The 112,889-nt window shown below is 60.1% G+C and carries 108 protein-coding genes and 5 pseudogenes (2 of these 113 cut by a window edge); 52 read left to right on the top strand and 61 right to left on the bottom strand.

Annotated features, from left to right (window positions below; genetic code table 11):
• From CAG47_RS19650 to CAG47_RS29390, 7 genes and pseudogenes are all read left to right on the top strand, one after another.
• Positions 1–327, top strand: the end of a protein-coding gene (locus CAG47_RS19650) for an amino acid ABC transporter ATP-binding protein (RefSeq protein WP_085726494.1). 432 nt of this gene lie to the left of the window's left edge; 327 of the gene's 759 nt are visible here — the last part of the coding sequence; the start codon falls outside the window, past its left edge; it ends in the stop codon at positions 325–327.
• A gap of 88 nt (positions 328–415) precedes the next feature.
• The gene (locus CAG47_RS19645) at positions 416–1,279 is read left to right on the top strand and encodes an MBL fold metallo-hydrolase (protein WP_085726493.1); all 864 of its coding nucleotides are present in this window, start codon (positions 416–418) and stop codon (positions 1,277–1,279) included.
• A gap of 59 nt (positions 1,280–1,338) precedes the next feature.
• Positions 1,339–1,662: pseudogene (locus CAG47_RS29050) on the top strand (TIGR01244 family sulfur transferase); the annotation flags it as partial.
• Between the two features lie 39 nt (positions 1,663–1,701).
• Positions 1,702–2,919, top strand: a complete 1,218-nt coding sequence (locus CAG47_RS19640) for an FAD/NAD(P)-binding oxidoreductase (RefSeq protein WP_256577482.1) — start codon at positions 1,702–1,704, stop codon at positions 2,917–2,919.
• 9 nt (positions 2,920–2,928) lie between these two features.
• Positions 2,929–3,735, top strand: coding sequence for a sulfite exporter TauE/SafE family protein (locus CAG47_RS19635; RefSeq protein ID WP_085726491.1), 807 nt, complete (start codon positions 2,929–2,931; stop codon positions 3,733–3,735).
• Between the two features lie 121 nt (positions 3,736–3,856).
• Positions 3,857–4,888 (top strand): annotated as a pseudogene (locus CAG47_RS29395) (cache domain-containing protein); the annotation flags it as partial.
• Between the two features lie 57 nt (positions 4,889–4,945).
• Positions 4,946–5,746, top strand: coding sequence for a methyl-accepting chemotaxis protein (locus tag CAG47_RS29390; RefSeq protein ID WP_371917224.1), 801 nt, complete (start codon positions 4,946–4,948; stop codon positions 5,744–5,746).
• 116 nt (positions 5,747–5,862) lie between these two features.
• On the opposite strand, the gene CAG47_RS19625 is transcribed toward CAG47_RS29390, so the two are convergent.
• Positions 5,863–6,807: an Abi family protein gene (locus CAG47_RS19625; RefSeq protein ID WP_256577479.1), complete on the bottom strand. Its 945-nt coding sequence runs from the start codon at positions 6,805–6,807 to the stop codon at positions 5,863–5,865.
• A 610-nt stretch (positions 6,808–7,417) separates the two neighbouring features.
• Between CAG47_RS19625 and CAG47_RS19620 the strand changes: the two genes are divergently transcribed.
• From CAG47_RS19620 to CAG47_RS19580, 8 genes and pseudogenes are all read left to right on the top strand, one after another.
• Positions 7,418–8,539, top strand: a complete 1,122-nt coding sequence (locus tag CAG47_RS19620) for an S-type pyocin domain-containing protein (protein WP_085726489.1) — start codon at positions 7,418–7,420, stop codon at positions 8,537–8,539.
• Positions 8,540–8,547: 8 nt separating this feature from the next.
• Positions 8,548–8,787, top strand: a complete 240-nt coding sequence (locus CAG47_RS29045; RefSeq protein ID WP_085726488.1) for a pyocin S6 family toxin immunity protein — start codon at positions 8,548–8,550, stop codon at positions 8,785–8,787.
• Positions 8,788–8,798: 11 nt separating this feature from the next.
• A pseudogene (locus CAG47_RS29040) lies at positions 8,799–9,038 on the top strand (pyocin S6 family toxin immunity protein).
• Between the two features lie 224 nt (positions 9,039–9,262).
• Positions 9,263–9,541, top strand: a complete 279-nt coding sequence (locus CAG47_RS29385; protein ID WP_371917222.1) for a pyocin S6 family toxin immunity protein — start codon at positions 9,263–9,265, stop codon at positions 9,539–9,541.
• 706 nt (positions 9,542–10,247) lie between these two features.
• Complete coding sequence (locus CAG47_RS19595; protein ID WP_085726486.1) at positions 10,248–10,724, top strand: formate dehydrogenase subunit gamma; 477 nt, start codon at positions 10,248–10,250, stop codon at positions 10,722–10,724.
• Positions 10,724–12,283 (top strand): NADH-quinone oxidoreductase subunit NuoF, encoded by a 1,560-nt coding sequence (locus tag CAG47_RS19590; RefSeq protein WP_085726485.1) that lies wholly within the window; start codon positions 10,724–10,726, stop codon positions 12,281–12,283. The genes CAG47_RS19595 and CAG47_RS19590 overlap by 1 nt, the downstream gene beginning before the upstream one ends.
• The gene (gene fdhF, locus CAG47_RS19585) at positions 12,280–15,162 is read left to right on the top strand and encodes a formate dehydrogenase subunit alpha (protein WP_085726484.1); all 2,883 of its coding nucleotides are present in this window, start codon (positions 12,280–12,282) and stop codon (positions 15,160–15,162) included. The genes CAG47_RS19590 and fdhF overlap by 4 nt, the downstream gene beginning before the upstream one ends.
• Positions 15,159–15,380: a formate dehydrogenase subunit delta gene (locus CAG47_RS19580; protein ID WP_085726483.1), complete on the top strand. Its 222-nt coding sequence runs from the start codon at positions 15,159–15,161 to the stop codon at positions 15,378–15,380. Before fdhF ends, CAG47_RS19580 begins: the two co-directional genes overlap by 4 nt.
• Positions 15,381–15,482: 102 nt before the next feature.
• Here CAG47_RS19580 and CAG47_RS19575 read toward each other — a convergent pair whose 3' ends face one another.
• The 8 genes from CAG47_RS19575 to CAG47_RS19535 all read right to left on the bottom strand — a co-directional run bounded on the left by CAG47_RS19575 (position 15,483) and on the right by CAG47_RS19535 (position 27,566).
• Positions 15,483–15,824: a potassium channel family protein gene (locus CAG47_RS19575; RefSeq protein ID WP_085726482.1), complete on the bottom strand. Its 342-nt coding sequence runs from the start codon at positions 15,822–15,824 to the stop codon at positions 15,483–15,485.
• A gap of 358 nt (positions 15,825–16,182) precedes the next feature.
• Positions 16,183–17,826, bottom strand: a complete 1,644-nt coding sequence (locus CAG47_RS19565; RefSeq protein WP_085726480.1) for a fatty acid--CoA ligase — start codon at positions 17,824–17,826, stop codon at positions 16,183–16,185.
• Between the two features lie 24 nt (positions 17,827–17,850).
• Complete coding sequence (locus CAG47_RS19560) at positions 17,851–19,629, bottom strand: acyl-CoA dehydrogenase C-terminal domain-containing protein (protein WP_085726479.1); 1,779 nt, start codon at positions 19,627–19,629, stop codon at positions 17,851–17,853.
• A 6-nt stretch (positions 19,630–19,635) separates the two neighbouring features.
• Complete coding sequence (locus CAG47_RS19555; RefSeq protein WP_085726478.1) at positions 19,636–22,155, bottom strand: RND family transporter; 2,520 nt, start codon at positions 22,153–22,155, stop codon at positions 19,636–19,638.
• 16 nt (positions 22,156–22,171) lie between these two features.
• The gene (locus CAG47_RS19550) at positions 22,172–23,263 is read right to left on the bottom strand and encodes a YCF48-related protein (RefSeq protein WP_085726477.1); all 1,092 of its coding nucleotides are present in this window, start codon (positions 23,261–23,263) and stop codon (positions 22,172–22,174) included.
• A 209-nt stretch (positions 23,264–23,472) separates the two neighbouring features.
• The gene (locus CAG47_RS19545; RefSeq protein ID WP_085726476.1) at positions 23,473–24,831 is read right to left on the bottom strand and encodes a DUF1329 domain-containing protein; all 1,359 of its coding nucleotides are present in this window, start codon (positions 24,829–24,831) and stop codon (positions 23,473–23,475) included.
• Between the two features lie 41 nt (positions 24,832–24,872).
• Complete coding sequence (locus CAG47_RS19540) at positions 24,873–26,876, bottom strand: DUF1302 domain-containing protein (RefSeq protein WP_085726475.1); 2,004 nt, start codon at positions 26,874–26,876, stop codon at positions 24,873–24,875.
• 123 nt (positions 26,877–26,999) lie between these two features.
• The gene (locus CAG47_RS19535; RefSeq protein ID WP_085726510.1) at positions 27,000–27,566 is read right to left on the bottom strand and encodes an alpha/beta hydrolase; all 567 of its coding nucleotides are present in this window, start codon (positions 27,564–27,566) and stop codon (positions 27,000–27,002) included.
• Positions 27,567–27,922: 356 nt separating this feature from the next.
• Here CAG47_RS19535 and CAG47_RS19530 point away from each other — a divergent pair, with 356 nt between their 5' ends.
• The gene (locus CAG47_RS19530; RefSeq protein ID WP_085726474.1) at positions 27,923–28,957 is read left to right on the top strand and encodes an AraC family transcriptional regulator; all 1,035 of its coding nucleotides are present in this window, start codon (positions 27,923–27,925) and stop codon (positions 28,955–28,957) included.
• A 545-nt stretch (positions 28,958–29,502) separates the two neighbouring features.
• On the opposite strand, the gene CAG47_RS19525 is transcribed toward CAG47_RS19530, so the two are convergent.
• The 7 genes from CAG47_RS19525 to CAG47_RS19495 all read right to left on the bottom strand — a co-directional run bounded on the left by CAG47_RS19525 (position 29,503) and on the right by CAG47_RS19495 (position 35,895).
• Positions 29,503–30,513: a YeiH family protein gene (locus CAG47_RS19525; protein WP_085726473.1), complete on the bottom strand. Its 1,011-nt coding sequence runs from the start codon at positions 30,511–30,513 to the stop codon at positions 29,503–29,505.
• Entirely contained in the window at positions 30,510–30,836 is a 327-nt protein-coding gene (locus CAG47_RS19520; RefSeq protein WP_085726472.1) for a Rieske 2Fe-2S domain-containing protein, read from the bottom strand. Before CAG47_RS19520 ends, CAG47_RS19525 begins: the two co-directional genes overlap by 4 nt.
• Positions 30,833–31,495, bottom strand: a complete 663-nt coding sequence (locus tag CAG47_RS19515; RefSeq protein WP_085726471.1) for a DsbA family oxidoreductase — start codon at positions 31,493–31,495, stop codon at positions 30,833–30,835. Before CAG47_RS19515 ends, CAG47_RS19520 begins: the two co-directional genes overlap by 4 nt.
• Positions 31,492–32,820 (bottom strand): MFS transporter, encoded by a 1,329-nt coding sequence (locus CAG47_RS19510; RefSeq protein ID WP_085726470.1) that lies wholly within the window; start codon positions 32,818–32,820, stop codon positions 31,492–31,494. Before CAG47_RS19510 ends, CAG47_RS19515 begins: the two co-directional genes overlap by 4 nt.
• Before the next feature lie 91 nt (positions 32,821–32,911).
• A complete protein-coding gene (locus CAG47_RS19505; protein WP_085726469.1) occupies positions 32,912–33,964 on the bottom strand; it encodes a 3-keto-5-aminohexanoate cleavage protein in 1,053 nt (350 codons plus the stop codon).
• An 88-nt stretch (positions 33,965–34,052) separates the two neighbouring features.
• A complete protein-coding gene (locus tag CAG47_RS19500) occupies positions 34,053–34,901 on the bottom strand; it encodes a TauD/TfdA family dioxygenase (protein ID WP_085726468.1) in 849 nt (282 codons plus the stop codon).
• 13 nt (positions 34,902–34,914) lie between these two features.
• Positions 34,915–35,895: a quinone oxidoreductase gene (locus CAG47_RS19495; RefSeq protein ID WP_085726467.1), complete on the bottom strand. Its 981-nt coding sequence runs from the start codon at positions 35,893–35,895 to the stop codon at positions 34,915–34,917.
• A 245-nt stretch (positions 35,896–36,140) separates the two neighbouring features.
• On the opposite strand from CAG47_RS19495, the gene CAG47_RS19490 reads away from it, so the two are divergent.
• Together CAG47_RS19490 and CAG47_RS19485 are read left to right on the top strand one after the other, a co-directional pair.
• A complete protein-coding gene (locus CAG47_RS19490; protein ID WP_085726466.1) occupies positions 36,141–38,057 on the top strand; it encodes an alkaline phosphatase D family protein in 1,917 nt (638 codons plus the stop codon).
• A 217-nt stretch (positions 38,058–38,274) separates the two neighbouring features.
• On the top strand, positions 38,275–38,775 hold the full coding sequence (locus CAG47_RS19485) for an AAA family ATPase (RefSeq protein ID WP_085726465.1): 501 nt from the start codon (positions 38,275–38,277) through the stop codon (positions 38,773–38,775).
• A 141-nt stretch (positions 38,776–38,916) separates the two neighbouring features.
• Here the strand turns inward: CAG47_RS19485 and CAG47_RS19480 are convergent, their stop codons facing one another.
• Positions 38,917–40,092, bottom strand: a complete 1,176-nt coding sequence (locus CAG47_RS19480; RefSeq protein ID WP_085726464.1) for an aspartate aminotransferase family protein — start codon at positions 40,090–40,092, stop codon at positions 38,917–38,919.
• Between the two features lie 102 nt (positions 40,093–40,194).
• Between CAG47_RS19480 and CAG47_RS19475 the strand changes: the two genes are divergently transcribed.
• On the top strand, positions 40,195–41,112 hold the full coding sequence (locus CAG47_RS19475) for a LysR family transcriptional regulator (protein ID WP_085726463.1): 918 nt from the start codon (positions 40,195–40,197) through the stop codon (positions 41,110–41,112).
• A 35-nt stretch (positions 41,113–41,147) separates the two neighbouring features.
• On the opposite strand, the gene msrA is transcribed toward CAG47_RS19475, so the two are convergent.
• Positions 41,148–41,855 (bottom strand): peptide-methionine (S)-S-oxide reductase MsrA, encoded by a 708-nt coding sequence (gene msrA, locus CAG47_RS19470; RefSeq protein WP_085726462.1) that lies wholly within the window; start codon positions 41,853–41,855, stop codon positions 41,148–41,150.
• 55 nt (positions 41,856–41,910) lie between these two features.
• Positions 41,911–42,429 (bottom strand): peptide-methionine (R)-S-oxide reductase MsrB, encoded by a 519-nt coding sequence (gene msrB / locus CAG47_RS19465; protein ID WP_085726461.1) that lies wholly within the window; start codon positions 42,427–42,429, stop codon positions 41,911–41,913.
• 341 nt (positions 42,430–42,770) lie between these two features.
• Between msrB and CAG47_RS19460 the strand changes: the two genes are divergently transcribed.
• The 4 genes from CAG47_RS19460 (at position 42,771) to CAG47_RS19440 (ending at position 47,712) form a co-directional block, all read left to right on the top strand.
• Entirely contained in the window at positions 42,771–43,490 is a 720-nt protein-coding gene (locus CAG47_RS19460) for a response regulator transcription factor (RefSeq protein WP_085726460.1), read from the top strand.
• Positions 43,487–44,992 (top strand): HAMP domain-containing sensor histidine kinase, encoded by a 1,506-nt coding sequence (locus CAG47_RS19455; RefSeq protein ID WP_085726459.1) that lies wholly within the window; start codon positions 43,487–43,489, stop codon positions 44,990–44,992. Before CAG47_RS19460 ends, CAG47_RS19455 begins: the two co-directional genes overlap by 4 nt.
• 376 nt (positions 44,993–45,368) lie before the next feature.
• A complete protein-coding gene (locus tag CAG47_RS19445; protein ID WP_085726457.1) occupies positions 45,369–46,073 on the top strand; it encodes a hypothetical protein in 705 nt (234 codons plus the stop codon).
• Positions 46,074–46,284: 211 nt separating this feature from the next.
• Positions 46,285–47,712, top strand: a complete 1,428-nt coding sequence (locus tag CAG47_RS19440; protein ID WP_085726456.1) for a PLP-dependent aminotransferase family protein — start codon at positions 46,285–46,287, stop codon at positions 47,710–47,712.
• A gap of 650 nt (positions 47,713–48,362) precedes the next feature.
• Here the strand turns inward: CAG47_RS19440 and CAG47_RS19435 are convergent.
• The 10 genes from CAG47_RS19435 to CAG47_RS19390 form a co-directional block, all read right to left on the bottom strand.
• Entirely contained in the window at positions 48,363–49,163 is an 801-nt protein-coding gene (locus tag CAG47_RS19435; protein WP_085726455.1) for an N-acyl homoserine lactonase family protein, read from the bottom strand.
• Positions 49,164–49,177: 14 nt separating this feature from the next.
• On the bottom strand, positions 49,178–50,137 hold the full coding sequence (locus CAG47_RS19430) for a diiron oxygenase (RefSeq protein WP_085726454.1): 960 nt from the start codon (positions 50,135–50,137) through the stop codon (positions 49,178–49,180).
• Between the two features lie 67 nt (positions 50,138–50,204).
• Positions 50,205–50,963, bottom strand: coding sequence for a TauD/TfdA family dioxygenase (locus tag CAG47_RS19425; protein WP_085726453.1), 759 nt, complete (start codon positions 50,961–50,963; stop codon positions 50,205–50,207).
• Between the two features lie 21 nt (positions 50,964–50,984).
• On the bottom strand, positions 50,985–51,857 hold the full coding sequence (locus CAG47_RS19420; protein WP_085726509.1) for a branched-chain amino acid aminotransferase: 873 nt from the start codon (positions 51,855–51,857) through the stop codon (positions 50,985–50,987).
• A gap of 31 nt (positions 51,858–51,888) precedes the next feature.
• Positions 51,889–53,229 carry a KamA family radical SAM protein gene (locus tag CAG47_RS19415; protein WP_085726452.1) on the bottom strand — a complete coding sequence of 447 codons (1,341 nt, stop codon included), beginning with the start codon at positions 53,227–53,229 and terminating at the stop codon, positions 51,889–51,891.
• Between the two features lie 32 nt (positions 53,230–53,261).
• A complete protein-coding gene (yfcF, locus tag CAG47_RS19410; protein ID WP_085726451.1) occupies positions 53,262–53,906 on the bottom strand; it encodes a glutathione transferase in 645 nt (214 codons plus the stop codon).
• A gap of 241 nt (positions 53,907–54,147) precedes the next feature.
• A complete protein-coding gene (locus CAG47_RS19405) occupies positions 54,148–54,633 on the bottom strand; it encodes a cupin domain-containing protein (RefSeq protein ID WP_085726450.1) in 486 nt (161 codons plus the stop codon).
• Positions 54,634–54,716: 83 nt separating this feature from the next.
• Positions 54,717–55,211 carry a RidA family protein gene (locus CAG47_RS19400; RefSeq protein ID WP_085726449.1) on the bottom strand — a complete coding sequence of 165 codons (495 nt, stop codon included), beginning with the start codon at positions 55,209–55,211 and terminating at the stop codon, positions 54,717–54,719.
• 48 nt (positions 55,212–55,259) lie between these two features.
• Positions 55,260–56,540: an acetyl-CoA carboxylase biotin carboxylase subunit family protein gene (locus CAG47_RS19395; protein ID WP_085726448.1), complete on the bottom strand. Its 1,281-nt coding sequence runs from the start codon at positions 56,538–56,540 to the stop codon at positions 55,260–55,262.
• A gap of 43 nt (positions 56,541–56,583) precedes the next feature.
• Positions 56,584–57,684: a hypothetical protein gene (locus CAG47_RS19390; protein ID WP_085726447.1), complete on the bottom strand. Its 1,101-nt coding sequence runs from the start codon at positions 57,682–57,684 to the stop codon at positions 56,584–56,586.
• A 148-nt stretch (positions 57,685–57,832) separates the two neighbouring features.
• On the opposite strand from CAG47_RS19390, the gene CAG47_RS19385 reads away from it, so the two are divergent.
• Both CAG47_RS19385 and CAG47_RS19380 read left to right on the top strand, forming a co-directional pair.
• Entirely contained in the window at positions 57,833–59,251 is a 1,419-nt protein-coding gene (locus tag CAG47_RS19385) for a PLP-dependent aminotransferase family protein (protein WP_085726446.1), read from the top strand.
• A gap of 503 nt (positions 59,252–59,754) precedes the next feature.
• Positions 59,755–60,033, top strand: coding sequence for a DUF3077 domain-containing protein (locus CAG47_RS19380; protein WP_085726445.1), 279 nt, complete (start codon positions 59,755–59,757; stop codon positions 60,031–60,033).
• Positions 60,034–60,092: 59 nt separating this feature from the next.
• Here CAG47_RS19380 and CAG47_RS19375 read toward each other — a convergent pair whose 3' ends face one another.
• The 8 genes from CAG47_RS19375 to cyoA all read right to left on the bottom strand — a co-directional run bounded on the left by CAG47_RS19375 (position 60,093) and on the right by cyoA (position 66,807).
• Entirely contained in the window at positions 60,093–60,407 is a 315-nt protein-coding gene (locus CAG47_RS19375; protein WP_007970375.1) for a DNA-binding transcriptional regulator, read from the bottom strand.
• 238 nt (positions 60,408–60,645) lie between these two features.
• Entirely contained in the window at positions 60,646–61,098 is a 453-nt protein-coding gene (locus CAG47_RS19370; RefSeq protein WP_085726444.1) for a hypothetical protein, read from the bottom strand.
• Complete coding sequence (locus CAG47_RS19365; RefSeq protein WP_177409039.1) at positions 61,082–61,720, bottom strand: DUF6036 family nucleotidyltransferase; 639 nt, start codon at positions 61,718–61,720, stop codon at positions 61,082–61,084. The genes CAG47_RS19370 and CAG47_RS19365 overlap by 17 nt, the downstream gene beginning before the upstream one ends.
• 243 nt (positions 61,721–61,963) lie before the next feature.
• Positions 61,964–62,851: a heme o synthase gene (gene cyoE / locus CAG47_RS19360; RefSeq protein WP_085726443.1), complete on the bottom strand. Its 888-nt coding sequence runs from the start codon at positions 62,849–62,851 to the stop codon at positions 61,964–61,966.
• 11 nt (positions 62,852–62,862) lie between these two features.
• The gene (cyoD, locus tag CAG47_RS19355) at positions 62,863–63,201 is read right to left on the bottom strand and encodes a cytochrome o ubiquinol oxidase subunit IV (RefSeq protein ID WP_085726442.1); all 339 of its coding nucleotides are present in this window, start codon (positions 63,199–63,201) and stop codon (positions 62,863–62,865) included.
• Positions 63,202–63,828, bottom strand: a complete 627-nt coding sequence (locus tag CAG47_RS19350) for a cytochrome o ubiquinol oxidase subunit III (RefSeq protein ID WP_085726441.1) — start codon at positions 63,826–63,828, stop codon at positions 63,202–63,204.
• 3 nt (positions 63,829–63,831) lie between these two features.
• The gene (cyoB, locus tag CAG47_RS19345; protein ID WP_085726440.1) at positions 63,832–65,862 is read right to left on the bottom strand and encodes a cytochrome o ubiquinol oxidase subunit I; all 2,031 of its coding nucleotides are present in this window, start codon (positions 65,860–65,862) and stop codon (positions 63,832–63,834) included.
• A 3-nt stretch (positions 65,863–65,865) separates the two neighbouring features.
• The gene (cyoA, locus tag CAG47_RS19340; protein WP_085726439.1) at positions 65,866–66,807 is read right to left on the bottom strand and encodes a ubiquinol oxidase subunit II; all 942 of its coding nucleotides are present in this window, start codon (positions 66,805–66,807) and stop codon (positions 65,866–65,868) included.
• 27 nt (positions 66,808–66,834) lie between these two features.
• On the opposite strand from cyoA, the gene CAG47_RS19335 reads away from it, so the two are divergent.
• Positions 66,835–67,095, top strand: coding sequence for a hypothetical protein (locus tag CAG47_RS19335; protein ID WP_085726438.1), 261 nt, complete (start codon positions 66,835–66,837; stop codon positions 67,093–67,095).
• A 551-nt stretch (positions 67,096–67,646) separates the two neighbouring features.
• Here CAG47_RS19335 and CAG47_RS19330 read toward each other — a convergent pair.
• Positions 67,647–68,156: a disulfide bond formation protein B gene (locus CAG47_RS19330; RefSeq protein ID WP_085726437.1), complete on the bottom strand. Its 510-nt coding sequence runs from the start codon at positions 68,154–68,156 to the stop codon at positions 67,647–67,649.
• A gap of 305 nt (positions 68,157–68,461) precedes the next feature.
• Positions 68,462–69,643, bottom strand: a complete 1,182-nt coding sequence (gene hmpA, locus CAG47_RS19325) for an NO-inducible flavohemoprotein (protein WP_085726436.1) — start codon at positions 69,641–69,643, stop codon at positions 68,462–68,464.
• A gap of 156 nt (positions 69,644–69,799) precedes the next feature.
• Between hmpA and norR the strand changes: the two genes are divergently transcribed.
• From norR to CAG47_RS19305, 4 genes are all read left to right on the top strand, one after another.
• Positions 69,800–71,350, top strand: coding sequence for a nitric oxide reductase transcriptional regulator NorR (gene norR, locus CAG47_RS19320; RefSeq protein ID WP_085726435.1), 1,551 nt, complete (start codon positions 69,800–69,802; stop codon positions 71,348–71,350).
• A 271-nt stretch (positions 71,351–71,621) separates the two neighbouring features.
• The gene (locus tag CAG47_RS19315; protein WP_085726434.1) at positions 71,622–72,524 is read left to right on the top strand and encodes a chemotaxis protein CheV; all 903 of its coding nucleotides are present in this window, start codon (positions 71,622–71,624) and stop codon (positions 72,522–72,524) included.
• Between the two features lie 27 nt (positions 72,525–72,551).
• Positions 72,552–73,010 carry a GNAT family N-acetyltransferase gene (locus CAG47_RS19310; protein WP_177409041.1) on the top strand — a complete coding sequence of 153 codons (459 nt, stop codon included), beginning with the start codon at positions 72,552–72,554 and terminating at the stop codon, positions 73,008–73,010.
• 130 nt (positions 73,011–73,140) lie between these two features.
• Positions 73,141–73,890, top strand: coding sequence for a YkgJ family cysteine cluster protein (locus CAG47_RS19305; RefSeq protein ID WP_085726433.1), 750 nt, complete (start codon positions 73,141–73,143; stop codon positions 73,888–73,890).
• Between the two features lie 62 nt (positions 73,891–73,952).
• Here the strand turns inward: CAG47_RS19305 and CAG47_RS19300 are convergent, their stop codons facing one another.
• Positions 73,953–74,210, bottom strand: coding sequence for a hypothetical protein (locus CAG47_RS19300; protein WP_085726432.1), 258 nt, complete (start codon positions 74,208–74,210; stop codon positions 73,953–73,955).
• A gap of 199 nt (positions 74,211–74,409) precedes the next feature.
• Between CAG47_RS19300 and CAG47_RS19295 the strand changes: the two genes are divergently transcribed.
• Together CAG47_RS19295 and CAG47_RS19290 are read left to right on the top strand one after the other, a co-directional pair.
• The gene (locus tag CAG47_RS19295) at positions 74,410–75,384 is read left to right on the top strand and encodes a D-glycerate dehydrogenase (RefSeq protein WP_085726431.1); all 975 of its coding nucleotides are present in this window, start codon (positions 74,410–74,412) and stop codon (positions 75,382–75,384) included.
• A 192-nt stretch (positions 75,385–75,576) separates the two neighbouring features.
• On the top strand, positions 75,577–76,086 hold the full coding sequence (locus tag CAG47_RS19290) for a DUF2165 family protein (protein WP_085726430.1): 510 nt from the start codon (positions 75,577–75,579) through the stop codon (positions 76,084–76,086).
• Between the two features lie 6 nt (positions 76,087–76,092).
• On the opposite strand, the gene CAG47_RS19285 is transcribed toward CAG47_RS19290, so the two are convergent.
• Positions 76,093–76,995: a DMT family transporter gene (locus CAG47_RS19285; protein WP_085726429.1), complete on the bottom strand. Its 903-nt coding sequence runs from the start codon at positions 76,993–76,995 to the stop codon at positions 76,093–76,095.
• A gap of 151 nt (positions 76,996–77,146) precedes the next feature.
• Here CAG47_RS19285 and CAG47_RS19280 point away from each other — a divergent pair, with 151 nt between their 5' ends.
• Positions 77,147–78,022, top strand: a complete 876-nt coding sequence (locus CAG47_RS19280) for an AraC family transcriptional regulator (protein WP_085726428.1) — start codon at positions 77,147–77,149, stop codon at positions 78,020–78,022.
• Between the two features lie 550 nt (positions 78,023–78,572).
• On the opposite strand, the gene CAG47_RS19270 is transcribed toward CAG47_RS19280, so the two are convergent.
• Positions 78,573–78,980, bottom strand: a complete 408-nt coding sequence (locus CAG47_RS19270) for an HPF/RaiA family ribosome-associated protein (RefSeq protein WP_085726426.1) — start codon at positions 78,978–78,980, stop codon at positions 78,573–78,575.
• A gap of 213 nt (positions 78,981–79,193) precedes the next feature.
• Positions 79,194–80,141, bottom strand: a complete 948-nt coding sequence (locus CAG47_RS19265) for a LysR substrate-binding domain-containing protein (RefSeq protein ID WP_085726425.1) — start codon at positions 80,139–80,141, stop codon at positions 79,194–79,196.
• Positions 80,142–80,276: 135 nt separating this feature from the next.
• Between CAG47_RS19265 and CAG47_RS19260 the strand changes: the two genes are divergently transcribed.
• On the top strand, positions 80,277–81,653 hold the full coding sequence (locus CAG47_RS19260; protein ID WP_085726424.1) for an L-serine ammonia-lyase: 1,377 nt from the start codon (positions 80,277–80,279) through the stop codon (positions 81,651–81,653).
• Between the two features lie 301 nt (positions 81,654–81,954).
• Positions 81,955–82,272 (top strand): DUF3509 domain-containing protein, encoded by a 318-nt coding sequence (locus CAG47_RS19255; protein WP_085726423.1) that lies wholly within the window; start codon positions 81,955–81,957, stop codon positions 82,270–82,272.
• Here CAG47_RS19255 and CAG47_RS19250 read toward each other — a convergent pair.
• Positions 82,269–82,769 carry a phosphate-starvation-inducible protein PsiE gene (locus CAG47_RS19250; RefSeq protein WP_085726422.1) on the bottom strand — a complete coding sequence of 167 codons (501 nt, stop codon included), beginning with the start codon at positions 82,767–82,769 and terminating at the stop codon, positions 82,269–82,271. The genes CAG47_RS19255 and CAG47_RS19250 overlap by 4 nt on opposite strands.
• Before the next feature lie 275 nt (positions 82,770–83,044).
• On the opposite strand from CAG47_RS19250, the pseudogene CAG47_RS19245 reads away from it, so the two are divergent.
• Positions 83,045–83,284: pseudogene (locus CAG47_RS19245) on the top strand (YebG family protein); the annotation flags it as partial.
• A gap of 186 nt (positions 83,285–83,470) precedes the next feature.
• Here the strand turns inward: CAG47_RS19245 and CAG47_RS19240 are convergent.
• Positions 83,471–84,490, bottom strand: a complete 1,020-nt coding sequence (locus CAG47_RS19240) for a Glu/Leu/Phe/Val dehydrogenase dimerization domain-containing protein (protein ID WP_085726420.1) — start codon at positions 84,488–84,490, stop codon at positions 83,471–83,473.
• A gap of 182 nt (positions 84,491–84,672) precedes the next feature.
• Here CAG47_RS19240 and CAG47_RS19235 point away from each other — a divergent pair, with 182 nt between their 5' ends.
• On the top strand, positions 84,673–85,476 hold the full coding sequence (locus tag CAG47_RS19235; RefSeq protein ID WP_085726419.1) for a SirB1 family protein: 804 nt from the start codon (positions 84,673–84,675) through the stop codon (positions 85,474–85,476).
• Between the two features lie 101 nt (positions 85,477–85,577).
• Here CAG47_RS19235 and maiA read toward each other — a convergent pair whose 3' ends face one another.
• The 3 genes from maiA to hmgA are packed head-to-tail and all read right to left on the bottom strand — an operon-like array spanning position 85,578 to position 88,838.
• The gene (maiA, locus tag CAG47_RS19230) at positions 85,578–86,213 is read right to left on the bottom strand and encodes a maleylacetoacetate isomerase (RefSeq protein ID WP_085726418.1); all 636 of its coding nucleotides are present in this window, start codon (positions 86,211–86,213) and stop codon (positions 85,578–85,580) included.
• Positions 86,214–86,225: 12 nt separating this feature from the next.
• On the bottom strand, positions 86,226–87,530 hold the full coding sequence (gene fahA, locus CAG47_RS19225) for a fumarylacetoacetase (RefSeq protein WP_085726417.1): 1,305 nt from the start codon (positions 87,528–87,530) through the stop codon (positions 86,226–86,228).
• Between the two features lie 3 nt (positions 87,531–87,533).
• Positions 87,534–88,838, bottom strand: coding sequence for a homogentisate 1,2-dioxygenase (hmgA, locus tag CAG47_RS19220; protein WP_085726416.1), 1,305 nt, complete (start codon positions 88,836–88,838; stop codon positions 87,534–87,536).
• Between the two features lie 165 nt (positions 88,839–89,003).
• Here hmgA and CAG47_RS19215 point away from each other — a divergent pair, with 165 nt between their 5' ends.
• Both CAG47_RS19215 and CAG47_RS19210 read left to right on the top strand, forming a co-directional pair.
• The gene (locus tag CAG47_RS19215) at positions 89,004–89,801 is read left to right on the top strand and encodes an IclR family transcriptional regulator (protein WP_085726415.1); all 798 of its coding nucleotides are present in this window, start codon (positions 89,004–89,006) and stop codon (positions 89,799–89,801) included.
• A gap of 507 nt (positions 89,802–90,308) precedes the next feature.
• Positions 90,309–91,079, top strand: coding sequence for an N-acetylmuramoyl-L-alanine amidase (locus CAG47_RS19210; RefSeq protein WP_085726414.1), 771 nt, complete (start codon positions 90,309–90,311; stop codon positions 91,077–91,079).
• Between the two features lie 74 nt (positions 91,080–91,153).
• Here CAG47_RS19210 and CAG47_RS19205 read toward each other — a convergent pair whose 3' ends face one another.
• The 4 genes from CAG47_RS19205 to CAG47_RS19190 all read right to left on the bottom strand — a co-directional run bounded on the left by CAG47_RS19205 (position 91,154) and on the right by CAG47_RS19190 (position 94,606).
• Positions 91,154–92,065: an SDR family oxidoreductase gene (locus CAG47_RS19205; RefSeq protein WP_085726413.1), complete on the bottom strand. Its 912-nt coding sequence runs from the start codon at positions 92,063–92,065 to the stop codon at positions 91,154–91,156.
• A 170-nt stretch (positions 92,066–92,235) separates the two neighbouring features.
• On the bottom strand, positions 92,236–93,138 hold the full coding sequence (locus CAG47_RS19200) for an alpha/beta fold hydrolase (protein WP_085726412.1): 903 nt from the start codon (positions 93,136–93,138) through the stop codon (positions 92,236–92,238).
• Positions 93,138–93,920: a class II aldolase/adducin family protein gene (locus tag CAG47_RS19195; RefSeq protein ID WP_085726411.1), complete on the bottom strand. Its 783-nt coding sequence runs from the start codon at positions 93,918–93,920 to the stop codon at positions 93,138–93,140. The genes CAG47_RS19200 and CAG47_RS19195 overlap by 1 nt, the downstream gene beginning before the upstream one ends.
• Positions 93,921–94,150: 230 nt before the next feature.
• Positions 94,151–94,606: a flavodoxin gene (locus CAG47_RS19190; RefSeq protein WP_085726410.1), complete on the bottom strand. Its 456-nt coding sequence runs from the start codon at positions 94,604–94,606 to the stop codon at positions 94,151–94,153.
• A gap of 101 nt (positions 94,607–94,707) precedes the next feature.
• On the opposite strand from CAG47_RS19190, the gene CAG47_RS19185 reads away from it, so the two are divergent.
• The gene (locus tag CAG47_RS19185) at positions 94,708–95,184 is read left to right on the top strand and encodes a PAS domain-containing protein (RefSeq protein WP_085726409.1); all 477 of its coding nucleotides are present in this window, start codon (positions 94,708–94,710) and stop codon (positions 95,182–95,184) included.
• Positions 95,185–95,238: 54 nt separating this feature from the next.
• Entirely contained in the window at positions 95,239–95,844 is a 606-nt protein-coding gene (locus CAG47_RS19180; protein ID WP_085726408.1) for a hypothetical protein, read from the top strand.
• Between the two features lie 3 nt (positions 95,845–95,847).
• Here the strand turns inward: CAG47_RS19180 and CAG47_RS19175 are convergent, their stop codons facing one another.
• Positions 95,848–96,807 (bottom strand): MerR family transcriptional regulator, encoded by a 960-nt coding sequence (locus tag CAG47_RS19175; protein WP_085726407.1) that lies wholly within the window; start codon positions 96,805–96,807, stop codon positions 95,848–95,850.
• A 245-nt stretch (positions 96,808–97,052) separates the two neighbouring features.
• Here CAG47_RS19175 and folM point away from each other — a divergent pair, with 245 nt between their 5' ends.
• From folM to CAG47_RS19145, 6 genes are all read left to right on the top strand, one after another.
• Positions 97,053–97,763: a dihydromonapterin reductase gene (gene folM / locus CAG47_RS19170; protein WP_085726406.1), complete on the top strand. Its 711-nt coding sequence runs from the start codon at positions 97,053–97,055 to the stop codon at positions 97,761–97,763.
• A 20-nt stretch (positions 97,764–97,783) separates the two neighbouring features.
• Positions 97,784–98,344 carry a GTP cyclohydrolase I FolE gene (gene folE, locus CAG47_RS19165; protein ID WP_085726405.1) on the top strand — a complete coding sequence of 187 codons (561 nt, stop codon included), beginning with the start codon at positions 97,784–97,786 and terminating at the stop codon, positions 98,342–98,344.
• Positions 98,345–98,346: 2 nt separating this feature from the next.
• Positions 98,347–98,718 (top strand): dihydroneopterin triphosphate 2'-epimerase, encoded by a 372-nt coding sequence (gene folX, locus CAG47_RS19160; protein WP_007970304.1) that lies wholly within the window; start codon positions 98,347–98,349, stop codon positions 98,716–98,718.
• Between the two features lie 97 nt (positions 98,719–98,815).
• Positions 98,816–99,112, top strand: a complete 297-nt coding sequence (locus CAG47_RS19155) for a DUF1244 domain-containing protein (protein WP_085726404.1) — start codon at positions 98,816–98,818, stop codon at positions 99,110–99,112.
• A complete protein-coding gene (locus CAG47_RS19150) occupies positions 99,105–99,488 on the top strand; it encodes a HopJ type III effector protein (RefSeq protein WP_085726403.1) in 384 nt (127 codons plus the stop codon). The genes CAG47_RS19155 and CAG47_RS19150 overlap by 8 nt, the downstream gene beginning before the upstream one ends.
• Before the next feature lie 181 nt (positions 99,489–99,669).
• Positions 99,670–100,920 carry an aspartate aminotransferase family protein gene (locus CAG47_RS19145; RefSeq protein ID WP_085726402.1) on the top strand — a complete coding sequence of 417 codons (1,251 nt, stop codon included), beginning with the start codon at positions 99,670–99,672 and terminating at the stop codon, positions 100,918–100,920.
• Positions 100,921–100,931: 11 nt separating this feature from the next.
• On the opposite strand, the pseudogene CAG47_RS29030 reads toward CAG47_RS19145, so the two are convergent.
• Positions 100,932–101,021, bottom strand: a pseudogene (locus CAG47_RS29030) (outer membrane lipoprotein carrier protein LolA); the annotation flags it as partial.
• Between the two features lie 101 nt (positions 101,022–101,122).
• The gene (trxB, locus tag CAG47_RS19140) at positions 101,123–102,079 is read right to left on the bottom strand and encodes a thioredoxin-disulfide reductase (RefSeq protein WP_046040086.1); all 957 of its coding nucleotides are present in this window, start codon (positions 102,077–102,079) and stop codon (positions 101,123–101,125) included.
• Between the two features lie 315 nt (positions 102,080–102,394).
• Here trxB and cysZ point away from each other — a divergent pair, with 315 nt between their 5' ends.
• Positions 102,395–103,147: a sulfate transporter CysZ gene (gene cysZ / locus CAG47_RS19130; RefSeq protein ID WP_085726401.1), complete on the top strand. Its 753-nt coding sequence runs from the start codon at positions 102,395–102,397 to the stop codon at positions 103,145–103,147.
• A 57-nt stretch (positions 103,148–103,204) separates the two neighbouring features.
• On the top strand, positions 103,205–104,404 hold the full coding sequence (locus tag CAG47_RS19125) for a glycosyltransferase family 1 protein (protein WP_085726400.1): 1,200 nt from the start codon (positions 103,205–103,207) through the stop codon (positions 104,402–104,404).
• Positions 104,405–104,436: 32 nt separating this feature from the next.
• On the opposite strand, the gene CAG47_RS19120 is transcribed toward CAG47_RS19125, so the two are convergent.
• From CAG47_RS19120 to CAG47_RS19110, 3 genes are all read right to left on the bottom strand, one after another.
• The gene (locus CAG47_RS19120) at positions 104,437–105,540 is read right to left on the bottom strand and encodes an NADH:flavin oxidoreductase (protein WP_085726399.1); all 1,104 of its coding nucleotides are present in this window, start codon (positions 105,538–105,540) and stop codon (positions 104,437–104,439) included.
• Positions 105,541–105,769: 229 nt separating this feature from the next.
• The gene (locus CAG47_RS19115) at positions 105,770–106,252 is read right to left on the bottom strand and encodes a glutathione peroxidase (protein ID WP_085726398.1); all 483 of its coding nucleotides are present in this window, start codon (positions 106,250–106,252) and stop codon (positions 105,770–105,772) included.
• A gap of 122 nt (positions 106,253–106,374) precedes the next feature.
• Positions 106,375–106,860 (bottom strand): peptidylprolyl isomerase, encoded by a 486-nt coding sequence (locus tag CAG47_RS19110; protein WP_085726397.1) that lies wholly within the window; start codon positions 106,858–106,860, stop codon positions 106,375–106,377.
• Here CAG47_RS19110 and CAG47_RS19105 point away from each other — a divergent pair.
• From CAG47_RS19105 to CAG47_RS19095, 3 genes are read left to right on the top strand one after another with little or no spacing between them, the layout of a single operon-like run.
• Positions 106,829–107,155, top strand: coding sequence for a DUF3565 domain-containing protein (locus tag CAG47_RS19105; protein ID WP_085726396.1), 327 nt, complete (start codon positions 106,829–106,831; stop codon positions 107,153–107,155). The two genes, CAG47_RS19110 and CAG47_RS19105, sit on opposite strands and share 32 nt — an antisense overlap.
• A gap of 60 nt (positions 107,156–107,215) precedes the next feature.
• The gene (gene pta, locus CAG47_RS19100; RefSeq protein ID WP_085726395.1) at positions 107,216–109,315 is read left to right on the top strand and encodes a phosphate acetyltransferase; all 2,100 of its coding nucleotides are present in this window, start codon (positions 107,216–107,218) and stop codon (positions 109,313–109,315) included.
• Positions 109,316–110,221 carry an acyltransferase gene (locus CAG47_RS19095; RefSeq protein ID WP_085726394.1) on the top strand — a complete coding sequence of 302 codons (906 nt, stop codon included), beginning with the start codon at positions 109,316–109,318 and terminating at the stop codon, positions 110,219–110,221.
• 176 nt (positions 110,222–110,397) lie between these two features.
• On the opposite strand, the gene cysN is transcribed toward CAG47_RS19095, so the two are convergent.
• The 3 genes from cysN to cysD form a co-directional block, all read right to left on the bottom strand.
• On the bottom strand, positions 110,398–112,296 hold the full coding sequence (gene cysN, locus CAG47_RS19090) for a sulfate adenylyltransferase subunit CysN (protein WP_085726393.1): 1,899 nt from the start codon (positions 112,294–112,296) through the stop codon (positions 110,398–110,400).
• 53 nt (positions 112,297–112,349) lie between these two features.
• Positions 112,350–112,691 carry a four helix bundle protein gene (locus tag CAG47_RS19085; RefSeq protein ID WP_085726392.1) on the bottom strand — a complete coding sequence of 114 codons (342 nt, stop codon included), beginning with the start codon at positions 112,689–112,691 and terminating at the stop codon, positions 112,350–112,352.
• Between the two features lie 104 nt (positions 112,692–112,795).
• Positions 112,796–112,889: the final stretch of a sulfate adenylyltransferase subunit CysD gene (gene cysD, locus CAG47_RS19080; protein ID WP_085726391.1), read on the bottom strand. 824 nt of this gene lie beyond the right edge of the window; only the last 94 of its 918 coding nucleotides appear in the window; the start codon falls outside the window, past its right edge — the gene reads right to left on this strand; its stop codon occupies positions 112,796–112,798.

Genomic DNA, 112,889 nt, shown 5'->3' with positions numbered 1-112,889 from the left:
GTGGCCATCGCCAGGGCGCTGGCCATGAACCCGCCGGTGATGTTGTTCGATGAGCCCACCTCTGCCCTGGACCCGGAAATGGTTGGCGAGGTACTGCAGGTGATGAAAAGCCTGGCCAGGGAAGGCATGACCATGGTGTGCGTCACCCACGAAATGGGCTTCGCGCGCGAAGTGGCTGACCGCGTGATCTTCATGGACCAGGGCAAGGTACTCGAACGAGCCGCGCCCGAGGCATTCTTCAAACGCCCCGAGCACCCTCGCGCACAGCGATTCCTGTCGGATATCCGCTCGCCGATGAGCGTGGAAGGGATTTCTCTGGCGTCTTGAAAGGCCAGTAGCAGTGCGACGTGAGCGCCGCGCTGCTACAGGTTGCCGGTAGTACCGACCCAAACGATCCGAGCGTGGAAAATTGACTATGCAGTTTGACGTTGAACCTTTTTTCGACCAGGAGAGTTGCACCTACAGCTATCTGGTCAGCGACCCCACGACCTGCCGATGTGCAATCATCGATCCTGTACTCGATTACGACACCGCCGCCGCGCGCATCTCGTACGCCAGTGCCGATCGTTTGATCGAACATGTGCGCGGCAACGGGCTTGTGCTCGAATGGATTCTGGAAACCCACGTGCATGCCGATCACCTCTCGGCTGCCCGCTATTTGCAGGAACGACTGGGCGGACGGATCGGTATCGGCGATCGCATCCCTCTGGTGCAGCAGACCTTCGCCCGTTTGTTCGACGCAGAAGAAGGATTCAGGGTAGACGGCAGTCAGTTCGACCGTCTGTTCGCCGACGGCGATCAATTCCACATCGGCAGCCTATCCGTCCAGGTGCTGCACACTCCAGGTCATACGCCGGCCTGCGTGACGTACTTGATCGAAGATGCCGCCTTCGTCGGCGACACCCTGTTCATGCCCGACAGCGGCACCGCACGCTGCGACTTCCCCGGTGGCGACGCTCATCAACTGTACCGTTCGATCGGCAGACTGTTAGCGCTGCCGGGCAGCACTCGTATGTTCATGTGCCACGACTACAAAGCCACCGGCCGCGACCACTACTGCTATCAGACCACGGTGGATGAGGAGCGCGCGCACAACATCCATGTCGGCCAGAACATCGGCGAGGCCGAGTTCGTTGCCCTGCGTACGACTCGCGACAAAACCCTGAGCCAGCCCAGGCTGCTGCTGCCGTCAGTGCAGATCAACATGCGGGCCGGCGAGAGCCCCCCGAGGCAAGCCAATGGCATCAACTACCTGAGGATTCCACTCAATGTGTTCTGAACGGCTCTATCGAGTTCAGGCAAACGCGACATGGATCACTATCTAAGAGTCTATTTGGCATGCAAGTCAGCACTCACAGCAAAGACTTTTCAACAACCGGTCAAATAACCCTGGAAGATATGAACGAAGCCGCCCGCTTGGGGTTTCGCTCAATCATCTGTAACCGACCGGATCACGAAGGTGGATCGGAACAACCTTCAAGCGCGACCCTTCACGCCGAAGCCAAACGACTGGGCCTCGAGTTTGCCTATCTCCCGGTCCTGCCCAATGCCATCGCCGAAAGTGATGTACAAGGTTTTGGCCAACTGCTGGACCGCTTGCCAGCACCGGTATTGGCCTTTTGCCGCACCGGAAATCGTTCAAGCCGGCTCTATGAAAAGACTTCTGCGAATGCTTCGGCGTCCCGAGTCGCCAACGACACAATCGGTGCCGACATTCTGGTCATTGGCGGCGGATCGGCGGGCATCGGAGTCATCGCCAGCTTGCTCAAGCGGGACCCCGACCTGCGAATCACGCTGATCGAACCCAATGACCAGCACTATTACCAACCGGCCTGGACACTGGTCGGTGGGGGGGCGTACGACGTGCGCAAGACTGTCAGGCCCATGTCACAAGTCATTCCGCGGGGCGCCACCTGGATCAAGGCAGCGGTGGTCGAGGTCGTGCCGGACAACAAGTGCGTGATGCTGAGCAACGGCCAAAGCGTCACCTACCAGCACCTCATTGTGTGCCCGGGGTTGAGGCTGGCCTGGGAGAAGATCGAAGGGCTGGAAGAAACCCTGGGCAAGCATGGGGTGACGTCCAACTACCGCTATGACCTGTGCTCCTATACCTGGCAGCTCGTGCAGGGACTTCGACAGGGCAAGGCTCTGTTTTCCCAGCCGGCGATGCCGATCAAATGTGCTGGCGCCCCACAAAAGGCCCTCTACCTTTCCTGTGACCACTGGCAAAAATCAGGTGTTCTGCAGGACATGGCGGTCGAGTTCAACCTTGCCGGTGCCACGCTGTTCGGGGTAGCGGCCTTCGTTCCCCCGTTGATGAAACATATCGAAAGGTACCAGGCGCAGCTGGCATTCGGTTCGAATCTGGTCAAGGTCGATGGCCCTGGTAAAACAGCCTGGTTCGAAAGCCGGGACGAGCACGGCAATCTCACTCGACACGCCAAGCCATTCGATATGCTCCATGTGGTCCCGCCACAGGTAGCTCCGGACTTCATCAGTCGTAGTCCCTTGGCGGACGCCGCGGGCTGGTGCGAGGTGGATCCCGGGACGTTGCAACATACTCGCTATGCCGACATATTCGCCCTGGGCGATATCTGCTCCACCAGTAATGCCAAAACCGCCGCTGCGGCCCGCAAGCAAATCGTCGTAGTGGCAAAGAACCTCTTGGCGTTGCGCAATCTTCAGCCCATGCCGCTTCGCTACGATGGCTACGGGTCATGCCCGCTCACAGTAGAAAAAGGCAAGGTGGTGCTGGCCGAGTTCGGCTATGGCGGAAAACTTCTACCCACCTTCCCCCTCAATCCAACGGTCGCGCGGCGGTCCGCCTGGTTCCTGAAAGCCAGGTTCCTGCCCTGGTTTTACTGGAACGGCATGCTCAAAGGCCGTGAATGGCTGACCAGCTCGTCCAAGCCTGAGTGAGGCCGGAACATGTTTCTGAGTGGAGTGTTCGGGATAGTCATCGGAATCATTCTGGGCCTTACCGGTGCCGGGGGCGGCATTCTGGCCGTTCCGGCGCTGGTGATCGGTTTGGGTTGGTCCGTGACGGCATCCACCCCTGTGGCGCTGTTCGCCGTCAGCGCCGCAGCAACTGTCGGGGCCGTCGATGGCCTCAGGAAAGGCCTGGTACGCTATCGCGCCGCCATGCTGATGGCGCTATTGGGAGCGGTGTTCTCGCCCCTGGGCGTGTACTTTGCGCACTCGCTGCCCAATGCCGTACTGATCTCGCTGTTCAGTCTAGTGATGGTCATTGTGGCGCTACGCATGATCGGCCAAGTACGTGGCGGCCAGGCGGTAATCACACAAGCCAAACCCCAGTGGCAAGAAAAAAACTGCATGCTCAACCCTGAAAGCGGTCGACTGCGCTGGACAATGAAATGCTCGGCTACCCTGGCCCTCGTTGGCTCGGTTTCAGGGCTGCTCACAGGGATGCTCGGGGTGGGTGGAGGCTTTTTGATCGTTCCTGCCTTTCAACATTTTTCGGACATCAGGATGCATGGCATCGTGGCCACCTCGCTCATGGCCATTGCCCTGATCTCAGCCATTGCAGTGACGGGCGCCATACACGCAGGCGCACACATAACGGCAACCGGCGGGGTGTTCATCGCCGCCAGTGTCAGCGGGATGCTAGTGGGCAGATTCCTCGCCCCGAGCATCCCCGCCAAAGCGATTCAACTCGGTTTTGCCATCCTGTGCATGGTGATCGCCAGCTATCTGATGCTCAAAACCTGGATGTAGTGAACAGGCTGGGGTTGGCCATGTTCAGCCCAGCAAGGCATTTGAATGTGCTGAATCACCAATCGGATAACCCCCCTTTCCAGCAGCTTACCGCCTCACTCTCCTCTAAGCGGATGACGCCATGCTCAAAGCTTTGAAGTTCAGTCACAAAATATTCTTAACGGCAACATTGGTAGTAATAGTCACTTTCTCCTTGTTCATTATTTACATCGTCAATCTACAACTAACCAACACTAAAGATAATATTCAACGTCATCTTGATGATGTTGGTTATGTCATGGCAAATAATATTGAAAGCTGGCTGACAGGACGCACCAAAGTCATCGAGAACATGACGCAAAGCCTCGAATTGGACCCCAGTACCGGAAATATTGAAAATACGTTGATGCAGGCAGCTCAGCAGGAAAGTTTCTATCAGACATCGTTGGCATGGGCGGATGGCTCGTTGCAGACAAGCCCTGGAACCGAGATGCCGAAGGGTTACGATTCTCGCACTGAGTCCTGGTACAAAGACACTGTGGCATCCGCCAATATTCATCTTGGCGAGCCTTACATCGACCAGGCCATCAGTATTCTATCGCTCTCCATAAATTCACCGGTCAAGTACGGTGGAAAGATCGTCGGTGTAACCGGGGGCAACCTCAGCCTCAAAGCCCTGAGCGATCTATTGGGCGCGGTGAACCTTGGTGGTCAGGGCTATGTCTTCTTGGTCAATGCAAACGGGAAAGTACTACTCAGCCCAATACAAGATCAAATGATGAAGTCACTTTCCGAGATCTTTCCCGGCAACACTCCAGAAATCAATAAAACATTCAGTGAGATCAATCTCGCTGGAGCAAATCGAATACTGACCTTCAGGCCGATTGAAGGGTTGCCTTCAGTCAATTGGTACATCGGTATCTCCATCGATAAGGACCAGGCCTACGCAGCACTCGATAAGCTTCGCGTCTCTGCGGTAACTGCGATGATTGTCGCTGTCCTGGCCTTTGTCGTCCTGCTCGGGTTATTGACTCACTGGCTCATGCAGCCGCTGCGGGAAATGGGCCAGGCCATGCAAGACATCGCGCAGGGAGAGAGTGACCTGAAGAGACGCCTGACCCTCCACAGCCAGGACGAGTTTGGTGAACTGGCAGCTTCCTTCAATCGTTTCGTCGAGCGGATTCACGGCTCGATTCGCGAAGTATCCTCGGTCTCCAATGAAGTCAATGAGATGACCCAGCTGGTACTCACTGCTTCCAGTTCCTCGATGAGCAATTCCCAGGAGCAGGCAAATCGCACGAACAGTGTGGTTGCAGCGATCAATCAACTGGGTGCAGCGTCACAAGAGATTGCCAGCAATGCCGCCGACGCCTCGCGCCAGGCCTCCGAAGCCCGCCGTCAGGTCGAAGGCAGCCGGCAAGCGGTAGAGATGACCATTCAAGCGATGAATGGACTGTCCGAGAAAATCCATTTTTCGTGCGCCACCATCGAGACGCTAAACAGCAAGGCGGTAAACATTGGCCATATTCTCGACGTGATCAAAGCTATCTCCGAGCAGACCAATTTATTGGCTCTGAATGCGGCAATCGAGGCCGCTCGCGCGGGAGAAGTGGGTCGAGGTTTTGCCGTGGTCGCAGATGAGGTCCGCAACCTGGCACACCGTACCCAGGAATCAACGCAGGAAATCCACTCGATGATCGAGCAACTGCAAGCAGGTGCTCGAGAGGCAGTCATCACGATGACCGAAAGTCAGCGTCACAGCGAAAAGACCATGAAAATCGCTGGCCAGGCAGGTGAACACCTTGGCAAGGTAACCATGCGCATCAGTGAAATCGATGGCATGAACCAATCGGTGGCTATTGCGACCGAGGAACAAACGGCCGTTCTTGAAACGCTTGACAGCGATATAACGCAGATAGATGCATTAAACCAATCCGCCGTGCAGAACCTGCGGATAACGATGAACGCAAATGACGAATTGAATCAGCAGACTGCCCGACTCAAAAAGCTGGTCGACAGTTTTTCTGTTTGAAAGGTTGAGCAGCGAGGGGTGATGCCTTGCGTTTTTCGCGAGCAGGCTCGCTCCTGCAGGGGTGTGGCTATCTGGCGATATCAGCTCCGAGTTTTTCAGGTTTGCGTTGGTGTCAGCTAGATCCCGAACAGTGCTCGAGGAAAGCCAGTTTCATCTGGAAACCCCATCGCTTTGTAAGTGCAGCCGGGCATAGCAGGCTTGCGATCGATCAGATCTGCAACCTCGTTGATCCAGGTCGAAGCGGGGGCGATCTTCTGTAGCAGAAACCATATGACCGCAATTAACCCATACAGCCGCTTGAGCGCGTGCTGATCCAGCCCCAACGCCTGAAAATACGGTTCCAAGGGGACCGATAGCGGGTTAGCCGAAGCCTGATTCCAGATGCGGGTATGGTGAGCACAACGGTTGCGCAAATGGCTGACTTGCTGCATCCACCGGCTGAGCATCTTGGCGTTGTTCAAACCGAGGCGTGCGAGTATTAGATTTTGATATTTGTTAGTGAGCAGTTCAAAGAACTCCGAAAGATCCCCGAAATCCCAAGCTTCCACTGCGACCCAAACAGGAATGGACTTATCGGCTCGCAGGTGCCACTGAATGCAGTCCTCTCTGCTCCGCGTGATATGCGACTGCTGCTTTTGACTCCACTCTAGCCACTTATTGCGCTTACTACCGTTGCGGTCCGTGTACGGTTGAGTCCATTTTTGCAGAATGAATTTTGCATTGGTGTAGGCCATCGGATCGTGATACCCAACCTCGTGAGCCGTTATGGTCTTGAGGTGGACCTCCAGACGCTCGACTGCATCCAGCATGAGCATTCGCAATCGCTTATCGAACTGGTAAAGGTCTACGATCGCATCGAAAGAGGTGGCTGCCTGGAAGGTGTCCAGACGAACAGGCTTGCCCGCGATCGGGCAGACTTCTTGCTGAAGACCGTTCTTCTTGAATTCCCGCGCCGGGTACCAGAATCCGCTGAGACGGTAATACCCTAGCTGCGCGAGTTTGCGTTCTGCACGTGACGCGTCTTCGATTTGCACCCCCCTGCGGGTCAGGAGTGCAACCATGTCAGGATACGTAAGGAAAGGCTTCGGAGGGGCTAGCTTAGGCAACTTCCATGTTCCATAAACAAGAAGGCCCGAACGTAATGCCGGACTGAGCCAGCACCAGAGGATCGGGCGCGATTGGGATCCATGCTGCCGGAGCCTAATGACAATGTCAACGTCGCCAGCAGGAACGGTGGTTGCCTCAGGTTTTTCGCGAGCAGGCTCGCGATGGAGGCCCAGACAACGCTGGCATTCAGACTTCCCGCGTTATCGTTGACGTCCATCGTCGGAACGCCGCCCGGAGCATTAGGCCAGTTCAATCTCGCTCCTACAGGGGGACTGGCATATTGCAGAAACAGGAAGGCCTGAAAGTGATGTTGGGCTGTGCCAACGCCTGCGTGAAGACGATGGCAACGTTGGCACTACGCCCGGTTTCGACGGCTGATCACAGTCAGCATTGATGTTGGCGATACGCTTGCGTAGCCATCACGTGTTTAACCTGCGCGTCAGAAAGCACGCAGTGGATTTTGCGTACAACGACAGCCTGTAACTTTAGGTTACTGAGTCGAATTGACCGGGAGGGGAGCAGACCGACAAGCTCCCTTCTCTAAAAATTCACACAGGGAATGTCGTGAACAAGGAAACAAAGAAGAAAGATCCTTTCGAATTTCTCGGGCCTCGGAAACGTCCAAATGGTGGCGCGTCTTGGGCTGCCTGGAATCCGCCTCGAGCGCCAGAGCGGGTCTACATCCCAAAAGACGAATGGCCAGCGCCCAAAGAGCGTACAGATTTGGTTTTTGCCAAATGCTGTACACCTGACAATTGGAGGAGCACGCACGTCGGTAGCGAAACCCTGCCCGCCTCGGAGTTTGGCAAGGTCATGCTGGCAGGGTCGATGCTCGTCCCCTCGGCGGCAGAGGCTGCGGGGCTTGCACTAGGCTTCGATGCGGTACTGGCGCGCGTAGCCGGTGTCGGCATTTTGCAACAGGGCTACACCTGGGTACTTCGCGGAAACCCGGCAGGTCTGTTTGTGCTGGGCATGCTCCCGACTAAAGTAGCGGACGGCACGCTCTATACCGACGATCAGCTACGCAGGATGACGCGCGCTCCAACCCGCGTGCGCTTTCAGTTCCGTCGCGATGCGCAGGGTGTGTTACAGGTTTACGGCATCCATACCGGACCGTTGGGGGATGACACGGTACGCACGGTGCAAGCCCGGTGGAATAGCACCAAGACTGCGCTGGAAGCCGAGCTGAACGGCGTAACCATTCTGTGGACGCCTCGGGAACGTTCAGGCATTCCGCCAATGGTTCACCCTGACGCCGGCGATAGCCGAAGCACAATTCTTGTACACCCGATTCCGGAAGGGGCGGACTCTCAGATCGAGGGCTATCCGGCGGGGGACGACATCGAAACGGACGACTGCATTCTGGTCTTTCCGGCAGACACTGGGCTGAATTCGCTTTATTTGGTGTTTTCGCGGCCTCTGAACGGTGATCACAGCTATCACTCCCCCCCAAAAGATCTGGTTGCCTTTCCTGACGCTGTAAGAACTCATTCCAAAACGAGAGTACAGGGTGGAGGCACCGCTCGCAGACGTTGGAAAGATGGGAAGGGGCGGATCTATGAGTGGGATAGCCAGCACGCAACTGTCGAGATGTATGACAAACAGGGGTGGCATTTGGGTGAATATGACCCCAATACCGGTGAACAAACCAAACCGGCCAAACCAGGTCGGAAAGTAGAGAAATAGGGGTATTTATGCATATTTGTATCAGTGGGTTCCTGCTCGACACTTCCGAGGACGACTCCCTCAAATTTGAGCTTGATCTGGACAGTTCGTTAAACGAAGAAATCGCGACTCTCCTAGGTCACAAAAGTCTGAATGCCATGGCTGAGGGGGAGTGGCTGATGTCAAGCGAGCAAATCGCGCAAGTATCAAAAGCCATTGGGCAATCTCTACCAACACATTTGCAGCTATACATCGGTTTAGAGCAATAGCGAAGGTCGTTATGTTTTTATGGATCAGCGGCTTTCTGCAAGGTGATGATAAGGATGACTCGCTGAAATACATTTACACCATCAAGCCCGAACATGAGGCGGCTGTTCTTGAGCTTCTTGAATGGCCGAGCCTTGCGGGAAGCCCCGATGGGGAGTAGTTACTTGGTGGCGAACAGGTGCAGCAAATCGCGATATTGATCAATGAGCCCCTACCGACCGCGCTCGATCTTTTCATTGGGGTACGAACGTAGCCAACCTCAGAGAAACGCGTGCACGAGATTGGAACGCCTGCAAGGACATTTAAAAAATGGAGCATGTAGTTGAGATCTTCGATCGTCGAACCGAAGAATTGCTGGAAAGCATTGAAATATCTACCGCCAGGGAAGCTGAACTCGATTTTGATGGGATGGAAAAGCCCTGAGGACGCAATATATGTTTACGACCTGTCCGCCGAGCAATTGCGCGAAATCGAGAGATGGACGGGGTGTCGGTTTGCAGAGACAAGCCACATCATTCAGCTAGCTTGCATTGCATGAGCGACGCAAAAAAAAGGGACCGCTGGACAGGCGTGTCAGCGGCTCAAACACCTCTTGGGGGGACCAAGCTTATGTATCTCTGTATTAGTGGTTTTCTTCCCGACAGTTCCGAAGACGACTCCCTCAAGTTCGAGCTTGAACTCGACAGTTCTGTTAACGATGAAATCGTAAATCTCCTGGGCCATAAGAGTCTGAATGCAATGGCAGAAGGAGAATAGTTATTGGCAAGAAAGCAAGTCGCTCAAATCTCAGAAATCATCGGACAATCTCTTCCAACCCATTTGAAGCTATTCATCAGTGTTTTGGTTAGAGAAGGCTTAGGTCGATTATCTCTTGTGAACGAGCAACCTCTTTATGAGACAAGGAAGGTAGAACCATTAAACATATAATCAGAGGCGTTCCTGAAGATGAAGATTTCGCCTCTTACGAAAAGCAAATCCTGGTTTCCGTCGCCGATCTCAAGCCCATCATGGGCTGGGTCAGGGATGATGAATGCGTCTACGACTACCAACTCACAACTGATCAGATCCGCGCTATCGAGCAGCTCTGCTCCCTGGATTTACCCACCGATCTGATTCTTTTTCTGACATGTGATGCCTGATATACATCCCTCATCGACAAACCCTCTCGGGCATTGCGTCGTTGAGCAAATCCCCCGCACCACGCTCATCTAGACTTAATGGATAGTCGTAGGCAGAACCGAGCACGTCGCTTTGGTGCGGTTCGATCAGTAGCAGCGTGGCAAGCTGCCGTAATGCCCTTTTCGAGGTGCGGCGAAGACCGTGCCGGGCGCGACAAGATGCCCGCTCAGGGTGCCCTGGCCAACGGCCTGCCACGATACCGTGACGTGGCGTGAATGCCGCAGCCGACACTTTCGGACAACCGACAACCATCTGGTGTGTCCGTGACCGTGAGGATTGCTGAATGCCTGATGAGAGTTTGCACCTGCCTGTGGTCAACAGTCTGCTGGAGCGCCATAAGGGCACCCCGGGTGCGCTGTTGCCCATTCTTCATGATATTCAGGAGCGCATCGGTTACGTCCCCGATGTCGCCGTCCCCGAGATTGCCCACACCCTCAACCTGAGCCAGGCCGAGGTTCGCGGGGTGATCAGTTTTTACCATGACTTCCGTACTTCGCCGCCGGCCCGCCATATTTTGCGTTTGTGCCGCGCCGAGTCGTGCAAGAGCCGCGGGGCTGAGCAGTTGGCGGCGCAGTTGCGCGAGCGTCTGCAACTGGATGACCACGGCAGCAGTGCCGATGGCAGCATCAGTTTGCGGCCGGTGTATTGCCTGGGTGCCTGTGCCTGTTCCCCCGCTCTGGAGCTGGATGGCCGGGTGCATGCGCGACTCAGCGCCGAGCGGCTGGATGCGTTGCTTGATGCTTGCCGGGAGGACGCGTGATGCCGACTCTTTATTTACCGACTGATTCCCTGGCCCGTGCCGTGGGTGCCGATGAGGTGTCCACGGCGCTGATCACTCAGGCCAAAGAACGCAATCTGCCACTGGATCTGCAGCGCACCAGTTCCCGTGGGCTGTATTGGCTGGAGCCGCTGCTGGAAGTGGACAGCCCGCAAGGTCGTATCGGCTTCGGCCCGTTGACGGCGGCCGATGTGCCGTCGGTGCTGGATGCCTTGCAAGGCGAGCCGTCCGCTCATCCACTGGCCCTGGGGCTGGTGGAAGAATTGCCCTATCTGAAGACTCAGCAACGCCTGCTGTTTGCCCGCGCCGGCATTACCCAGCCGCTGGACCTCGATGAATACAAGGATCATGGCGGTTTCGAGGGACTGAAAAGAGCCATCGCCATCGGTGGTGAACAAACCGCGACCGAGGTGTTCGATTCCGGCCTGCGTGGCCGTGGCGGTGCGGCCTTCCCTGCCGGGATCAAGTGGCGCACGGTGCGCGGCACCCAGGCGGCGCAGAAATACATCGTGTGCAACGCCGACGAAGGCGACTCCGGCACTTTCGCCGACCGCATGCTGATGGAAGGCGACCCCTTCCTGCTGATCGAAGGCATGGCCATTGCCGGTCTCTGCACCGGCGCCACCTTCGGCTACATCTATGTGCGCTCCGAATATCCGGATGCAGTGGCGACACTACGTGCAGCGTTGAACATCGCCCGAGAGGCCGGTTACCTGGGCGCGGATGTCGCTGGCAGCGGCCAGGCTTTCGATATGGAAGTGCGCGTCGGTGCCGGTGCGTACATCTGCGGTGAAGAAACCGCGCTGCTGGACTCCCTCGAAGGCAAGCGCGGGATCGTCCGCGCCAAGCCGCCGATTCCTGCCTTGCAGGGTTTGTTCGGCCAACCGACGTTGGTGCACAACGTGCTGACATTGGCCTCGGTGCCGCTGATTCTGGCCAAGGGCGCGCAGTTCTACCGCGATTACGGCATGGGCCGTTCCCTGGGCACCATGCCCTTCCAACTGGCGGGCAATGTGCGTCACGGTGGTTTGGTGGAGCGAGCCTTTGGCCTGACCCTGCGCGAGCTGGTTGAAGACTACGGCGGCGGTACTGCCAGTGGCCGGCCGCTGAAAGCCGCACAAGTGGGCGGCCCGCTGGGCGCCTGGGTGCCACCGGGACAATTCGACACGCCGCTGGATTACGAGGCCTTCGCCGCCATTGGCGCGATGCTCGGTCACGGTGGTGTGGTGGTGGCGGACGACACCCTCGACATGGCCCATATGGCGCGTTTCGCCCTGCAGTTCTGCGCCGAGGAATCCTGTGGCAAATGCACCCCGTGCCGCATCGGCTCCACCCGTGGAGTGGAAGTGGTGGACCGCCTGCTGGCTGCTCCCGATACCGCCGCACGGGACGAGCAGGTGATCCTCCTCAAGGACCTCTGCGACACCCTGACCTATGGCTCGCTCTGCGCCCTGGGCGGCATGACGGCCTACCCGGTGACCAGTGCACTCAAGCATTTCCCCGCTGACTTCGGTCTGCAAGCCTCGGAGGCCGAGCAATGATCACTTACTTCGATCCGAAAACCGACATGGATCTGGGCACGCCCGCTCGCGAAAGCCAGGTGCAGATCACCCTGAACATCGATGGCCGCAGCATCACCGTGCCCGAAGGCACCTCTGTGATGCGCGCCGCGGCGCTGATGGGCACCACCATTCCGAAACTCTGTGCCACCGACAGCCTGGAAGCCTTCGGCTCCTGCCGCATGTGCCTGGTGGAGATCGATGGCATGCGCGGCTATCCCGCGTCCTGCACCACACCGGTCACCGAAGGCATGACCGTGCACACCCAGACGCCCAAGCTCGCCACCCTGCGCCGCAACGTCATGGAGTTGTACATCTCCGATCACCCGCTGGACTGCCTGACCTGCTCGGCCAACGGCAACTGCGAGCTGCAAACCGTGGCCGGTCAGGTCGGCCTGCGGGAGGTGCGTTACGGCTACGAAGGTGAGAACCATCTGGAGGACGTGAAGGACACCTCCAACCCGTATTTCGATTACGACCCGAGCAAGTGCATCGTCTGCAACCGCTGCGTACGTGCCTGCGAAGAAACCCAGGGTACTTTCGCCCTGACCATTACCGGGCGCGGTTTCGAGTCCCGTGTGGCGGCCGCCGGTGGCGAGAACTTCCTCGAGTCCGAATGCGTGTCCTGTGGCGCCTGTGTGCAGGCCTGCCCGACTGCGACCCTGATGGAAAAAAGTGTGGTCGAGTTGGGCCAACCCGAACGCAGCGTCATCACCACCTGCGCCTACTGCGGTGTGGGCTGTTCGTTCCGCGCCGAGATGAAAGGCGACCAGTTGGTACGCATGGTTCCAGACAAAAACGGCCAGGCCAACCACGGCCACTCCTGCGTCAAAGGACGCTTTGCCTGGGGCTACGCCACCCACCCGGATCGCATCACCAAGCCGATGATCCGCAAGCACATCAGCGACCCGTGGCAGGAGGTCAGCTGGGATGAAGCGGTGACCTATGCCGCCAGCGAATTCCGTCGTTTGCAGCAGACCTACGGCCGCGACTCCATCGGTGGCATCACCTCCAGCCGCTGCACCAACGAAGAAACCTATCTGGTGCAAAAACTGGTGCGTGCCGCGTTTGGCAACAACAACGTCGACACCTGTGCGCGGGTCTGCCACTCACCCACCGGTTATGGCCTGAAGCAAACCCTGGGCGAGTCCGCCGGCACCCAGAGTTTCGACTCGGTGATGCAGGCCGATGTGGTGCTGGTGATGGGCGCCAACCCCAGCGACGCCCACCCGGTGTTCGCCTCCCAGCTCAAACGCCGCCTGCGCGAAGGTGCGCGGTTGATCGTCATCGATCCGCGACGCATCGATCTGGTGGATACGGTGCACGCCCGCGCCGAACTGCACCTGGCCCTGCGCCCCGGCACCAACGTCGCCATGCTTAACGCGCTGGCCCATACGATCATCACCGAAGGCTTGCAAGACCAGGCCTTTATCGACGCCCGTTGCGAGGGCGGCGATTTCGCCCGCTGGAGCGAGTTTGTCAGCCGCGCGGAAAACTCGCCGGAAGTCATCGGCCCGATCTGCGGTGTGCCCGCTGAAGACATCCGCGCCGCAGCCCGGCTGTACGCCACCGGCGGCAATGCGGCGATCTACTACGGTTTGGGCGTCACCGAACACAGCCAGGGCAGCACCTCGGTGATGGGCATCGCCAACCTCGCCATGGCCACCGGCAACATCGGTCGCGAAGGCGTAGGCGTGAACCCGCTGCGTGGGCAGAACAACGTGCAGGGCTCCTGCGACATGGGCTCTTTCCCCCACGAACTGCCCGGCTACCGGCACATCTCCAACGTGGCGGTACGCACCGAGTTCGAACAGGCGTGGAACGTCACCCTGCAACCCGATCCGGGCCTGCGCATTCCGAACATGTTCGAGTCGGCATTGGCTGGCACCTTCAAGGGCCTGTACTGCCAGGGCGAAGACATCGCCCAGAGCGACCCGAATACCCAGCACGTCACTGCGGCCCTGTCGGCCATGGAATGCGTGGTGGTGCAGGACATTTTCCTCAACGAGACCGCCAAGTTCGCCCACGTGTTCCTGCCGGGCAGTTCGTTCCTGGAAAAGGACGGCACCTTCACCAACGCCGAACGCCGCATCTCCCGGGTGCGCAAGGTGATGGAGCCGCTGGGCGGCAAGGCCGACTGGGAAGGCACCGTGGCCCTGGCCAACGCCCTGGGCTACCGGATGGACTACAAGCATCCATCGGAAATCATGGATGAAATCGCCCGCCTGACGCCGACCTTCACCAATGTCAGCTACGCGGAACTCGAGCGCCACGGCAGCCTGCAATGGCCGTGCAACGCCGAGGCACCGGACGGCACGCCGACCATGCACATCGAGGAGTTCGTGCGCGGCAAGGGGCGCTTCATGCTCACCGGTTACGTGCCCACCGAGGAGAAGGTCAACGCACGCTATCCGCTGCTGCTGACCACCGGGCGCATCCTCAGCCAGTACAACGTCGGCGCCCAGACCCGGCGCACCGACAACGTCGCCTGGCATGACGAAGACCGCCTGGAAATCCATCCGACCGACGCCGAGAGCCGTGGCATCAACGAGGGTGACTGGGTCGGCATCGGCAGCCGCGCCGGCCAGACCGTACTGCGTGCGCGGGTTAGCGAACGGGTTGCGCCAGGCGTGGTGTACACCACGTTCCACTTCCCGGAATCGGGCGCCAACGTCATCACCACCGACAACTCCGACTGGGCCACCAACTGTCCGGAATACAAGGTCACCGCCGTGGAGGTCAGCCGCGTCTATCACCCTTCGGAGTGGCAAAAACGCTTCCAGGCATTCAGTGATGAACAGCAGCGTCTGCTTGACGAACGCCGTCAGTCTCGCGGCGCCAAAGCGGAGGTGCGCCGATGAGCACGAACAACCTGATCAAGATGGCCAACCAGATCGCCCAGTACTTCGCCAGCCAGCCGGATCAGCAACAGGCGGTGCTCAGCGTGCGCAATCATATGCAGATGTACTGGGCGCCGAGCATGCGCAAGGAATTGCTGGCCTGGCAGACGGAACATCAGGGCGCGGACCTGCACCCACTGGTGCAGGCGGCGGTGAGCGGGGCGGGTTGGGAAGCTTGAACAAACTGTAGGAGCGAGCAGGCTAGCGATGAACGTTAACGATGACGCGGTTATCCAGACAACCAGTGTTATCGTTGGCCTCCATCGCGAGCCTGCTCGCTCCTACACACTTTTGCGTGATGCCGTCACCGTCACTTCAATAGCCCGCACACTGATCGCCGCGAATGTCGCGGTCAACAGTACGCCGTTGAAGCCCAGCAGGATCGCCAGCACTCGCGAGACGCCCAGTTTGGGCACTAGCTCTCCATAGCCGATGGTCAAGCCGGTCACGAAGGCGAAGTAGATACCGTCATAAGGGCTCCAGCCTTCCAGTTGGGCGATGATGAGTCCGAACGCAATGATCACCAGCAACAGTATCGAGAAGATCGGCCACACCACTTTGAAGTAGAACCAAACAGTTTTGTAGAACTCTTGGCGGATGTCTGATGCACGGGTGGAGGTCATGTCGTGGGCTTCCTGGGGTTTTCCTGGCCGGCATTTGAATGCGCGGTGGTTCAATACCCCGTTCAGCTTGGCACAGGTGCTGAAAACTGCGACCGACGGGGCGTTATCTTTGGCGATGACTATGACAAAGATGACGCCCCGCAATCTATCCAGAAACCGCCTGGCACCGATGGTTTCCTGTTTCCTGTTTCCTGTTTCCTGTTTCCTGTTTCCTGTTTCCTGTTTCCTGTAGGAGCGAGCATGCTCGCGATTAACTCAAGAGCGCTGCGTTTAACCAGATAGCACGCGTTATCGTTAACGACCATCGCGAGCGTGCTCGCTCCTACAACAACGGCAACATCAGTGGCAGGAATATCCCTCAGTTCGCTGCGCTTTCCCGAATCAGCTTCTTGTTGATCTTGCCGACGCTGGTCTTGGGGATTTCGGCGACGAACTTGAACTGCTTGGGGATCGCCCATTTGTTGATGCGCCCGCCGTCGACGAAGGCTTGCAGGTGGGTTTCGAGGATCTTGCGGTCGAGGAAGTGCCCCGGCTCACCCACCACCATCGCCATCGGCCGCTCGCCCCATTGTTCGTCGGCAATGCCCACGACAGCGACGGACATCACGCCCGGGTGTTCGCTGATCAGGCTTTCCAGTTCCAGGGAGCTGATCCACTCGCCGCCGGTCTTGATCACGTCCTTGATCCGGTCCTTGATTTCCACGCCGCCGAGCTTGTCGATCGAGGCCATGTCGCCAGTATGCAGCCAGCCGTTGTGCCACAGCTCCGCGCCTTTGTCCGGGGCGTTGAGATAGCCCTGGGTCAGCCACGGCGCGCGCACCACGATTTCGCCAAGGGACTCACCGTCATGGGCCACGTCGTTGCCCTCGGCGTCGATGATCTTCAAGTCGACCATCGGCACCGGCGTGCCGGTCTTGATGCGGATCGGCAGTTGCGCGTCGGCGGACAGCTTGAGGTCTTCGTCACGCAGGTAGGTCAGGCACAGCAACGGGCAGGTTTCCGACATGCCGTAGCCAGCGTGCACCACCATGCCTTTGGCGCTGGCTTCGCTGGCGACACCGAGGGTCAGGGCGCTACCGCCGAGGAGCATTTTCCAGCCATCGAAACGAGTGGCCTTGCCTTCCTCGCAGTGGAGGATCATCTGCAAAATGGTCGGCACGCAGTGGGAGAAGGTCACCTTCTCTTCGCGGTACAGCCTGACCAGGCTGTTGGGCTCGTAGCGACCGGGGTAGACCTGCTTGATGCCCATCAGGGTCGCGACATACGGCACACCCCAGGCATGCACGTGGAACATCGGCGTGATGGGCATGTACACATCGTCGGAACGCAGCAGCGGCTGGCCCTGATAGACGCCCAGGGTGCCGACGGCATTCAAGGTGTGCAGCACCAGTTGTCGATGGCTGAAGTACACGCCTTTCGGGTCGCCGGTGGTGCCGGTGGTGTAGAACAGCGTGGCCACCGAGTTCTCGTCGAAATCGGGGAAGTCGTACTGGTCCGAGGCCAGGGACAACAGGTGCTCGTATTCACCGAGCACCGGCAGCGATGTACTGGCGGCGCTGTCATCGGTGAGTTGCAGGTAGCCTTTTACGGTTTCCAGGCGACCGTGGATCTGCTCCACCAGCGGCAGGAAATCATCATGCACCAGCACCAGGTCATCCTCGGCGTGGTTCATGGTGAACAGCACCTGCTCCGGCGACAGGCGAATGTTCACCGTGTGCAGCACCGCACCGATCATCGGTACGGCGAAGAAGCATTCCAGGTAGCGGTGGCTGTCCCAGTCGAGCAAGGCCACGGTGTCACCGGCCTTGACTCCGGCGGCGGTCAGCGCATTGGCCAGGCGGCGAATACGCTTGTTGAGGGTCTCGTAGCTGTAGCGCAGCTTGTCGGCGTAGACGATTTCCCGACCCGGTTCGTAGCGCACGCCGGACAGCAGCAATTGCTTGATCAGCAAGGGATAGGCATAGGCGCCGTCGGCGGGCGGGATTATTTTTGTCGCCATCATGAATAAGGTTCCTTGTCCTTTCGATCAGAACTGATCGGCTTGCAGCTCGTAGAGACAGTCACTACCGGCCTTGGCCGATGCACTCAACGAGCGGATGCGCGGCAGCAACCGAGCAAAGTAGAAGCGCGCCGTCGCCAGTTTGCTGGTGTAGAAGTCGTCCTCGGCATCGCCGCTCATCACGGCGTTGGCCATGCGCGCCCACATGTAGGCGTACGCGGTGTAGCCAAACACGTGCAGGTACTCGACCGAGGCCGCGCCGATTTCATTCGGGTTGCTTTGTGCCCGGTCCAGCAGCCATGCGGTCAGCTCGTCGAGGGTGTCCACAGCGGCATTCAGCGGCTTGGTGAACTCGTCGAGGCTGGCACTGGCGTTAGCGGTAAAGTCGCGGATTTCCGAGGCGAACAAGCGGTAGAGCGCCCCGCCGCTGCCGACGATCTTGCGCCCGGCCAGGTCCAGGGACTGAATGCCGTTGGTGCCTTCGTAGATCTGAGTGATGCGCACGTCGCGCACCAGTTGCTCCTGGCCCCATTCGCGGATGTAGCCATGGCCGCCGAAAATCATCTGACCATGCAGGGCGGTTTCCAGGCCCATGTCGGTGAGGAAGGCCTTGGCCACCGGGGTCAGTAGCGATACCAGTTCCTGTGCGCGGATGCGGGCGAGGTCGTCTTCACTGTACTTGGCGATGTCCAGTTGCAGGGCCACGTAGCTGGAGAATGCACGGCCGCCTTCGTTCAAGGCTTTCATGGTCAACAGCATGCGACGCACGTCCGGGTGGACGATGATCGGGTCGGCGGCCTTGTCCTTGTTCTGCGCGCCGGTCGGTGCACGGCTTTGCAGGCGGTCACGGGCGTATGCGACGGCGTTCTGGTACGAACGCTCGCCCTGCGCCAGCCCCTGGATGCCCACGCCCAGACGCTCGTAATTCATCATGGTGAACATCGCCGCCAGGCCTTTGTTCGGCGCATCGACGATCCAGCCGGTGGCGCCATCGAAGTTCATCACGCAGGTGGCGGAGGCCTTGATGCCCATCTTGTGTTCGATGGAACCGCAGGACAGCGCGTTGTGTTCACCCAGCGAACCGTCGGCATTGACCAGCACTTTCGGCACCAGGAACAGCGAGATGCCCTTTGGCCCCGCCGGTGCGTCCGGCAGTCGCGCCAGGACCAGATGGATGATGTTCTCGGTCAGGTCGTGGTCGCCGCCGGTGATGAAGATCTTGCTGCCACTGACCTTGTAGCTGCCGTCGGCCTGTGGCTCGGCGCGGGTGCGAATCATGCCCAGGTCGGTGCCGGCGTGGGCCTCGGTCAGGCACATCGAACCGGTCCAGGTGCCGGCGTACATGTTGGGCAGATAGCGTTGCTTGAGCTCTTCGCTGGCGTGCGCCTTGATCGACAGGCACGCGCCGGCGGTCAGCATCGGGTACAGGCCGAACGACAGGCTGGCCGAGTTGACCATCTCCTCGACCTGCGCGGAAATGGCCTTGGGCATGCCCATGCCGCCGTACTGCGGATCACCGCCGACACCCACCCAACCGCCTTCGGCGAAGGCTTGATAGGCCTGGGCAAAACCGTCTGGCGCGGTGACCGAGCCATCGCTCCAGGTGCAGCCCTGCTCGTCGGTGGCGCGGTTCAGGGGTGCGATGACTTCGCCGCTGATCTTGCCGGCCTCTTCGAGGATGGCGGCGGCGGTTTCTTCATCGATCACGTCGGCCAGGCCGGGCAATTGCGCCCACAGCCGGGACACCTGGAAAACCTCGTTGAGTACGAAGCGCATGTCGCGCAGGGGAGCTTTGTAGTCAGACATCTTGGCTTACTCGGAAGTGGTCACGGCATGCGGCATGCCGGGACGTTCAGTGGATTCAGTGTTTTCGGTGACCGCAACAGGACCGGGCTGGGGTGCCCGCTCGCGCAGCAGGAAGAAGGACAGGGCCGGAATCAGGATCAGCGCGCCGAGCATGTTCCACAGGAACATGAAGGTCAGCAGGATGCCCATGTCGGCCTGGAACTTGATCGGCGACCAGACCCAGCACACCACGCCGGCCGCGAGGGTGATGCCCACCAGCCCGACCACCCGACCGGTGAAGGACACGGCGTTGCGGTAGGCCTGGGACAGCGGCAGGCCCTGGCGCTGGAAGTGCAGTTGCACGCTGAGCAGGTACAAGGCGTAGTCGACGCCGATACCCACGCCGAGGGCGATCACCGGCAGGGTCGCGACCTTCACGCCGATGCCCATGGCCACCATCAAGGCTTCGCAGAGGATCGAGGTCAGCACCAGCGGCAACAACGCCACCAGCGTGGCGCGCCAACTGCGGAAGGTGATCAGGCAGAACAGCGTCACCGCCGCATACACGTACAGCAGCATGGTGTGGTTGGCTTCACGTACCACGATGTTGGTCGCCGCCTCGATCCCGGCGCTGCCGGCAGCGAGCAGGAACTGGCGGTCCTCGGTGCTGTTTTCCTTGGCGAACTGGTCGGCGATCGCCACCACGGCATCGAGGGTCTCGGCCTTGTGATCCTTGAGGAAGGCGATCACCGGCATCACCGAGCAGTCGGTGTTGAACAGCTCCGGCGAGTTGACCGAGGCTTGCTGGGCGGCGTAGTTGAGCACGTCCTGGTTGCGCTGGATGCTGTTGAGCTTGGGGTTGCCTTCGTAGGTGCCGGCGGTGATCTGCCGCACCGCGTTGACCAGCGAGGCCGTGGCCTGTACGCCCGGATACTGTTGCAGCTCCCAGGCCAGGCGGTCGGCGAGGACCAGGGTCTTGTAGTTCAGGCAGCCTTCCGGCGCGGTCTTGATCATCACCGCGAACAGGTCGCTGGACAGCGCGTAATGCTGGGTGATGTAGGCGTTGTCGCGGTTGTAGCGCGAGTCGGCGCGCAACTCCGGCGCCCCGCTTTCCAGGTCGCCGATCTTCAGGTTGAGGCTGACCACATAGCCGCCAACGCCCATCAACACCGCGACCAGCACGGCGCCCGTGGCCCACTTGGCGGTGGTGAAGCGATCGAGCAGGTCCCAGAGTTTGCCGAAGCCTCTGTGCTTGTCGGCACGGGTGTCGATTTTCAGGGCGCGCTCGGCGGCCTTGGCGCCAACACCGACGTAGGACAGCGCCACCGGCATCAGCAACAGTGAGGTGAAAATCAGCACCGCGACGCCGATGCTGGCGGTGATCGCCAGGTCCTGGATCACCGGGATATCGATCAGCATCAGCACCGCAAAACCCACGGCGTCGGCGAGCAACGCGGTGACGCCGGCAATGAACAGACGGCGGAAGGTGTAGCGCGCAGCGATCAGTTTGTGAGTGCCACGGGCGATGTCCTGCATGATGCCGTTCATCTTCTGCGCGGCGTGGGACACGCCGATGGCAAAGATCAAAAACGGCACCAGCACCGAGTACGGGTCGATGGCGTAACCGAGCCAGGCGACGATGCCCAGTTGCCAGACCACCGCGATCAGCGAGCAGCCGACCACCAGCAGGGTGCTGCGCACGCAACGGGTGTAGGCGTAGATAATGACAAGCGACGTAACGACGGCCAGGCCGAAGAACATCATCACCTGGATCAGGCCGTCGATCAGGTCGCCCATGAGCTTGGCGAAGCCGATCACCCGGACCTTGTAATGGCCGCTGCCTTCGACCCCGGATTTGCGCGCAGCGCTGTCGCCGGCGTATTCGATCTTGTCGCGCAACTGCTCTTCGAGCATCTGCGAGAAGGCGTGGTAGTTGATGGGTTGACCGCCGGCGGCGGCTTTGTCCAGCAGCGGCACGATCAGCATGGTCGACTTGAAGTCGCTGGCCACCAGGCTGCCGACGATGCCGGCGCGGGAGATGTTCTGGCGCAGCTGTTCGATCTGTTCAGGCTGGCCGGCATAGGTGTCGGGCATCACCGGGCCACCCTGGAAACCGTCTTCGGTGACTTCGGTCCAGCGCACGCCCGGGCTCCACAGCGACTTCATCCACGCACGGTCGACGCCTTCGGTGAGGAACAGTTGGTCGTTGACCTGCTTGAGTACGTCGAGGTAGTCGGGATCGAAAATATCGCCCTTGGTGTTTTCGACCACCACCCGCACCGAGTTGCCCAGGCCCCGCAGGGAGGCGCGGTTTTCCAGGAAGTTCTGGATGTACGGTTGGCTCTGGGGAATCATTTTTTCGAAGCTTGGGCGCAACTCCAGGCGAGTCACGGCCATGAAGCCCAGCACTACGGTGGCCAGCACCATCAGCAGCATGAACAGCGGGCGGAAGTTGAACACCAGCCGTTCGAGGAGGTTGCCGGAGCGCTGATCGAAATCACGCACATCGCGAATCACCGGCATGGCGTCTTGTTTGATATTGCCCATGTCTGGGTTCTCGCTTTTAGGGTTCGAGGGCTGGATCGGCGGACAGCGTCCGGGTGCCACGGCTGCCCGCCAGCACCAGTGCGCCATCGGTGGACTGGGCAGCGCCGGCGACCGGCGTCGGTACCGGTTGCCGCAGCAGATGCATCTGCGCGCCCGTCCCCTGGCTGACCAGCATCTGCCCGCCCTGGGTGAACAGACGGTAATTGCCACGGGCGTCGATCAGGCCCGCGGTGATGCTGATGTGCACGCCGCTGTCCAGTGCGGTCCAGCTCTGGCCGCCGTCGGTGCTGCGCAGCACGTTGCCGCGCAGGCCGTAGATCAGCACTTCGCCGGGCTTGCCGAGCACGCCGAAGAAACTGCCCTGATACGGCGTCGGCACGGCATTGAAGCGTTGCGCGCTGTCGTCCCACTTGAGCAACAGGCCCTGCTCGCCGGCGATGTACAGAGCGTCGCCGGTGGAGGCGATGGCGTTGAGGTGGAAACCCTGCGGGTTATCGGTGCGATCCTGGAACGGGGTCCAGCTCTGGCCGCCATCGTCAGTGCGCAGGATCAGGTTGAACACGCCGACCACATAGCCGGTCTTTTCGTTGGCGAACCAGACGTCCAGCAACGGTTTGTCCGCGCCTTGATCCAGTAGCCTCTGGCCCTCGGCAGACAGCAGCGGCCATTGCTCGTTGTTCGGCTCGGCACTGGCCAGTGCCGAATAATGCTTGATCAGCAGGTCGCCGATCTGACGACCGTCGAGTTGCTTCTTCCAGGTCGCGCCAGCATCGTCGCTGTGCAGCACCACGCCGTCATTGCCCACCGCCCAGCCTTGGCTGGCGGTCGGGAAACTCACGGCGGTGAGGTCGGCACTGACCGGCACAGAGGCCTGTTGCCAGTGCTGACCGGAATCATCGGAGAACAGAATGTGGCCACGCTGACCGACAGTGATCACACGCGAACCGGCACGGGTCATGCCGGTCAACGGGCTGTTGATCGCCAGGGCACTGACCCTGGCCGGCTGGTCCAGTACATCGACGTACTCGGCCGCGTGGGTGATGCCCTGAGACAGGCAAAGCACAACGCCAAAGGCCAGCTGCAACATATTATTTTTATACGAACACATACTGCGTCCTCTTCGGAAAACCACGCCGGGACACACATCCGTGTGCCTGACGTTCAAACCTTGCGCCGTGCAGGTCATGTGGGAGCGAGCCTGCTCGCGATGAACGTTAACGATTACGCGTGCTTTCTGGATGCCCGCGTCGCCCTCTGGTCCATCGCGAGCAGGCTCGCTCCCACAGTGGATCGTGCGAGCGCTTGCTTGCGGTTGGCTTAGCGAATGCCGGCGCCTGCCAGCGATTCCGAAGACCACTGCGCCTTGGAGAGCGGGTCGACGTACTTGATGCCGCCGTAAGGACCGACCACACCGTTGATGTTGTACGAACCACCGACCAGGTCGTAGATCATGAACGGCGTGGAGTCCGGAACCTGCTTGTCGTAGCTCTGGCTCAGGAAGGCGAAGGAACCGCGATAGAGCTGGCCACGGGCGTCATATTGATCCGAGGCCAGAGCGGTCCAGCTGTCTTCGTCGAGGTAGAAGCGGCGCTTGGCATAGATGTGACGGGCGCCGGCCTTGAGGTTGCCTTCGACGACCCATACACGGTGTTTTTCCCAGCGTACGAAGTCCGGCGCGATGTGGTTGGCGGTGGTCAGCGACTTCGGATCCTGCACATAGGTCAACTTGTAGGTGTTGTAGGGCACGATCATTTCCTGCTTGCCCACCAGCTTCCAGTCGTAGCGATCCAGCGCACCGTTGAACACGAACACGTCATCGTAGGTGCCCGCACCGGCGGTACCCGGGTTAGGCGTGTCGTAGGCCAGGGTCGGCGCCAGTTTCACGCGACGCTGACCTGGCAGGTACTGCCAGGCACGACGCGGCTGCTCCAATGGGTTGGCGGCGTCCTTGAGCATGATCGCCTCACCGGCCCGGCGTGCAGGACCGGTGTACGCCAGCTTCATCTGGTAGTACACGTCAGCGCTGCTGATCGGCTGCGAGAGGTTTTCATAGATCGGATAGGAGATGTTCGCTTGCCCGGTGATCGCCAGGCTCGGCACGCCGGCCGAGTCGACGTTCCAGGAGTCGTACTTGGAGCTGATGCTGACACCCTGGTAGCGCAGCAGGAAGTTCCACATCGCTTCGTTGCCCGACTGCGGAATCGGGAACGGAACGCCCGGCAGCACGTTGTCGATGGCCAGGCCACCTTCCAGGGACTTGGCGCCGCTGGCGTTCTTCACGCCGTTATCCAGAACCGCTTGAGGCAGCGAAACGGTGCGGTGCGTCGGGTACACGTCGACGCGGAACGTCGGGAAACGCTTGGCCAGTTCCACCGTGGTGGCCGTGAGCAGGCCCTTGTATTGATCGACGTTCTTGCCGTCGATCACCAGCAGCGGTTTTTCACTGGCGAACGGATCGGGGCGCATGCTGTCGCCGGCTTTGAAGCTGGCCGGCGCGGTGGTCAGGCCACCGTTGTAGGCGGGGATGGAACCATCAGCGTTCCCGGCCTTTTCGGCGCCCACCAGGGTCAGGCTGGTGCCCAGCTTGGCAGCTTCCTGGGTTGAAACAGCGGCCTGTGCCTGGGCGGCAAGGACCATGGCCAGCGAAGCGGCCAACACGGTTTGTACACATTTCATCTTGTTATTCTCCTGCTTGCTTTGAGCAAATCAGTGGTGAATCAGAATGTTGTTTTCATCGTCAGGTACACGGCGCCACGGTCCTCGGTCGTGGCACCACCTCCGGAGAAGGACGAGTAGCCGCCGGCGAAACAGGCGTAGTTTTCGTTGCCGCTGAAGGCGTTTGGCGTGGAGCCGTCACCGCCGGTCGGGCCGGTGCTCACGCCGCTGACGTTGCACTTGTCGGCCTGGCCGAAGGAATCCACGTACTTCAGGTCGACAAAGTATTTGTTGTACACAACGGCACCGACGCCCACGGCATAGTTGCCGGTGTCCTTGGCACCGCCACCGGAGACCGGCGACACACCGGCGAGACCGACGTTGACCGACATCGGCGCGTTGAGGTCGATACCCGGGAACACCTGGTACCAGGTTGGTGTGAAGTTGACCGCCAGCCCCCAGTTGTCACGAGTCGGCGCATCGATGCCGCGATAGCTGTCCTTGCCCTTGTAGAGCGCTTCGTTCTTGCTATCGAGCTTGAGCAGGTTGCTGTAGTACAACTCGGCAAGCACGGTTGCCTGATCGAATACCGGCGTTTTCGGCAGGGTCATCAGACCGTTGAGCGTCCAGTGCAGGGTGTCGCCGGTGGCGCTCATGCTGTCGCCGCGGTGCGGGGTGTCGTAGATCACGCCAGTGGCATCCGAACGCGCAGGCAACAGGCCCAGGCCTTTGCCCAGACCCAGCGGGCTGGTGGTGCTGACGATCGCCGGGATACTGGCCAGCGGCATGTTGTGACGCACGTTCAGGTCCGAACCGACACTGATCCCGCCCACGTCCTTGGACAAGCTCAGGCCAAGGATCTTGATGTTGTCGGCATAGGCCAGTTGATAGGTGGCGGTGTCCAGCGAATTGAGGGTGTTGACCACCGCAGGCACTTGCCCTGCCGGACGGGTGCCGTTGGCGTTGGCCGAGCTGATGCCTCGGGCGTCCAGCCAGGCTTGCGGGAGGATTTCCGAGGTCTCGCGGTAGTAGACGCCGAGGGTGCCATCCAGCCACGCAGGCGACCACTTGGCCATGACGCCCCAGTCGCCGCTGCTGCCCGGTGTCAGGTCATGGCCACGACGTACGTTGGTCAGCGCATTACACGGCGCCAGGCCGCACCCCAGAGGACTGCCAGGTACAACAGCGTTAGTGTTGCCCAGCAAGAACGACTGCGCGCCGAAACCGACCAGGTCGGAGCCGCCGTAGTAGGTGCCCGCTTCAGGCAGGCGAGCGGCGTCCCAATCGAGAAAGTACTGGGCGCCCACGGTCAGCTCGGGGTTGACGGTAAAGGTCATCGACAGCTGATTACGCGGGACAAAGAGCTCTTTGGCTTCCGTACCTGGCGAGGCCGCCAGTTTCGCCAGATCGAGGCCGGACTGGCCGTAGCTGACCGAATGCACCGGGTTGAGAATGGTCTCGCCCCAGAACACGTTGTGCTGACCGGCCTTGACGCTGAGTATCGACTCCTCGCCCACTTCGGTGCTGTAGAACACGAAGGCATCGAGGATTTCGCCCGAAGGACCGCTGTAGTAGCGCTGGGCATAATTGCTCAGGTGCGGGCTGCCATTGCCGACGTTGTCATGGGTGACCCCTGCCAGGCGCGGGTCGTTGGCGATCAGGCCCGACGTCGAACCATTGCCGTTGACGAACGGGTTGGAGTTGGAACCGGTGTTGTCATAGGCCTTGTCGTACCAGGTGGCGGCGCTGACGCGAAAGCCCATGGCGTTCTTGTAGACCACGTCCATTTCGGTCAACAGGTCGATACGGTTGGTGATGTTGGTGCCGGCCTTGCGGAAGTTGTAATCGCCGTCGTTGTTGTTCGGCGTTCCCAACATGCGCTTGTCGGCACTTTCGGTGCGCACACCGTAGTTGTACTTCACGGTGTTATCCAGGCGCGCGGTCCAGTCCGGGTTGCCCAGATCGATCTCGACCCCTTGGGCCGCCGGTGCGATCACGGCCAGAATGGCCGAGGCCAGCAAGGTGTAGCGCGCTACGGTGAAACCGTGACTCTTATTGTTGTGCATTGCGTTGTCTCCGCCCTTTTTGTATTTGTTTTAGCGCAGCCGCCCTCACGCTGCCCTCTTTGGGGTGGCGTTTAAGGAATGAGGGCAATGGCCGGTGGCGTACTGCCAATCCAGCTCCTTGTACTAGCGGTCCAGCTCCAGGATGAGTGCTTCGGCTTGCTGCCATTGGCCAAATCCTGCGGCCGGATTGAGATGACCGACATCGCCCAGATTGAGCAATTCGGCTCCCCAGCCTTCTGCCATGCGGGTGACCGCAGGCAGCGTGGCAAGGTGATCGTTGGTGCTGCCGGCCACGATGCTGCGAAATGGCAGCGGGCCTTGTGGCAGAGGATTCCAGCCCTGGCTACGCAGGGTTTCGGAAGAAGGATAGTTGGCCGGCCAGACCGCATCGAGGTCCGGTGGCGCGGCCAGCAAAGCGCCCTTGATCGGACGACTGAAACGCGCAGCCCAGTGCGCGACCATCAGCACGCCAGCGCTGTGGGCCACCAGAATCACTGGCCCGTCGATCTGCTCGAGTTCGTGTTGAATCGCCCGCACACGAGCCATGCAATCGAGCTTGTCGGTCTCCAGTGGCGGGACGCTGCGCACTTTGCACAGCCTGGCTTGCAGCAAGGTTTGCCAATGTTCGGCCACGTGCTCGCGCAGACCCGGAACGATCAGAACGGTGGCGGCAGTTTGCAGTTTGTCCACGGTCAACACCTTCGCTTTCTCGATAACTCGACTGGCTGTTTTCGCCAGGGGCTTTTTGTAGGTTCGACATTAAAGAGCGCCCACCCGAATCGCTTTACATTGGACGTCAGGCACTTTTCTTTTGATGACAAATTGTCCGACATCCGGACAGCCAGACCACTGGTCGAAAAACCGCGCAGGTTGGCGCAAGGTCACTGTAATCAACGGATGAGCGCTGATGGCTCCAAGCAGCGTAGTGGATGGATGAGCGCACAGCATGAAAACCATCGACGACATGACAACTGTTCAACTGTTGATACGCTGGATATAGTCGCCACGCTCACGCCAATCGCCATCGGCACAGGGAAGACCTTCGCATGACCAAGCTTGTTCGCGCCGCTGTCTTGACCAACTACCTGGAGGTTACCCAATACCTGGGTTTCAACCCGCGCGACGTACTGGCCACTGTCGGCCTGAGCAGAGCCCAACTGCTGGCCCCTGAGCACCGCATCCATATCGATGCCGCCGTCCGGTTGCTGGAAGACTCGGCCGCCGCCAGCGGCTGCCAGACCTTCGGCCTGAGCATGGCCGAGTCGCGCCAGCTTTCGGACTTCGGCGTGGTCAGCCTGCTGCTCAGCCACCAGCGCACCCTGCGCGATGCCTTGCAGGTGGTGGTGCATTACCGGCACCTGATGAATGATTCATTGGCCATCTTCATTGAAGAGGCCGGCAAGATGGTGATCATCCGCGAAGAGGTGGTCACCGAAACCCCCATGCCCAGCCGCCAGGCCACGGAGCTGGCCATCGGCGTGATGTTCCGCCTCTGCGCGGCCCTGCTCGGCTCGCACTGGCACCCCTACAGCGTCAACTTCATGCACCAGGCGCCGGACAACCTGCACCTGCACCGCCGTCTGTTCGGCTGCAAACTGGAATTCGGCAGCGAGTTCAATGGCATCGTCTGCTCCGACGCCAGCCTCGACATGACCAACCCCAACGCCGACCCGGCCATGGCCCGCTACGCCCAGAGCTACCTCGACTCACTGCAAAGCCACGAAGGCACCTCGATGCTGTTCGAAGTGCGCAAGGCCATCTACCTGCTGCTGCCCATGGGCCGCGCCACCATCGAACAGATCGCCCAGAGCCAGGGCATGAACGTACGCACCCTGCAACGCCGCCTCAAGGACGACGGTTGCGCCTTCAACGACGTGATCAACGACGTGCGCCGGGATCTGGTGCTGCGCTATCTGGACAACCCGAACTACTCGCTCAGTCGCATTGCCGACATGCTGGGCTACTCGATGGCGAGTTCGTTTACGCGGTGGTTCATCAGTCAGTTCGGGATGCCGCCGGCTTCATGGCGGGCGCAAAAACAATCCACCGCAAAACCCGTCGCAGGCCCGAAAGACCTCTGAATCGACCGCCCAAAAAAAACGGCGACTGCTGGTACAGTCGCCGTGAAAGCGTGAGGCTCGCTCCCACAGGGTTCATCAGTCAGTTCGGGATGCCGCCGGCTTCATGGCGAGCGCAAAAACAATCCACCGCAAAACCCGTCGCAGGCCCGAAAGACCTCTGAATCGACCGCCCCAAAAAAACGGCGACTGCTGGTACAGTCGCCGTGAAAGCGTGAGGTTGGAACACAATCCTTGTGGGAGCGAGCCTGCTCGCGAATGCGGTGTGTCAGTCGATAGCTATGGTGGCTGACACGACGTCTTCGCGAGCAGGCTCGCTCCCACAGGGTTCATCAGTCAGTTCGGGATGCCACCGGCTTCATGGCGGGCGCAAAAACAATCCACCGCAAAACCTGTCGCAGGCCCGAAAGACCTCTGAATCGAGCGGACAAAAAAACGGCGACTGCTGGTACAGTCGCCGTGAAAAACCGATGTTTGTGACACCGGTCGGGAGCCACACGGCGTGAGGAGTCAACACCGTGCAGCCCTGCCATAAATCGGTAATGCGTTCAGAAGCCCCAGCGCAGCAACAGCAGCACCAGCACGACGAGGAACACCGTCTCCCCCACCATCAGCAGGATCGGCTTGATCCCGACTGACGCCAGTTCCTTGAGCCGGGTCTTCATGCCCAGGGCACTGATGGAGATCACCAGGCACCAGCGCGACAGTTCGTTGACCGTGCCTTGTACCGCAGGCGCGATCCAGCCGGTGCTGTTGATGCAGGCCAGGATCAGGAAGCCCACTGCGAACCATGGCAACAGCGGCGGGCGCTTGCCGGTCGGGTCGGCGCCTTGCATGCGGGTGATCATCGCAGCGGTGACGATCACCGGCAGCAGCATGGCAACACGCATCAGCTTGACCACCGTGGCCGTGTCGCCGGTCTCGGTCGACATGCTGTAGCCGGCGCCCACCACCTGGGCCACGTCGTGGATCGTGGCGCCGAGGAACACGCCAGCGACCTGCGGCGACAACTGCAGCCAGTTGGCGATCATCGGGTAGACGATCATTGCCATCGTCGACAACGCCGAGACACCGATCACCGTGAACAGGGTCGCCCGCTCTTTCTGTGGATGGTTCGGCAGCGCCGCTGCCAACGCCAGGGCCGCCGAGGCGCCACAGATGGCCGTCGCGCCACCGGTGAGCATGCCGAACAGGCGCTGGAAACCGAGGGCCTTGGCGGCGACCACAGACACGCTGATGGTCACCACCACCAGGATCACCACCAGCGCTATCGGCTTCCAGCCCAGCGCCGCCATTTGTTCCAGGGTAATGCGCATGCCCAACAGCGCCACGCCGATGCGCAGCACAGTGCGGGCGGTGAACTCGATACCGGCCTTGCACGGGCCGTCGTCGGCAAGAAAATTCAGGGCCATGCCCAACAGCAGGGCGAACAGCATGACCGGCGCACCGTAGTGCTCGGACAGGAACGAGGCGGCGGCCGCCACGATCAGACTGACGATAAAGCCCGGTGCCAGTTCGCGCGTGCGGCTGTGGATACGGGTGAGAGCAATGGCGCTCATGGCGCGGACTCCTCGGTTGCGATGACGATGAACGCCTGGCCGTCGATGATCTCGACCGGGTAGCTCGTGACTTTTACAGCTTTGGAATTGAGCAGGTAACCGCTGTGCAAATCGAAGCGCAGGCCATGGGCGCAGCATTGAATCACCCGACCCTCAAGACGCCCGCCACACAGCGAGGCGCCCTGATGCGGGCAGCTGTCGTCGATGGCAAACATCTGCCCGTCGACGTTGAACAACGCCAGGCTTTTGTCTTCGAATTCGAACAGCGCCCGGCCACCGACCTGGGGGTGCTTGCCGACTGGCACGGGTATGCGCCGGGTCATGCTGGCTGCCGCTCGCGATCACTTTCCTTGAGTGCTTCGTTCATGGCCCCGAGCAGCGACTGGGCAGGTTGTGCCCCGATCACTGTCATGCGGCCGTCGAACTGAAAGCTCGGCACGCCGCTGGTCGCGCCAGGGGGACCTGCAAATGGCGTGGCGTCGCCCTTCAGGCAATCGAGCACGGCGTTCGCGTCAATGCCACAGGAGCGAGCAATGGCCAGCAAGGTCTCACGGCTACCGAGGTTTTCGCGTTTGTTGAAATACGCAGCGAACAGTCGTTCGAGCAACATTTCACGCTGGCTGGCATTGCCCAGCACACTGGCCCGCTCGAACAAACGATGGGCGTCCGCGGTGTTGGGCATCGTCTCGATACGGCTGAGGTCGATGTTCAACCCGGCCGACCTGGCAGCCTGCTGGACCTGGGCCTGGCGCATGGTCATGGCGTCGGCATTGCCCAGGCGCTTGCGGTAGAAATCGGCAAAGGGTTCACCTTCTACCGGTATCTGCGGCAGCAACTGCACGCCATGCCACACCGTGGTGATCTGCACATCCGGATGGCGGCTGCGAAACTGCACCTGCGCATGCTCCAACTGGCGTTTGCCGATCAGGCACCAGGGGCAGATGAAATCGAAAAACACATCAATACGTAAACGACGACTCACAACTTCACCTCTAACCCGGCTTCACCGATAGGGTCAGGCACGCTCTGACCCTGAAGACGGGCAATATCTTTGTGGTAATGACACTTGGCATAAAAGAACACCGCCGCTGCCGCGAGGCTGACCAGTGGCACCAGTTGAAACGCGGCATGCAGACCGATGAGGTCGGACACCCGGCCGGTGATGAACGGCCCCGGCGCCAGCCCCAGCATGTTGTTGGCCAGGGTCAGCGTGGCGAACGCCGTACCGTGGACCGAGTAGTGGGTCAGGTTGGCGACCATCGCACCGGCGGGGCCAGTGGTACCCGTGGCAATCAGCATGCCCAGGCAGATCAGCAGCAGTTGCACGGGACCTGCCTGCAAGGCAAAGGCTGCCGACAGCAGCAGGCAACTGCCCAGGCAAAAGCCGATGGCCAGGCTGACCTTGCGCTCCGGCGAATTGCGACACAGACGATCACTCAACATGCCGCAAAGAATCATCCCCGTACCGCTGCACAGCACGATGATTGCCGCCATGCCGCCGGCCTTGTCGGTGGGCATTTCGTAGTAGCGATTGAGATAGCTGGGAATCCACACCATCACCGTGCCGCCGACGAACAGTTGCAAGCCGCTGCCGATGTAGGTTGCTATTACCGAGCGGCTCGACCACAGCGTGCGCAACGGGCGCGTGGCCGCAGCCGTCGCCTTGCTCGCCACTTGAGCGGCACGTTTCGGAGCGATGCGCGCTTCCTTGACGATCAGCGGATAGAGCAGCGCCAGCACCAGGCCAAACAATGACATGCCGGCAAACGACCAGCGCCAGCCCAGCTTGGCCGCAATCGCCCCGCCCAGCGCCATGCCCAGTACCGAGCCGAACATACCGCCGGCCATGAAGGCACTGGCCAGGGTGGCACGCATGTGTTTCGGGAACACCGAGATCACCACGGCGATGCCGACGCTGCCATAGGCCGCCTCGCCGACGCCGACCATGAACCGCGCGATGAACATCTGCTGATAGTCCTGCGCCAGTGCGCAACCCAGGGTTGCCAGGCTCCACAGCATCGCCATCAGCGCCAGGCTCTTGACCCGGCCGAAGCGGTCAGCCATCAGCGACAAAGGAAACGTCAGCAAGCCGACCATCAGGGCAACGATGCCGCTGAGCAGGCCGAGCTGGCCGTCAGTCAGCGTCCACTCGCTCTTGAGCAGCGGGAACACCGCGTTCAACACCTGACGCGACATGTAATCGGAAATCAACAGGCCGAACGTCAAGGCAAAGACAATCCAGGCATACGGACGCGCAACAGCAACGGCACCGTCATCATCGGCGGCAGCGATTGGGTGAAAGGCCATGCAGCCTCCTCAAAGCTTTGTTTTATTGTTTTTATCAAGCGTGCAGCTGTTCAGCGAACGAGCGGTCACGGCCGCTCGTTCGCCGTGTGGGTCAGCCGCGCTGCGGCACGCCTTTTTGCCCAGCCTTGCGGTTGGGCGCCATGCCGTTGGCCAACAGGGTTTCTTCGATGCTGTTGTACTTCACACCGATGCGATAGATCTCACGGGCTTCTTTGCCGGTGGCGATTTCGCGACCCAGTTCGTGGGCGATGCGCACGGTTTGCTTGATCTGATCGACCGAGCCGAAACGATCGCCCTTGTGATCAATGATAGTGTCTTCGTTACCCACACGCGGGTGCAGACCCATGGCCATGGACATGGTGTTGAACGGCATCACGTTCTTGAGCAGCGACTCGGAGGTCAGGGTGCAACCGTCCGGCGCGCGGTGGATGAAGTTGAAGAAGTTGAATGGGTTCGGACCGTCGAAACCGCCACCGATGCCGATCCAGGTCAGGTTCAGCGGGCCCATGTACACGCCGCGACGCACCAGGCGCTCAAGGGTTTCCAGGGCGTGCATGCCGGTCAGCTGGAAGTGCGGCTGGATGTTGTTGTCCATCAGGCGCTTGAGGTGCTCTGCGACCCAGGCCGGACCTGCCGGTACGGTCATCTCGCTGTAGGCGGCATGGACCAGCGGGTTGTCCAGGGAAGTACCCTTGAGGTACTCCGGATACAGCAGTTCCATGATGTTCATCTGGGTGGTGTTGATCGCCACCGTCACCTGGTCCGGTTTTGGCGTCAGCTCGGCCAGCATGTGGCGGGTGTCGTCGGACAGCCACTTGGCCGCCTCACCTTCGCTTTCAGGGGCGAAGGAAATCGAACCGCCCACCTGGATGATCATGTCCGGCACGGCTTCGCGTACACCGGCGATCAGTTCGTTGAACTTGGACAGGCGCTTGGAACCCTTGCCGTCGAGTTCACGTACGTGCAGGTGCAGAACAGTGGCGCCGGCTTCATAGCAATCGACTGCCTTTTGTACCTGCTCGTCCATGGTCAGCGGGATGTCTTCCGGAAAGTCTTCAGGCATCCACTCCGGGCCGTACGGGGCCACGGTGATGACTACCTTTTCCATGTTTTCCGGGTGCAGGGAATCGTCGAAGAATTGCATGGTTAACTCCAGTTCTTATGATTGTCCCGTCCACCCGGTGTAGTGCCGGACAGACGTGGTTATGAGTTCGGATGCAGGTGGCGTTCGATCAGAACGTCTTGTCGCCGATGATCCCGGCGCGCTCCATCTTGCGATGGCACGGCGGGTAGTCCATGACGGCGTAATGCTGGGTACTGCGGTTGTCCCAAATGGCGATGCTGTTGGGCTTCCAGCGCCAACGTACCTGGTACTCGGGGATGTACACCTGGCTGACCAGGTAGCGCAGCAACTCGCTCGCACCGGGATTGGCGTCCTGGCCGAAACGCACCCGCTCCGGGGTGTGGTAGTTGCTGAAGTGGGTGGTGAAGGCGTTGACGAACAGCACCTTCTCGCCGGTTTCCGGGTGAGTGCGCACCACTGGGTGTTCGGCATCCGGGTACATCGCCTTGAGCGCCAGGCGTTTTTCGATCGGCATGGCCGCGCCAAAGCTCGCTTCGATACTGTGGCGCGCGCGCAGGTCGGCGATCTTCACCTTCACGTCTTCCGGCAGGTTCTCGTAGGCCGCGACCATGTTGGCCCACATGGTGTCGCCGCCCACCGGCGGGCATTCCACGCAACGCAGCACGCAGCCCATCGGTGGTGCCTCGCGCCAGGTGGCGTCGGTGTGCCAGGCGTTTTCGTAGCGATCCACTGGCTGCTCCGGGTTCTTGTAGATCCGCACCAGGCCTGGATGATCCGGATCACTGCCGGCCACCGGGTGATCTTCCAGCTCGCCGAAGCGACGGGCGAAGGCCACGTGCTCGGCGCGGGTGATGTCCTGGTCACGCAGGAACACCACGCGGTGCTTGAGCAACTGGGCACGAATTTCGGCAAACAGGCCATCGTCATGCACGGCGTCGGCCAGGTTGACGCCGATCAGCTCGGCGCCAATGTTGCAGGTCAATTGTTCGACTTTCATGGCTGGTCGCTCCTTAAATGACGAAAATCGACGAGCCCGTGGTCTTGCGTGACTCAAGGTCGCGATGAGCCTGCACCGCGTCCTGCAAGGCGTAGTGCTGGTTGATCTCGATCTTGATCCGGCCGCTGCCGACGTGGTCGAACAGCTCGCCGGCCAGGTCGGCTTTTTCCGCCGGGTCGCTGATGTAGTTGGCCAGGGCCGGACGGGTCAGGAACAGCGAGCCTTTCATCGCCAGCATCACCGGATCGAAAGCCGGGATCGGGCCGGACGCGGTGCCCACGCAGACCATCAGGCCACGGGGCTTCAACGAATCCAGCGAACCCATGAAAGTGTTCTTTCCAACGCTGTCGAACACCACGTTGACGCCGACACCGTCGGTCAGTTCGCGAACGCGAGCGGCGACGTCTTCATGGCTGTAATTGATCGTATGGGCGCAACCGTGAGCCCGGGCGATTTCCGCCTTTTGCTCGGTCGAAACCGTGCCGATCACGTTCAAACCCAGCAACTTGGCCCACTGCGAAACGATCAGGCCGACACCGCCAGCGGCGGCGTGCAACAGGATGCTGTCGCCAGCCTTGAAGTCGTAGATACGGCGCATCAGGTACGAGGACGTCAAACCGCGCATGGTCATCGCGGCAGCGGTCTCGAAGCTGATGGTTTCCGGCAGTTTGATCAGCGGCGCGGCCGGGATCAGGCGCTCGGTGCTGTAGGCGCCGAGGGTGTTGAGAAAACCGGTGTAGGTGACACGATCACCAACTTCGACGTTGGTAACTCCCTCACCAACGGCCTGGACGACACCAGAGGCTTCGACGCCCATGCCGTTAGGCAGCGGGATCGGATAGGTACCGTTGCGGAAATAGGTGTCGGCATAGTTCAGGCCGACTGCCACATGACGAAGCCGAACCTGGCCGGGACCGGGCTCGCCGACTTCGACGTCCTCATAACGTAGAACTTCGGGACCACCGGTTTCGTAAAAGCGTACGGCTTTGGCCATTTTTCTTATTCTCCAATCTGCAATGTGGGCGTGTTGCATCGAATTGCGCTGATTGGACTGTAGGACGAGGCCTGTCGGGACGCTTCTCATCAGACGACAATGGCTTTTCATTTGGTGACAAGCGCAGTCTGGTGCTCCGTACGGTTAATTTGAGTGCACGAATCCGCCACACTGGCCACTAACCTGTCCCGTCGCCACCTGCGCTATCATCGCTCGCCTCGATGCCCCAGGAGCCTTGACCCCGGATGTCCGAAACACTGCCATTGCCCGACGATCGCCCAGCCCTGCCGCCAGTCCTGGCGGGCCCGCTGCTGCGGCGCCTGGAGCCCACGCGGCTGGTGCTGTGGCTGGTGGGTTCCCGGGCGCTGGCGCTGACCCTGCGCTTGCAGGGCGTCGGCGATATCCGTCTCGATGCCGGGCAATGCACGGTGATTGCCGTGGGGGCTCATGCCTATGTGCACTTGATCGATGTGCAACTGGACGGCCCTCTGCCCTGCGATGAATCGATCGAATACGACGTGCTGATTGAAGGGGCAGGCATCGCGGATTGGGCACCGCACCTGCTATACGGCGCGGCCCGTTGCCCGAATTTCGTGCTGCGCGCTCGGGTCGATCAGTTGCTCCACGGCTCCTGCCGCAAGCCTCATTACCCGGCGACGGACGGCTTGCTCTGTGTCGACCGGTTGCTGGCGCAGGAACACACCGCCAAGGACCGCCCGGCACTGCTGATGATGACCGGCGACCAGGTCTACGCCGACGATGTCGCGGGGCCGATGTTGCGGGCGATTCACGCCTTGATCGAGCGGTTGGGCCTGTTCGGGGAGCATCTCGAAGGGGCCGTGGTCAGCGACAGCGCCAGGCTCTACGAGCACCCGGCCAGTTACTACCACCGTGCCGATCTGCTGCCGGCGCTGCAAAGCAATGACACCCTGCGCGAGCGGTTTTTCGGTGGCGCGCGCAAGCCGATTTTCACCAGCAGCAGTGCCGACAACCATCTGGTGACCTTCGCCGAAGTCATGGCCATGTATTTGCTGGTCTGGTCGCCGACGCCCTGGACTTTGATCGCGCCCCAGCCCCCCACACTGACGCTGCAAAGGCTGCAGCGATACGCCCTTGAACAGACGCGCATCGATGCCTTCAAGGCAGGCCTGGGCAACGTCGCACGAGCCCTGGCGCATCTGCCGACGCTGATGATGTTCGACGACCATGACATCACCGATGACTGGAACCTTAGCGCGCAATGGGAGGAAACGGCCTACGGCCACCCGTTCTCGCGGCGCATCATCGGCAACGCGCTGCTGGCGTACATGCTGTGCCAGGGCTGGGGCAACAATCCGGATGCGTTCACTGCCGTGCTGGAAAAGGCCAGGGCATTGAGCGCCAGCACACACGAGCGTCACCTCGACAGTACGGTTCAGGATGATCTGATCGACGATCTGCTGAAGTTTCAGCACTGGCACTACGTGCTGCCCACCACCCCCGCTATCGTGGTGATCGACACTCGCACCCGGCGCTGGCGCAGCGAAATGAACCTCAAGCAGCCTTCCGGCCTGCTCGACTGGGAAGCCCTCAGCGAACTGCAGCAGGAACTGCTGGACCACCCCAGCGCGATCATCGTTTCGCCAGCGCCGATCTTCGGCGTCAAGCTGATTGAAACCGTGCAACGGGTGTTCAGCTGGTGCGGTTATCCACTACTGGTGGACGCGGAGAACTGGATGGCCCATCGCGGTGCGGCCCAGGTGATCCTGAACATCTTCCGTCACTCGCGCACACCGGGTAACTACGTGGTGCTGTCGGGCGATGTGCACTACTCCTTCGTCTATGAAGTGCTGATCCGCCATCGCAAGGCCGGGCCACGCATCTGGCAGATCACCAGCAGCGGCATCAAGAACGAATTCCCGGCCACCCTGCTCGAATGGTTCGACCGCCTCAACCGCTGGCTGTACTCACCACGCTCGCCGCTGAACTGGCTGACCAAACGGCGCCGCATGCGCATCGTGCCGCACATTCCCGAACACGCCGAAGCCGGTGAGCGGTTGTGGAATTCGGCGGGGATCGGCCAGGTGTTCTTCAATGACCTGGGGCAGCCGCAGACCATCTATCAGCACAACTCGAACGGTTCACCGAAGACCCGGATGGTTGCGCCGCAAGACGATGATTGAGGTAGAGAAGACACCACAAAAAACTTGTGGGAGCTGCGGTGCGGCGATCCGACTTGCTCGCGAAGAGGCCGGCACATTCAGCATTGATTTCGCCTAGCAGGCCGCCTTCGCGAGCAAGTCGGATCGCCGCACCGCAGCTCCCACAATTGGATCAGGTGCAGCGGTAATATCAGGTCAGCTTGCAGACAGTTGCACCCACATTTAAACGGTGTCGCCCATGGACCTCACCAGAACCCTGATCATCGGCAACTCCGGCTCCGGCAAGAGCTGGATGGCGCAACGACTCGCCGAGCAACTGCGTGTGCCCTGGACCGATCTCGACCGGATTCACTGGCTGTCCGACAAACACAGCATCGCCCGCCCCCGCGCTGAAGCACTGGCCCTGGCGCGGATCGCGGCCGAGCAGGAGCGCTGGGTGATCGAAGGTGTGTATGGCTGGATCATCAGTGAAATCCTCCACCGCGCCACGGCGTTGATCTGGTTGTGTATTGATGACGTTGATTGCGTCGCCAACATTCGCCAGCGGGAAAAACAGGATAATGAACGGTTGGTGGCATTGCTTGAGTGGGCGGGCAGCTATCGTAAGCGTAATGACTCAAGTGGGTTTACTGCGCATCAGCGGTTGTTCGAAGAGTTTGCCGGATCCAGGATTCAACTGATGGATCAGAAAGAAATCACCGACTTCGCCTCGCAAGTCGGAGTGATACTGATCAGTTAAGACGCAAACCTGTGGGAGCGAGCTTGCTCCGGGCGGCGTTCCGACGATGACGTCGGAACATTCACCATTGCTGTTGCCTGACCCGCCCCTATCGCGAGCAAGCTCGCTCCCACAGGTTTTGCGCTGCCCAAGGAGCGTATTTCAAGCCTCTTTCACAACGCTGCTCACCCCTCTGACAATCATCTCCACCTCCCGCTCATCAAGGGTCAACGGCGGCAGCAGGCGAATGGTTTTGCCCCGCGTGACGTTGATCAGCAAGCCATGATCCCGCGCGGCGATCAGGCTCAGGTCGCGGATCGATTGCTTGAGTTCGATGCCGATCATCAGCCCCTGACCACGGATCGCCATGACATTCGGATTACCCGCCAGTTCTGCGCGCAATCTTTCGAGCAAGCGCTCTCCCTGAAGCCGGGCGTTTTCCAGTAGCCCTTGTTCTTCGATGATGTCCAGCACGGTGCAACCGACCCGGCAGGCCAATGGATTGCCACCGAAGGTGCTGCCGTGGCTGCCAGGCGTGAACAGTTCCGCCGCCCTGCCACGGGCCAGGCAAGCGCCGATGGGCACACCGTTGCCCAGGCCTTTGGCCAGGGTCATGACGTCCGGGACGATGCCTTCGTGCTGGAACGCGAACCACTGGCCGGTACGGCCGATGCCGGTCTGGATTTCATCGAGCATCAATAGCCACGAGCGCCGGTTGCACAGTTCGCGCACGGCCTTGAGATAGCCCGGCGGTGCCAGTTGCACGCCGCTTTCGCCCTGGATCGGCTCCATCAGGATCGCCACGATCCGCGAACCGTGGGCGTGCTGCACCTGGTCCAGCGCGTCGAGGTCGCCGAACGGCACTTTGACGAAGTCCCCCGGCAGCTTGTTGAACCCCAGGCGCACCGCCGGGCCATCGCTGGCCGACAACGTGCCGAGGGTGCGGCCATGGAACGCGTTTTCCATGACCACCACCAGCGGCTGCTCGATGCCTTTGTGCCAGCCATGCAACCGGGCGATTTTCAGTGCGGTTTCGTTGGCTTCGGCCCCGGAGTTGTTGAAAAACGCCCGGTCCATGCCCGCCAGCCGGGTCAGTTTCTGCGCCAGCCGTTGCTGCCAGTCGATGCTGTAGAGGTTCGACGTATGCAGCAGCAACCCGGCCTGCTCAGTGATCGCGGCAACGATTTTCGGGTGGGAGTGGCCGACGTTGGTCACCGCCACACCCGCGACCGCATCCAGGTATTCGCGCCCGGCCTGATCCCACAGGCGAGTGCCCAGGCCCTTGTTGAAACTCAAGGCCAGGGGTTGGTAAGTGCTCATCAGGCAGGCGGCGGTCATGACATCAAGCTCCAGCAAGGGTCGGTGTTTTTGCAGTATGGTTAGCCACCGGAGCTGGATAAACACCGTAAAACTTCAATCATTTAAAAGCCGAGCTTGATAATGGATCTATTCCAGGCAATGACCGTCTACGTGAAAGTGGTGGAGACCGGCAGCATGACCGCCGCCGCCTTGCAGTGTGAAATGTCCACGACCATGGTCGGCAACCACCTCAAGGCCCTGGAACAACGGCTGGGTGTACGCCTGCTCAATCGCACGACGCGACGCCAGCGACTGACCGAGTTCGGTGCGGCGTACTACCAGCGCTGCCTGGAAGTCCTGGGGTTGGTGGCCGATTCCGAGCGGCTGGCCGAGCAGGCTCTGGACGAACCCAGCGGTATCTTGCGCATCACCGCCCCCTTGACCTTCGGCACCGAGCGCCTGGCACCGGCACTGAGTGAGTTCAGCCTGCAGAACCCGCGGGTGAAACTCGACGTGGTGCTGACCAACCGGCGTCCTGACCTGCTGGAAAACGGTCTGGATGTGGCGTTTCGCCTCGGCGCACTGGAGCCCTCCAATCTGATCGCCCGCCCCTTGATCGACTACACCCTGACCATGTGCGCATCACCGCAGTATCTGGCACGCCGGGGCACGCCGCAGACGCCTGAGGATCTGCGCCAGCACGACTGTCTGTCCTTTGCCTATCCGGCCGGGGATGACTGGCAATCGGTGCAGAAGGAATGGCGCCTGGCCGGTCCCGATGGCGAAGTCAGCGTGGGGGTCAGCGGGCCGATGCTGATCAACAGTTCGGCCGGGCTGCATCAAGCGGCGCGAACCGGCATGGGCATCGTGATGATGCCCGACGCCTTGGTCGAGCAGGACCTCAAGGACGGCAAGCTGCTGGCCTTGATGCCCGATTACTGCCCGCCCAGTCGGCCGATGCATCTGGTCTACGCCCAGGATCGCCACCGTTTGCCGAAATTGCGCCGTTTCGTCGAATTCGCCGTACAGCGGTGGGGCAAGCACGAATCCGCTGGCTGACGAGTCAGTGGCAGAGTCGTCCATCCTCCATTCACTCACCGCCCCGACTTCACCAGCACCGGCTGTTCCTGATAACGATCCGGGTACAGTTGTTTCAATTGCGCCACTTTCGGCAGGTCGTTGATCACGATGTACGGATAGGTCGGATGCTCGGTCAGGAAGTCCTGATGCTCCTCCTCCGCCGGGTAGAAACCGTTGAAGGTTTCGAGTTTGGTCACGATCGGTTTGTCGAAGGCACGGGCGGCGTCGAGCTGGGCGATGTAGGCCTGTGCGACCCGCTGCTGCTCGGTGTTTTTGGTGAAGATCGCCGAGCGATACTGGGTACCACTGTCCGGTCCCTGGCGATTGAGTTCGGTCGGGTTGTGCGCCACTGAAAAGTAAATCTGCAGCAAGGTGCCGTAACTGACCTGGCTCGGATCGAAGGTCACTTCCACCGATTCCGCATGGCCGGTATTGCCGTCGCTGACCCGCTCGTACTGCGCGGTATTGGCCGCACCGCCCGCGTAGCCGGAGACGGCATTCTTCACCCCTTTGACATGCTGGAACACCCCCTGGACACCCCAGAAGCAGCCGCCGGCGAATACGGCGGTTTCGCTGCGGGACTGGGTGGTTTCGTCGAGGGTCGGCGGTGGAATGATCACCGCCTCTTCGGCGCCGCCGAAGGAGAAGGCCGAGCATTGACTGACGATGCCGGCAGCCGCCAAACCCAACAGGGTACGGCGCCAGGTAAAGAGGGCTTTCATGGGGCGAGCTCCAGATGCGTTGAACAGATATCAGCAAAAAGTGAGTGGAACGGATTCACACCGTCGTCGGCACGAACTTCATCGCCAGGCCGTTCATGCAGTAGCGCAGACCGGTGGGTTTCGGGCCGTCGTCAAAGACATGCCCCAGATGCCCGCCGCAGCGCCGACAGTGAACCTCTTCACGGACCATGCCGAACGTACGGTCCTGACGGGTCGCCACGGCCTTGTCCAGTGGCGCCCAGAAACTCGGCCAGCCGGTGCGGCTGTCGAACTTGGTCGCCGAGGAAAACAACGGCAGGTTGCAACCGGCGCAAGCGAAAGTGCCCTCGCGGTGCTCGTTGTTCAACGGACTGCTGTAGGCCCGTTCGGTGCCCTCTTGGCGAAGGATGTCGTATTGCTCGTCGCTCAGGATCGCGTGCCATTCGCTGTCGCTGTGGGTCACTTCGAATACCTCCGCCGCGCTGGCCTCACTGATCAAGGCCGAGCCTGTGGAAAACTTCGGCAACAGGCCGATCGCCAGGGCGGTCATCCCCAGCCCGCCGCTCGTTAGAAGAAATTGCCGTCGTGAAAACATGCTCGCCTCCCAAAAATCCAGGGGTGTTTCATGGAACACAGCCTAGGCTTTGGGTGATCGCCAAATCCTCACGGGAAGTTAAACAATTCGTGATAACTCAAGCGCCGAAAAAACCGCACAATGCATTTGCCTGAACGGCCCGAACGGCCCGAACTGCTCGAACTGCTCGAACTACTGTAGGAGCGGGCGCCCGCTTGCGGCATGCTCGCGAAGAACCTGAGAGCGCCATGGGGTGTCAGGTATCCCGCGTCATCGTTGGCCTCCATCGCGAGCATGCCGCAAGCGGGCGCCCGCTCCTACAGGAGTGGCAACATGCACATTACGCCGAAGGATTGACCTGGATGGAACAGACCAAACGCGTCCTCGTGGTCGAGGACGATATGCACATCGCCGACCTGATCTGCCTGCATCTTCGCGATGAGCAATTCGAGGTGGTGCACAGCGCCGATGGCGACGAAGGCATGCGCCTGCTGCAGCAAGGCAACTGGGATGCGCTGGTTCTCGACCTGATGCTGCCCGGCGTCGACGGCCTGGAAATCTGCCGCCGCGCCCGCGCCATGGCGCGCTACACGCCGATCATCATCACCAGCGCGCGCTCCAGCGAAGTGCACCGGATTCTCGGCCTCGAACTGGGTGCCGACGACTACCTGGCCAAGCCCTTTTCCATGCTTGAACTGGTGGCCAGGGTCAAGGCCCTGCTGCGCCGTGTCGATGCCATGGCGCGCAACCTGAAGATGGACGCCGGCAGCCTGCTCATGGACGGCCTGGCCATCGACCCGATCACCCGCGAAGTGACTCTCGATGGACGACGCCTGGACCTCACGCCCCGGGAGTTCGACTTGCTGTACTTCTTCGCCCGCCAGCCCGGCAAGGTGTTTTCGCGCATGGACCTGCTCAACGCCGTATGGGGCTACAGCCACGAAGGTTACGAACACACGGTCAACACCCACATCAACCGCCTGCGCGCCAAGATCGAGACCGACCCGGCGCAACCGGTGCGCATCCTCACGGTCTGGGGTCGCGGCTACAAATTCGCCACCGGTGAGGAGCCGCAGCCATGAGGCTGACCCTGACGCAACGCCTGTCCCTGGTGTTCGCCGTACTGCTGCTGGTGTGCTGCGGCACCTCGGCGTGGATGCAGGTGCGCTCCAACCAGATGCATGAGCAGGAAGTGGTGCAAGGCTTGTCCCGGGACCTGGCGCAGCACATCGCCAATGACACGGTGCTGATGGACACCCAGGGCCTGATGCCCAACGCCGTGCGCGACCTGTTCAGCAAACTGATGCAGGTCAACCCGAGTGTGGAGGTGTACCTGCTGGACACGGAGGGCAAGATTGTCGGCAGTGCCGCGCCGGAAGGCCGGATACGCCGGGAGAAGGTTGACCTGGCACCGGTCCGGCGTCTGCTCAAGGGCGATGCCCTGCCGATTCTCGGCGACGACCCGCGCAGCGTCGATGCGCGCAAGGTGTTTAGCGCGGCACCGCTGAAAGTTGACGGCAAACCCGCCGGTTATCTCTACGTAGTGTTGCTCGGCGAGGATCACGATCGCCTGGCCGAACGCGGCGCGACCAGCGCGGCGCTCAACACCGCGCTGTTGTCCATCGGCCTGGTGGCCCTGCTGTGCCTGATTGCCGGTCTCACCGCGTTTGCCCTGATCACCCGGCCATTGCGTCGTTTGACCGAAACGGTCAGCCGGTTCGATATCGATGGCGTTCCGGTCACACCGGCCCTGCCCGTTACGCTGGAAAAAGCCGCCAGCCACGATGAAATCGCCGTGCTCGATGCCGCGTTCCGACAGATGCAGGCGCGCCTGGGCGAACAATGGCGCTCATTGACCCGCCAGGATCAGGAACGCCGCGAACTGGTGGCGAACATCTCCCACGACTTGCGCACGCCGCTCGCGTCGCTGCATGGCTATCTGGAAACCCTGTCGCTCAAGGACGCCACGCTGTCCCCCGCCGACCGCCGTCGCTACCTGGGCATCGCGCTGGACCAAAGCCGCAAGGTCGGCGGGCTGGCGCAGTCGTTGCTGGAACTGGTGCGGCTGGAACACGGCTTCGTGCAACCGGTGCTGGAGCGCTTCTCCCTGACCGACCTGGCCCAGGACATCTTCCAGAAATTCGAACTCACTGCCGAGGCGCGCAAGGTCGAACTCAAGGCCACCTTCGCGCCGAATGCCTCGGTGGCCTGCGCGGACCTCGGGTTGATCGAGCGGGTGCTGACCAACCTGTTCGACAACGCCCTGCGTCATACCCCGTCCGGTGGCGAGGTCGACCTTGAGTTGCGCCCGCAAGGGGCATTCATCGAAGTCACGGTCAGCGACACCGGCCCCGGCATTGCCTCGGAACTGCGCGAAGGTTTGTTCCTGCGCCCGTTCAATATCGGCGGCGCACGGCGCGATGGCGGGTTGGGGCTGCGGATCGTGCATCGCATCCTGCAATTGCATGGGCGCGAGATTCAGTTGATCGATGTGCCGGGACGCGGGGCGACCTTTCGTTTTTCGTTGCCGATCGATGAGGCGACAGCGAGTGCGTTGGCGGTGCGGTCACCGCGGCAGGCCTGATGGACCGAGGCGACCCCATCGCGAGCATGCCGCAAGCGGGCACCCGCTCCTGCAGGGTCAACGGGTGTACGCAAGATCTGCGAACTTTCGGTGTTGCTCATCACAAAGCCCCGCTTCGTCAGAAACGCGGGGCTTTTTGCATCCTCTGTAGGAGCGAGCAAGCTCGCGATGGACGACAGAACAACGCGGGGCGTCAGGTTGCCAGCGTTATCGTTGACGTCCATCGCGAGCTTGCTCGCTCCTACAGAGAGGCGAAATCTTGACCAGTCGCCCGTTCATCCGTGACAACGCCGCCCCGGTCCAATAGATTAGGCGACCTGAAAAAGCCCCCGGGCTTTCTCGCCCCAAATCAAGTTATGGAAGTAGTGAAATTTCAATGTCCGATTCCAACACCGCTGAAACCGTAGTCACCTTGTCGTCCAAAGCGGAATACGAAAACTCCATCAATCTTTCACAACACGTACCCCAGGCGAAAACCATCAGCGAGATGGTGCTGGACGCTTTCCAGTCCAGCCGCGAAAGCGACCAGATCCGCGAACTGCGCGCGTCGATCCGCCAGGCCCACGACAGCTTCGACGATGATAAGGCCTACGAACTGATGGGCCAGCTCAAGCAGCTCAAGGACGCCGAAGCGGCGGACACCGCCGCCCTGGAAGACCTGAGCAGTAAATTCCCGATCAGCCGCATCCTGTCCAGCTTCAAGGACGACCCGGCGTTCCAGGAAATCGTCTATGGCCTGGCCCTGAAGGTGCTGAACCAGACGCACCAGGCCATCAGCAACCCGAGCGGCGGCAAGAGCAAGGCAGCCAAGGCCAGGAAAGAAATCGAAGTGTTCACCATCAGCAAGGACGGCATCAGTGTCACCTTGCCGCTGCGCACCCCGCGCTCACGCCTGAACGTCGACCGTGAAGCCCTGGAATTCCTCGGTTTCAGCTTCGTTGGCGAAGGCGATGAGGCAGAACTGCAAAGCGAAACGTTCCTGGACAACAGCGGCGCCGAGCAAGCGGTCAACCGCAAGAACATCATCACCGCCTTGCAGCAGCAGACTGCGTTCGATGGCTACAGCATCGCCGCACAGTAACATTTGCAGCTGACCCAAGAGCCCCGCCATCAGAGCGGGGCTTTTTATTGCCCGTGATTCGGGCAAAACCGCGATTACTCTTCCAGTATCGACGCAGAACAACACTTCCCTTCACCCATGAGCACCACGGGCCCGCCGGTCCTGAAACGGTCGTGGAGCGACAATTCACTTTCCAGCCAGGGACCTCAGTGGTGCAACTGCTGAGGTCAGCATGAACACGACGCCTTTGTATCGCCAACTGGCCAACCACTATCTGGACGCGATTCGCAGCGGCATCCTGAAAACCGGTGAACGCCTGCCCTCGATCCGCTTGATGATGGAAAAACACGCCGTCAGCCTGTCGACCGCCGTGCAGGTGTGCCGGGAGCTGGAGGACTGCGGTGTACTGGAAGCCCGACCGCGCTCCGGCAACTACATTCGTCAGCCCGACTCCGTGCCCAGGCCCGCCCCGGCCCAGGCGCCAACGCTGGATACCAGCATCTATGCCGGCATTCATCAACAGGTCTGCACAGTGCTCAAGGCCAGTCAGCACTCAACGATCAAGGTCAATTTCGCCAGTGCCTACTGCGCGCCTGAGCTGTATCCGCTGAAGACCTTGCAAGACAACATGATCAAGGCGCTGCGTTCCGACGCCTGCCAGCTGGGTGCCGCGGGTTCCACCAGCGGCAACGGCGCATTGCGCAACATCCTTGCCCGGCGGGCTTTGGCCAGCAAGACCCAACTGGCCCCCGAACGGATCGTGATCACCAACGGCGCCACGGAAGCGATCAACCTGGCCTTGCGCGCGGTCACCCACCCCGGCGACACCGTGGCCGTGGAATCGCCGACGTTCTACGGCCTGCTGCAAATTCTCGAAAGCCTGAACCTGCGCGTGCTGGAAGTCCCGGCCTCGGCCCACACCGGACTCAATCTGGCGGCCCTGCAATTGCTGCTGCAGGGCCCCGAACAGGTCAAGGCGTTGATCGTCGTCCCCAACCTGCAAAACCCGCTGGGCAGCGTCATGCCCGACGCCAACAAGGCACGGCTGGTGAAACTGTGCGCCGAGCACAACACCGTGCTGATCGAAGACGATACCTACGGCGACCTGGTGGACAGCGAGCAGCCGCTGTCCACGCTCAAGCATTGGGACCGTACCGACAACGTGATCCATTGCGCCTCGCTGAACAAAACCCTGGCACCGGGCATGCGCCTGGGCTGGATCAGCGCCGGCAAATGGCACGACCGCGTGGAGATGCTCAAACATACGCAATCGCGGGGGTGTGAGGTGTTATCGCAATTGGCCGTCAGCGAATTCATGCGCACACCGTCCTACGAACGTTACCTGCGACGCTTGAGGAAAACCCTGACGGTACAGCGCGAGCAAATGAGCACAGCGATCAGCCGTTATTTCCCCATTGGCACCAACGTGACCCACCCGCAAGGCGGTACGCTGCTCTGGGTGGAGCTGCCTCGCCGGCATTCGTCCTTGGCGTTGTTTCAGGAGGCGCTGAAGGTCGGCATCCAGATTTCCCCTGGGGATATCTTTTCCAACGCCAATCGCTTCGATCACTTCGTGCGCATTGGCTGCGGCGCGCCGTATTCGCCGCGGATCGATGAGGCTTTGGCGACGTTGGGCCAGATCCTGAAAAACCAGGGCTAACCACAATCCTGTGGGAGCGGGCTTGCTCGCGAAGGCGGTGTGTCAGGGGTATCAATGCTAAATGTGCAGCCGTCTTCGCGAGCAGGCTCGCTCCCACAGGTGATCTGAGTCGACTGCGAAATCTGTGGGCATCCTGGGACCACTGTGGGAGCGAGCCTGCTCGCGAAAGCGGTGTGTCAGGGGTATCAATGATAAATGTGCAGCCGTCTTCGCGAGCAGGCTCGCTCCCACAGGTGATCTGAGTCGACTGCGAAATCTGTGGGCATCCTGGGACCACTGTGGGAGCGAGCCTGCTCGCGAAAGCGGTGTGTCAGGGGTATCAATGATAAATGTGCAGCCGTCTTCGCGAGCAGGCTCGCACCCACAGGTGATCTGAGTCGACTGCGAAATCTGTGGGCATCCTGGGACCACTGTGGGAGCGAGCCTGCTCGCGAAAGCGGTGTGTCAGGGGTATCAATGATAAATGTGCAGCCGTCTTCGCGAGCAGGCTCGCTCCCACAGGTGATCTGAGTCGACTGCGAAATCTGTGGGCATCCTGGGACCACTGTGGGAGCGAGCCTGCTCGCGAAAGCGGTGTGTCAGGGGCATCAATGCTAAATGTGCAGCCGTCTTCGCGAGCAGGCTCGCTCCCACAGGTTTTGGGGTGATATTCAGAGCGGATTCTGGTGCAGGCAAATGATATGCGGGTCGTCATTCCAGTGGGGGAAACGCTCGGCGATCAGCGGGTCGTGACCGGGGATGACGTGGTCCGCACCATCGGCCAGGCGGTCGATCTCGGTGAAGGCGTCAAGGGTTTGCGCCAGGTCATCGAGAATCGGAAAGGGACTGCGCTCACGAATGTTTACCCACAAGTGCGCGGCATCCGAGGCCAGTACGATCCAGCCGCGCTCGGTCGCTACCCGCACCACCTGGCTGCCGGGCGTATGCCCGCCTACCGGGTGCAGGGTCACGCCGGGAAGCACCTCGACAACGCCTGTGTGCAAACGCATCCGCCCTTCGAACAGCGGTGGCAGCGCCGACATCACGTCCTCGACCTCGTAGGTTTTGTTCACCGTGCGATGGCGCATTTTCGGCCCGGTGCAAAAACGCAATTCCGCTTCCTGCAAATGCACGGTCGCCCGCGGAAACAGCCCTAGGTTGCCGGCATGGTCCCAATGCAAATGGGTAAGGATCAGGTGCTCGACCTGCGCCGGGTCGATGTCCAGTTGCCGCAGGGACTCCTCCGGCAGGCGGTACATCTGACGATTGCGCCTGTGCGCCGTGGCGGGTTGAAAACAGGTGTCGACCACGATCACCTGTTGCTCGTTGCGGATGACCCAGAAGTAGTAATCCAGCGGCATCGGCGCATTCGGATCACCGCAACAGGCGTCGTAGAGAAAATTTTCCCTGGCGGTGCGCTGGGCATTGGCGCCGACACGGATGGCGAACACTTCGTACACAGGCGTGGACATAGGCACCTCCGGATTCAGGCGGCCGTCGTGGATTTGAGGGTCGGACGGAAGTCGAAATCGATCTGCTCGCTGATGCCCAGGTCCTGGGCCAGTTTATGCAGACCGCTGTAGTCGCGCATGATGGTCGCGTTCTTGTTGCTCTCGCGGGTGTCGGCAATGATCAGCGCCGCGTCCTCAACCCCGAGTTGCGTCAGAATCGCCTCCCACATCGAGTAGTCCTGAGCGATAAAAGCACTCAGCGCCACTGACAGGTTGCGTGCGAAAAATTCCCGCTGGACAGGCTGCATGTTCGCATACATGACTTTCGCCACTTCGGCCAACACCTTGCTGTGGGCATATTCGTCGCGGTTGTGCATCTCGGCCACGCGGCGATTCTGCGGCTGGATAGTCAGGTCATCCGCCAACAAGTCCAGATACGCGTTGACGCTGATCTCGGCCACCACCGCAAAGGTGATTGCCGCCAGGTCCCGCTGCCATTGTTCTGGCAGTGCTTCACGCTGGGCTTTGAGGCGCAGGTAAGTGACGGAGGGGGGCAAGTCCAGATCCTGATCCAGCGCCCGCTCAAGCCTGGTTCGCTCGATGGCGCGCAGGTGCATCAGCGTGTGGTAGTGCTCGTCGATCAGGGTCTGTTGCATGGCCTCGCGAAAATGCCAGTCGTCCTTGCCCAGATACTGGTTGGCAATGATGCTGAGCGCCGGGTTGACCACATGCTCCTCAGCAGTGACGGTGCGCAGGTTGTAGCCGATCCAGCCCCAGGTCACCACGCTGCTTTTAAGTTCGTCGCTCAGCGCCTGGAACTTCGGGTGATGAAAGAACGGCACCATGCACTCCGGGTAATCCGGGCGCGCCGGGTCGAACACTTCTTCGACTTGGCCCCTTTGCGGCGAACACACCGTGGCGCGCTTGGTCCAGGCCTGGTTGAGCCGCACGATCAGTTGATGATCGACCTGGGCGATCTCGATTGCTGTTTGCATGACGCGATACCTGTAAGACGCGTACCCGCCAAGGGGTACGCCAAAAGAATGAAGGGCGCCGGAAAAGTCAGGCCAGCCAATAGCGGGTCAGGTTGCGCGCCGGGTCAGTGTAACGACTGCGGGCGTGAATCATGCGCCAGTTGTCCCAAATCAGCAGGCACCCGTCGGGAATCAGCACCGGCACGTTGTGCTCGACGAAGTACGCTTCGCCGAGCACGGCAAACCTGGCCAGCGGCGAGGTGCTGTTGGTCACCCGTGATTGCTGCAATGCTTCCCTGGACGGGTTCACGTCGCCGTAGTGAAACTGGTTGTAGCTGAAGCGGAAAATATCCCCGTCCTCCGTGGGCGTCAGGACGTACTCCTTGACCCGTCGCTGTCCCGGTTCGCCCGGTTTGGCGGTGGCGACAAACTCTACCGGCGTGTCATCCAGCCACTCACGCAGCTGCGGTTCGCTGCACTTCAGGGATCTGAGAAACTCATAGCCGTCCACCAATCCGGTGTGCCCGCCCCCGCACGTGGCCTGTTTATGGCAATGCAACGCCAGATAACGTGGCGGCGGCCCGTACACCGGCGCTTCAGTGTGCGGGCCGATGCCGTTCATGCTCTGGGAATACGGCAAGTCTTCGTAACCCGGCTTGCGGGTGATGGGAAAAGCCATCTGGCCATTGAACTGCGGAATGATCGAGCCGAATTCACCCAAGGTGCCTACGACATCATCGGCAAATTCATCGGGGGTCAGCACGGTCCAGCCCAACGTCGACAGCTCTTCGTGACGATGGCCGAGTGAAATGCAAGGTTGAGACGCAACAATCCCTTGATCTGACATGGTGAGAGTCCTGGCAGGTGATCAGGCGTTTACGGTTGAGGTGTAGGCGGCAATGAGGTCGCGACAGGCGTCACCCGGTCGATAGCGCTGTTCATCGATGCTCTGCACCGGAGTGATTTCGGCGGCAGTACCGGTGAGAAAACACTCATCGAAGTCGCCAAGCTCCGTAGGCAAAATCGTGCGTTCGACAACCTGGTAGTCCAGCGCCCTGGCCAGCTCGATCACGGTCTGGCGCGTGATGCCGTTGAGGAAGCAATCCGGGGTCGGCGTGTGCAAGGTCCGCCCTTTGACGAAGAACACATTGGCGCTGGTGGCTTCGGCGACGTGGCCGCGCCAGTCGAGCATCAGCGCATCGTGGTAACCGGTGTTCTCGGCATCGTGCTTGCTCAACGTGGCAATCTGGTAATGCCCGGAGGCCTTGGCTTCGAATGGGCTGCTGCTCGGCGGCGGACGGCGCCAGTCAGCGGTTTTCAAGCGGATGCCGGCCATGCGCGCCGCCGGGTCGAAATAGCTCGGCCACTGCCAGCAGGCGATAGCCACGTGCACACGGTTGAAACGCGCCGAGGTGGAGATCATTTCACTGCCGCGCCACGCCACCGGGCGCAGATAACCGTCGACGACCTTGTTGCGTTGCAGCAGTTCATGGCTGGCCGCCTCCAGTTCGTCCAGCTCATAGGGGATGGCAAAGTCCATCAGATGCGCCGAGCGAAACAACCGCTCGCTGTGCTCGCGCAGCTTGAAGATCTTGCCGTTGTAGACCCGCTCGCCTTCATACACAGTGCTCGCGTAATGCAGGCCATGGGTCAGTACATGCAATTGCGCCCGGGACCACTCGACGAACTCGCCGTCGAGCCAGATAACACCCTCGCGCTGATCAAACGGGATACTGCTCATTTCCATATCTCCCCAATGTTCGTGATTTTTCCTACGCCGTTTCCAGCAATACGGGTATCAATTCCGGCACGGCGGTGAGCTCGGTCTGAAAGAAGAACCAACGCTCGCCGAAGGCCGGTTTCAAGTCGTCGAACCAGGTGACGTGCGGATCGAAGCGCGCGTAGAACGTGCGCAGCACCCATTGCGGATTGCGTGCCTGGAGGAACTGCAAGACGAAGACTTTTTCCCCGGCGACGGTCTCGATGCCGTTGATCAGCACCTTGCCGTAGAAGGTGCTCATGGACGGCCCGCGCACCGTTCGCGCAAGCCCCGATACCGTGCGGTACGCGGCCTGGAAGATCTCGAAGGCCTTGGCCAGCGGCATCGCAAAGTAGTGGCTGGGGCCGGTATCCCGCTCGACGAACATGTAATAAGGCACGGCCCCGAGCCGCACGCCTTCGGTCCACAGCGCCGCCCAATCGGCGGGGTTTTCGTTGATGTGTCGGATCACCGGCGCCTGCATGCGCACTGTCGCGCCCGTCGAGCGAATGCCCTCGATAGCCTGGCGGGCGATGGCCTGGCGGATCTCCACCGGGTGGTTGTAGTGGCCCATGATCGACAGGTTTTTCCCCGCCGCAACGATGCGCCGGAACAGTTGCAGAAGCTCGGGTGCATCCTTGTCACTGACAAACCGCTGCGGCCAGTACGCCACTGACTTGGTGCCGATGCGGATGCTTTTCAGGTGTGGCAGCTCCAACAGCGGCTCGATGTAACCGGCGAGGGAACGGGTGTTCATGATCATCGGATCGCCACCGGTAATCAGCACGTCAGTGACTTCGGTGTGCACCTTGAGGTAACTCACCAGCTCCTGGGACTCACGAGCGTTGAACTTGAGTTCTTCTTCGCCGATGAACTGCGCCCAGCGGAAACAGAAGGTGCAGTACGCGTGACAAGTCTGACCGGCACCGGGGAAAAACAGCACGGTCTCGCGGTACTTGTGCTGGATACCCGGCAGGACTTTGCCGTTGAGGGTGGCGACGTTGTGGGTCAACTGCCCGGCCGGATGCGGATTCATGCGCGACCAGATCGCCTCGATCCGGCGCTTGATCGCCGTACTGTCGTCCAGTTCGATCAATTGTTTGAGCGAGGCATATTCGTCCGGCAGCAGCATGTCCTTGTGGGGGAAGGTCATGCGGAAAATCGGATCGTCCGGAATATTGTTCCAGTCGATCAGCGTGCCCAGCACGTAGTCGTTGGTGCGGAACGGCATGACCCGGGCCACCACGGTCATGGCCTCCTGCAGCGCCGGTGTCAGCTTTTGCCAGTAAGGCGAATCGCGGATGGTGCGTGAGTTATAGGGTTTGTAGCGTTCGTGCTCCGACAGTCCTTGCATGGCCGTGCTCCTGGTGATTGCCCTGAGTGTTGTCAGGCGATGGCTGGCGCTTTGCGCTCTATGTCCATCCACGCCCGGACGCTGTCACGGTCCCATTGGCGATTTACATACGCAGCGAGCCGTGTCGGCACCGGATCACCGTTGGCCACCAGCCGGTTGAGCATGATTGCCAGGTCGGTGTCGGCAATGCTCCATTCACCGAACAGATGCTCGGCGCCCTCCTCCAGCAAATGCTCGGCGACGAAGTACAGGCGTTCGACGGCGGCCTGGGCCTCACCGGACAGCGCGGTGTTTTTCTTGCCGAAGTACACCAGGTCAAACGGCCGCTCCTTGCGCACCACCAGCAAGTCACTGCGCAACCAGGCCTGCAATTGACGGGCACGGGCGCGCTGCCGGGAGTCCTGTGGATAAAGTTTTTTATGCCCTGGTGAGAGTTCATCGAGGTACTCGGCAATCGCCGAAGACTCCGACAGGGCAAAATTTTCGTGAACCAGGGTTGGAACTTTGCATGTCAGCGAAAGATCGCGATAAGTTGCCAGATAGTTTTCACGAGCCTTCAGATCAACTGTGACCAGCTCGAATGAAAGTTGCTTTTCCTTGAGCGCCACAAAAGCCGACATTGCAAATGCGCTGACATGATCGGCGCCGACATACAGTTTTAGCTTCCTGTTTTCCATAGAACACTCCATTTACCGACCGCAGGGATTAACGTGCATTTGAAGTGATCGTAGTTAGTTGAATGAAGATTGAATAGATACAGAATTTGTTCGTTTCAATCGATACAGAAAGTTGTTTTTCACCGACAGATACGCAGCCGGAATTCCAGCGAAACTGCTGAAAAAAGGGATCCTGGGGCAGGTCTGAAAACAAAAAAGGGAGCTCACGAAGGTGGGCTCCCTGGGGAAATTCGGTGGGGAATTACAGCTGGGTGGTGATCAGGCCATGGCTGTCGGCGAAGTTCGACAGCAATGCCATTTGCGGCATGTTGCTCATGTTCAGCATCGCCAAGGCCTCGTATTTGCTGGTGTTGACGAAGCCATGCCGGGTCCAGGCCGGCACCAGCAGCACGTCGCCGCTGCTGACGTCGACGCCGTCGGCATCGCCGAGGGTCATCACGCCGCTGCCGCACTGGATGACAAACAGGTGCCACCAGGAATGGGCATGGCCGTTGAGCGTCACACCGGGATTCAGCCATTGCATGGCGATCGCCATCCCAGGTGTCACTTCACAGCCCTCAATGCTTTTTTCGTGAGCCAGCGCGACAATATCAACGTCACTGGCTTCAAGGGTCTGACGCATACCCGCCAGTTGATTGCCTTTCCAGACCTTGGGACTTAACGGTCGATGATGCAGGCTTTGCCGAAAATCCTTATATGAAAAAAACGCCCCTTGAAAGTTATCCATTCGCACGCCCCTTGTTCTTTCTTCCCATACTTCAGCGCTAAACCCTAAGTTAACAGTAAAGCGCTGTAAAGTCGGGAAACAACTTACAACACCGATGGACGCAAGGCTGCAATCATGTCCACTTCTATCGCGGCATTCTTGGGTAGCTGATAAACACCTACTGTGGTGCGCGTATGTTTACCGGCATCGCCGAGCACATGGCTGAACACATCCGAGGCGCCGTTGGCCACTTCGCTCAAATCGACAAAATCCGCCGTGGACTTCACATAGACCGTTACCCGGATCAATGACTTGATCTTGTCCAACGATCCAACGGCATCGACGATCAACGCCAACCCACGCATCGCACTGATGCTGGCGGCCGCTTGCGCATCGGCCATGTTGAGGTCCAGCCCTACCCGGCCGGGGTAATGGATCTTGCCATTCATGCGCGGCACCAGGCCGCTGATGTACAGCTCATCGTGATGACGGATCAGCGGCGCGTAATGTCCGCCTGCGGTGTTTTCGCCGTAGATGTCATAGCCAAACTCCTTGGCCAGGGCGATGAAGCGTTCATCGCAGGTCATGTGTCGGGTCATTGATCGAACCTCCTGATCAGAAATACAAAAACGTTGGCGCCAGCCTGTTCAACACACGGCGCGCTCGGCCGGTGCCAGGCTAGTCACCTCGATGCGTGACTCGATCACCTCGGCCAGACGCAACAGGTCGTTGCTCAGATGCCCGTAGTGCTCGTTGAACAGCACGATGTGACCGATGAATGAGAAGTTGTCCTTGATCTGCGCACTGACCGAGTCGCCGATACGCTTGGCGTACTGGCCTTCCACCAGATCGATGCGCAGTGCGCGGGCCAGGGCTGCGATGTCAGGCGTCGAGCGCAAGATGCCGCCGGCCGGTGCCTTGAGCAGGCGAATACCGCAGTAACCGCGGGCCACTGGCGCATGCTGTTCGATCTCGCCTTCCACCGCCCAGCGCACCCAGCGCGCCCACGGATCGAAATCGACGAAGGCGCGTTTGGCCAGGTCCCAGATGTGCATGCCACCGGGGCGCATGTTGGTTTCCACGGCGCTGGTCAGGTTGTCGCTGCGCAGGAATACTTCGTTGTGCCAGGCACCATTGTCCCGGGACACCAGACCCGCCATATGCCGACCGGCTGCCATCAGACGCGCCTGTGCCTCCGCCGGCAGCGGTGCGGGTACGATTTGCTGGATCTCTGCGCGAAAGGCGCCTTCGGTGGTGGTTTTTTCAGTCACCCAGGTGCTGCCGGCCACGCAGTCCCAACTGTATTCGCGGGCGTTCTGCACCAGCTCTTCAAGGACGATGCCACCTGCGCGGTAGGGCTTGAGGGCGAGCCAGGCGTCATCGCATTCCGAAGGGTGATGGATGACGCGGCAGCCTCGGCTCGCACCTTCGCAGGCCGGTTTGACGAAGCCCTTGCCGCCCAGTTCGACGATGCGCTGGCGCAGTTCCGGAAGGCTCTCGACCCGCGCGGAAAACACCGGCCGGTATTCTTCAGGGGAGCTGTCGGCCTCGGCTTCGAGCTGGCGAAAGATCTGCTTGTCCAGGCCCGCCCGCGCTTCACCCGGGGTAATGCCTGGGAGGCCGAAGTGACTGGCCAGCGCAGCGCCCAGCAGCACGCCCCGATCGGAGAATGGCAACACGCCGATCAGCTTCCAGCTGTCGGCTTTCAGGCATCCGACTATCAGTTCAAGGGACGCTGCCACATCTTTCTCGGCCAGCGAAGTGCTGCAGACATGATCGGCCACCTGATCGTCATGGGGCTGAACTTTCTCGACCAGCAGGATAAGCCTGGCGTTATAGAGCGACTTGCACAGCTCGCGCAGTTTCTGGATGTCGTGAACCCGATTGCCGTTGTAACCGACCACTACCACGCATGAAGTCGTATTCATTGTTGCCCCCGACCCGCAAAGTGAAATCCGCAACGACGATGACTCAGTCATGCAACGACGCATTGGATTTACGGTTGAGCCAATACCAGGCCAGGATCCCGCCCGCGCCGATGGCGGCGAGGACCAGCGCGTTGTGCGGCGCCGGCACCACTCGCATGATCAACACGGTCAGCCCGGCCCCTACTCCCAGGGACACTTCCTTGACGAACATGTTGTTTTGCTTGACCGAAAAATAATCGAGGTAGCTGAAGGCACATTCGGCGATCGACAGCAGCGCGACCCAGATCAGCGCGCCAGCCAGGGTTTCGACGTGGAACGCCGCCGGCGACGACAGCACCGCGAAACCGCCGACGATGATCCCGATCACCGCGAGCACCTTGAAGCGACCGGTGCGTTCGATCAGCTTCATCACCGGCACCTGGGCGAAGACCACCACGGCGCTGTTGAGGATCAGCATCAAGCCGTACCAGGCCGGCAATTCGCCGGTCTTGAGCAGGATCGCCTGGGGCAGGATCGAGAACACCCCGAACAGCTTGATGCCCATGATGATCCCGGCAATCACCCAGGGCAGTTTGCTGCCCCAGTCGCTGCCGGCCTGACTGGTCGGGCGGGCTGCCACCGGTTCGGTGGTGAAGGTCGCGCCAAGGGCGATCGGCAGGCACAGCAATACGAACGCCGCCGCACCGAGGAAAAACATCGTGGGTGTGAGCAGTGGCGACAGCAGGATCAAGCCGGCCACCAGGCTGCCCATGTTCATGGCCACGCGGTTGTAGGCCGCGCCTTCTTTGGTCTGTGCCGCTTCGCTCTTGATCAGGTAACCGGCAATGGCAATGCCGTAGGCAAACAATGCGGCAGCAAACATCACCATGCCTTGATGGCTGGTCAGCGCCAGCAACACCAGGCCAAGGCCGGCACACAGCAGCGTGACGCTCAGGGAGCGGCGGCCAAGCACCAGTAAAGTCAGGGGTAGCAACAGCAACAAGGCGCGGTATCCAAGGGCCAGGATGCTGTTGGTGGCGGTGTCGAGCCAGACGTTGGCCTTGCCCAGCACCGCGAACAGCGAGACCGCGGTGATCATTCGGATCGTAAACAAACGCAAATTGATGACAGGTTTGGCCACCGCGACCGTTGTTTCGACACTCATGCAACACCTCATGAACCACGCGATGGCCGCCCCTCCAGGGTTGGCCATCAGAAAAGTCTGTAAGGGCATGGTAGAGAGAGAGGCTTGTTCTGATCAGGGCAAGTTCGTATAGAATCCAACGAACTTTACTGCCGGAGAGACCAGTAAAATGCAGGTTCAACGTGCAGTCATTGCCGCCATTGAATTCCAGCCCGGCGTGCCGCTGGTGCAGCAGATCGTCGATCAACTGACCCAGGCCATCAGCACGGGCGGCCTGCCCCACGGCGCCAAGCTGCCGCCGATTCGCGAACTCTCCGACTTGATGAACGTGGGCAAATCCACGGTGGTCGATGCACTGGATCGCATGCGGGCCAAGGGGCTGGTGGTGTCTCGCCAGGGCTCGGGGCATTACGTGCATCGCTCCGAGGCGGCGCTGAAAAGCGGCACCGGCCCGGACCTGCAACCCCAGGACACCCTCAGCGTGATTCGTCGCGCCCTGCTGCTGGACAACGGCGCGCTGCGCCCTGGCTGCGGTTTTTTGCCGACCTCGTGGCTTCCCGCCGAAGAATTGCAGAAAGCCGTGCGCAGCACCCTGCGTGCAACGTCATTGCGCATGGGTGAGTATGGCGTGGCCGGCGGTTACTTGCCGTTGCGCCAGGCCTTGCGGGTCAAACTGGCGACCTTCGGCATCGAAGCGCCGGTGGACCAGATCATCACCACCGCCAACACCATGCAGGCCATCGACCTGCTGATGCGCCTGCTGGTCAAACCCGGCGACACCGTACTGCTCGACGACCCCTGCTATTTCAATATGCACACCAACCTGGCGCTGCACGGGGCCAAAGTCATCACCATCGCCCGGGATTGCGACGGCATGGACCTCGACGCATTCGAGCAACTGCTGATCGCCCACAAACCCGTGCTGTACATGACCAACAGCACCCTGCATAACCCCACCGGCCACTCGTTCACCCCGGCCCAGGTCTACCGCTTGCTGGAACTGAGCCATCGCCATGGCTTCCACATCGTCGAAGACGATCTGTACTGCGACATCCAGCAACGCCGCACCCCGCGCCTGGCGGCCAGTGGGCTGGACAATGTGAGTTATGTCTCCGGCTTCTCCAAGACCCTGACCGCCAACAGCCGCGTCAGCTACACCGTGCTGTCACCCCAACTGGCAGCACGCATGATTGCCCTGAAAATGGCCTGCGGCGGCGTGACCTCGGAACTGGCGGAGCAGATCACCTGCACCATGCTCAACGATGGCAGCTACGCCAGGCATGCGCGGCGCACCGTGGATCGGTTGTATGAATCCAATAGTCGCGTGGCGGGTTGGCTGGCGCAGGCTGGGTGTTCGCTTTCCTCGTTGCCCGGCGAAGGTGTGTTCATCTGGGCGCGGTTGCCGGAGGGCCTGCATGCCGAGAACCTGGCTCGCCAGGGGCTGGAGAACAATCTGGTATTGGCGCCGGGCACCTTGCTGAGCAAAGCCGCGAATGCCAGTCAGTTCCTGCGCTTCAATGTGGCGCACAGCGACAGCTTGCAGGTGCGGGAGCGGTTTTTCCGGTTGCTTGATACACCACTCAAGTAACTGACTGCCCTCAATCCTGTGGGAGCGGCGGTGCGATGATTCGACTTGCCCGCGAAGAGGCCGTCACATTCAGCATCAAAGTTGCCTGACACACCGCCTTCGCGAGCAAGCCCGCTCCCACAGGGGTTGTGGTAGCCAATGAGCCTCCCGGCCAGCAGATCGCTACGATTGCCGACCTCATCCTTGCCGGCTAACTTCGCCCGGTCGCTGCCAATTCAGCGACCGGGCCTGAGAACCCGGGTAAGATGCCACGCAGCTACGCCCAACGATTGTTGGCGTTTTTTACGCCTGAATTTTCGTGTTATGGCGGCTGTGTGTGGGAGACCTTAGTGTCTGCCGGGTCCTGCATCTCCGGTTTCTCAGCCTGCACACAGCTGCCACCCATTCGCCTGAGAACGAACGGGACAGCTTCACTTATGCAGGAGTTACGAATGAACGCTATTGATCCATCAGCTACACCAGCCCTGCCCCTCCACCTCCAGCCCAAAAAGAGGTGAAGCCCAATGACCAATCCCAAAGACCTCAAAACCATCGGCCTCACCCCCTTTTCCTACCACGCCAACGAACCACTGTTCCGTATCAACGCCGGCGTCCCGGTAACCGAAGCCCTCTACCACGCCTCCAACCTGCTCCACCTCGCAAAACATCTCGCCTCAGACGCTGCCATGGTCCGTGACTCCGACCGCCATGCCTGGGCGTCGCACTTTTTGCAGGACATGAGCAAGGCAATCATCGACGACGTGGTTAAGGTGCTCGATGCACCGTGTAACAACCGCGCATGAATGAAAAAGCCCCGCGTTTCGTTTGAAGCGCGGGGCTTTTCCGTTGTTTGGCTGCTTGATCAAACGACGGCCAGTCGATCCACCATATCCGGAAATTTCTCAACCAACCTGATCAACAAGGCGGCCTGAGCATTGGGTTTGGATTTTTCCTGCTCCCAGTTTCTCAGCGTGCTGGGACTGGTTCGAATTCGCTTGGCGAAAACGGCTTGGGACATGTGAAGCTTTTCCCGTAGAGCAACGATTTCCTGCGCCCCCACCTCTGGTGCAGGAATGTCCTCCACAACCGTGTTGCGCAACGTAATCTTGCCTTCGCGTTGAGCCGCCATCTCATCAACGCCCTGCATCAATTCTGCAAACAGGTCGCGTTTTTTCATGGGGTACCTCCTAGTATCGACTTGAAACTATAGGCAAATTGCTTATAGCTAAGCAAACCAAGAGTGCTTTTTGAGATGGGCTGCAGTTTCGATGAAGCAACTACTCCGCGGCGCTGCCATCGCGAGCACACAGCTCACCAGAATCCCCCCAACCCTTCTCTCGAAGGGCGGGGCTTACAAACTGACGATTGTTGTTACTTCAGGGCCGAACGAGACAGCCGTTTGTTGCAAGCTGGATTCAGGAAAACAGGGCGCGCTGCTCAGCTTCGTAATGCCGGGTCTGAAAAGGCATGAGGGCTTGGGCTTTAAGGCCGAGGCCCTCACTCAACCCCCAAGAGACAGCAAGCTCATCACGGCGTCGACGTAGTGGCGTGACGGTTTGCTGCGTCACGGCCTGCACAGAAGTCGAATGCGCAAAAAGCTCGAGGACATTGAGAGTTTCCGACACCCGGAGATCGGATAAGCAAGTAAATCGCGTGAGTCGTTCTAGTAGATAGCCAGCGCGCCGAACTTCCACTTCGTCAGTGTGACGATTCAAAAAAGCGGTTACCTCGCTTTCAAGATTCGAGTCCGAGTACCAGACAGCTTTGGCGGCGCTCACGAGAGCAGCGTCATCCGCTTGATTCAAAGGTCTTTTTACCAGCGTGTCCAAGGCGGATGAGAGGACGTGGCCGCTATGGGGCTTCGTCATCTGTGCTCTCCAGATAATCATGCAAAATATTAGTGAGAACGGAAATTGGTAGCTCCTTGTTGCCAACATATACATCAATCGCCTGCAATGCCAGTCGACGGAACTCGGTAGTCAGGATGAAACCAGCCCTGAGAAGTGCCTTGATATCACCAATGTCCTGATCGGTCGCTCTGCCCAGCTTGGAGATGGCAATGTCGACAGGTGCTGCGATATGAACGTGCAGCGGGGACTCAACCGGGAACTCTGTAAAAGGAAGGCTCCGCTCCCAATAGTCCTCATGAATTGGGCCAAAACTGGTGTTGTATTGCAGGTCGTAGTTCAGCTCCATCAAGCGACCGGATCGCTCATCAACAAACTGCTCAGGTATCTCTGCGAGCATGGTTTGCAGGTGTAAACCTTCGGGAACATGAGCCTCATAAATCTCGGCATCGACGTCGGTGGAAACGCGATGATGGGTATAAAGGTGAACAGCGCAGCCACCGAACAGGATAATTTTGACCGCCCCTGGTCCTGCGTTCTCAAGCTCCAGTTCCGCTTCGACAGATTTGAACATCGAAATCAAAGCCTGCCCCAACGCTGTATTCGTATTAACACGCGGGGTGATTACCTCTGGCAGTTCCATCGTAAATCCTCTGGGATGCTTGTAATAACGGCATCCCGAGGCTAGATAGGCAACTTCCGACCCTCAACCTGAAAAACTCGTGGGAAAGTTCAGGCAAATCCGTAGGCACTATTGCCGGTCAGGTCGCCCTATCGTAAGCGAGCCTGCTCGCGATGGCGGCCACACAGCTCACCAGAATCCCCCCAACAAAAAACCCCGCTCCTTCTCTCGAAGGGCGGGGCTTTTCTTTACGGCATCCGACGCTTAAGGCGCGTACGTCAGCAGCAACTCGGTCGGCACTTTGAAGTCCAGGGACATCGCCACGCTCAACGCGGTAATGGTGAAGATCGAGAACACGAACAGCTTGCGTGCCCAGACCGTGTCATCCACTGCCTTGTAGCCGGTCCAGGCCATGTACAGCCAGTACATGCCCATGGCTGCGGCGACGGCGAGGTAGCTCATGCCGGCGTAGCCGCTGAAGGTCAGCATCAAGGTCGCCACGAGGAAGGCCAGGATGTAGATCAGGATGTGCTTCTTGGCCACCTGGATTCCGCGCTTCACTGGCAGCACCGGGATCGATGCGGCCAGGTAATCGTTGAAGCGGAAGATCGCGATGGCGTAGGAATGCGGCATCTGCCACAGGCTGAACATCACCAGCAGGGTCAGTGCGGCCATGTCGAAGGTGTTGCTCACCGCGACGTAGCCGATCACCGGCGGCATGGCGCCCGACAGACTGCCCACCAGCGTGCCGTGAACCGACTTGCGCTTGAGGTACAGGCTGTAGAAGCCGACGTAGATGATGAAGCCGATGACTGCGAACAGCGCGGCCAACGGATTGGCCACCTTGTACAACAGCGCAACGCCGGCGACACCCAGGACGGTCGCATAGGCCAGGGCCAGTTTCAGGGAGATCAAGCCCTGGACCAGCACCCGGTTCCTGGTGCGTTCCATCTTCAGGTCGATGTCGCGGTCGATGCAGTTGTTGAATACGCAACCGGAGGCAACCACCAGGGACGTGCCGATCATCGCGGCCAGGAAGATGGCCAGATCGACATGCCCTTTGGAGGCCAGGAAAAATCCGCCTGCCACAGAAAGCACGTTACCGAAAATGATCCCCGGTTTGGTGATTTGGATAAAGTGCTTAAGGGACATGCGGATCTACCTCACTTCGCCATCATGAACGTGTGGATGCTGAACATGATCCAGATCGACAGGCCAACCAGCAGGACAATCACGATCGCGGCAAAGACAAACGCGATGACGTTGTTGCGCTGTGCAGCCGAACGGTCCAGGTGCAGGAAGTACACCAGGTGCACCAGTACCTGAATCACCGCGAATGCCACAACGATCAACAGAGTGATCGACTTCGGCAGCGTCGGGTACATCACCAGGCCGAATGGAATCAGGGTCAGGATGACCGACAGGATGAAGCCAATGCCGTAGGACTTGACGCTGCCGTGGCTGCCATCGTCGTGGCCATTGTGGGAATGAGCGTTAGCCATTTACATAGTCCCCATCAGATAAACAACGGTGAATACGCAGATCCACACCACGTCCAGGAAGTGCCAGAACAGGCTCAGGCAGCTCAGACGGGTCTTGTTGGTCGCCGTCAGGCCGTTTTTCTGCACCTGATACATCATGATCGCCATCCAGATCAGGCCGCTGGTCACGTGCAGACCGTGGGTACCGACCAGGGTGAAGAACGCGGACAGGAAGCCGGAACGGTTAGGACCGTAGCCCTCGGAGATCAGCATGTGGAACTCGTTGATCTCCATGCCGATGAAGCCGGCACCGAACAGGAAGGTCAGGGACAGCCAGCCCAGGACCTGCTTCTTGTTGCCACGGAAGAACGCCAGCATGGCGAAGCCGTAGGTGATCGAACTGAACAACAGCAGAGCGGTTTCGCCCAGCACGTATGGCAGCTCGAAGATGTCGTGGCCCGACGGGCCACCCGCTACGTTGTTAACCAGTACCGCGTACGCTGCGAAGATCGATGCAAACAGAATGCAGTCGGTCATCAGGTAGAGCCAGAAACCGTATACGGTCATCTCGCCCGAGTCGTGGTGATGGTCATCATGCCCATGTCCATCGACATGGGTGTGTCCAGCATTGGTCACTAAGTTCGACATGGTTTAAGCCTGTTCCAACGAGGTTTCAACACGGGTGGCGGTGGCCGGGATTTTCCCTGCCGCAACCAGACGCTTGTGCTGCTCGGCTTCGATGCGCTCGATCACGTCGACCGGCACCATATAGCCTTGATCATCACGGGCCGCGTGGATCGCGAAGTAGATCACGGTGCCGGCCAGGCTAGCGATTGCCAGCCACCAGATGTGCCAGATCATCGCGAAACCGAACACGGTCAACAGTGCGCCCATGACCACACCGGTGGCGGTGTTGTTTGGCATGTGGATCGGTTCGTACTTGGCCGGAGCCTTGTACGCGGTACCGTTTTCCTTGGCTTCGGTGAACGGGTCGATACCGTCGGCTTTTGGCAGTACAGCGAAGTTGTAGAACGGTGGTGGCGACGAAGTCGACCATTCCAGGGTGTGTGCATTCCACGGGTCGCCGTGTTCGCACATGTTCTCTGGCTTGTTGCGGTCACGCACACTCACGTAGAGCTGGATCAGCTGGCAGGCGATACCGAAGGCGATCAGGATCGCACCGAACATGGCGACGTACAGGTACGGCACCCACTCAGGGTTGGTGGTGGCGTTCAGACGACGGGTCATGCCCATGAAGCCCAGCGCATAGAGCGGCATGAACGCGACGAAGAAGCCGCTGATCCAGAACCAGAACGCTGCTTTACCCCAGCCTTCGTGCAGCTTGAAGCCGAACGCTTTCGGGAAGTAGAAGCCGAAACCAGCGATGTAGCCAAATACCGCGCCGCCGATGATCACGTTGTGGAAGTGCGCGATCACGAACAGGCTGTTGTGCAGGACGAAGTCGGCACCCGGGATGGCCAGCAGTACGCCGGTCATGCCGCCGATGGCGAAGGTCACCATGAAGCCCAGGGTCCACAGAACCTGGCTGGTGAAACGCAGACGGCCCTGGTAGATGGTGAACAGCCAGTTGAACAGCTTCACACCCGTCGGGATGGAAATCAGCATCGTCGCCAGACCGAAGAAGGCGTTGACGCTGGCACCCGAACCCATGGTGAAGAAGTGGTGCAGCCAAACCATGAAGCCCAGTACCGAGATCGCGCCCGATGCGTAGACCATCGAGTGGTGACCGAACAGGCGCTTGCCGGTGAAGGTCGAGACGACTTCGGAGAAGATACCGAACGCTGGCAGGATCAGGATGTACACCTCAGGGTGACCCCACGCCCAGAACAGGTTCACGTACATCATTGGATTGCCACCAAGTTCGTTGGTGAAAATGTGGAAATCCAGGTAGCGGTCAAGCGTCAGCAGCGCCAGGGTAGCGGTCAGGATCGGGAACGAAGCCACGATCAGGACGTTGGCCCAGGTGCAGGTCCAGGTGAAGATCGGCATGTCCATCAGCTTCATGCCAGGGGTACGCATTTTCAGCACGGTGGCCAGGAAGTTGACCCCCGTCAGCGTCGTACCCAACCCGGATAGCTGTAGCGCCCAGATGTAGTAGTCCATCCCCACGCCCGGGCTGTATTGCAGGCCCGACAGCGGCGGATAGGCAACCCAGCCGGTCTTGGCGAATTCGCCGACGCCCAGGGACAGGTTGATCAGGACTACGCCCGAAACCAGCAGCCAGAAGCTCAGGGAGTTCAGGAACGGGAAGGCAACGTCACGCGCGCCGATCTGCAGCGGCACTGCAAGGTTCATCAGGCCGGTGAAGAATGGCATCGCCATGAAGATGATCATGATCACACCGTGAGCGGTGAAGATCTGGTCATAGTGTTCAGGTGGCAGGTAGCCAGGCGAACCTTCGGTGGCCATGGCCAACTGGGAACGCATCATGATGGCGTCGGCAAAGCCGCGCAGCAGCATGACCATGGCGACGATGATGTACATCACGCCGATTTTCTTGTGGTCGACCGAAGTCAGCCACTCGGTCCAGAGGTAGGTCCACTTCTTGAAGTAGGTGATACCCGCGAACAACGCCAGACCACCGAGCGCGATCATGGCGATGGTCACCATCACGATCGGCTCGTGGAAAGGAACTGCTTCCCAACTTAATTTACCAAACATCGTTTACTCCTCTGCCCCGGCAGCTGAATGCGAGTTCATGTCCGTAGCGGCCACTTCTTTCTCTTTCTCGTTCTTCTCGTGGTGCACCTTCGGACCCGGTTTCATGCCTTCGTACTTGTCGACGATGATCTGGAACAGGTTCGGCGTCACCGAGGAGTAGAGCTCGACTGGGTTGTTCTGGCTCTGCTTGGCAAGGGCTGCGTATTCAGCTTGTTCAAGCTGCTTAGGCGACTTCTTGACTTCGCTGACCCAGGCGTCGAACTCTTCCTGAGAAGTTGCGATCGCTTTGAATTTCATGCCGGTGAAACCAGCGCCGCTGTAGTTGGCGGAAATACCGTCCATTTCAGCGTTCTCGTTGGCGATCAGGTGCAGCTTGGTCTGCATGCCCGCCATCGCGTAGATCTGGCCGCCCAGCGCAGGGATGAAGAACGAGTTCATCACAGCGTCGGAAGTGATCTTGAAGTTGATCGGGGTGTGCGCCGGGAACACGATCTTGTTGACCGTGGCGATGCCTTGTTCCGGGTAGATGAACAGCCACTTCCAGTCCAGCGCGACCACTTCGATGGTCACAGGCTTGACGTCGGATTCCAGCGGCTTGTACGGATCCAGCGCGTGGGTCGACTTGTAGGTGACGTAACCCAGGGCAATGATGATCAGCACTGGAACAGCCCACACCGCGATCTCGATCTTGGTGGAGTGGCTCCATTTCGGGGTGTAGGTAGCGCTGGTGTTGGACGCGCGGTATTTCCAGGCGAACAGGAAGGTCATGATGATGACCGGCACCACGACCAACAGCATCAGCAGCGTTGCGGTGATGATCAGGTTTCGCTCGTCCAGACCGACCTGGCCCTTGGGATTGAGCAAGGTCATGTTGCAGCCTGACAGCAACAACGTGCCGATCAGCGGCAATAAGCCTAGTAGTCTGGGGTACCTGTTTTTACTCATCTCACGACCTCTAAAGCAGCTTGCGCAATGCAGTTGGGTTTTGATCGCCAACACTTCACCCTGCCAAGGGTTGGCATTTTTCTTGGATTGAATAAGGGCATGCCCGTCGTGCGTCAGACGCTGTACGACAAATCCTGGGCGTGCGGCGAGTTCTTATTCGAATTCGTGGTCAAAGGCCTTGTTACAGACCAATTCCATTTGGTGCGGATAGTTGGGTGTTCCGACACCTGGGCATCGCATGAAGCCACCAGACCTCTCGACACCCTGTTTCCGCTCAAGCCTGGTTAAGATTTGAGCAGTGCCGGGAATTCAGTGCGGGCGATTGTAGATATGTAACGTTCTATAAACCATGTCTCATCCCGAAATAATTTTTATCCGAACCAGCAACAATCATTAACCGTTTTCGCAAAAGTGGCGCATCTTATCGAAATTGATTCTCAACAAAAACACCAAAATAAGTAGGCCTTCCTCCCGCAGTTCAGACAGTATCGGGTTACTCCCCACTGCCCTCGACCCTGTCCAAGGCCCGATATGACGGGGGCTCTGGCCATTCGCCAGACCCTGTTAAAACTGCCTGTTCGCGTTCGATCCGGAAAAAATCGCAAGCCTGCAAATCAGTCCAATTTCGTTACGTTTCCATGTCCCAATCCGGCCGCCATGAGCGCCCTGCGACACCGAATCTGTGACAACATGTCGCACATGTGTCGCACCCTTGGCTGTCACACATCACGGTCTTTTTACCCGACCTCTGAAATGTGCCCGGCCAGACAAAAAAGCCCCGGACCTCTCTGCGAGGGCCGGGGCTTTTTTTGTCCGACAATGTGTGTCGACAGATGACCTCAGCGCAGCGCCTTGCGGTTACGCGACGTTAGCAGAGGCACCAGCACCACGATCAGCACGAAGGCGACCAGCGCCCACTGCGCCAGCGACAGACCGAGGATCGGCGGGTATGGCGTGGAGCAGAAACCATCGACCTGGAAACCCAGCGGGAAAATCTTGGCCAGCGGCAAATCATCGACAATCGGTTGCAGCACATCGATGCCACAGCTGACCGCCGGATAGAACTGCGTATAGACGTGATGCCCGGCAACGCCGACGCCTGCCAGCGCGCAGATCACCACCAGGGTTTCGAACACCGTGATGCTGCGACGGGTGCGCATGGCGGCGCCGATGAAGGCGAAGATCGCGATCAGCAGCAACGCATAACGTTGCAGGATGCACAGCGGGCAAGGCGCCTCGCCCAGGACAATTTGCATGTACAGCGCACCGCCGATCAGCGCCAGGCAAATGATGCCCAACAACACCAGGTAGCGCCGTTCACGCCCCAACCGCATGGATTCATCGCTCATCGCGTTTCCCTTGAAGATTTCGATTGTCCGCCAGTCTACACGCTGCCCCGGACCTTTGAGAGTCTGGCGCGTGTCAGGGGGATTCGAGGGAATAGACGACAAGACGGTTAAGAAGGGATTAACTTTCTGACTTTTTTCAGTTCAAGACCGCGTCGCCTTCATCGCGGGCAAGTCGAATCGTCGCACCGCCGCTCCCACAGGGATTTGTGTCGATCCAGAGTGATGTGAACGACACAAAACCTGTGGGAGCGTGGCTTGCCCGCGATGAAGGCGACGCGGTGAGACTGACTCACCGCACCAGAGCCTTACTCCAGCACCGCTGCCGGCCCGAAGAACTCATAGCGGCTTTGCTGCTCCGGCACGCCCAGCGCCTTGAGGTGACGCTTGATCGCAGCCATGAAACCTTTCGGCCCAAGGAAGTAAGCATCCAGGTCACGCTGCTCCGGCAGCCATTGATGCAACTGCTGCTGGCTCAACAACCCGACCTTGTGCGCCGCCGGGCTCACGCCGTCATCCTCTGAATAGCAATAGAAGCGCTTGAGTTGCGGGTGACGCTCGGCCAGGCCGTCGATCCAGTCGCGGAAAGCATGGACGCTGCCGTTGCGCGCGCAATGGATGAAATGCACTGGCCGCTGGGTCTCCAGCGCCGCTTCGAGCATTGCCAGGGTCGGGGTAATGCCGACGCCGCCGCTGATCAACACCAGTGGCTTGTCGCTGGCGGTCAGGATGAACTCGCCCGAAGGCGGGAACAACTGGATGCTCGCGCCGACATGCAACTGGTCGTGCAGGAAGTTGGAAGCGCGGCCCCCGTCCTCACGCTTGACGCTGATGCGGTACTGGCCGTTGTTCGCCAGCGCCGACAGCGAGTAGTTACGGCGGATCTCTTCGCCGTCGAGGATCAGTTTCATGCCGATGTACTGGCCGGGCTCCGCCACCAGGATCGGGCCTTTGTCCGCGGGTTCAAAGTAGAACGAGGTGATCTCGGCACTCTCCTCGACCTTGCCTGCCACGATGAACTCCCGCGCGCCGCGCCAGCCGCCCGGTGCCTGTTCCTTCTGGTCGTAGATACTGGCTTCGGCACCGATCAGGATGTCCGCCAGCTGCCCATAAGCCGCACCCCAGGCCGCAATGACTTCAGGGGTGGCAATCTCTTCGCCCAGCACTTCGGCGATGGCGCGCAGCAGGCACGAGCCGACAATCGGGTAGTGCTCCGGCAGAATCTGCAGAGCCACGTGCTTGTTGATGATCTTGGCCACCAGGTCGCCCAACTGGTCGAGCTGGTCGATATGGCGTGCATACATCAAGACGCCGTTGGCCAGGGCACGCGGCTGGTCACCGCTGGCCTGGTGGGCCTGGTTGAACAGCGGGCGGACTTCTGGGTACTCGGAGAGCATCATGCGGTAGAAGTGCGTGATCAGCGCTTCACCACCGCTTTCAAGCAGCGGCACAGTGGATTTGATGATGGCACGGTCTTGAACGCTCAGCATTAGGTAACTCCTGGTCTTCTTGGGTTGCTAACGGATTACCCTATGCTTATCAGCTTCCATGCCAACTATTTAATCGTTATAAATCAATAAATTAATAACTTCATAGTCATTTAGACAGCAACTGATTTATAGTCATGTCGACTACACGGAGTCACTATGACTGCAAAATCCCTGCTCACCGCCCTGCTACCCCTGGTCTCCGACCTGTCCCGCGAACTGCCCGAGGGTGAGCGTTATCGCCGCCTGCTGGATGCCATGCGCGCACTGCTACCCTGCGACGCCGCCGCCCTGCTGCGCCTCGATGGTGAATGGCTGGTGCCGCTGGCCGTCGACGGCTTGAGTACCGACACCCTCGGTCGGCGCTTCAAGGTCAGCGAACACCCGCGTTTCGAAGCGCTGCTCAGCAGCCCCGGCCCGACCCGTTTCGCTGCCGGCTGCGACTTGCCAGACCCTTATGACGGCCTGGTCGATGGCCTGGATGATCATCTGGAAGTCCACGACTGCATGGGGTGCCCCCTGTTCATCGATGAGCGCCCGTGGGGTCTGCTGACCCTCGACGCCCTCGATCCGGAGCGCTTCGAACCGATCGAACTGGATGCCCTGCAAGCTTTCGCCAGTCTCGCGGCCGCCACGGTCAACGCCGCCGAACGCATTGAGCGGTTGAACAACCGGGTCGAAGATGAACATCAACGCGCCGAGGTCTACCGTCAGGCCAGCGGTCAGCAGAATCGCGAAATGATTGGCCAGAGCAAGGCCCACAAGCGTCTGGTCGAAGAAATCAGCCTGGTGGGCGGCAGCGACCTGACCGTGCTGATCACAGGTGAAACCGGGGTCGGCAAGGAGTTGGTGGCCCAGGCCATCCATGCCGCCTCGCCCCGCGCCGACAAACCGATCATCAGCCTCAATTGCGCCGCGCTGCCCGACACATTGGTGGAAAGCGAATTGTTCGGCCATGTCCGCGGCGCCTTCACCGGAGCGATGAATGACCGCCGTGGCAAGTTCGAACTGGCCAATGGCGGTACGCTGTTCCTCGATGAAGTCGGTGAGTTGTCGCTGACCGTGCAGGCCAAGTTGCTGCGAGTATTGCAGAGCGGTCAGCTGCAGCGATTGGGTTCGGACACCGAGCATCAGGTCGACGTACGCCTGATCGCGGCGACCAACCGCGACCTCGCCGAAGAAGTTCGCAGCGGCCGCTACCGCGCCGACTTCTATCACCGCCTCAGCGTTTATCCGTTGCTGGTCCCAGCCCTGCGTGACCGCGGGCGCGATGTGCTGCTGCTCAGCGGTTACTTCCTGGAGCAGAACCGCTCGCGAATGGGTCTCAACAGCCTGCGCCTGAGCAGCGACGCCCAGGCCGCTCTGCTGGCCTACGACTGGCCCGGCAACGTGCGCGAGCTAGAACACCTGATCGGCCGCAGCGCCTTGAAAGCCTTGGGCAACTGTAAGGAACGGCCGAAGATTCTCAGCCTGAGCGCCGCCGACCTGGATTTGCCCGATGCCAGCGTTGAAACCGCTGCCGAGCAACCCGTCGCCACCGTCATGCCAGTGGTGACCGGCGACTTGCGCCAGGCCACCGAGCGTTATCAGCGCCAATTGATCGCTGCCTGCCTGGAACGGCACAACCACAACTGGGCAAGCGCGGCCCGTGAGCTAGGCTTGGATCGGGCGAACCTGGGGCGGATGGCCAAGCGGTTGGGGATGAAATAGCGTCGCTACAGGGTGAATGAAGTCTTTGTGGCGAGGGGGCTTGCCCCCGTTCGGGCGCGCAGCGGTCGTAAACCCGGCGACTCGGTTTGACTGGTGAAAAGCTGGGGCCGCTTCGCGACCCAACGGGGGCAAGCCCCCTCGCCACATTGGTCCTGTGTTTGCCCCGAGAGAGGTACTGACCCTAAAGCCTGCCTCAAACAAGTCGATAACCCGGCATCGAAGTCATTTACGATCCCATGATCGCCCGCCAGCTTTTTCAGAGAAGGTTCATATGTCCTCCACCAAAGCCCGCGCAGACTCACTTTCGCTTCTGTTGTTTACCTTGCGCAGCGGCAAGCTGATGGCGATCAACCTGCTCAAGGTCAGTGAAATCATTCCCTGCCCGCCGCTGACCCGGCTGCCGGAGTCGCACCCGCACGTCAAAGGCATCGCCACCCTGCGCGGTGCCTCGCTGTCGGTGATCGACCTCAGCCGCGCCATTGGCGAGCGACCGCTGGAAGACCCGAACGGCGGTTGCCTGATCGTCACCGACGTCAGCCGCTCAAAGCAGGGCCTGCATGTGCAGGCGGTGAGCAAGATCGTCCACTGCCTGACCACCGACATCCGCCCGCCGCCCTTCGGCTCCGGAGGCTTGCGCGCCTACATCACTGGCGTGACATCGGTCGATGGCACCCTGGTGCAGGTGCTGGACATCGAAAAAGTCATTCACGGTATCGCCCCGGTACAAATCGAAATGGCGCCGACCGAACTGAGCATGGAAGACGCCGAACTGCTCGGCAACGCGCGCATCCTGGTGGTCGATGACAGCCAGGTCGCCTTGCAGCAATCGGTGCACACCCTGCGTAACCTCGGTCTGCAATGCCATACGGCCCGCAGCGCCAAGGAAGCCATCGACTGCCTGCTGGACCTGCAAGGCACCGCGCAGCAGATCAACCTGATCGTCTCGGACATCGAAATGTCGGAAATGGACGGCTACGCCTTTACCCGCACCCTGCGGGAAACCCCGGATTTCGCGCATCTTTATGTACTGCTGCACACGTCGCTGGACAGTGCGATGAACGCCGAAAAAGCACGGCTGGCGGGGGCGAACGCGGTACTGACCAAATTCTCTTCGCCGGAATTGACCCAGTGCCTGATCACCGCGGCCAAGGCTGTCGCCGAACAGGGTTATTGAGTGTTGACCGAAGAATTCTGCTGGCTGATGCGGCGCGACCTCTCTGTCGTCGTGCCGCCTCCCGATTGGCCGGTAGGCTTGCAACTGCGCGAATACCGTCCCGAACTGGCCACCGCCGTGCACCGGCTGATGGAACTCGGTTATCTCGACGGTGGTGGCCGCGTAGCCGCGCTGGACATGTGGCAACGGCAGTTCGAAACCGACCCTGAATTTGACCCGGCCCTGTGCTTGATCGCCCTGGACGCCGAAGATGTGGTGGGTGTGTGTCAGTGCTGGACCAGTGCCTACATCAAGAATCTGGTGGTGCACCCGCAGTTTCAGGGCCGGGGATTGGGACGAGCGTTGTTGCTCCAGGCGTTCAAGGTGTTCCAGCAGCGGCGCGAAGGCTTTGTGGACCTCAAAGTTCGGGAGGACAACCTTCGAGCGCGGCGCTTGTATGAAAGCGTCGGGATGCGCGCAGTCCGCCGGGAGCCGATTCCACTCTGACACACCGCCAATGGGACTCCATCCTCCCGGCCGGCAAAGCCAACTGAGTGGCGCATAACTTGCTTCGATAGCGGCGTTTGTGGCGGCATTCTGTCGCCGTTTCATGCCCTGTAATGCGAACGAACGCTCGATGAATACAACGTTTTCTTGTGTAGGCTGTGGCAAATGCTGCAACGACCACCACGTGCCCCTGACCCTGAGCGAAGCCCGGATGTGGGCGGCCGACGGTGGTCAGGTGGTCGTGCTGGCGGAAGCGTTTCTGGACAACGGCCTGGGTCTGCCTGTGCAACAACGGGAACACGCCGAACGTCGTTCGGCGGCAGTGCGCAGCGGCGAATCCGAAGCGTACGTGGCCATTACCTTCGCCGCCTACAATGTCGGCCCCTGCCGAAATCTTGACGAAGACAACCTCTGCCGCATCTACGAACGCCGACCGCTGGTGTGTCGTATCTATCCAATGGAAATCAATCCGCACATTCCCCTGAACACCACCGTCAAGGAGTGCCCGCCAGAGTCATGGGAAACCGGGCCGGACTTGATCGTCGGCGGCAATCTGGTCGATCAGGAACTGGCGCAATTGATCCAGCGCTCGCGTCAGGCGGATCGCGATGACATTCATATGAAGGATGCGATTTGCGCCTTGCTGGGCATTCGCACGACGGCCTTGAAGGGCGACGGGTTTACCGTTTATTTGCCGGATATGCTGGAGTTTGCTGCGATCGTCGACGACCTGGCTGGGCAAACATTGCCTGAATGGGGCAGTGAATGGCAGTTTCATGTGTCGGGCGATGATATCGCGGAGCACGTACTGGCCGCAGGCGCGCAAGTCGCGACGGGGGCGCCGGCAAATTACTCGTTTATTTCGTTGCGGCCAGCTTGATCCGAAGAATTCGTCGACTGTAATTGCCCCATCGTCAGATCGAGCAACTCAAGGCGTGAAACTCAGCGCTTGCCCATCGACCGACGAGTCCCCGGCGGCGCCATGCCCGGCGTCTTGGTGTGACCATTCTTGGCGCCGTTGTTGTACCACGGCTTGTTGGAGCCTTTGGCGGCTGCCAGCTCACCCGGCTTGAACGGGAATTTGAATGCAGGGATCTCGGCTTTGGTTGCGCTGTCGGCGCTGGAGTCGACGCTGTCTGGCAGCTCTGCCTGCACGTCACCCAAGGTGTCGGCGACCGGCGGTTGTTTCGGGGAAGTCATGATGGCTCCGGGTGGTGCATGAAGTGTCGGGCCCGGTGAGCGGGCCACGAAAAGCGGCAGTATAGCGGAACGGCAGCGACAAGCTTCAAGCGGCAAGCTTCAAGTTAAAAACGTCAGGGCCGACGTTTAAACTTGCAGCTTGCCGCTTCAAACTTGTAGCTTGCTAAGCATTCTTCACCGCCCGACGAGCCCCCCTCACATGAAAAAGACTGTCCTGGCCTTCAGCCGCGTCACCCCGGAAATGGTCGAACGCCTGCAACAAGATTTCGATGTCATCGTGCCGAATCCGAAAAACGGCGACATCAACGCCCAATTCAACGAAGCCCTGCCCCAGGCCCACGGCCTGATTGGCGTCGGTCGCAAACTCGGCCGCGCCCAACTGGAAAACGCAGCCAGGCTGGAAGTGGTGTCCAGCGTCTCGGTGGGCTACGACAACTATGACCTCGCCTACTTCAACGAACGCGGGATCATGCTGACCAACACGCCGGATGTGCTCACCGAAAGTACCGCCGACCTGGCGTTCGCGCTATTGATGAGCAGCGCACGCCGCGTCGCCGAGCTGGATGCCTGGACCAAGGCCGGGCAATGGCAAGCCAGCGTCGGAGCGCCGTTGTTCGGTTGTGATGTGCATGGCAAGACGCTGGGCATCGTCGGCATGGGCAACATCGGTGCCGCCATCGCCCGCCGCGGTCGACTGGGATTCAACATGCCGGTCATCTACAGCGGTAATAGCCGCAAGACCGGACTGGAGCAGGAACTCGGCGCGCAGTTTCGCAGCCTCGACCAGTTGCTGGCCGAGGCCGATTTCATTTGCCTGGTGGTGCCGCTCAGCGAACAGACCAGACACCTCATCAGCCAACGCGAACTCGCGCTGATGAAGCCGAGCGCCATTCTGGTGAACATCGCCCGTGGCCCGGTGGTGGATGAACCGGCGCTGATCGAAGCGCTGCAAAACAACCGAATTCGCGGTGCCGGCCTGGACGTGTACGAAAAAGAACCGCTGGCCGAGTCGCCACTGTTCCAGTTGAAGAACGCCGTAACCTTGCCGCACATCGGCTCGGCCACCCATGAAACCCGCGATGCCATGGCCAATCGTGCCCTGGCCAACTTGCGCAGTGCGCTGTTGGGCGAGCGGCCACAGGACCTGGTCAATCCGCAGGTGTGGAAAGTCTGATTAAACAATGGCACGTCATAATCGGCGTGCCATTTTATATAAAGTCTGGAAAAACCCCTCAAACAGCTGTCCATCCAACCCATACAACCATCGACATAAATCGCAAAGCACTCATCACCCGCACATCATCTAAACATCTATAAACTCCGAAAAACAAAAACGCATCAACCGTACATTCGGAGAGCATCCTGCATGAGCTATTTCAACACCGCCTGCATGGTAAGACGGAGTAAATTATTAGTTGTTTTCATGGCGGCATTATTCGGTGCAACGACCCTTATCAACAACATCACCGACTACACTGCATACGCCGAGTATATCGGGCGAATCATCAGCATGAGCGATACCGTCGGCAATGATTCCCGCCGTTACCGTGCCATCAGCTCTCCCCTGTTCCACCACCGCTTTTACTGGGCCCTGATCTCACTCGAAACCATATTCACATGCAGCTGCGTAGTTGGAACTTATCAACTCTACCGTAAACTCGACGCACCGCTCCGCGAGTTCCACGAAGCCAAAAAATTTGCCATCAGCGGCTTTATTACAGGTATTTTTACGTATCAGGTCTTCTACAACATCATACTAAACGAATGGTTTGACTTGGAGTACTCCAAACAGGCCAACGCCTTTGAATGGGCACAAACCCAAATCCAATACATGTTCTTCGGCATGATTTATCTGTTGGCGGCAAGGGATACCTGAATAGTTTCAAGCCAGTTTGCCCACAACCGGACTGAGACTTGCCTTGGGTTTGCGAAACACCAGTACATTCCCCGACATCACCAACACCAGTCCCAACAGTGCCGGCACCGTCCATTGATAACCCTCGACGAACGCTGACACATTGAGCGCCACCACCGGAAACAGCACCGTGCAGTACGCGGCCCGCTCAGGTCCCATGCGACCGACCAGTGTCAGGTAGGCGGTGAAACCGATCACCGACCCAGGGATCACCAGGTACAGCAGTGAGCCGATGTAACGCGCACTCATTTCCATGTCGAAGGGAATGCCCTTGACCAGGCACCAGACCGAAAGCATCGCCGCCCCGTAAGCCATGCCCCAGGCGTTGGTGGTCAGCGGTTTGAGTCCGGCCTTCTGCTGCAGGCTCGAAAGCATATTGCCCGCCGAGAAACACAAGGTGCCGCACAAGGCCAGGCCCAGGCCAAGCAAGGTTTCCGGGCTGGCGGTATGCCCGACCAGTTCCGGCCAGAACAGCAGGCCCAGGCCAAGCAGGCCCAGCGCACCGCCCATCAGCACATTGCGGGCGATTTTCTGGCCGAAGAACACCCGCGCGTTGAGGGCATTCCACAGGGTCGCGGTGGAAAACACCACGGCCACCAGGCCGCTGGGGATCCACTGGCTCGCCGTGAGGAAGCACATGAAGTTGACGCAAAACAGGCACAAGCCCTGAGCCAGGCAAATCAGGTGCCCCCGACGGTTCATCACTTGCAGACGCCGGCTGAGCAGCAGGATCACGAACAGCACCAGCGCAGCGAGGCCGAAGCGATAGACGATCGACACGGGAATCGCCACCACGCCCAGTTGCCATTTCAAGGCAATCCAGGTGGTGCCCCAGATCAGCACGGTCAGCAAATACAAAGAAAGGTTCATGGCGAAGGCTCCTCGACAGGTGTCCAGTGTCCGGCGTCACGCCTTCGCGCACTTGCATAAACTTGCGCTTTTGTCTGGCGACAGGCTGGCAGGGAAACGTCCACGGAGTAGGATGCAAGGCGTTGGATGCAGGTGCTGGAGAGCAACGATCATGGCTGCACTGGATACCCTACAAGTCTTTCAAGCCCTCAACCGCTCGCCGAACGCTCGCCTCGAGCACAGCGCCGAGCTCGGTGACGGCTTGTCCGCAGCCTTGTGGAGCAATCACCACGACGCCCAGGAATACGAAGCGCCCAGCCACCACACGTTGTCCTGTTACATTGCCGGCGGCACCGGCACCTTTCGCCGCGACGAGCCCGGCAAAAAGGGCGCGCCGGACAAACTGTGCATCCTGCCGGCTGAGCACCAGTCAGGCTGGGTGATCAATGGCGACATTCGCTTGGCACACCTGTATTTCAGCCCCGAACAGTTTGCCCTCGGTTGCGTCACCCTGCTCGATCGCGAACCACGGCAAATGCAACTTCACGAGCAGACCTTTCTCGATGATCCGCAGCAGGCACTGCGCTTTCGGCAGTTGATCGCCCTGAACTGGGACGAGCCGGGCGAACGCGTGCTCACCAGCAGCCTGGCTCACGAAATGCTCAGCCATGCCCTGCTCAGCCAGGTCAAGGTACGGCAAGGCCTGCGCCTTAAAGGTGGGGTGGCCGCGCATCAGCGTCGGTATCTGGTGGAGTACATCGACAGCCATCTGGATGAGGCCATCAGCCTTGGTCAATTGGCGGCGTTGTGCGCGTTGTCGGAATACCACTTCGCACGGATGTTCCGCGAAAGTTTCGGCTTGCCGCCCCATCAGTATGTGCTGGCACGGCGCCTGAACCGGGCGCGGGAGTTGCTGCGCACAACCTCACAACCACTGGGGGAGATTGCACTGGCCTGCGGTTTCTCCAGCGCCAGCCACTTCACCAACCGCTTTCGCCAGGCCCTGGGCGGAACGCCCGGCGAGTATCGGCAGGCGTTTTTGCGCTAGTCCCGATCTTTTTTCGCCCTCACTGCCGCCTTCGCGGGCCCGCGCCCACAGGCCAGGATCACGGACACCGGGCGAATTCCATAAGCCAGCGCAAAGCGCCGGCTGCATGCTGCTGAAGAGAGTGTTGAGCCACGACAGACTGGACTCGGCGGGTACCGTTGGAAACGCAACTTCCAGCTGCATCCAGTGCGACGTTTCGCCCTTGAAGCAAGCCAAAAATCAACCCGGCCCAGGTGTGCAACCAGGACATCGACTGGCGAAAGTCCTCTTTCATGAACTGTCCACCCCGTATGCCAAGTCGACCAGCGTTACCAGCATCAGGCCCGGCACCATCAGACCGAACCAGGCTCGCCACGCACAGCCACAGGCAAAGCACCAGATCACGGCCAGCAGCTAAACCGGAAACGAGCTCATCATCCCGATCGCCTACCGCTTCGGCGCTAGCACCCGCGAAGCGACCGCCAATCACCATGGCATCCTGAAGCCACAAACGGAAACGGGCCTGCAATGCAGGCCCGTTCTCATGGGAAGGTAAACAGTGAATCAGGTGTCAGCCGTTAAGCGCTGCCTGTTCGTTTTCCAGAAACTCTTCTTCCAGCAGCCGGTCGGCATGGGCGCCACTTTCTATAGGGACCACGTTGGCGCGTTTACCGCGCAATCTGCCGAACATATGCTCCAGCGCATGTTCAAGTTTGGCCGCTGCACCGTCGATCGCCTGCTCCATGGTGGAGGCTTTATGGGTGACGGAAACCGGTTGATGGCCTTTTGGTCGCGCCTCCAGTTGGCAGCGCATGTCATGGGGACCCGGCTTGTCGCCGTTCTCATCCCGCAGGTGAACCTCGACGCGTGTCAGGTCCTCTTCGTAGCGTTCGAGCGTGCTCTCAATGGTCGTACGTACCCACTCCTCCAGTCGTTTACTGCCTTGAATATGGTTATCGCTATTGACTTGGATTTGCATAGTTCATCCCTTATTTCAGCTAGCTCGCGAGAGGCCGGTCAGCTAAGCCCTTGGGCGTCATCACCGTGACCTCTTGCCTACACAATCGGTCTGTACGCTGAACAATTCAACCCCTGAAAAAAGATAAATATTCATACGCAGAAAAACCGGACAACGGGCAAAAGCGCTGGTAAGGTCGGGAGTTGGGTCGCCCTGCCCTTGTGTAATATTTGCTCACATTTGCCGCTCCCCCAACGGGTGCAGGCTGCGAAAAGCACCCGCCTCCTCCACCAACCAATCGTGCACCGCGCGTACACCCGGGTGGCTCAACGCCCCAGGCGCGTAAAGCAACATGTAACGCTTGTGATTAGGCACCGCCAGGCCGAAAGGCACGATCAATGCGCCGCGCTCCAGTTCGTCGTTGAGTAGCGTTCGTCGGGCAATCGCCACCCCCATCCCTGCGATGGCCGCTTCGATCGTCAGGTGATTGCGATTGAAAGTATGCCCGCGCCGCACATCCGCCCCCTCGAAACCAATGGCATCGAGGTAGAACTCCCACTCCGCGTACTCGTAGCTGCCACGCCAGGCGGTGATGTCGTGCAGCAAGGGAAAGTGCATCAGGTCTGCCGGACCATGCAGCGGCGGACGACCACGCAACAGACTCGGCGCGCACACAGGGAAAATCTGCTCATCGAGCAAAGCTGTGGATAACAGGCCCGGGTAGCTGCCGTCGTTCAGGTCGATTGCCAGATCGAAGTCGCCTTCATGCAAAGGCACGCTGCTGTCCTCGGCCACCAGGCGCAACTGGATGTCCGGAAAACGCTGCTGCAAACGCGGCAGGCGCGGCGTCAGCCATTTGCTCAGGAACGACGGAATCGAACGCACCCGCAGAATCCCGCTGATCATGCCCGCATCCAGTCGTCGCAATTCCGTGTCGATGCTGCCAAAGGCTTCATTGACGGTGATGGCCAGGCGCTGGCCCTCGGCACTCAGCTCCACACCGCGGGCGCGGCGATGAAAAAGGCGAAAGCCCAGGCGTTCCTCCAGCTGGCGGATCTGCTGGCTGACCGCCCCCGGTGTGATGTGCAGTTCTTCGGCGCATCGGGTGAACGACAGGTGCCGCGCGGCACAGGCAAACACGTTCAGCCAGACATAGGTCTGGGCGTGCAGTTGACGGCTCATCGTTTAGCCCTGCTAAAGGATCTCTTAGAAAGTTTCGTTGGTCACGCAGGACCTTGACGGGCAGTATCGCCGATATTGCGCTTGTCCTACAAAAATGGCGGCGATTCCTCTTCCATTGCTTGTATAGGCTTTAGCATGGCTATCAGTGTTTTCGATCTCTTCAAAGTCGGCATCGGCCCGTCCAGTTCCCATACCGTCGGTCCGATGCGCGCCGCCGCGACCTTTGCCCGGCAGTTGGTCGAACAGGGTTTTCTGGCTGACGTGCGACGCGTGGAGATTCGCCTTTACGGTTCTCTGTCGGCGACCGGCGTCGGCCACGCAACGGACCGCGCCTGCGTCATGGGCTTGATGGGCGAATGGCCCGACAGCATCGACCCCACCACCATCGACAGCCGAATCAACACCCTGCGCGAAACCGGTCAGTTGCCTCTGGCAGGTGTTTCGGACATTGCCTTCGACTGGCGACGCGATCTCCTGCTGCTCGACGAGAGCCTGCCCTACCACCCCAATGCCATGTCCCTGACAGCTTTCGGCGAAACCGGTGAACTGTTCGAGCAAACCTATTACTCGGTGGGCGGCGGCTTCATCATCGAAGCGGCCGAAGCCGAGTCCGGTGTCGCACCGGCTGGCGATGTAGCGCTGCCTTATGACTTCTCCAGCGCCGCCGAACTGCTCAAGCTGTGCAACGAGCACGGGCTGCGGGTGAGTGAGCTGATGATGGCCAACGAACGGGCATGGCGTGACGATGCCGAGATCCGCCAGGGCCTGCTGCATATCTGGTCGGTGATGCGCGAATGCGTCGAACAAGGCCTGCGCCACGAAGGCATCCTGCCGGGCGGCCTGAAGGTTCCACGCCGAGCGGCGAAACTGCATCGCAACCTGCAGGAAATCGGCAAGCCGAATGTCATCACTTCCACCTTGTCAGCGATGGAATGGGTCAACCTGTACGCCCTTGCCGTGAACGAGGAAAACGCCGCTGGCGGGCGCATGGTCACGGCGCCGACCAACGGAGCGGCGGGGATCATTCCGGCAGTGCTGCACTACTACATGAAATTCAATGCCGATGCGTCTGACGACGATGTGGTCGCGTTCTTCCTCGGTGCCGCTGCCGTTGGCATCCTGTGCAAGAAAAACGCATCGATCTCCGGGGCCGAGGTCGGCTGTCAGGGTGAAGTCGGCTCCGCCTGCGCCATGGCTGCCGCCGGCCTGGCAGAGGTGCTTGGCGCCACCCCGGAGCAGTTGGAAAACGCCGCCGAAATCGGTCTGGAGCACAACCTCGGCCTCACCTGCGACCCGGTTGGCGGGCTGGTTCAAGTGCCCTGCATCGAGCGCAACGCAATCGCTGCCGTGAAGGCCATCAATGCCACGCAAATGGCCCTGCGCGGCGACGGCAAACACTTCATTTCCCTGGATCGGGTAATCCGCACCATGCGCGATACCGGCGCTGACATGCATGACAAGTACAAGGAAACGTCACGGGGCGGGCTGGCGGTGAACTGGGTGGAATGTTGATCGCTTTGGAGGCACGCCCGTCGTTATTGCCCTGAAACGTGCAAAAAACGAGGCCCCCTGTAGGAGCGAGCACGCTCGCGAAAATTCCTCAGGCGCCGCGAATCATCCGGACTGACGCGTTATCGTTCACGACCATCGCGAGCGTGCTCGCTCCTACAGGGGGGCGTGTTTTTTGTTCGGCATGCCCCTTGCTAAGTCCTGGTTGGAACAATGATGGCGAGATAGCCGGTGGTCAGGCATTGCGAACCAACCCGATCACGGCCGGTCAACAACTGCACGTTCAATCAGGCGGTGACGCATCATGGACAACCCTTTCCAGCTCATTACCGATGCCTTTGCGCCGGATTACCAGATCAACCTGAGCATCCAGGGCCTGGACGGCAGCATCATGCTGACCCTTTCCAACAGTGGCCGCATAGTGGCCAAACGCATGATCAGCGCCGAACAACGCAATGATCCCCAACGTCTCAAGCGTCTGGTTCAAAGCATTCAATTCGGCATTGCCATCGAACAAGGCCACAGCGCCATGGCCATCCTCGAAGCCATGACCGATGGCGGCACGCGCAGACGGCCGCCACCAACCAACAAAGGCCGCCCCCGACCCGCCATGGGGCTTTAAAGCTCGCCCTTTTCCACTTCCGGATGTTCACTGGAGCCCACACCTGTTCTGCGGTGCGGGTTCTCGATCTTCACCGAAGGAAACTGCGACGAAGCATAACGCACCACCAGAATCGCAAACGCCAGCAGCAAAATGCCGCCGCACAGGTAGATGATCCCCAGGTCCGGCGGGTTGTGGTGCGAAACGTTGGAAATAAGCAGCCGCGTCAGCGCGGTGATCGCCACGTAGATCAGGAAGCGCACGGGCATGTGGTTGGTCTTGAAGTAAATCCCGACCATCGCCCCCAGTTCCAGGTAGATGAACAGCAGCAAGATGTCGTCGATCTTGATGTGCCCCTCTTCGATCATCCCGAGAAACTCCATCACCGCCGCCCACGCAGTCACCGCACCAATGGCGAACAGCGCCAGGTAGTGAAAGGTTTCGACGAACAGATTGCCCAGTGACTCGGCCAGTCCGTGTACGTTCTGCCGCAGTTTTTCGGCCCAGTTGATTTTCACGATGATGCTTCCTTAGGTCGGTTCGACCGGATGATGCGGGGTGGACGTGACGGTTTTCCGCATGCAGAAAAAAGGCCAGCCCATGATGGCGAGCCGCTCCGGATAACGCGCCGTGGCGTTTGGTCGCACCTTGGTGGCACCTCGCCTGACAAATGTCGAAAGCGGTCTACATTAAAAAGCCACTACCCAAAAGACAGGGTTTCGCTTATCCTTTCGCTGTATATAAATACAGTAGTCGAAACCGACAACCAATGTGAAGGCATGTGAGGTGGTGAATGGCCGTCGAAGTGGTATACCGCAGCAGCCGAGATCTGGAGCGCTTGTTCATGGATAAAGCCGAAGCTGACCGTCATGACAAAATGCTCGAACTGGCCGAATTGCTGGCTGAAGTATTGCAAAAAGCCGTTCCGTCCCTGACCGAGCAGCAAGTGGAAGAAGCCGGGATCTACATGGCGAAGAATCGCGATGTGTTCGCCAAGGCGTTCAAGAGCCAGCCGGACGCCCTGTCCGAACTGCTCAGCGCACCAGTAGAAATCGCCGACCCCGTCGCTGCGGCCGATGTCGTTGAAGCCGCTGAGCCGATTGCCCCGGTCAAACCTGCCAAGGCTCCCAAAGCCACCAAGTAAGCAGAACGCAAATTGAACAGGCCCTGAGTCGAATGGCTCAGGGCCTTTTTCATGCCTGTGGAAAACCCATCGGACTCACCGGTACAACACTTTCTCCGCCAGCTCATCGGCCACCCGTGCCGGGGAGCGCTTTTCCGCCTGGGCGTGGGCGAACACCTCGGTCAGGCGTGTGCTGATTTTCGACAGGTGCGCGGTGATGGTCGACAGTTCTTCACCCCGGTGCTTGAGCGACACGTAGATCAGCCCGCCAGCGTTGATTACGTAATCCGGTGCGTAGAGGATGCCGCGACGTTCCAGTTGGTCGGCGACGTCCAGGTGCGTCAGTTGATTGTTCGCCGAGCCGGCCACCGCCGAGCAGCGCAATTGCGACACGGTATGGCTGTTGAGTACACCACCCAGCCCGCAAGGCGCGAGGATGTCGCAGGGAGTGCTGAGCAGCGCATCGTTGGCAATCGGGTGCGCGCCGAGTTGCTCCATGGCCAGTTGCACCTTGCCGTGATCGATGTCGCTGACCAGCAGTTCGGCACCGGCGGCGTGCAGCTGTTCGGCCAAGGCATAGCCGACATTGCCCAGGCCCTGGATAGCCACGCGCAAACCTTCGAGGTTATCGCTGCCGAGCCGGGCCATGGCGGTGCTGCGGATGCCGGTGAACACGCCCATCGCCGCGTGCGGCGCAGGGTCACCCGCCGAAGTGGTGCTGGTGACGTGCTGGGTGTGTTGGGCGATGCAATCCATGTCCGCCACGGAAGTGCCGCTGTCGATGGCCGTGATGTAGCGACCTTCGAGCTGTTCAATGCAGCGTCCGAAGGCTTCGAACAATGCCGCTCGGTTTTCCACATGGGCCGGGCGCACGATCACCGCCACACCCCCGCCCTGGGCCAGGCCGGCCAGCGCGGCTTTGTAGCTCATGCCCTGGGCCAGGCGCACAGCATCCTCGACCGCCGATTCGTCGCTGGGGTAGGCAAGGTAACGACACCCACCCAGGGCAGGCCCCAGTCGGCTGTTATGAATGGCAATGACCGCCTTCAACCCGGAGACCGAGTCAACGCTCAGATGCAGCGATTCAAGGCGAGTACTTTGCATGAGAGCGAACATCGTAAGGCTCCCGAATCACGTCTTGTAGACGCCAGTATAGGCTTGCGCCCAAAAATTGCTGAAGCGCACAGGAATAAGCGCAGCCATGAATCAGGCTTTCGGAAATAACCTGAATTCGACCTGCGCGGCACTGGACGAATGCCGGAGAGGGGGCTAAAACGAGGCATTGCCCGGAGATTTCAATGACCCCGCGCCAATCGTTTTTCGCCTGTTTGCAACGTTCGCCGCCTGCTCTGTTCGAGGCGGCGCTGTGGATTGCGGTCGAACATGACAGCGAAGTGAAGCCGCAGGCGCTGCTGGCCGATTTCCAGGCATTGCAACAACGGGTCAGCGGCGGTTTGCCGATGTTGCCGGTCAGCGAACTGGCCCAGCCCCTGCTGCGGCGAATGAACGACCTTGGCTTCGCCCAGGACGACTTCACCCCCTTGCGCCCGCAAGTGGCACTGCTCGACAAAGTACTGGAACGGCGACGGGGGCAACCCTTGACGCTGGGGCTGATTGCACTGGAGTTGGCCAGGGGCCTGGAGATTCCCATGGTCGGGGTCAACTTCCCCGGGCATTTCCTGCTGCGGGTGCCGGGCGCCGACCACTTGCTTGATCCCTGCGGCGGTCGTCGCCTCTATCCGAACGATTGCCGGGAATTGTTGCAGCGCCAGTACGGCCCGAACATGAAGCTCGGCGCCGAGCACCTGGAAACCGCCGAACCGGTGCAGATGCTGCAGCGGCTGTCGCGCAACCTGCGCCAGTTGTACCTGTCCCACGACGATTACATCAATGCCTTGATCGACGCCGATCGCGTCCTGGAACTGGGCAACGCCAGCTCCGCCGACTATCTGGCCCGGGCCAGTCTGTACCAACGGCTGGACTGTCCGAACGCCGAGCGCTTCGACCTTGAGCATGCACTGCTGCTCAGCGACGATCCGATCCAGCGTATTCGCCTGACGGACCGGCTCGGGCATCTGCCGCCGAACGCCATCGTTCACTGATCACAACTCAATGTGGGAGAGAGCCTGCTTGCGAAGAGGGCGTGCCATGACACACCGCAATCGCGAGCATGCTCGCTCCTACATTGGGGCGGTGTGAGGTCTCAGGGCGTGTCTGGCTGGTTCGCCGGATGCGCCTTGATGAATGCCGGATGCGTTGCGGCCAATGCCGCCACTCGGCGGATTCGCGGGTAAGCCTCCAGAGAAACGTTGAAACGCTCGGCCGCATACAGTTGCGGGATCAGGTAGACGTCCGCCAACCCAGGCTCGGGGCCGAAGCAGTAACCGGCATCGCCGATCAACTGCTCCACCGTCGCCAACCCCTGGCCAATCCAGTGGCCGATCCACTCCACCACCTGCGGTTCGTCGTAGCCCGACTGACGCAGCCGATTGAGTACGCTGACGTTGTGCAGCGGGTGCACATCGCAGCCGATCACCGCCGCCACGCCGCGCTCGTGAGCGCGGGACGCCAGGTCTTTGGATAGCAGTGGCACCTGTGGATAACGCTCCTCCAGGTACTCGATGATCGCGGGAGACTGGATCAACAGCTCACCTTCATCGGTGCGCAAGGCCGGCACGCGGCCCTGTGGGTTGATGCCCAGGTAAGGCGGCTGCCGATGCTCGCCACCCTGCGGCGCGATCAGGTTGACTGGCAAGGATCGGTAATCCAGCCCCTTGAGCGCCAACGCGATACGCACCCGGTACGACGAAGTCGAACGGTAGTAGGTATAGAGTTCCATGCCTTGCTCCTGTCAGCGCGCCGGCAGCACTTTGCCGCGGCATTCGCCGAAGCCGATGGACGCGAACCCATCGCGGCGGCAACGTCCGCGCAGGATGATTTCGTCGCCGTCTTCGAGGAACTTGCGCACCTCGCCCGAGGCCAGTTCGATCGGCTTTTTACCGCCCTCGGTAATTTCCAGCAGGCTGCCGAACTGACCGATCTCGGGTCCCGACAACGTGCCCGAGCCAAACAGATCACCGGCCTGCAATTGGCAACCGTTGACGCTGTGATGCGCAACCATTTGCGCCACGGTCCAGTACATGTGCCGGGTGTTGCTCAATGTCAGGCGATGGGCTGGCAGGTTCTGTTCGCGCATGGCCTCGGTGAGCAGCAGCACTTCCAGTTCGATGTCGAACGCGCCAGCGGCCTGATCGCGCTTGTCGAGCAGGTACGGCAGCGGCTGCGGATCGCCTTGCGGACGTTCAGGCTGGGCACGACGGAATGGCTCCAGCGCTTCGGCGGTGACGACCCACGGCGAGATGCTGGTGATGAAGCTCTTGGACAGGAACGGCCCCAGCGGCTGGTATTCCCAGGCCTGGATGTCCCGAGCGGACCAGTCGTTGAGCAGGCAGAAACCGGCGATGTGATCGGCGGCATCGCCAATGGCAATCGAGTCGCCCATGTCGTTGCCCTGGCCGATCCAGATGCCCAGTTCCAATTCATAGTCCAGGCGTGCGCAAGGGCCGAACGTCGGCTCGTTCTGACCGGCCGGCAGGGTCTGGCCTTTCGGGCGGCGCACATCGGTGCCGGACGGGCGAATGGTCGACGCACGACCGTGGTAGCCGATGGGCACGTACTTGTAGTTCGGCAGCAACGGGTTGTCGGGACGGAACAGTTTGCCGACGTTCTGCGCGTGCTCGATGCCAACGTAGAAGTCGGTGTAATCGTTGATTTTCGCCGGCAGGTGCATCTCGCAATCCGCCGCCAGCGGCAGCAGTTTCGCGCCCTGGGCTTCGATCTTGCCGTGCAGGGTACTGCCCTCGGCGAACAGCTCCAGCAAACGCTCGCGCAACGCGACGCGAGCTTCGCGGCCAAGTTCGAAGAACGCATTCAACTGGCCGCCATGGGTCGCTTCGACGGCTGCCTTCGCGGCGCCATCGAACAACCCGGCTTCCAGGGCCGCTTGCAGATCAAAGATGTGCTCACCGATGGCCACGCCGCTGCGCGGTGCCGAACCGTTGTGGCTGAAGACGCCCAACGGCAGGTTTTGCAGGGGGAAATCCGCATGGTCGTTGGCGGAAGCAACCCAGCTGCGAGTGATGGAAGTCTGCGTCATGGGTTATCTCCGGGTCGGGTCGAAAGTGGCGGGCAGCGTAGCCCAGCAGGCATCGTAAGTGTTTTGCAGTTGCGGGCAATCGAGGGCGAAACGGCTTGGGCGCAACACCTGGCTGGACTCGAACATGAACGCCATGGTGTTGTCGATTTTCGCCGGCTTGAGGTCAGCGTCGATCGCTTTGGTGCAGGTCTCTCCGTCAGGACCGTGGGCGCTCATGCAGCTGTGCAACGATGCACCGCCGGGCACGAAGCCTTCAGCCTTGGCGTCGTACTCGCCCTGGATCAACCCCATGAATTCGTTCATCAGGTTGCGATGGAACCACGGTGGACGGAAAGTCTTCTCGGCCACCATCCAGCGCGGCGGGAAAATCACGAAGTCGAGGTTGGCCAGGCCATGGACGCTGGTCGGCGACGTCAGCACGGTGAAGATCGACGGATCGGGGTGATCGAAACTGACGGTGCCGATGGTGTTGAAACGGCGCAGGTCATATTTGTACGGCACGTTGTTGCCGTGCCAGGCGACCACATTGAGCGGCGAATGATTGAGCTCGCACGCCCACAACTGACCAAGGAATTTCTGCACCAGCGTGGTGGGTTGTTGCAGGTTCTCGTAAGCCGCCACCGGGGTCAGGAAGTCCCGCGGATTGGCCAGGCCATTGCTGCCAATTGGCCCCAGGTCCGGCAGACGCAGCGGCGCGCCATGGTTTTCGGCGACGTAACCGCGGGCTTGCGGGTCGAGCAATTCGATGCGGAATTTAAGACCGCGCGGCAGTACGGCGATTTCCAGCGGTTCCAGCTCAAGCGCGCCGAGTTCAGTGGCAATGCGCAGGCGCCCCAGTTCCGGCACCAACAACATTTCACCGTCAGCATTGAAGAACACACGCTCCATGGAACGGTTGGCGCGGTAGTTATAGATGCTGATCCCGGCCGGCTTTTCCGCGCCCGAGTTGGCGGCCATGCTCACCAGGCCGTCGATGAAATCGGTCGGCTCGGCGGGAATGTCCAGCGGGTTCCAGCGCAGGCGATTGGGGGTCACGTCACCCAGCGGGCCACCGGCCAGTTGGCGGTCCAGTTTGACGAAAGCCGGGTGATTGGCCGACGGCTGAATGCGGTACATCCAGGTCCGCCGCGCCTCACTGCGCGGCATGGTGAACGCCGTACCGGAGAACAGTTCGGTGTAGAGGCCATACGGGGCTTTTTGCGGGGAGTTCTGGCCGACAGGCAGTGCACCGGGCAACGCTTCGCTGCTGAATTCGTTGCCGAAGCCTGACAGGTAGGCCAGTGCTGGCGTCGTTGAATCGGGGTTCATGGAGCCTCCTGAACAGGGAGTCGGCCGTGGCCGCTCGCTCTGATGCAGAGTTTGAGGCACGCCCGAGTTGTTTTTATCGTAATTTGATTACGCATAACGTAATTTGATCGATATCCACCGTCAAGCTATAAAGACGCCAATTTGTTTCCGGATCACAGTGCCACCATGGAAAAAACCAGCGACAACAACGGTAAACAGAAAGTCCGCTCCGCCGAGGTTGGCACTGACATCCTCAAGGCTCTGGCCGAGTTGTCGCCCTCGACTTCGCTGTCGCGCCTGGCCGAACACGTGCAGATGCCGGCGAGCAAGGTCCACCGCTATTTGCAGGCGCTGATCGCCAGCGGATTTGCCGAACAGAACGCCGCCACCAACCATTACGGCCTGGGTCGCGAAGCCTTGCGCGTGGGGTTGGCGGCACTCAACAGTATGGACGTGCTGAAAGTTGCCGCCCTGCCCCTCGCCGAGTTGCGCGATGACCTGAACGAAACCTGCTTTCTGGCGGTGTGGGGCAATCAGGGTGCGACCGTGGTGCATATCGAGCCGGCGGTACGAGCGGTGACGGTGGTGACACAACTGGGCTCGGTGTTGCCGCTGCTCAGTTCCTCGACCGGACTGGTCTTCGGCGCTTACCTGCCTGCGCGTGAAACCATGGACCTGCGTGAACAGGAACTGCAAAGCGCTAGCGCCCACGCCCTGGCGGATGATCAGGCCTATGCAACGATGTGCGAACAGATCCGCCAACGAGGCCTGCATCATGTGCATGGACTGCTGATGCCTGGAGTGGATGCCTTGTCGGCGCCAGTGTTCAACGCCATGGGCAAGATTGCCGCAGTGCTGACTGTAGTCGGGCCGACGTCGCTGTTTCACGCCGATGAAAACGGCCCGGCGGCGCGGCGTTTGTTGTCTGCCACACAGGCCGTGAGTTGGCGCATGGGCTTCGAGCCCGAGGCATCGGCAAACTGAACGCAGCGGCGCTGATCAGGCGCTGGCGCATCATCCTGACAGCGAACGCCCGAGGACTGACTGTTGCCCGGGCTGCAACAGTGCATGTCCGGAATTGGTATTTTTCCTACAACAATAAGGAAATATTCTTACCTGGCTGCTACGGTAAAACACCGCAGGCAAGATGTTCCGGCTGGCGCCGTGATTGAAAGATTTCAGATGAATTGAGGATTCGGTTCATCGCCCCATGTTCACTGACGTTGATTTGTAGCTCCTGATCCAACGTCTTACCTTGGCCGCTGCGTTTGCAGCGGCCTTTTTTATGGGCAATGGTCTTTGATCCGGCACTGCTGCTGGCCAGTAACCCGCGACACTGCAGGCAAGACTTTGAATGACTACATTTCTTTCAGAAAACGGCTACAAACATAGGTAAACACCAAAAGCACCCACGCAATTAAGTTGAACAACAAGTCGGCGAACGAACTTTATCGTCGTCCGGCTTCAAACTTAATTACTGCGAGTGCAGCCATGAAACCCATCAAATACAGCCCGTATCGCTCAACCCGAAGCTTCAACAGCCGCGTACGCTTTCTGGTTTTTCACTACACGGCCGCTAACTTTTCAAGTTCTGTCAGCGCCCTCACCGGTCCGAATGTCAGTGCGCACTATCTGGTTCCGGATATCACCGACCCCAGTTACCTGAACGCCGGCTATACCGGGCAGGAAGTTTTCAACCTCGTGGAAGAAACCCATCGCGCGTGGCACGCCGGCGTCAGCCAGTGGGGCAATCGCAGCAATCTGAATGACACGTCCATCGGCATTGAGATCGTCAACCTGGCGACAGACAACAAAGGCGAATTCACTTTCCCGCCGTATCACCCCGAGCAGATTGCAGCGATTGAACAGCTGGCGCTGAACATCCTCAAGCGCTACCCGGATATCACGCCGACACAGGTTCTGGGCCACTCCGATGTTTCGATCGGCCGCAAAAGTGACCCGGGGCCGATGTTTCCCTGGCACGCGTTGTACTTGAAAGGCGTCGGCGCCTGGTTCGATGCCAGCACTCGGGACAAGTATCTGTGCCAATACAAGGCATCGGGGGTTCCAACCCGAAGCGAGTTGCTGGGGCTGTTCAAAACCTATGGATACGACGTTTCGGGCGCGTCTACGGAAGGTGGTTTTCAACAGTTGGTGCGGGCATTCCAGATGCACTTTCGCCCGGAAAATTACGATGGACTGATAGACGCGCAGACAGCCGCCAACCTTAAGGCGCTGGTAGTCAGATACTTTCCAGGCTGATCGTCGGCAGACGGCGTTTCAGCTGACAAATGCAACAACCGGCAAGGTCGATCAATGTGACCTTGCCGGTGCTATCAGAGCGAATACTTCTTCAAGTTCCCCATCATTTCCTTCAGCGCCTCGATGTTGTCCTTCGGATGCGCCGCGCCTTCGAAGTCGCAAATCTGCTGCCAGTGCGCGGCCACGTCTTCCGGGGAGAAACCGGTCCGTGGATCGAACCCGATGCCGAGGCTGCGCTCCCAGCGCACCTTGCCCATCCAGCCGCCACCGACTTCAAACAGGCCGGAGGTTTCCTGGCAGTGCTCGCTGGCCAGGTAAACCACCAGCGGGCTGACCAGTTCCGGCTTGAGCTGCTCGAAAACCTGCGGCGGGATCAGGCCTTCGGTCATGCGCGTGCCGCCAGTGGGAGCGATGGCATTGACCAGGATGTTGTTCTTGCGGCCTTCAATGGCCAGGGTACGAGTCAGGCCGTAGAGACCGAGCTTGGCCATGCCGTAGTTGGACTGACCGAAATTGCCATAGATGCCCGAGGTCGACGCCGTGAAAATCACTCGGCCGTAGTTTTGCTCGCGCATGTGCGGCCAGGCGGCGCGGGTGACTTTGTAGGCACCTTCGACGTGGACGCGGTAAACCAGATCCCAGTCGGCGTCTTCCATTTTGTGGAAGGTCTTGTCACGCAGGATCCCGGCGTTGTTGACCACCACGTCGACGCGCCCGAAGACATCCAGTGCGTGCTGGACCAGTTTGTCACCGTCCGTGACCGAATCGTGGTTGGCCTCGGCGATACCGCCGGCCTCGCGAATGTCCGCAACCACGCGGTCGGCGGCCGAAGCGTTGGCGCCTTCGCCCTGGGTCGATCCGCCAAGATCGTTGACCAGTACCCTGGCGCCCTGTTTGGCGAACAGCAGTGCATGCGCCCGTCCCAGGCCGCCTCCGGCACCAGTGATGATCACGACTTTATCTTCGAAGCGCACAGACTCATTCATGGGGGGACTCCAGCAGGCCAGGGACAATAAGTCCGAGTTTCAGGCACGGCGCAGCGGGTCACAATGAACACGGGGGAGGCTGAATGGTACTCGATAAGGCTGGGGGATGATGATCGCGTCGGACAGGATGACGCGACCCCACAGAAGCAGAACAGGTTCAACGATGCGAATCAGGAACACGCCACCTTGCGCGGCGGCAACAGCAGTTGATCGCGAAACGCCAGGTAGTGCTTGAGCACCTCGCTGGGCGCCTCGATCTGTGGGTAGTGGCCAATGCCGGGCAACACCACCGTGTCCGCCTGCGGGATCAGTTCCCGGTAACGCTCGACCATGTGCGCGCCGGAGACCGGATCGACCCCGCCATCGATCACTCGCAGCGGCACTTCACCGCGCTGCATCGCGCTGACCCAGCGGTTGCGCCAGACACGTCGCTCCGGGATGTAGGCAATCAATTTATGCATGATCCGTGGCCCGTGATGACTTTCGACCAGGCTCCAGAAATCATCCATCTGGCTTTCACTGGGGCGGGTTTGCGGTCCGAAAACCTGCCGAAAGCTTCTCACCAGGCCATCACGACTGAAGGCGCGGCCGATCATCCAGCCCAAAGGACTGAGCAGGAGTTTTTGCATCAACACCGGGCGATGGGTTTCTGGAAACAATCCGCCATTGAGAAACACACAACTGGCCAGTTCCACCTGCGACTCGTAGTGCCGGGCCAGCAGTTCCTGGGCCACGCTGTCGCCGTAATCGTGGGCGAACAGGTGCACCGGCTGTACGACATTCAGGTGTTCAAGCAGTGCCAACTGCAGATCCGCTTGTTCCTGCAGGCTGTAGTCGTGATTCGCCGGTTTGGCCGAGTCGCCAAAGCCCAGCATGTCGCATGCGATCACACGAAATCGCTGGGTCAAAGGTTGCCACAGGTAATGCCAGTCCCAACTGGCGGACGGAAAGCCGTGAATGAGCAACAGCGGCTCACCCTGCCCCGCTGTCCAGTAACGGATGTCGTGGCCACGGAACAGGAACGTCCGGCTGCGTTTGCGCCAGACACACAGGGGGATCTCGGCGAGTACCATTAGAGTTTATAGCCCGGGTCCAGTTTATCGAGTTTGCGCAGCAGCGCCGGCCATGCCAGCGCTCCGCCCATTCCTTGAGCACTTCTGGTGACACCCGCGATCATGGCCTTGGCGCCGGCCAGAATCTGCGGTTCGATGGCGATCAGTTCAGTTGCACCGTTCTGCGCCATGACCTGGATATCGCAGGCACGCTGAAAGGTGAACATCATCAGGAACGTATCGGCGATGGTGCCGGCACAGGTCAGCAGGCCGTGGTTGTGCAACATCAGGAAATTGTTTTCACCGAGGTCGGCCTGCAGCCGCACTTTTTCATCATGGTTGAGCGCCACACCCTCGTAGGCGTGGTACGCCAGGCTGGAAAGCACGAACAACGACTGCTGGCTGATCGGCAACACGCCCTGCTTCTGTGCCGATACCGCAACCCCCGAAGCGGTGTGGGTATGCAATACACAGACGACATCGTGACGGACTTCATGCACGGCGCTGTGAATGGTGTAACCCGCCGGATTGATCTCGTAGGGACTGTCCATCAGTTTGTTGCCGGCCTGATCCACCTTGACCAGGCTCGACGCGGTAATTTCGTGAAACATCAACCCGAACGGGTTGATGAGGAAATCTTCGGTGCCGGGCACCTTGGCGGAGATATGGGTAAAGACAAGGTCATCCCAACCATGTTGAGCGACCAGGCGGTAACAGGCCGCCAGGTCAACGCGAGTCTGCCATTCGGCAGCGCTGACCAGGTCTTTGACACTGTGGGGCGATTGGACGGGAGCGACAGTCACGGCAGGAAGCCTCGGTGCTTTTTATTATGAAGTGTTTCCTATGTTTACCGAGTCTAGTCAGCCCTTGAGGTTCGTGTAGTTGCATTGGCAGCCAGCTTGATGACCCAGCGAGTCACTCCCCCGCCCTGCTGCCCTGGGCCCAAGTCAAACGACTGGTACCCGCGAGGCTCTGACGGGCAGCTTTCGCTGCACTGCCAGAACCCTGGCGGGCATTGATGCAGGGTTAGCTGTCACTCGCGCAGAGCGCTGATCAGGTTCGCCAGCCAAGGCTCGGCATCCGTTTCCGGAGTCACGCTTTCGCTGGCATCCAGGCGCAGCATTGGCAGTACTTCGCGAATGCCCAGTTCGCCGAACAATTCGCGCATCTGCTCGCCGCCGCCACAGAAAGTATCGCCATAACTCGCATCGCCCAATCCGATCACGGCACCCGGCAAACCGCGCCAGGCTGCTGGCAATTGGTCACGAATGGTCGAGTACAGTGGTTGCAGGTTGTCCGGCAACTCGCCCATGCCGGTAGTCGAGGTCACCGCAAGAAAGGCTTCGGGGCCAAACGCCTGGATATCGGCGAGTGTCGCACGCGGGTTGTGCCAGGTTTCGAAACCGGCGGATTTCAACAGGCTGACGGCGTGGCGGGCAACTTCTTCGGCCGTGCCGTACACCGAGCCGGAAATGATGGCGACTTTCATCGATCTGATCCTGAATCCGAGTAAAAAACCGGATATTAACAGCACGGTCGTGATTGTTCTTTTAGAATGCAATCGACAATCAATCAGGAAAGGATACTCCGATGATTAACGCCCAGTTGCTGCAAATGGTCATCAATGCCTCCAACGACGGTATCGTGATTGCGGAAAAGGAAGGCGATCAGGACAAAATCCTCATTTACGTCAACCCCGCGTTCGAACGCCTGACGGGGTACTCCAGCGAAGAAATTCTCTATCAGGATTGCCGCTTCCTGCAGTCGGGGGACCGCGACCAGCAAGCCCTGCCGTTGATTCGCGATGCCCTGAACAGTGGCGGATCCTGCCGGGAAATACTGCGCAACTACCGAAAGGACGGCACCCCCTTCTGGAATGAGCTGTCCCTTTCAACGGTGAAAAATCCGGCGGACGGGCAAACCTATTTTGTCGGTGTGCAGAAAGACGTCACCGTGCAGGTCAAGGCGCAACAGCGCGTGGTTCAGCTCGAAGGGCAGGTGGCTGAACTCCGGGCCGAGCTTGCCGCGCTCAAGGCGACGAACGGTAAAAACAAAACTCAGAATTAGTGGTCAGTAACTACAATCACCAATGACTTTGTAACTATATCTTTCGAGTTGGCCATGCAGCGCGACGCACTCCTGACCCAGGATGAGCTGGATTTTATCCAGAACATGCAACACAACCCGCAACTCAATGTGCGGGATGCGACGTCGAGCCTGCTCGTCAACGGTGGGTCGCAAATCCGTGACCTGCTCACCCGCCTGGCGGCCCACGAGCAGGTCACCATTCAAGCCAGCTTCGAAAACCAGCAAATGACCTTCCCCCTGCACCTGGTGGAAGACGAGTTCCATGCGCTGCATTTGCGTCTCGGCGTGCCAAGTATCTATGAGGACGGGCCGATGGTCCGGCCTTGGCGCCTGGTACTGGACGAACCGGTAGCGCTGGAAAACGCCCAGGGTCAACCCGGCACCCTGTGGGTACACGAAGTATCGTGCAAAGGGGTTTTGCTGGAAGTTCGCAACAAGACCAAGCCGCCCAGGCATTTCGCCTTGTGGTTCAGCCCGTCAGGCTATGAGCGGATTGCCTTGCGCGGCACTTTCGAGAAAGAAAACGAACACGGTTTCTACGCCTACCAACTGAACCAGAGCGATACGGATGAAACCGAGCGTCTGCGCCAGTTCATCCTGCAACAGCATCGCTTGACTCATCCAGCGCTGCATCTCTGAAACTCAAGTATCCAGATTGCCTGCCAGGAACTGCTTCAGACGCTGGCTCATGGTCTCTCCTTCATTGCCCAGGCAGCCGATCGATGATCCCGCCAGGCTCTCCTGTGCCAGGTCAGAAGCATCGCCGGCCAACAACAGTCGGCACTCCAGACTCATGGCCAGGCGATTCAAGCGCCGCGGCAATTCGGGTGCCGGTACATGATTGGAAAACAGCACCAGCGCCAGGGGCTTGATCCTTTCGCACATCAGGGCCAGCTCATCGAACCGCTGGCCAATGTTCAGCACTCGAACGGCCGATCGCCCGTTACTCAGGAACAGCGCGGCGACCAGCAGCTCCAGCTCTCGGCACTGTCCTGCCAGGGCGCAGATGACCACGCGACGTGGCTGTTTTTCGCGCTGCAACAACAGACGCTGCACCACCCGGGAACGCAGAAAACCATCCAGAAACAGCCACTCACTGGTTCCGCCGAACTGGTCCTGGCGCTGCAACAACTGCTTCCAGACGGGCATCAGAATGTCCTGAAACACCACCGGCAGAGCGTAGCTGGAGAAAATCTGGCCGTAGAGCTGCTCCAGCCGCAGGTCGTCAAACGCGTTCACGGCGACAAGAACCTGTTGCTGCCACTGCGCATAATCGGCTTCTATCAGGTTGTTGGGGATGATGTGCGATAACGCCTGGAGCGGCTCGGCCCTGGCCAGGATCTTGCCGATCTTACTGACGGCAACGCCACGCTCGATCCAACTGAGGATACTGCGAACTCGCTCAATTTCGGTCAGCGTGTACAGACGATGTCCGCTTTCGGTGCGAGTTGGAACGATCAGACCATAACGTCGCTCCCAGGCACGAAGCGTGACCGGGTTGACACCTGTCAGGCGCGCGACCTCGCGAATGGGAAAAAGCTCTTCCTGTTCGAGAGAGACGGTCAGCGTGGAATCTGAAGTACTGTCAGTAAGTACGGGCATCCTGATGCAAACTTCCATGTATCGTCCAACTCACATTCTAATCGCTCACACCGTATAGATTCCGTAAAAAATTTCATGCCGCATCCGAGCGAAAAACATCCCGGACGCAACTCACTGAATCGGGGACAATTTCTGCCTGTTTCAAGACAGGCTGCACGAGGCGAAGTTTCTGTTCGAGGGGCTGTAATAGATAGAGCGCTCCCGTCGCTGGTATAGTTTTGCTCTCACCGCGACGCGAGCCTTTCATGACCTCTTCCGCAGCCCCAGTCCTCATTACCGGCGCCGGCCAGCGCGTCGGCCTGCACTGTGCCCGGCGATTGCTGGAAGATGGTCATCGCGTGATATTCAGTTACCGCAGCGAGCGTCCCGGCGTACAAGCCCTGCGCGACCTGGGCGCCACCGCGGTGTTCGCGGACTTCGCCAGCGAGGCCGGGATCCTGGCCTTCATCAGCGAACTGAAAACCCATACCGACTGTTTGCGGGCGATTGTCCACAACGCCTCCGAATGGCTGGCCGAAACACCGGACACCGACGCCGTCGCATTCACCCGCATGTTCAGCGTGCACATGCTGGCGCCCTACCTGATCAATCTGCATTGCGCCGACCTGCTGCATCGCTCGAGCCCCGCCGACATCGTGCACATCAGCGATGACGTGACCCGCAAGGGCAGCAGCAAGCACATCGGCTATTGCGCCAGCAAAGCCGGGCTCGACAGCCTGACCCTGTCCTTCGCCGCCAGGTACGCGCCGGCCATCAAGGTCAACGGGATCGCACCGGCCCTGCTACTGTTCAACCCTGAAGACGACGCGGCCTACCGCGCCAGGACGCTGGCCAAGTCCGCGCTGGGCATCGAGCCCGGCGGCGAGGTGATCTACCAGAGCCTGCGCTATCTGCTCGACAACCCCTACGTCACCGGCACCACCCTGACCGTCAACGGCGGAAGGCACATCAAGTAAGTCTCCCGCGAGGATTTTCCATGACGTTATCCCTGCCCCAGAATTATCGAGAGATCCTCATCGGCCTCGGCGAAAACCCCGACCGCGAGGGTTTGCTCGATACGCCGATGCGCGCGGCCAAAGCCATGCAGTACCTTTGCCATGGTTACGAGCAAAGTGTCGAAGACATCGTCAATGGCGCGCTGTTCGCCTCCGATAACGATGAAATGGTGATCGTCGACAACATCGAGTTGTATTCGCTTTGCGAACACCACATCTTGCCCTTCATCGGCAAGGCGCATGTAGCTTACATTCCAACCGGCAAGGTGCTGGGCCTGTCGAAGATTGCGCGGCTGGTGGACATGTTCGCCCGACGCCTGCAAATCCAGGAAAACCTCACCCGGCAAATCGCCGATGCCGTGCAACAGGTGACCGACGCTGCCGGCGTCGCAGTGGTCATCGAAGCGCAGCACATGTGCATGATGATGCGCGGCGTCGAAAAACAGAATTCGACCATGAACACCTCGGTGATGCTCGGCGCCTTCCGCGAGTCGAGCAACACCCGCCAGGAGTTCCTGCAATTGATTGGACGGAGCAAGTAGCAATGCCACAACTTCAACCAGGCATGGCACGCATCCGGGTCAAAGACCTGTGTCTGCGTACCTTCATTGGCATCAATGAAGATGAAATCCTCAACAAGCAGGACGTGTTGATCAACCTGACCATTCTGTATGCAGCCCAGGAAGCGGTCCGGGATAACGACATCGATCACGCGTTGAACTACCGGACCATTACCAAGGCGATCATCGCCCATGTGGAGGGCAACCGCTTTGCGCTGCTCGAACGCCTGACCCAGGAAATTCTCGACCTGGTGATGGCCAATGCCTCGGTGCTCTACGCCGAGGTCGAGGTCGACAAACCCCACGCGTTGCGATTCGCCGAGTCGGTGTCGATAACGCTTGCAGCGAGCCGCTAGCTACAAGCTTCAAGCGCCAAGCTGTAAACTTTGCATCACCGCCATCCATCTTGCAGCTTCAAGCTTGCCGCTCGAAGCTGTCTCGCAGAGACCCCCCATGACCGATCAACAACGCCTGGAACTCGAAGCCGCCGCCTTTCGCCGGCTGGTGGCCCACCTGGACAGCCGCAAGGATGTGCAGAACATCGACCTGATGAATCTCTCGGGTTTTTGCCGCAACTGCCTGTCCAAGTGGTACAAGGCGGCGGCTGACGAACGCCAGATCGAGGTCAGCCTCGACGAAGCGCGCGAAGTGGTTTACGGCATGCCGTACGCCGAGTGGAAAGCCCAATACCAGCAAGAAGCCAATGCCGAACAACAGGCGGCGTTCGCCAAAGGAAAACCTCATGAGTGATTTGAACACCCTGCGCGCCAGCCTCAACAGCGGCGAACACGTTTTCGCCGACACCCTGGCATTCATCGCCGCCGGTTACGACTACCAGCCTCAGGCTTTCAACAATGGTGGCGTGGAAAACGCCGCCGGGCAGAACGAAGGCTCGTGCAAGACCCTGGGTCTGGCGTTGCTCGAAGGCTTGAGCGATGAAGAAGCCCTGCTGGCGTTCGGCGAGCATTACCGCTCGGTGCTGGCGACGCCTGAAGGCAGCGATCACGGCAATATCCGCGCGTTGATGGCCCATGGACTGACCGGTGTGAAATTCGCCCAGCCGCCCCTGACTCGCCGCTACCCCCCCTGTAGGAGCGAGCATGCTCGCGATGGTCGTCAACGATGACGCGGAAAATCTGATGCCCCGCGGTGCTCCTGCGTTCATCGCGAGCATGCTCGCTCCTACAGGGATGTGAAATACACATCCAGACTTTTTAGATTGACCCCGCCACTTTATTTCGTTTGCCGGGTACCGCTGCCGACGGCTTAGATAAAAAGGAGTCCTCCTTCTTCCGAGCCGGTCATCCATGCGCAGCGAAACCATCAGTCAATCGATCAATATCGTTCACCCTGTCACCCTCAGCCACGGCAAGAATGCCGAGGTGTGGGACACCGATGGCAAACGCTACATCGACTTTGTCGGTGGCATCGGCGTGCTGAACCTCGGCCACTGCCATCCGCGCATCGTCGAGGCCATTCGCGAACAAGCCACCCGGTTGACCCATTACGCCTTCAATGCCGCGCCCCATATACCCTACCTCGCCCTGATGGACCGCCTCAGCGCGTTCATTCCGGTCGACTATCCGGTCAGCGGCATGCTCACCAACAGCGGCGCCGAAGCGGCTGAGAATGCATTGAAGATCGTCCGTGGCGCGACCGGACGCACTGCCGTAATCGCCTTTGATGGCGCCTTCCACGGCCGCACCCTGGCAACGCTGAACCTCAACGGCAAAGTCGCCCCCTACAAACAAAAGGTCGGCGTGCTGCCAGGGCCGGTGTATCACCTGCCCTTCCCCAGCGCGGACAACGGCGTGACCTGCGCTGAAGCATTGAAAGCCATGGAACGCCTGTTCAGCGTTGAAATCGACGTCGAAGACGTGGCGTGCTTCATCGTCGAACCGGTGCAGGGCGAAGCGGGTTTCCTGGCCATGGACGTGGAGTTCGCCCAGGCGTTGCGCAGGTTTTGCGACGAAAAGGGCATTGTGCTGATCGTCGATGAAATCCAATCCGGTTTCGGCCGTACCGGCCAGCGCTTCGCGTTCTCGCGGCTGGGCATAGAACCGGACCTGATCCTGCTCGGCAAAAGTATCGCCGGTGGCGTGCCACTCGGCGCGGTGGTGGGGCGCAAGACACTGCTGGACAACTTGCCCAAGGGCGGACTCGGCGGCACCTATTCCGGCAACCCCATCGCTTGCGCAGCGGCATTGGCGACCCTGGACGAAATGACCGACGCCAACCTGCAAGCGTGGGGCGCGCAACAGGAAGAGGCGATTGTCGGTCGCTATGAAGCCTGGCGCTCTGGGAGACTGTCGCCGTACCTGGGGCGCCTGACCGGTATTGGCGCAATGCGCGGTATCGAGTTGATCAACGCCGACGGCTCACCCGCAACAGCGCAGTTGACCCAACTGCTGGCTCTGGCGCGGGAGGCAGGTTTGCTGTTGATGCCCAGCGGCAAGTCGCGGCACATCATCCGGTTGTTGGCACCGTTGACCACCGAGGCGGCAGTACTGGAAGAAGGCCTGGATATCCTGGAGGCGTGCCTGAAGAAACTGGTCTGAGTAATGACACTCACTGTAGGAGCGAGCATGCTCGCGAAGAACCTGAGAGCCCCGCGGGGTGTCAGGCTCCCAGCGTTATCGTTGACGACCATCGCGAGCATGCCGCAAGCGGGCACCCGCTCCTACAGGGGGATGTGAGTTTTCCGAAGGCATGAAAAAACCGGCTAAGAAGCCGGTTTTTTTCATTTCGACGAAAGCAGAATCAGGCGTTCTGCAGATTGTCGAGGTAGCGCTCGGCATCCAGTGCCGCCATGCAACCGGCGCCGGCCGAGGTGATGGCCTGACGGTACACGTGGTCAGCCACGTCACCGGCGGCGAAGATGCCTTCGAGGTTGGTGGCGGTGGCGTTGCCGTCACGGCCGCCCTGCACAACCAGGTAGCCGTCTTTCAGGGTCAACTGGCCTTCGAACAGCGAAGTGTTCGGGGTGTGGCCGATGGCGATGAACACGCCGTCGACTTTCACTTCGTCGAAGCTGCCGTCGTTGTTCTTCAGGCGGGCACCGGTCACGCCCATGTTGTCGCCCAGCACTTCGTCCAGGGTCGCGTTCAACTTCAGCTCGATCTTGCCTTCGGCAACACGGGCATTCAGCTTGTCGATCAGGATCTTCTCGGCGCGGAAGGTTTCGCGACGGTGGATCAGGGTGACCTTGCTGGCGATGTTGGCCAGGTACAGGGCTTCTTCGACAGCGGTGTTGCCGCCGCCGACTACGGCGACCGGCTTGTTGCGATAGAAGAAACCGTCGCAGGTCGCGCAGGCCGAAACGCCTTTGCCCATGAAGGTTTCTTCCGACGGCAGGCCCAGGTAACGAGCGCTGGCGCCAGTGGCGATGATCAGGGCGTCACAGGTGTAAGTCGCGCTGTCGCCGGTCAGGGTGTATGGCTTGGCAGCGAAGTCGACGGCATTGATGTGATCGAAAACGATCTCGGTTTCAAAGCGCTCGGCGTGCTCGCGCATCCGCTCCATCAGCGCCGGGCCGGTCAGGCCGTGGACGTCGCCCGGCCAGTTGTCGACTTCGGTGGTGGTGGTCAGTTGACCGCCGGCCTGCATGCCGGTGATCAGCAGTGGCTTGAGGTTGGCACGGGCGGCATAGACCGCGGCACTGTATCCGGCAGGGCCGGAACCGAGAATAATCACTCGCGAATGACGGACTTCAGACATGACCTGCTCCTGTTGACCGGCCCGGAATACCTGGCGCGGAACGCCGGATTGCCGGCTGGAATAAAAAAGAACGGTTGAAAGCGCTTGGGGAAGGCTTGAACCCGACCGTCCTGTAAAAAGATTGGGTGCAGCGTATCGAGGGGGCGAAGATTAAGGAAATACGGATTAACAATCCAGCTCATAGGTGGTCTCTATGCCATCTGACCGACGATCTCGACGTCTTTGTTACAGTAAATGTCGATACCACTGCCGCGCTTTCGCACCTGAAGCAAAGCCGGTAAGGTCGGCGCGTTTTCCCTCTGCCCGGAGCCTCTTATGCCCGCCCCTGTCCTGTCCGGCCCGCAATACCTGCGCGAAGGTCTCAAGCTGGTGCTGAGCCCCAGCCTGCGTTTGTTTGTGTTGTTGCCGCTGGCGATCAACCTGGTGCTGTTCGTCGGATTGATCTACCTGGCCGGCCATCAATTCAGCCTGTGGGTCGACACGCTGATGCCGTCCCTGCCCGACTGGCTGAGTTTTCTCAGCTACATCCTCTGGCCGCTGTTCGTGGTGCTGGTCGTGCTGATGGTGTTCTTCACCTTCACCATGCTCGCCAACGTCATTGCCGCGCCATTCAACGGCTTCCTCGCGGAAAAAGTCGAAGTAGTGGTGCGCGGCACCGATGATTTCCCGGCCTTCAGCTGGGGTGAACTGGTTGCAATGATCCCGCGCACCCTTGCCCGGGAAATGCGCAAGCTCGGCTACTTCCTGCCCCGGGCGATCGGCTTGTTCATCCTCTCGCTCATCCCGGTGGTGAACATCATCGCCGCGCCGCTGTGGCTGTTGTTCGGGGTGTGGATGATGGCGATCCAATACATCGACTACCCGGCGGACAACCACAAGCTGGGCTGGAACGAGATGCTCGCCTGGCTGCGACAGAAGCGCTGGCAGAGCATGAGCTTCGGCGGCAGCGTGTACCTGGTGCTGTTGATCCCGGTGGCCAACATCCTGATGATGCCTGCCGCCGTGGCAGGCGCGACGTTGTTCTGGGTACGTGAACGCGGCGCGGAAAACCTGGTGGTGCAGCGCTGAGTCATCAGCGCCGGTAGCGCAGTCACAAATCCATCATCCCGACGTCACACTGACGACATGGCCCCAGCCGACACTGGGGTCATGACGACAGCTCTGCATATCACCCTGATCACCGAAACCTTCCCACCGGAAATCAACGGCGTGGCCAATACCCTGGGCCGCTTGTGCGACGGTTTGCGCGCGCGCGGACATCAGGTGGAACTGGTTCGACCGCGTCAGGGCTGCGACCAGCAGTCGGGCAGTGACGATGAATTGTTGCTGTGCCGCGGCTGGCCGCTACCGGGCTATCCCGGCCTGCAATGGGGTCAATCCTCGATGCACAAGCTGCTCCGACGCTGGACGCGTCAACGCCCGGACGTGCTCTACATCGCCACCGAAGGGCCACTGGGCCTGTCGGCCTTGCGTGCGGCACGGCGGCTGGGGATTTCCGTGGTCAGCGGTTTCCACACCAACTTCCAGCAGTACTCCAACCAGTACGGGCTGGGTTTGCTCACGCGCCTGCTGACCCACTACCTGCGCTGGTTCCACAACCGCTCGACCATGACCCTGGTGCCCAGCGTCAGCCAGCGCATGGAACTTGAGCGGCGGCATTTCGAACGGCTGGCGTTGCTGTCCCGAGGCGTCGACAGCGAGCTGTTTCACCCGGCCAAACGCTTGAATGCCTTGCGCGAGCAATGGGGATTGGCCGAGGAAGACATCGCCGTTATCCATGTCGGACGCCTGGCACCGGAAAAAAACCTCGGCCTGCTCAAGCGCTCCTTCAATACCCTCAAGGCGAATTATCCCCGGCGCACGCTGAAACTGATCGTGGTCGGCGACGGTCCGCAGCGCCAGGAACTGCAAAACGAAATGCCCGAAGCGATTTTCTGCGGCACCCAACGAGGTGAAGCCCTGGCGTGTCACTACGCATCAGGCGATGTGTTTCTGTTTCCAAGCCTGACCGAAACCTTTGGCAATGTGGTGCTTGAAGCGCTCGCCTCGGGACTCGGCGTAGTCGCCTACGATCAGGCGGCCGCCGCGCAGCATATACGTCATGGCTACAACGGCGTGCTGGCGATGCCGGGGGATGAAGAAGCGTTCTGCGATGCAGCGGCATGGCTGCTGGAGGACAGGGAAACCCTGCGCAATGTGCGGCTCAATGCGCGCCAGCATGCCAGTCGCCAGGGTTGGGCGACGATCATCGAGCAATTCGAGGGACAGCTGCGGGGGGCGTGTGCCGGGGAGATGATGGTGCCGAATGCGCAGACCTTGCCTTGAGTACTTTATGACCTTGAGGGCCCCATCGCCGCTTAAACCAGGGTCATCAACGCCTCACGGCTGAACGGCAGAATGTCTTCCTCACGGCCGTCGCGCACCTTCTGCGCCCAGTCCGGGTCCACCAGCAACGCACGACCGACCGCCACCAGGTCGAACTCATCGTTGTTCAGGCGCTCCAGCAGTTTTTCCAGGCTGGCCGGTTGCGCGACCTTATCGGTGTTGACCATGAATTGCAGGAACTCGCCATCAAGGCCGACACTGCCCACGGTGATGGTCGGCTTGCCGGTGAGTTGGCGGGTCCAGCCTGCCAGGTTCAACTCGGAACCCTCGAACTCCGGTTCCCAGAAGCGGCGGGTCGAGCAGTGGAAAATATCCACGCCCGCGTCGGCCAACGGCTTGAGGAATTCGCCCAAGGCTTGCGGAGTCTGTACCAGGCGTGCGGTGTAGTCCTGCTGCTTCCACTGGGAGAAACGGAAAATGATCGGGAAACCTTCACCGACAGCGGCACGCACGGCCTGAATCAATTCAATGGCGAAGCGCGAACGGTTGGCCAGGCTGCCGCCATATTCGTCGGTACGCTGGTTACTGCCTTCCCAGAAGAACTGGTCGATCAGATAACCGTGGGCACCGTGGATTTCCACGCCGTCCATACCGATGCTCTGGGCATCCCTGGCGGCCTGGGCGAACGCGGCGATCACGTCCTGGATGTCTTGTTGGGTCATGCCGTGCACCACGACCTGACCTTCCTTCACTTTTTCCGACGGGCCATAACCCGGCACGCTGGCGTCCGGCTCGGTGCCGATACGGCGCACGCTGCCAACGTGCCATAGCTGCGGAACGATCTTGCCGCCTTCGGCGTGAACGGCGTCGACGACTTTCTTCCAGCCGCCCAGGGCCGCTTCACCGTAGAACTGCGGAACGTTCGGGTAGCCGTTGGAAGCCTTGTGACCGACAGTGGTGCCTTCGGTGATGATCAGGCCGACGCCGGCAGCGGCACGACGACGGTAGTATTCGATCACTTTGGCGTCAGGCACGCCGCCCGGGGAAAAGGAACGGGTCATCGGCGCCATGACGACGCGGGTCGGTAGCTCGAGGGTGCCGAGGTGGAACGGTTTGAACAGGGCTTTTACGGGCATGGGGGCGCTCCACGGGAATAGAATTTATGACGGCGATAATATGGAGAGCGCGCCGTGATGAATAGCACTATTGATATGAGTGATTAAGATCAAAAAGGTAAGAGGTATTGCCTGTCTGTAGGAGCGAGCACGCTCGCGATGGTCGTCAACGATAACGCGGGGCGTCTGACATCCCGCGGTGTCAATGCGTTCATCGCGAGCGTGCTCGCTCCTACAGAGGACAGAGATATCAGCCCAGGGCTTTTTCGATCGCGTGAACGACGGTCGAATCATCCGGCGCCGTGCGAGGCGAGAACCGGGCCAGTACACGGCCGTCCTTGCCCAGCAGGAACTTTTCGAAGTTCCAGGTGATGTCGCCGGGAAACTCCGCACCCTCGCCCGCCAGCAGGCGGTACAACTGATGACGTTCATGCCCGTTGACTTCCAGCTTGCTGGACAACGGAAAGGTCACGCCATAGTTGAGGCTGCAGAAATCCTGAATCTCCTGCTCGGTCCCCGGTTCCTGCCCGGCAAACTGATTGCACGGCAAGCCCAGGACGCTGAAGCCTTTGGCCTTGTATTTCTGATAGAGGTTTTCCAGCGCCGCGTACTGTGGGGTCAAGCCGCATTTGGAGGCGACGTTGACCACCAGTACGACTTGGCCTTTGAACGGCGCCAGAGGAAGCTCCTGTCCATCCAGGGCTGTCAATTTAAGGTCGTGAAAAGCACTCATGGCGTACTCCAGATTCGCGTGTTCTTCTCGAAACAGCCACTTGGCGGTGTCGTCAGGGATAACCGCAGACTAAAAAGGCGCCCTCGGGGCGCCTCTCCAGTTATCTGAGCTTAGCGCAGAAATCAGTGGTGATGACCACCTTCGCCATGGATGTGACCATGAGCGATTTCTTCCTGGCTGGCGTCACGGATGGCAACGATCTTGACCTGGAAATTCAGGCGCTGGCCGGCCAACGGGTGGTTGCCGTCAACGGTGACGTCGTCGCCATCCAGATCACGGATGGTCACGATCTGCATCTGGCCGTCTGGCGCGGAAGCGTGGAACTGCATGCCCACTTCCAGCTCGTCGACACCTTCGAACATGCTGCGGCTCAGGGTGCTGACCAGTTCGGCAGCGTATTCGCCGTAGGCATCTTCAGGCTCGACGGATACTTTCAGCTCGTCGCCGACTGCCTTGCCTTCCAGAGCCTTTTCCAGGCCCGGGATGATGTTGCCTGCGCCTTGCAGGTAGACCAGCGGCGCGCCGCCGGCGGAGCTGTCGATGACCTCACCAGCGTCGTTGGTCAGGGTATAGTCGATGGAGACAGCCTTATTGGCGGCGATCAGCATGGGGCGAGACCTTTTGCATAAGAAGATTGAAGGGCCAAGTTTAGCGAAGCAATCGTCCGAAAGCGAACACAACCCGGACAGACGGGTTTCGACGGTCACAGGCTTTCACCAGGACGAGGACGGACACTGGGTGGCCGAGCTTTCCTGCGGCCACACCCAACACCTGCGGCACCAGCCGCCATGGCAATCCCGCGCCTGGGTCATGGACCCTGCGCAGCGCCAGGAAAAAATAGGCCAACCCTTTGCCTGCGGTTGGTGCGCACAAGGCTCGGTTAGCGATAACCTTGGCGACTGAAATTCGGTAGGCGACCGGTTATAGGTCATCACCTTTGCACTGCACCTCCAGAGAATCCGCATGCAAACTTTTTTTATCGCGCCCACCGACTTTGGTGTGGGTCTGACTTCCATCAGCCTCGGGCTGGTGCGTACCCTTGAGCGAGCCGGGCTCAAGGTCGGCTTTTTCAAACCGATTGCCCAGCCGCATCCGGGCGACACCGGCCCGGAACGTTCCACCGAACTGGTGGCGCGCACCCACGGCCTGAAGCCGCCTCAGCCGCTGGGTCTGGCCCATGTCGAGCGCATGCTCGGCGACGGTCAGCTCGACGAGTTGCTCGAAGAAATCATCACCCTCTATCAGCAGGCTGCCGTCGGCAAGGACGTGCTGATCGTCGAAGGCATGGTGCCGACCCGCAGCGCCAGTTACGCCGCGCGGGTCAACCTGCACCTGGCCAAGAGCCTCGACGCCGAGGTGATCCTGGTCTCGGCACCGGAAAACGAAGTGCTGACCGAACTCTCCGGTCGCGTCGAGTTGCAGGCGCAATTGTTCGGTGGCCCGAAAGACCCGAAAGTCCTCGGCGTGATCCTCAACAAGGTCAAGACCGAGGAAAGCATGGAGGCCTTCGCCACGCGCCTGAAGGAACATTCGCCGTTGCTGCGCAGCGGCGATTTCCGCTTGCTCGGCTGCATTCCGTTCCAACCGGAACTGAACGCCCCGCGCACCCGCGACGTCGCCGACCTGATGGGCGCGCAAGTGCTCAACGCCGGCGATTACGAAACCCGGCGCATGACCAAGATCATCATTTGCGCGCGCACCATGCGCAACACCGTGGAGTTGCTCAAGCCCGGCGTGCTGGTGGTGACCCCCGGCGACCGCGACGACATCATCCTCGCCGTCAGCCTCGCGGCCTTGAACGGCGTGCCGCTGGCCGGCCTGCTGCTGACCAGCGACACCCTGCCCGACCCACGCATCATGGACCTGTGCCGGGGCGCGCTGCAGGCCGGACTGCCGGTGCTGTCGGTGAGCACCGGCTCCTATGACACCGCCAACCTGCTCAATGGCCTGAACAAGGAAATCCCCATCGACGATCGCGAGCGCGCTGAAATCATCACCGACTTCATCGCCAGCCACCTCGATGCCAGCTGGTTGCATCAGCGCTGCGGCACGCCACGGGAGATGCGCCTGTCGCCAGCGGTGTTCCGCTATCAGTTGATCCAGCGCGCCCAGGCAGCCAACAAGCGCATCGTGTTACCCGAAGGCAGCGAGCCGTTGACCGTGCAGGCCGCCGCGATCTGCCAGGCCCGTGGCATCGCCCGCTGTGTGTTGCTGGCCAAGCCCGAGGACGTGCAGGCCGTCGCCCGCGCCCAGGGCATCGAGCTGCCGCCAGGCCTGGAAATCATCGACCCGGACTTGATCCGCGAGCGCTATGTCGAGCCGATGGTCGCGCTGCGCAAAAGCAAAAGCCTCAATGCGCCGATGGCCGAGCAACAACTGGAAGACACCGTGGTGATTGGCACCATGATGCTGGCCCTGGATGAAGTCGACGGCCTCGTCTCGGGTGTGATCAACACCACCGCCAACACCATCCGCCCCGCCCTGCAACTGATCAAGACAGCACCTGGCTGCACCCTGGTGTCCTCGGTGTTCTTCATGCTGTTTCCAGAGGAGGTGCTGGTCTATGGCGATTGCGTGATGAACCCGCACCCAAGCGCCAGCGAACTGGCCGAGATTGCCCTGCAAAGCGCCGATTCGGCCGCCGCCTTCGGCATCACCCCACGGGTGGCGATGATCAGCTACTCCAGCGGCGAGTCGGCCAGCGGCGAAGAAGTCGAGAAAGTCCGCGAGGCGACTCTGCTGGCCCACGAACAACAGCACTCGCTGCTGATCGACGGCCCGTTGCAGTACGACGCCGCCGCCAACGAAAGCGTGGCCCGGCAATTGGCGCCGAACAGCCAGGTGGCCGGTCGCGCCACGGTGTACGTGTTCCCCGACCTCAACACCGGCAACACCACCCACAAGGCCGTACAGCGCAGCGCCGACTGCGTCAGCCTCGGGCCGATGCTGCAAGGCCTGCGCAAACCGGTGAACGATTTGCCCCGCGGCGCGCAGGTCGACGACATCGTCTACACCATCGCCCTGACCGCGATTCAAGCCGCCAACCGAACCATGGATGTGTAAATGCTGGATTTTCTACCCGCCCCGCTGCGCGGCGTGATCGCCGCATTGCTGTTGGCACTGAACACGATTTTGCTCTGCTCGTTCCTGTTCTGCGTGGCGCTCGTCAAGGTATTGCCGTTCGCCTTTACCCAGCGCCTCTCGGGCTGGTTGATGAGCCATACCCACGAAGCCTGGATCAGCCTCAACAAAGGCTGGATGAACCTGGTCCGTCGCACCCGCTGGCACATCAGCGGCCTGCAAGGCCTGGACTATCGGCACTCGTACCTGATCACCAGCAACCACCAGAGCTGGGTCGACATCCTGGTGTTGCAATACGTGCTCAATCGGCGCATTCAGCCGCTGAAGTTCTTTCTCAAGCAGGAGCTGATCTGGGTTCCAGTGATCGGCCTGGCCTGGTGGGCGCTGGGCTTTCCGTTCATGAAGCGCTATTCCAAGGCCTATCTGGAGAAGCACCCGGAAAAGAAAGGCAAGGACCTGGAAACCACCCGCAAGACCTGTGCGAAATTCCGCGACAACCCCGTGGGCATTTTCAACTTCGTCGAAGGCACGCGCTTCACCGAAGGCAAACATGCCCAGCAGCAGTCTCCGTTCAAGTACCTGCTCAAGCCCAAGGCCGGCGGCATTGCCTTTGTGCTGGATGCGATGGGTGAGCAACTGGAGTCCATCGTCAACGTGACCATCCATTACCCGGCCGGGCGACCTGGATTTTGGGACCTGCTGTGCGGCAACGTTGCAGACGTGGTGGTGCACTTTGAAGAACTGAGGATACCGCCGCAGTTCATCGGCAAGAACTACGAGCAGGATGGTGAGTATCGCCTGCAATTCCAGGGCTGGATAAACCAGCTGTGGCAGGATAAGGATGCTTTGCTTGCGCAGATGCATCGGGAGTATCCAGCAAAGTTTTGAGGCGCCTTTAACGACCTCATCGCGGGCAAGCCCGCTCCCACAGGTTTGGCGTACACCACATACCTTGTAGGGCTTGCCCGCGAAGAGGCCTGAACAGACACAAAAAAGCCCGCAGACAATCTCTTGCCTGCGGGCTTTTTCTTGCAGCTTGCAGCTAAAAGCCTGCTGCTTTCAGCTTAGATCGCACCACGCTCACGCAGCAGACCCAGCACTTGCTTGACGCCTTCTTCCAGCGACACGGACTGGGTGTCGATCACCAGATCGGCATCCAGCGGTACGTCGTACGGGAAGGACTCGCCCGGGATGTTGTCCCCGGCCGCCGCGTACAGGCCTTGCGGATCACGCTCGGCGCAGACTGTCGGCGAAGCCTGGACGTAGACCGTCAGCAGACGCTCTTTGCCGATCAGCTCACGAGCCTGTTCACGACCTTCGGCACTCGGCGCAACGAACGCCGCCAGGGTCAGCAGACCGGCTTCGTTGAACTGGCGCGCAACGTGCGCGGCACGACGCCAGTTCTCGGTACGCCCGGCGCGATCCTGTGGCAGACCTTTGTTCAGGTCGTGACGCAGGTTCTGGCCATCGAGCACGAACACTGCACGACCCAGGTCGAACAGCTTGCGTTCAACCGCATACGCCAGGGTGCTTTTGCCCGCGCCCGACAAACCGCTGAACAACACGGTGGCCGGTTGCTGGCCGAAGCGCTGTGCGCGCTCTTCGGTGGCGACGTGAGCCAGTTTGCCGTGGTGCGTGGCATTGCCGTGCGCCAGAGGCTGGGCGACGATCATGCCCGCGCCAACGGTACCGTTGGTCAAGCGGTCGATGACGATGAACGCACCGGTGGTGCGGTTGCTGTCGTAACCGTCGAGGGCAATCGGCGCGTCGAGCGCGATCTTGACCTTGCCGATTTCGTTCAGTTGCAACGCACTCGCAGAACCTTCTTCGAGGGTGTTGACGTCGACCTTGTGGACGATGCTGGCAATGGAGCCCGGCACGTAACTGGTAGCGCGCTTGATGTCGTATTTCTTGCCCGGCAGCATCGGTTCTTCGGCCATCCAGACCAGCATCGCTTCGAAGCTGTCGGTCACCGGCGGCACGTTGTCGGCGTGAACCAACAGGTCGCCACGGGAGATGTCGATTTCGTCTTCCATGGTCAGCGTCACTGCCTGACCAGGACCTGCGTGTTCCAGTTCACCTTCGAAGGTGACGATGGACTTCACGCGGCTGCTCTTGCCCGACGGAAGCACCACGACTTCGTCGCCTTTCTTGACGATACCGCTGGCCAGGGTGCCGGCGAAACCGCGGAAGTTCAGGTTCGGACGATTGACGTACTGCACCGGGAAACGCATGTCGGTGAAGTTGCGGTCACCCGCCACTTCCACGGTCTCGAGAATTTCCATCAGCGACTGGCCGGTGTACCACGGCGAGCGCTCGGACTTGTTCACCACGTTGTCGCCCTTCAGAGCGGACATCGGCACGAAGTGCATGCTGGTGGGCTTCATCTTCAAGCCTTCGGCGAACTGCAGGTAGTCGGCCTTGATCGACTCGAACACGCCCTGGTCGAAGTCCTTGAGGTCCATCTTGTTGATGGCCACGACGATGTGCTTGATGCCCAGCAACGAGGCGATGAAGCTGTGGCGACGGGTCTGGGTCTGCACGCCGTAGCGGGCATCGACCAGGATGATCGCCAGGTCACAGGTGGAAGCACCGGTGGCCATGTTGCGGGTGTACTGCTCATGACCGGGGGTGTCGGCAATGATGAACTTGCGCTTGGCGGTGGAGAAATAGCGGTAGGCGACATCGATGGTGATGCCTTGCTCACGCTCGGCCTGCAGGCCGTCGACCAGCAACGCCAGGTCGATGTCTTCGCCGGTGGTGCCGACTTTTTTCGAGTCGCGGGTGATCGCTTCCAGGTGATCTTCGTAGATCATCTTGGAGTCGTGCAGCAGGCGCCCGATCAGGGTGCTCTTGCCGTCGTCGACGTTACCGCAGGTCAGAAAGCGCAGCAGTTCCTTACGTTCGTGCTGGCCCAGGTAGGCGAGGATGTCCTCGCTGATCAAATCAGATTGGTGGCTCATTGCATTCAAGCTCCGAGCTGTAAGCTTCAAGCGGCAAGCTTGTCGGCGTACAGCTAGTCAGAAATTTTTTTGATCAAGCCGCAAAGCATCTTTGAAAGCTCGCGGGTTTCCGTAATCCAGTTTTCAGCCAGCGGATGGGCGATGTAAGCAATGTCGCTGCCGATGAGAATTTGTGTTCGTAACTCTGCGCAAGAAGCCTTCGCGATCCAAAGAAAACGTACCTTTTCTTTGGCGCTGCGACGCTCCATTCCCTCAGCGATGTTCGAGGGTACCGAAAGTGCTGAGCGGGTGATCTGGTCCTTGAAACCAAAATCCACGCATTGGGCAAACTCTCGGTAGATCCCCACTGCCAGACACTTGCTTCTCTGCCAAACAATCAACTTCTCGAAATCCATTACGAGTCACTCAATCGCGGCTCGCAACAACCGGCTGCAAGCACCAAACCACGACGTTACGCATACCGCCCTTAACTTGCAGCTTGCCGCTTGTAACTCGAAGCTTAGAAATACCCTTGCCGTTTTTTGTCTTCCATCGAGCCTGCGCCATCGTGGTCGATGACACGGCCCTGGCGCTCGGAAGTTCGCGTCAGGAGC

It is taken from the genome of Pseudomonas sp. R37(2017), from assembly GCF_002113375.1.
GTDB lineage: Bacteria > Pseudomonadota > Gammaproteobacteria > Pseudomonadales > Pseudomonadaceae > Aquipseudomonas.
This window is presented reverse-complemented; position numbering and strand designations above follow the sequence as displayed.

Coding starts and splice junctions, on each gene's coding strand:
- CAG47_RS19645 (WP_085726493.1), top strand. CDS start 416: ATGCAGTTTGACGTTGAACCTTTTTTCGACCAGGAGAGTTGCACCTAC.
- CAG47_RS19635 (WP_085726491.1), top strand. CDS start 2,929: ATGTTTCTGAGTGGAGTGTTCGGGATAGTCATCGGAATCATTCTGGGC.
- CAG47_RS29390 (WP_371917224.1), top strand. CDS start 4,946: ATGACCCAGCTGGTACTCACTGCTTCCAGTTCCTCGATGAGCAATTCC.
- CAG47_RS19625 (WP_256577479.1), bottom strand. CDS start 6,807: ATGGTTGCACTCCTGACCCGCAGGGGGGTGCAAATCGAAGACGCGTCA.
- CAG47_RS29045 (WP_085726488.1), top strand. CDS start 8,548: ATGCATATTTGTATCAGTGGGTTCCTGCTCGACACTTCCGAGGACGAC.
- CAG47_RS29385 (WP_371917222.1), top strand. CDS start 9,263: ATGGACGGGGTGTCGGTTTGCAGAGACAAGCCACATCATTCAGCTAGC.
- CAG47_RS19595 (WP_085726486.1), top strand. CDS start 10,248: ATGCCTGATGAGAGTTTGCACCTGCCTGTGGTCAACAGTCTGCTGGAG.
- CAG47_RS19590 (WP_085726485.1), top strand. CDS start 10,724: ATGCCGACTCTTTATTTACCGACTGATTCCCTGGCCCGTGCCGTGGGT.
- fdhF (WP_085726484.1), top strand. CDS start 12,280: ATGATCACTTACTTCGATCCGAAAACCGACATGGATCTGGGCACGCCC.
- CAG47_RS19580 (WP_085726483.1), top strand. CDS start 15,159: ATGAGCACGAACAACCTGATCAAGATGGCCAACCAGATCGCCCAGTAC.
- CAG47_RS19575 (WP_085726482.1), bottom strand. CDS start 15,824: ATGACCTCCACCCGTGCATCAGACATCCGCCAAGAGTTCTACAAAACT.
- CAG47_RS19565 (WP_085726480.1), bottom strand. CDS start 17,826: ATGATGGCGACAAAAATAATCCCGCCCGCCGACGGCGCCTATGCCTAT.
- CAG47_RS19560 (WP_085726479.1), bottom strand. CDS start 19,629: ATGTCTGACTACAAAGCTCCCCTGCGCGACATGCGCTTCGTACTCAAC.
- CAG47_RS19555 (WP_085726478.1), bottom strand. CDS start 22,155: ATGGGCAATATCAAACAAGACGCCATGCCGGTGATTCGCGATGTGCGT.
- CAG47_RS19550 (WP_085726477.1), bottom strand. CDS start 23,263: ATGTGTTCGTATAAAAATAATATGTTGCAGCTGGCCTTTGGCGTTGTG.
- CAG47_RS19545 (WP_085726476.1), bottom strand. CDS start 24,831: ATGAAATGTGTACAAACCGTGTTGGCCGCTTCGCTGGCCATGGTCCTT.
- CAG47_RS19540 (WP_085726475.1), bottom strand. CDS start 26,876: ATGCACAACAATAAGAGTCACGGTTTCACCGTAGCGCGCTACACCTTG.
- CAG47_RS19530 (WP_085726474.1), top strand. CDS start 27,923: ATGACCAAGCTTGTTCGCGCCGCTGTCTTGACCAACTACCTGGAGGTT.
- CAG47_RS19525 (WP_085726473.1), bottom strand. CDS start 30,513: ATGAGCGCCATTGCTCTCACCCGTATCCACAGCCGCACGCGCGAACTG.
- CAG47_RS19520 (WP_085726472.1), bottom strand. CDS start 30,836: ATGACCCGGCGCATACCCGTGCCAGTCGGCAAGCACCCCCAGGTCGGT.
- CAG47_RS19510 (WP_085726470.1), bottom strand. CDS start 32,820: ATGGCCTTTCACCCAATCGCTGCCGCCGATGATGACGGTGCCGTTGCT.
- CAG47_RS19505 (WP_085726469.1), bottom strand. CDS start 33,964: ATGCAATTCTTCGACGATTCCCTGCACCCGGAAAACATGGAAAAGGTA.
- CAG47_RS19500 (WP_085726468.1), bottom strand. CDS start 34,901: ATGAAAGTCGAACAATTGACCTGCAACATTGGCGCCGAGCTGATCGGC.
- CAG47_RS19495 (WP_085726467.1), bottom strand. CDS start 35,895: ATGGCCAAAGCCGTACGCTTTTACGAAACCGGTGGTCCCGAAGTTCTA.
- CAG47_RS19490 (WP_085726466.1), top strand. CDS start 36,141: ATGTCCGAAACACTGCCATTGCCCGACGATCGCCCAGCCCTGCCGCCA.
- CAG47_RS19485 (WP_085726465.1), top strand. CDS start 38,275: ATGGACCTCACCAGAACCCTGATCATCGGCAACTCCGGCTCCGGCAAG.
- CAG47_RS19480 (WP_085726464.1), bottom strand. CDS start 40,092: ATGACCGCCGCCTGCCTGATGAGCACTTACCAACCCCTGGCCTTGAGT.
- CAG47_RS19475 (WP_085726463.1), top strand. CDS start 40,195: ATGGATCTATTCCAGGCAATGACCGTCTACGTGAAAGTGGTGGAGACC.
- msrA (WP_085726462.1), bottom strand. CDS start 41,855: ATGAAAGCCCTCTTTACCTGGCGCCGTACCCTGTTGGGTTTGGCGGCT.
- msrB (WP_085726461.1), bottom strand. CDS start 42,429: ATGTTTTCACGACGGCAATTTCTTCTAACGAGCGGCGGGCTGGGGATG.
- CAG47_RS19460 (WP_085726460.1), top strand. CDS start 42,771: ATGGAACAGACCAAACGCGTCCTCGTGGTCGAGGACGATATGCACATC.
- CAG47_RS19455 (WP_085726459.1), top strand. CDS start 43,487: ATGAGGCTGACCCTGACGCAACGCCTGTCCCTGGTGTTCGCCGTACTG.
- CAG47_RS19445 (WP_085726457.1), top strand. CDS start 45,369: ATGTCCGATTCCAACACCGCTGAAACCGTAGTCACCTTGTCGTCCAAA.
- CAG47_RS19440 (WP_085726456.1), top strand. CDS start 46,285: ATGAACACGACGCCTTTGTATCGCCAACTGGCCAACCACTATCTGGAC.
- CAG47_RS19435 (WP_085726455.1), bottom strand. CDS start 49,163: ATGTCCACGCCTGTGTACGAAGTGTTCGCCATCCGTGTCGGCGCCAAT.
- CAG47_RS19430 (WP_085726454.1), bottom strand. CDS start 50,137: ATGCAAACAGCAATCGAGATCGCCCAGGTCGATCATCAACTGATCGTG.
- CAG47_RS19425 (WP_085726453.1), bottom strand. CDS start 50,963: ATGTCAGATCAAGGGATTGTTGCGTCTCAACCTTGCATTTCACTCGGC.
- CAG47_RS19420 (WP_085726509.1), bottom strand. CDS start 51,857: ATGAGCAGTATCCCGTTTGATCAGCGCGAGGGTGTTATCTGGCTCGAC.
- CAG47_RS19415 (WP_085726452.1), bottom strand. CDS start 53,229: ATGCAAGGACTGTCGGAGCACGAACGCTACAAACCCTATAACTCACGC.
- yfcF (WP_085726451.1), bottom strand. CDS start 53,906: ATGGAAAACAGGAAGCTAAAACTGTATGTCGGCGCCGATCATGTCAGC.
- CAG47_RS19405 (WP_085726450.1), bottom strand. CDS start 54,633: ATGGATAACTTTCAAGGGGCGTTTTTTTCATATAAGGATTTTCGGCAA.
- CAG47_RS19400 (WP_085726449.1), bottom strand. CDS start 55,211: ATGACCCGACACATGACCTGCGATGAACGCTTCATCGCCCTGGCCAAG.
- CAG47_RS19395 (WP_085726448.1), bottom strand. CDS start 56,540: ATGAATACGACTTCATGCGTGGTAGTGGTCGGTTACAACGGCAATCGG.
- CAG47_RS19390 (WP_085726447.1), bottom strand. CDS start 57,684: ATGAGTGTCGAAACAACGGTCGCGGTGGCCAAACCTGTCATCAATTTG.
- CAG47_RS19385 (WP_085726446.1), top strand. CDS start 57,833: ATGCAGGTTCAACGTGCAGTCATTGCCGCCATTGAATTCCAGCCCGGC.
- CAG47_RS19380 (WP_085726445.1), top strand. CDS start 59,755: ATGACCAATCCCAAAGACCTCAAAACCATCGGCCTCACCCCCTTTTCC.
- CAG47_RS19375 (WP_007970375.1), bottom strand. CDS start 60,407: ATGAAAAAACGCGACCTGTTTGCAGAATTGATGCAGGGCGTTGATGAG.
- CAG47_RS19370 (WP_085726444.1), bottom strand. CDS start 61,098: ATGACGAAGCCCCATAGCGGCCACGTCCTCTCATCCGCCTTGGACACG.
- CAG47_RS19365 (WP_177409039.1), bottom strand. CDS start 61,720: ATGGAACTGCCAGAGGTAATCACCCCGCGTGTTAATACGAATACAGCG.
- cyoE (WP_085726443.1), bottom strand. CDS start 62,851: ATGTCCCTTAAGCACTTTATCCAAATCACCAAACCGGGGATCATTTTC.
- cyoD (WP_085726442.1), bottom strand. CDS start 63,201: ATGGCTAACGCTCATTCCCACAATGGCCACGACGATGGCAGCCACGGC.
- CAG47_RS19350 (WP_085726441.1), bottom strand. CDS start 63,828: ATGTCGAACTTAGTGACCAATGCTGGACACACCCATGTCGATGGACAT.
- cyoB (WP_085726440.1), bottom strand. CDS start 65,862: ATGTTTGGTAAATTAAGTTGGGAAGCAGTTCCTTTCCACGAGCCGATC.
- cyoA (WP_085726439.1), bottom strand. CDS start 66,807: ATGAGTAAAAACAGGTACCCCAGACTACTAGGCTTATTGCCGCTGATC.
- CAG47_RS19335 (WP_085726438.1), top strand. CDS start 66,835: ATGCAGTTGGGTTTTGATCGCCAACACTTCACCCTGCCAAGGGTTGGC.
- CAG47_RS19330 (WP_085726437.1), bottom strand. CDS start 68,156: ATGAGCGATGAATCCATGCGGTTGGGGCGTGAACGGCGCTACCTGGTG.
- hmpA (WP_085726436.1), bottom strand. CDS start 69,643: ATGCTGAGCGTTCAAGACCGTGCCATCATCAAATCCACTGTGCCGCTG.
- norR (WP_085726435.1), top strand. CDS start 69,800: ATGACTGCAAAATCCCTGCTCACCGCCCTGCTACCCCTGGTCTCCGAC.
- CAG47_RS19315 (WP_085726434.1), top strand. CDS start 71,622: ATGTCCTCCACCAAAGCCCGCGCAGACTCACTTTCGCTTCTGTTGTTT.
- CAG47_RS19310 (WP_177409041.1), top strand. CDS start 72,552: ATGCGGCGCGACCTCTCTGTCGTCGTGCCGCCTCCCGATTGGCCGGTA.
- CAG47_RS19305 (WP_085726433.1), top strand. CDS start 73,141: ATGAATACAACGTTTTCTTGTGTAGGCTGTGGCAAATGCTGCAACGAC.
- CAG47_RS19300 (WP_085726432.1), bottom strand. CDS start 74,210: ATGACTTCCCCGAAACAACCGCCGGTCGCCGACACCTTGGGTGACGTG.
- CAG47_RS19295 (WP_085726431.1), top strand. CDS start 74,410: ATGAAAAAGACTGTCCTGGCCTTCAGCCGCGTCACCCCGGAAATGGTC.
- CAG47_RS19290 (WP_085726430.1), top strand. CDS start 75,577: ATGAGCTATTTCAACACCGCCTGCATGGTAAGACGGAGTAAATTATTA.
- CAG47_RS19285 (WP_085726429.1), bottom strand. CDS start 76,995: ATGAACCTTTCTTTGTATTTGCTGACCGTGCTGATCTGGGGCACCACC.
- CAG47_RS19280 (WP_085726428.1), top strand. CDS start 77,147: ATGGCTGCACTGGATACCCTACAAGTCTTTCAAGCCCTCAACCGCTCG.
- CAG47_RS19270 (WP_085726426.1), bottom strand. CDS start 78,980: ATGCAAATCCAAGTCAATAGCGATAACCATATTCAAGGCAGTAAACGA.
- CAG47_RS19265 (WP_085726425.1), bottom strand. CDS start 80,141: ATGAGCCGTCAACTGCACGCCCAGACCTATGTCTGGCTGAACGTGTTT.
- CAG47_RS19260 (WP_085726424.1), top strand. CDS start 80,277: ATGGCTATCAGTGTTTTCGATCTCTTCAAAGTCGGCATCGGCCCGTCC.
- CAG47_RS19255 (WP_085726423.1), top strand. CDS start 81,955: ATGGACAACCCTTTCCAGCTCATTACCGATGCCTTTGCGCCGGATTAC.
- CAG47_RS19240 (WP_085726420.1), bottom strand. CDS start 84,490: ATGTTCGCTCTCATGCAAAGTACTCGCCTTGAATCGCTGCATCTGAGC.
- CAG47_RS19235 (WP_085726419.1), top strand. CDS start 84,673: ATGACCCCGCGCCAATCGTTTTTCGCCTGTTTGCAACGTTCGCCGCCT.
- maiA (WP_085726418.1), bottom strand. CDS start 86,213: ATGGAACTCTATACCTACTACCGTTCGACTTCGTCGTACCGGGTGCGT.
- fahA (WP_085726417.1), bottom strand. CDS start 87,530: ATGACGCAGACTTCCATCACTCGCAGCTGGGTTGCTTCCGCCAACGAC.
- hmgA (WP_085726416.1), bottom strand. CDS start 88,838: ATGAACCCCGATTCAACGACGCCAGCACTGGCCTACCTGTCAGGCTTC.
- CAG47_RS19215 (WP_085726415.1), top strand. CDS start 89,004: ATGGAAAAAACCAGCGACAACAACGGTAAACAGAAAGTCCGCTCCGCC.
- CAG47_RS19210 (WP_085726414.1), top strand. CDS start 90,309: ATGAAACCCATCAAATACAGCCCGTATCGCTCAACCCGAAGCTTCAAC.
- CAG47_RS19205 (WP_085726413.1), bottom strand. CDS start 92,065: ATGAATGAGTCTGTGCGCTTCGAAGATAAAGTCGTGATCATCACTGGT.
- CAG47_RS19200 (WP_085726412.1), bottom strand. CDS start 93,138: ATGGTACTCGCCGAGATCCCCCTGTGTGTCTGGCGCAAACGCAGCCGG.
- CAG47_RS19190 (WP_085726410.1), bottom strand. CDS start 94,606: ATGAAAGTCGCCATCATTTCCGGCTCGGTGTACGGCACGGCCGAAGAA.
- CAG47_RS19185 (WP_085726409.1), top strand. CDS start 94,708: ATGATTAACGCCCAGTTGCTGCAAATGGTCATCAATGCCTCCAACGAC.
- CAG47_RS19180 (WP_085726408.1), top strand. CDS start 95,239: ATGCAGCGCGACGCACTCCTGACCCAGGATGAGCTGGATTTTATCCAG.
- CAG47_RS19175 (WP_085726407.1), bottom strand. CDS start 96,807: ATGCCCGTACTTACTGACAGTACTTCAGATTCCACGCTGACCGTCTCT.
- folM (WP_085726406.1), top strand. CDS start 97,053: ATGACCTCTTCCGCAGCCCCAGTCCTCATTACCGGCGCCGGCCAGCGC.
- folE (WP_085726405.1), top strand. CDS start 97,784: ATGACGTTATCCCTGCCCCAGAATTATCGAGAGATCCTCATCGGCCTC.
- folX (WP_007970304.1), top strand. CDS start 98,347: ATGCCACAACTTCAACCAGGCATGGCACGCATCCGGGTCAAAGACCTG.
- CAG47_RS19155 (WP_085726404.1), top strand. CDS start 98,816: ATGACCGATCAACAACGCCTGGAACTCGAAGCCGCCGCCTTTCGCCGG.
- CAG47_RS19150 (WP_085726403.1), top strand. CDS start 99,105: ATGAGTGATTTGAACACCCTGCGCGCCAGCCTCAACAGCGGCGAACAC.
- CAG47_RS19145 (WP_085726402.1), top strand. CDS start 99,670: ATGCGCAGCGAAACCATCAGTCAATCGATCAATATCGTTCACCCTGTC.
- trxB (WP_046040086.1), bottom strand. CDS start 102,079: ATGTCTGAAGTCCGTCATTCGCGAGTGATTATTCTCGGTTCCGGCCCT.
- cysZ (WP_085726401.1), top strand. CDS start 102,395: ATGCCCGCCCCTGTCCTGTCCGGCCCGCAATACCTGCGCGAAGGTCTC.
- CAG47_RS19125 (WP_085726400.1), top strand. CDS start 103,205: ATGGCCCCAGCCGACACTGGGGTCATGACGACAGCTCTGCATATCACC.
- CAG47_RS19120 (WP_085726399.1), bottom strand. CDS start 105,540: ATGCCCGTAAAAGCCCTGTTCAAACCGTTCCACCTCGGCACCCTCGAG.
- CAG47_RS19115 (WP_085726398.1), bottom strand. CDS start 106,252: ATGAGTGCTTTTCACGACCTTAAATTGACAGCCCTGGATGGACAGGAG.
- CAG47_RS19105 (WP_085726396.1), top strand. CDS start 106,829: ATGGAGACAGCCTTATTGGCGGCGATCAGCATGGGGCGAGACCTTTTG.
- CAG47_RS19110 (WP_085726397.1), bottom strand. CDS start 106,860: ATGCTGATCGCCGCCAATAAGGCTGTCTCCATCGACTATACCCTGACC.
- pta (WP_085726395.1), top strand. CDS start 107,216: ATGCAAACTTTTTTTATCGCGCCCACCGACTTTGGTGTGGGTCTGACT.
- CAG47_RS19095 (WP_085726394.1), top strand. CDS start 109,316: ATGCTGGATTTTCTACCCGCCCCGCTGCGCGGCGTGATCGCCGCATTG.
- cysN (WP_085726393.1), bottom strand. CDS start 112,296: ATGAGCCACCAATCTGATTTGATCAGCGAGGACATCCTCGCCTACCTG.
- CAG47_RS19085 (WP_085726392.1), bottom strand. CDS start 112,691: ATGGATTTCGAGAAGTTGATTGTTTGGCAGAGAAGCAAGTGTCTGGCA.